The following is a 115,343-nucleotide window of genomic DNA, read 5'->3' as shown; positions in this document are numbered from 1 at the left end:
CGATACCCGAAGACCAGCTTGCTGTCGCTGTCGTTGTCGGGGATCGTCACGTAGCTGCGATCGGCGATATGCGAGGTCTGCTCCGTGGCGTCCTCGTAGGCGGCGAGCACCTGTTCCTTCGTGGATCCGAGCCCGAGGCGCTCCGCCGTGCGCGGTCCGACACCCATTGTGTCGCTGTTCCAGCCGACGCTGACCTCGGCGATGCCGCCCGTGTCGCCCTCGCGGTCCTCGATCACGAGGATGTCGTAAGCGTTGTCCTCCGCGAAGCCGTAGGCGACCCCCTCGCAATCGAACGACCCGACACCCGTCGCGCGGATCTCCTTCAGCGTGCTCTCGTAGTCGCCGCCCACCTCGACCGGCCCGATGGCGGTCTCGGTGACGAGCCACGAGTCTGGATCCGTCGGGTCGTTGGTCTGCTCCGGTGCAGGGGTCTCGCTCGGCGTGATCGTCTCGCTCGGCGTGATGGCGCTCGCGGGGGTGTCCGTCGGCTCGGCCAAGTGCGGTACCTGCGTGGCGCACGCCGAAAGCACGCTCACACCGACCACCACCGCCGCGAATGCTGCGGTGAGTCGATGGGCGCGTGCCAATGGCATGGGGTCTCCGGATCTTTCGGTGCCGCAAGCGGGGGTCATTACGGGGCCAGATTCGAGGGTACGCGTCTCAGGACACAGCACGGTTACGAATGTCGACGGTTTGACAACCGTTCGGTCACAATCCCTTTTCCATAGACTGAGAAGATGCCCTCCGCGCCCCTCTCCGACATCCTCGTGCCCTGGTACCGGCAGTTCGCCCGTGACCTCCCGTGGCGCCGCGACGGATTCGGGGCCTGGGGCACGCTCGTCAGCGAGTTCATGCTGCAGCAGACACCGGTGGCGCGCGTGATCCCGCTGCTCGAGGCATGGCTCGCGCGCTGGCCCACCCCGACCGACCTCGCGAACGCCGCGCCCGGAGAGGCCGTCGCCGCCTGGGCGAACCTCGGCTATCCGCGGCGCGCGCTGTGGCTGCACCGCGCGGCCGTCGAGATCCGCGACCGCCACAATGGTGTCGTGCCGCGCGAGGTCGACCAGTTGCTCGCCCTGACCGGCATCGGCGACTACACGGCGCGCGCCGTCGCGGTCTTCGCATACGGCGACCATCATCCAGTGGTCGACACGAACACGCGCCGCGTCATGGCGCGAGCCCTGTCCGGCCGCGCGCACCCCGGTGCCGCGCACAAGCGCGACCTCGAGCAGATGGCCGCGCTCCTCCCCGACGACCGCGCCGAATCGGCCCTCATGAACGCCGCGGTCATGGAGCTCGGCCAGGTCATCTGCACGGCCCGCAGCCCGAAGTGCGGCGATTGCCCCATCCGCGACGCCTGCGCCTGGGTCGCCGCTGGATCCCCCGCCACCGAGGACACCCGGCGCAAGCAGGCGAAGTACGAGGGCAGCGACCGGCAGGCGCGCGGCGCCGTGATGAAGGCGCTCCGCGCCGCGGCACCGGATCCGCTCCCCCGCGCCGCGCTCCTCGTCGACTGGCACGACCTCGAGCAGCGCGAGCGCGCGCTGATCTCGCTCGAGAACGACGGACTCATCGAGCCCGACGGCGAACTCGTCGGCCTCCCGACACGGTAGCGAGCCCGCGGCTTGCCGCCTGGTTTACGTCGCAGATTCTGCTGCTGGATGTCGAGCGAACAGCAGATACTGCGACCTGAGCGCCGGGAACCGCCGAGCTCCTGCGGGATCCGCCCGCCAGCGAAGCGGAGCGGGTGCGCCTGCGGCGCGCAGCGTCCGCGCACACGAAAACCCCGGTCTCCTCAGCGGAGACCGGGGTTTCGGCAGACTACTTCTCCTCGTCGGAGTCCGCCTCTTCGTCTTCGTCCTCGTCGTGCTTGTACGGGTCCTCGTCACCGGCGTAGTGGGCGCCGGCGGCGAGGCTCTGCACGGCGGCGTCGCGCTCGCGCGCCTCGCGGAGGAGCTCCGTGAGATGCGAGGCCTCCTCGGGGAGGGCGTCGGCGATGAACTCGAGCGTCGGGGTGAGGCGCGTGTTGAGCTTGCGTCCCACCTCGCTGCGGAGCATGCCGGTCGCGGCCTTGAGGGCTGCGGCGGTGCCGGCGCGCTCCTCGTCGGTTCCGTAGACCGTGTAGAAGACGCTCGCGTTCTGCAGGTCGCCGGTGACGCGCACGTCGGTGATCGTGACGAAACCGAGGCGCGGGTCGCGGAGGCCCTTCTGCAGGCGCTCGGACAGCACGACGCGGATGCGGTCGGCGACGCGGGAGCGGCGTTCGAAACCAGCCATGAGTGATCCCCTTCCGGGAAGAACAGTGCCGGGCGGCCCGTGAGGACCGCCCGGCACCAGCGTATGCGATTAGTCGCGCGGCTTCTCGACCATCTCGATGGTCTCGATCTCGTCGCCAATCTGGATGTCGTTGAACTTGCCGAGGCCGATACCGGCCTCGAAGTCCGTCTTCACCTCGGTGACGTCGTCCTTGAAGCGACGCAGCGACTCGATGGCCAGGCCATCGGCGACGACAACACCCTCGCGGATGATGCGCGCCTTGGCGTTGCGCGTGATGGTGCCGCTCTTGACGAGCACACCGGCGATGTTGCCGAACTTGGAGGAGCGGAACACCTCGCGGATCTCCGCGAGACCGGCCTGCGCCTCTTCGTACTCGGGCTTGAGCATGCCCTTGAGCGAAGCCTCCACGTCGTCAATCGCGTTGTAGATGACGTTGTAGAAGCGGATGTCGACGCCCTCGCGGGCGGCGGCCTCGCGGGCCTTCGTGTCCGGGCGGACGTTGAAGCCGAGCACGATCGCGTTGTCGATCGTCGCGAGGTTGATGTCGCTCTCGGTCACGGCACCCACACCGCGGTGGATGATGCGCAGCTGGACACTGTCGTCGACCTCGATCTTGAGCAGCGATTCCTCGAGCGCCTCGACGGCACCCGACACGTCACCCTTGATGATGAGGTTGAGCGACTCGACCTTGCCCTCTTCGAGAGCCTTGGTGAAGTCCTCAAGCGACATGCGCTTGCGGGCCTTCGCCAGGGCGGCGTTGCGCTCGACGGCCTCACGCTTCTCAGCGATCTGGCGGGCGGTGCGGTCGTCCTCCGGCACGAGGAACAGGTCACCGGCGCGAGGCACCGAGTTCAGACCCTGAACCTGCACGGGTCGCGACGGTGCCGCTTCCTCGACGCGCTCGCCGTGCTCGTCGATCATGGCGCGGACGCGGCCGTAGGCCGTGCCGGCGACGATCGGGTCGCCGACTCGCAGCGTTCCGCCCTGGACGAGGACGGTCGCGACGGATCCGCGGCCCTTGTCGAGCTTCGCCTCGATCGCGATACCGCGCGCTTCCTTGTTGGGGTTCGCGCGCAGGTCGAGACCGGCGTCGGCCGTGAGGAGCACGGCGTCCAGGAGGTCCTGGATACCGGTGCCCTGACGCGCTGACACGTCGACGAACATGACCTCTCCGCCGTACTCTTCGGCGACGAGACCGTACTCGGTGAGCTGCTGACGCACCTTGGCCGGGTTGGCCTCGGGCTTGTCGACCTTGTTGACCGCGACGACGATCGGCACGCCGGCCGCCTGTGCGTGGTTCAGCGCCTCGACCGTCTGCGGCATGATGCCGTCGTCGGCCGCGACGACCAGGATCGCGATGTCGGTGACGTCGGCACCGCGGGCACGCATGGCCGTGAAGGCCTCGTGACCGGGGGTGTCGATGAAGGTGATGGCGCGGTCGTGACCGTCGTGCTCGGTCCAGATCTGGTAGGCACCGATGTGCTGGGTGATGCCACCGGCCTCGCCCTCGATGACGGTCGTGTTACGGATCGCATCGAGCAGGCGGGTCTTACCGTGGTCGACGTGACCCATGACGGTGACGACCGGGGGACGGATCTCGAGGTCGTCGTCGTCTTCTTCGAGCTGCTCCTGCTCGAGGTTGAGGCCGAAGCTCTCGAGGAGCTCCTTGTCCTCGTCCTCGGGCGAGACAACCTCGACCTTGTAGCCGATTTCGGCGCCGAGCACCTCGAACGTCGACTCGTCGAGCGATTCGGTCGCGGTCGCCATCTCGCCCAGGTGGAACAGGACGGTGACGAGGTTTCCGGGAGGAACCGGAATCCCGTGCATCTGCTCGATCTTCTCGGCGAAGTCGGCGATCGATGCGCCGCGGCGCATGCGGATGACCGTGTTGCCGTCGCCGCGGGGAACCTTCACGCCGCCGACGATCGGCGCCTGCCGCATTTCGAATTCCTGGCGCTTCGCACGACGCGACTTACGCTGCTTGGACTTGCCGCCCCCCTTTCCGAACGCACCGGCGGTACCGCCACGGCGACCACCGGGGCCGGGACGACCGGCGAAACCGCCGCCGCCACCGGGACGGAATCCACCAGCGGCACCCGCACCGGGGCCACCGGCGCCCGGACGCTGCTGGAACGGAGCGCCGCCGCCCGGACGACCTGCGCCGCCGGGACGACCACGGCCACCCGCACCGCCGCCGGGACGACCGCCCGGACGCGGAGCACCCGGGCGCGGGGCCTGGGGCTTGGGGGGACGAGGAATGTTCGCGGGCGACGGGCGCTGGCCCATGCCCTGCGACGAGGCGAACGGGTTGTTACCCGGTCGCGGCGCGCCGGCGGGGCGCTGCCCCATGCCCTGCGAGGACGCGAAGGGGTTGTTGCCGGGACGTGCCTGGCCGGGCTTCGGAGCCGACGAGCCCGGCTTGGGCGCGGCGGATCCGGGCTTCGCCGACGACGCCGGCTTCGGGCTGCGAGGCGCGGGGGCGCCGGGCTTCGGGGCGCCGGATGCCTGCGGGGCCTCGGCGGGACCGGGCTTCGGGGCCGCGGCGCCGGGCTTGCGCGCCGGGCCGGGCTTGGGCGCGGCGGATCCGGGCGTCGCACCCGGACGGGGCGCGCCGGGGCGCGCGGCGCCGGGCTTCGGCGCCGACGACGCACCGCTCGAGGCGGGCTTGGCGTCCGGCTTGGCGGTGCCCTCGGACTCGAAAGCTGCGCGCAGCTTACGGACGACCGGCGGTTCGATCGTCGACGAGGGGCTCTTCACGAACTCGCCGAGCTCCTTGAGCTTGGCGAGAGCGGTCTTGCTGTCGACGCCGAGCTCGGCTGCGATTTCGTGTACGCGTGGTTTAGCCACAATTCTCCTGTCTGGGCAGATCTGCCCTGACAGGGCAGACCTCTAGAGGCGGACGGGTCTCATTTCGAGCCGTTCACTTGATTTCCATAGCTGATAGCCATTCTTCGAGTGTCTGCGTATCGAGGGATCCCGATACACGGAGTGCTCGCACGAATGCGCGTCGCTGGATGGCCAGCTCCACGCAGGTGCGGCTGGGGTGCACCCACGCGCCCCTCCCCCGTGCCGACGCGGCCTCGTCAATGACGAGCCGGGATTCGGCGACGACAACCCGCATGAGAGCGGATCGGGAGTCACGCGTGCGGCATCCAACGCACGTTCGGACGGGTTTCATCCTACACGTCCTTCCTTAGCGCGACTCGCCGAGTGGGCTGCGAAGGCCCTTCCTCGGCGTGGCTATCGCGCGGGCCGGCGCGGCCGGGTCAGTCCTCGTCGAGGATCGAGTCCGGCTGGATGTCGATCTTGGCGCCCGTGAGCTTCGCGGCGAGGCGGGCGTTCTGGCCCTCCTTGCCGATCGCGAGCGACAGCTGGTAGTCGGGCACGAGGGCGCGCACGGCCTTGGTCTTCGCGTCGAGGACGAAGCTCGACGACACCTTGGCCGGCGAGAGGGCGTGTGCGACGAAGGTCGCCAGGTCGGCGTCGAAGTCGACGATGTCGATCTTCTCGGCGCCCAGCTCGTCCTGAACGGCGCGCACGCGGCGGCCCATCTCGCCGATGCAGGCACCCTTGGCGTTGATCGACGGATCGTGCGCGATGACGGCCATCTTGGTGCGGTGGCCGGCTTCTCGTGCCAGGGACACGATCTCGACGAGGCCGTTCGCGATCTCCGGAACCTCGAGCGCGAAGAGCTTGCGCACGAGTCCCGGGTGCGTGCGGGAGACCGTCACCGACGGCCCCTTGTTCCCACGCGACACGCTCGTGACGTAGACGCGGATGCGGGTTCCGTGCGGGTACTCCTCGCCGGGAACCTGCTCCTCGGGCGGCAGGATGGCCTCGACGGTGCCGAGGTCGATGTGCACCATGCGCGGGTTCGGACCCTGCTGCACGATGCCCGACACGATGTCGCCTTCCTTCGCGCGGTACTCGCCGATGACTGCGTCGTCGGCGATGTCGCGCAGGCGCTGGCTGATGACCTGCTTGGCGGCGTAGGCGGCGATGCGACCAAAGTCCTCCGGGTGCTGCTCTTCCTCACCGATGATCGCACCGTCTTCGTCCTTCACGGGCGTGAGGACGGCGACGTATCCGGTCTTGCGGTCGAGCAGGGCGCGCGCGCCTTCGGGAAGCTCGCCCGTCTGCGAGGTGTGCTTGGCGAAGGCCGTGAGCACCGCCTGCTCGATGATCGTCACGAGTTCGTCGAACGGAATCTCTTTCTCGCGCTCAATCGAACGCAACAGAGCGAGATCGATCTCCATGGCAGCCTCCCTATTCAGCTCTCGTCGGCGAACGTTCGTGCCGACACAAGCATGAGGCTACCCGAGTCTCCTGATGACCGTCAGGGAAACAACGGGCACGCCGCCCCGTCGCGAGGAGCGACGAGGCGGCGTGCGGGTCAGATCAGCAGGATCCGAGCTTGGTCCATGCGCCGTGCGGCTTCTTCGGAACCTCGTTGCGGCTCCACCACTGCGCCTCGTAGACGTCGCCCTTGTACGCGACGAGCTCACCGCCGGTGTAGACCTGCGAAGCTGTCCACTCGGTCGCCTGCCCCGCCTCGCACGCGACGCTCGCGCCCTGCTCCATCCAGGATCCCCACGGCGAGGTGCCGGGCTTGTCGGTCGTCCACCACTGCGCGACGAAGGTCGCGCCGTGGTAGGTGACGACGTCGCCCTCGTCGTAGACCTCGCCCCGCTGCCACTCGACGGCGGGCTCGGGCTCGGGCTCGGTCGGGGTCTCGTCGCCGACGACGTCGAGGCCGACGACGATCGGGTTGTGGTCGCTGGCCCGGAAGACCGACTCGTCGTAGAGAAGGGTCGAGTTGTAGTTGTAGCGGCTGTACTCGAAGCCGACCTGCTCCTGTCCGTTGATCTGCCACACGTCCACACCCGTCACGAGCTCGAGCGCGTCGGCGTTCGCGAGGATGTGGTCGAGGGAGCCGTCGAGACCGTCGTAGTTGTAGGTCGGCTCGCCGCCGTTCAGTTCGACGTTGAGGTCGGCGTAGCCGGCGTCGGTCAGGACGCGGATCGGATCCTCCGCCGTGTATGCGTTGAAGTCGCCCGCGAGGAAGACGCTGTCGATCCCCGTCTCGGCCGATACCTCGTCGACGAAGCCGAGGAGGGCCTCCGACTGTGCGACGCGGTCGGGATTCGCGTTGCCCTGGCCGGTGCCGTCGTCGGTTCCGGACCCCTTCGACTTGAAGTGGTTCGTCGCGACGAGGAAGGTCTCGCCGCCTTCGCCATCGGCGGGCGCGAAGGCCTGCACGAGCGGCTCGCGCGCGTTGCCGAATGCGGGGTCGTCGACGAGGATCCGCGACTCGCCGACCAGCGTCACGTCGGCCGGGCGGTAGATGAAGGCGTTGCGGATCACGTCCTCGTCGGACGGCACGCTCTCGGGGCTCGCCACGTACGCCCAGGCTCCGTCGCCCTCGGCTTCGTTGAGGGCGTCGACGAGCGTCGCGACGGCGAAGTCGCGATCCTTCTCGAAGTGCACGGAGTTCTCGATCTCCTCGAGCGCGACGATCGAGGCGCCCGAGGTCGAGATCGCGTTCACGATCTTCACCTCCTGGCGTTCGAAGCTTTCGACGGTCGCCGCGCCGCGCGGACCGGTCGATCCGCAGTCGTTCGCCGAGACCGGCTCGCCGCTGCGGTCGACGTAGACCGAGCAGGATCCGAGCCCCGCGGCTTCGTACTCCTCCGCCGTCGTCGGGAAGTAGTTGAGCACGTTGAAGGTCGCGATCGAGATGTCGCCGCCGACTTCCCGGGGCGCGGCGTTCTCCGCGCGGACGTCGCCGAAGGTGACGTGCTCGGCGCCCGCGCCGGAGATGGGCTGGGTCGGCTCGAGCTGCCAGGCGTTGTACCGGTAGTCGAGCACGAAGGGCTTGTTGAACGTCACGCTCGCGCCGACCGAGACGGGGTTGTCCGGCGTGAGATACGAGAGCGGGACGTCCTTGTTGCTGTTGAAGTTCGTGCTGCGACCGTCGTCGAGCATGACGAAGGCCGCCGCATTGGCGTCCTTCACGGCCGCGATCGCCGCCGCGTCGTGCGGATCCGCAACCTCGGTCGGCTGTCGCAGCGTGCTCTCGCCGCGCGCGAGGCCGAAGGATCCGTAGAAGTTCGCGTCGTAGTTGTCGGTCACCGTGAACGGCTCGTCGAACTGTACGAGCTCGCTCTGGTGGGCGAGCTTGCCCTCGTGGGTCTCGAGCCCCGCCCACGAGGTGATCGGCGTGACCTCGCCGAGCGACTCGTCGAGCACCGTCACGAGGTCGGGCGTGATCTCGGTGATGCCCTGGTACTCGCTGACCGTGCCCGTGACCTCCACGCTCTGGCCGATCTCGGCGCGGGCGGAGTTGCCGTAGATGAAGATCGCGTCGCTTGCGCCGTCGTCGGGGTCGCCCGCCGGGGCCTGCATCGTGAAGCCGTTGAAACCGCCCTCGCGGTAGTCGGCGGTCACGACGCCGCGCACGGTGACGACTTTGCCGTTCAGCGGCGACACGGATCCGGTGCCCTGCACCGCCGAGATCGCTACCGGCTCACCCGGTTCGACGGGCTCGGTCGGCTCCTCCGGGGCGGATCCGCTCGTCTCGCCCTTCGAGTTCGTCGGCGTCGGCGCACCGGCGGCGAGGTCGGCCGAGTTGACGTCGGTGTCGGCGGCGTCGGTGCGGGCGGCGCTCGTCGAGTTGCTCAGCGCGGGCGCGGCGGATCCCTCGAAGCTCGCGGCGGTCCCGAAGCCGACCATGTCGACAAGTCCCTCGGCACCGGCGATGTCGCCCTCCGTCGCGGGGAACTGCCCCGAGCCCTCGAAGAGGTACACGCGCCCGTTGCTCGCCGACATGTTGGCGGTGCCGACCTGATCGGCCGCGGGCAGCGGAACGCCCGCGCCGTTGCCCGCGGCCATCTGCACGAGGAAGTAGCCGCTCGGGGCGACCGAGCCGCTCAGGGTGAGCGATCCGCCGGATCCGCCCGCCGCCGACTTGTACTCGAGCGACAGGCCCGCGAGGTCAATCGGGGCGTCGGTCGGATTGTAGAGCTCGACGAAGTCGTTCTGGAACGGGGCACCGGAGTTGCCCCCGCCGCCGTACACCTCGCTGATGACGAGGCCGGATCCGTCCGGCGCGGCCTGGGCGGCCGCGGGGACGAGGACGAATGCGCCGGCGCCGAGGGCGACGACCGACATCGTCGCGGCCGTGCGACGAAGGTGTGGTGTCCGATAGGACATCGAGAGCTCCTGGATGTGGGGAACGAAAGGACATCCCACCGTCCCAATCGCGCATTGCGGCGCGCTGTCGCGCAGGTAACGCGCGGGCAAACGCGAGGAAGCGCCCGCAATAACCGCGCACCGTGCAGAAAAGCGGGGCCCGGTGCCATCGGCATCGGACCCCGCTTTTCTGCACGGTGCGCGGTTATTGCTCTGCTGCGGTTACGCGGTCAGCCGCGCCAGCGCCTCCGCGAGCGGCAGGGTCTCGCGCTCACCGGAGCGACGGTCCCAGAGCTCGACCTCGCCGTCGGCGGCACCGCGGCCCGCGACGACCAGCTGCGGCACGCCCAGCAGCTCAGCGTCGCCGAACTTCACGCCCGGCGACACCTTCGGGCGGTCGTCGAAGAGCACGTCCTTGCCGGCCTTCTCCAGCCCCTCGATCAGCTCGGCGGCGAGATCGTAGGCCTCCTGGCCCTTGCCCGTCGCGACGACGTGCACGTCGAAGGGCGCGATCGCCTCCGGCCAGATGAGACCCTTTTCGTCGCTCGACAGCTCGGCGATCGCGGCCATGACGCGCGTGACGCCGATGCCGTACGAACCCATCGTCACGGTCTGCAGCTTGCCGTTCTCGTCGAGCACCTTGAGGCCGAGCGCCTCGGCGTACTTGCGACCGAGCTGGAAGATGTGGCCGATCTCCATGCCGCGCTCGAGCGTGACGGGGCCGGATCCGTCGGGCGCGGGGTCACCCTCGCGCACGTTGGCGACCTCGACGGTGCCGTCCGCGATGAAGTCGCGGCCGGCGACGAGCCCGCGAACGTGCCGGTCGGCGGCGTTCGCGCCCGAGATCCACGTCGTTCCGTCGACGATGCGCGGGTCGACGAGGTACCGGATCCCGGTCGCGGACTCCTCACCGAGGAACTGGCCCTCCGCCGTCCACGGCCCGATGAAACCGGGCACGAGCGCGGGGATCTTCGCGAGGTCTTCCGCGGAGGCCGGCGTCACCTCGGCGGGGGCGAAGGCCACCTCGAGTCGCTTCTCCTCGATGTCGCGGTCGCCCGGGATCGCCACGACGACGATCTCGCGCTCGCCGTCCGGGTGCGTCACGGCGAGGACGACGTTCTTCAGCATGTGCGCCGCGGTCCAGCCACCATCGGGCGCATCGTCCAGCGCCTCGTTCGCGTGGGCGACGAGCGTCTCGATCGTCTTCGTGCCCGGCGAGTCATAGACGACGGGAGCGGGTGCGCCCGTGGCGTCAATCGGTTCGGGCGCGAGGGTCGTGAACGCCTCGACGTTCGCGGCATAACCTCCGGCGCTTCGGACGAAGGTGTCCTCGCCGACGGGCGTCGGGTGCAGGAACTCCTCGCTGCGCGATCCCCCCATCGCTCCCGCGTCGGCCTTCACGATGGCGTATTCCATGCCCAGCCGCGTGAAGATGCGCTCGTAGGCGTCGCGCTGCGCCTCGTAGCTCTTGTCGAGCCCCTCTTCGTTGACGTCGAAGGAGTAGGCGTCCTTCATCGTGAACTCGCGGCCGCGCAGGAGGCCGGCGCGCGGGCGCGCCTCGTCGCGGTACTTGTCCTGGATCTGGTAGATCGTCAGCGGCAGGTCCTTGTACGAGCTGTACAGGTCTTTCACGAGCAGCGTGAACGCCTCCTCGTGCGTCGGGGCCAGGAGGTAGTCGGCGCCGTGGCGGTCGTGCAGGCGGAAGAGGTTGTCGCCGTACTCCTCCCACCGTCCGGTCTGCTCGTACGGGTCGCGCGGCATGAGCGCCGGGAAGTGCACCTCCTGGGCGTCCGCGCGGTCCATCTCCTCGCGGATGATCTGCTCGAGGCGCGCCTTCACGCGCAGGCCGAGCGGCAACCAGGCGAACACGCCGGGGGCCTGGCGGCGGATGTACCCCGCGCGCACGAGGAGCTTGTGACTACGCACCTCCGCGTCGGAGGGATCCTCGCGGAGGGTGCGGACGAAGAGCTTGGAGAGACGAGTGACCACGGGTCGAGTCTATTGCGTCATGCCGATAGCGTGATCAGCATGAAGTTCTCCCTCTGGCTGCCGCCCGCCCTGCCCTGGAACGACCTCTCGGCCGCCGCGCAGCACGCGGCCCGGGCCGGATGGCGCGGCCTGTGGCTCGAAGACCACTTCATGGACAACACGGCCGAGCCCAATGACGGCCCGCGTGGCGAGTGCCTCACGCAGCTGACGGCGCTCGCCGCGACGGTGCCGGGCGTACGGATCGGATCCATGGTGCTCGGCAACACCTACCGTCACCCCGCGATCGTCGCGAAGCAGGCCGCTGCGCTGAGCGACATCTCCGGCGGCCGATTCGTCCTCGGTGTGGGCGCCGGCTGGCAGGAGAACGAGCACCGCGCCTTCGGGATCGAGTTCGGCGACGTGCCGGACAGGATCCGGTGGTTCCGCGAGGCGCTGGAGGTCATCACCCGCCTCCGCGACGAGGAGTTCGTCGATCATGCGGGCGAGCGCTACACGCTCGAACGCGCCTCGCTGAACCCGAAGCCGCACGCGACGCTGCCGATTCTCGTCGGCGGATCCGGCGAGAAGGTCATGCCGAAGATCGTCTCGCGCTACGCCGACGAGTGGAACCACTGGTCGCTGCCCGAGCGCTTCGCGGCAAAGAAGGCGATCTTCGACGCCGCGCTCGAGCGCGCCGGCCGTTCGGAGAACTCGCTGTGGCGCTCGACGCAGGCGGTCGTGTTCTTCGACGACGCGGAGAAGGCCGCCGCCCTCGCGGCGAAGGGCCGCCCCGCGATCGGCGGATCCAGCCAGCAGATCGCCGATCACATGCACGCCTATGCCGCCGCCGGCGTCGACGAGTTCATTCTGCCGGTGACGACCCTCACGGATCCGGCAGCGATCGCCGACACCGGCGACCGCTTCCTCGCGGAGGTCGCCCCGCAGGTGGCGTGACCGCGCCGCTCAGTCGGCGGCGTCGACGGGCGGCTTGGGCTTCACGAGTTTCAGCCCGATGACGGCGCCGACGATGCCCGCGATGAAGAGGATCCGCAGGAAGGTCACGGGCTCCGCGCCCGTGACCATGGCGTACGCCACCGTCAGGGCGGCGCCCGTTCCCGTCCACACCGCGTAGGCCGTGCCGATCGGGATCTCGCGCATCGCGTAGCCGAGGCCGAGCATGCTGAGCGTCACCCCAACGAGGAAGACGACGACCGGAACGGGGCGCGTGAAGCCGTCGCTCTCGCCGAGGGCCGTCGCCCATACGGCCTCGAGCACGGCGCTGATCATCAGCACGATCCAGTGCATCACGACACCGCCTTCAGGCCGATGACGCTCGCGATCAACAGCGTGAGGAGCGCGCCGCGCGCGAGGCTCAGGCGCTCCTGCTTCCGGAACACGGCGAGCAGCACCGTCAGCACGGCGCCGATGCCCACCCACACGGCGTAGGCGGTGCCCGTCGGGATGACGCTCATCGCGTAGGCGAGGCCGATCATGCTGGCCGTCATCGAGACGAGAAACAGCACCGATGGCCAGAACTTCTTGAAGCCCTTCGACGCGCTCAGCGCCGTGGCCCACACCGCCTCGAGCATTCCCGAGGCGATCAATACGATCCACTCCATAGCGGATCCTCCCACCGGGGCCGTCCCCGAACATCAGGCTGTCGGCCGGGTCGTCCCGTCCGGCACGCAGGATCCACGTACACCCCCATCCTACCCGGGGCGTGTCCCAGTTAGTGCGGGAAAGGCGAGGCTATACCCGCGTCAAGTGGGACACGAGACGAGGCGTGTCCCAGTTGATGCGGGAAAGACGGCCCTATACCCGCGTCAAGTGGGACACGGGACGGGGCATGTCCCAGTTCGTGCGGGAAAGACGGCGCTATACCCGCGTCAAGTGGGACACGGGGCGGGGCGTGTCCCAGTTCGTGCGGGAAAGACGGCCTTATACCCGCATCAAGTGGGACACGGGGTTAGCTGAGGCGGGCGCGGATCAGGGCCTGGATCGCCTCGCGCGGGAGCGTCGCGTCGATCACGAGGAAGCGCTCGGGCTCCGCGGCGGCCAGGGACAGGAAGGCCTCGCGCACGCGGGCGTGGAACTCCGCCTTCTCGGACTCGAGTCGGTCGAAAGGCTTGTCGTCGGCGTCGAGGCGACGGCGCGCGACCGCCGGGTCGAGGTCGAGGAGCACCGTCACATCGGGCAGCGCTCCCCCGGTCGCCCACATCGACAGTTCCCGCACCTCGTCGGCCCCTAGCGCACGCGCGGCGCCCTGATAGGCGACCGACGAGTCGAGGTAACGATCCTGGATGACGACGTCGCCGCGCTCGAGGGCGGGGGCGACGAGGGTATCGATGTGATGCGCGCGATCGGCCGCGAAGAGCAGCGCCTCTGCGCGGGGCCCGAGCTCCCCGCGCGAGTGCAGCACGATCTCGCGGATCGTCCTGCCCACCTCGGTGCCGCCCGGCTCGCGGGTACGGACGACCCGGCGCCCCTGCTGCTCGAACCAGTCGCGCAGCAGTTCCGCCTGGGTCGTCTTACCCGATCCGTCGCCGCCCTCGAAGGTGATCCACATGCCGCGCGTCACGCGCCCTGGGCCTTCTTCTTCGCGGCGTTGGCGGCACGCGTCGCCGCGGCCTTCTTGGCGGCCGCCGAACGCGCCGCGGCCTTCTCCTCGTCGGTCTTCGGAGCGGCCTTCGTCGCGGTCGTCTTCTTGGCCGTCGTCTTCTTGGCCGTCGTCTTCTTGGCGGGCGCCTTCTTCGCGGTCGTGCGCTTCTTCGCCGGGCCCTTCGCGCGCTTGTCGGCGAGCAACTGCACGGCCGCGTCGAAGTCGACGTCCTCGACGTTGGTGCCGCGCGGGATCGTCGCGTTCGTCTCCCCGTCGGTGACGTAGGCGCCGAAACGGCCGTCGCGGATGCGCACGTTCTTGCCGCTCGTGGGGTCTTCCTTCTCGAAGTCCTTCAGGGCGCTTGCGGCACGGCGGGCGCCGTACTTCGGCTTCGAGTAGATCTCGAGGGCCTGCTCGAGCGTGATGTCGAAGATCTGCTGCTCGGATTCGAGCGAGCGCGAGTCGGCGCCCTTCTTCAGGTAGGGGCCGTATCGGCCGTTCTGCGCGGTGATGGGCTCCTGCGACTCCGGGTCGACGCCGACGGTGCGCGGCAGGTCAAGCAGCTGGAGGCCGGTGGCCAGGTCGATCGTGTCGGGCGACATCGACTTGAAGAGCGAGGCGCGGCGCGGCTTGGCGGCCGCCGCCTTCTTCTTCGGCTTCTCGACGATCTCGCCCGTTTCCGGGTCGGCCTCGGGCTCCTCCGGATCCGTCTCCTCGAGGTACGGCCCGAATCGGCCGTCCTTGACGACGACCAGCTTGCCGTTCTCCGGGTTCTCGCCCAGCACGCGGTTGCCCGCAACGGGAGCGTCGATGAGTTCCTGCACCTTCTGAGGTGTCAGCTCGTCGGGCGCGAGCTCCTCAGGCACGTTGATGCGACGCGGTTCGGCGTCGGGCTTCTCCGGGTCGACGACCTCAATATAGGGACCGAACTTCCCGAACCGCAGCGTCGCCGTCTCCGTCAGGGGCGTCGCGTTGAGTTCGCGGGCGTCGATCTCGCCGAGGTTCTCGACGATCGTGCGAAGGCCCGGGTACCCCTCGCCGCCGAAGTAGAAGTCGTGCAGCCACGCGGCGCGCTCCTTCTCGCCGCGCGCGATGCGGTCGAGGTCCTCTTCGAGCGTTGCCGTGAAGTCGTAATCGACGAGCGAACCGAAGTGGCGCTCGAGCAGCCGGATCACGCTGAACGCCAACCAGGTCGGGACGAGTGCCTGCCCGCGCTTGGTGACGTATCCGCGATCGAGGATCACGCCGATGATGCTCGCGAAGGTCGAGGGACGACCGATGCCGCGCTCCTCGAGCGCCTTGACGAGCGTCGCCTCGGTGTAGCGCGGCTTCGGCGAGGTCTCGTGGCTCTTGGCCTCGGAGTCGTGCAGGTCGAGCACGTCGCCCTGCGCCACCTGCGGGAGCTGCTGATCCGCCGTGTCGTCCTTATGACGCTTCTCGTCCGCGCCCTCCTCGTATGCCTCGAGGAAGCCCTTGAAGGTATAGACCGTTCCCGAGGCAGTGAACTCGAGCTTCTTCGCGTCGGCGACGGTCTCGAGGGTAATCGTGGTCGTCTCAAGCTTCGCGTCGCTCATCTGGCTCGCGACCGTGCGCTTCCAGATGAGGTCGTACATGCGGTGCTCGTCGCGGCCGAGGATGCCGGCGACGTCCTTCGGCGTGCGGAAGGTGTCGCCCGAGGGACGAATCGCCTCGTGCGCCTCCTGGGCGTTCTTCGACTTCGAGGCGTAGACGCGAGGCTTCGCCGGCACGGCCTTGTCGCCGTACAGCGCGACAGCCTGCGAGCGGGCCGCCTGAACCGCCTGCGCGCTGAGGTTCGTCGAGTCGGTACGCATATAGGTAATGAATCCGCGCTCATACAGGCTCTGCGCCACGCTCATGGCAACCTTCGCCGTCATGCCCAGCTTGCGCCCCGCTTCTTGCTGCAGGGTCGAGGTCGTGAACGGCGCGTACGGCCGACGGGTGCCGGGCTTGGCCTCGACCTTCTGCACGGTCGCGGAACCGACCGCGTCGACGGCCGCGGCGAGCGCCGAAGCGTCGGCCTCGTTCAGAACGACGACGGCTCGGGTGAGCTCGCCCTGGTCGTTGAAGTCGCGACCGGTCGCGAGGTTCGCGCCGTCGATGCGCGCGAGGCGGATCGAGAAAGCGGATCCGCTGCGCTCGGCGACGGAGACGATGGAGCAGTAGTTGGCCGAGACGAACGCCATGCGCTCGCGTTCGCGGTCGACGACCATACGGGTGGCGGCCGACTGCACGCGGCCGGCGCTGAGCGCCTGGCCGCTGGCGCCGGAGCCCACCTTGCGCCACAGCACGGGCGATACATCCCACCCGTAGAGGCGGTCGAGCACGCGACGGGTCTCCTGTGCGTCGACGAGCGAGAGGTCGAGCTCACGCGTGTCGTCGACGGCCTTCTGGATCGCGTCCTTCGTGATCTCGTGGAACACCATGCGCTTGACCGGCACCTTCGGCTTCAGCGTCTCGAGAAGGTGCCATGCGATGGCCTCGCCCTCGCGGTCGCCATCGGTCGCGAGCACGAGTTCGCTCGCTCCCTTCAGCGCCCGGCGCAGCTCCGTGACGGTCTTCGTCTTGCGGTCGCTGACGACGTAATAAGGAGTGAACCCGTGATCGACGTCGATCGAGTATTTGCCGAACGCGGCGCGGTCCTTCTCGGGGATGTCGCGCTTGTCGGCGAGGTCACGAATGTGACCGACCGAGCTGAGTACCTCGTAGCCGTCGCCCAGATAGCCCTGAATCGAGCGCATCTTCGTGGGCGACTCGACGATGACGAGCTTCTTTCCGTCTGCCAAAGCGGGTCCTTTCTTCGATGCACACCATACACACCGGATACTGTGCGTCGTATTCCGAGCTCGCTCGGAAGCCCGTGTTCGGAGAACTCTATAGCGGTGGCCCAGCCCGCGCGACGGCCGCAACCGGGATGCCCCCGAAGGACGTTCGGACCGCGACGGTCGCGACGAGCCCGTCGAGCACGCATTTCTCGACGGTCGCCGACTGCGCGGCGGCCACCTCGCCGGCGCGCTGGCACGGATCCCCCGCGGCGAAGCCGGCGAGGGTGTCCGCGGCGGCGAGCGCGGCGGCATCCGCGACCCCCGCGGCGCGTTGACTCTCCGCCGCGGCCGCGCCGACGCCGACGAGACCCGCCGCGGCGATGGCGGCGGCGCAGATCACGCCGGCCGTGGCAAGAGAAGCCCCCATCTCACAGCCCTCCCTCGAGCGCGCAGCTCTCGGCCCACACCGGCACGGTGAACACGGCGATGCGCACCTCGGTGCCGGCCGTCACGCAGACGAGGTCGCCGCGCGCACCGATCGCGGAATGCGCACCGGCGACGGCGGCGCCGACGACGCCGGCCGCGCGCGACTGCTCGCCTCGCGCGGCGAGGCGCGCCGCATCGGCCGCGGCGTCCTGCAGCCGCACCTGAACGGATCCGGCACCCAGCGCGCCCACGGCGAGCGCGATGAGAACGGCGACGGCGGGTACCGCGACCGCGAACTCCGCCGAGACGGAGCCGCGGTCGCGGGTGTCGGTGCCGATCACGGCGCTTGCAGGGCCGATTCGATGAGGTTCTGGAGCAGCGACTGCACGGCCCCGGATCGCATCACCGCGACAAGTACGCCGGCGATGGCGACCGCCGCGAGGGTCACGATGGCGTATTCCGCCGTCGAGGCGCCCGACTCGTCGTTCCAGAGATCTGTCATGGTCTCGTCCTTTCTTTCGTGGTGTATTCATGTGGTTCACCGGCCTATCCGGCGAACGTCGGTAGCGGCGTCGTGACGATGATGCTGATGAGCATCGGTGCGACGCCGAGGAGGAGGAAGGCCGGAAGCGTGCACACTCCCATGGGGAGCAGCAGGCGCGTGCCGAGGCGAGCCCCGCGCATGCGACCGTCCGCGCGGGCCAGCGATCGGGCGCGCATCGCTGCCGCCCGCAGCAGTTCGACGGCCGGCACACCCGCCGCGTGCGACAGTTCGAGCACCCGGTCGGCGTCGACGGATCCACGGGTCGCGCTCGGCGTGTACTCGTCGCACATCGCGAGCACCTCGCGGGCGCGGCGCACCGACACGCCGCCGGACAGGGCCGCGGCCAGCAGTTCCTCGTGCATGCCGGGCGTTCCGGGATCCGGCTGCGCCGCGCGGACGAGGCGTCGCGTCCAGGCGCGTGCGAGAAGGATGAGCACGACGCCCGTCACGAGGCAGGCGGCACCATACGGGGTGCGGAACAGCACCCCGAGCGTGTCGAGGCCGAGGCCCGCGCCCACGAGCAGCCCGAGGAGGGGTAGCCACATCATGAGGCGCGCGGAGGCCGTCGGCTCGGCGAGGGCGACGCGCACGTCAGCGCGCAGTTCGACATCGTCGCGCACCGAATCGGCCACGGTTCGGAGCGTGTCGGCGAGCGGCGCGCCGACCGTCTCGGCAACCGACCACGCGGCCGCGACATCGCCCCAGCTCTCATCTCCCGTGCGCGCGGCCTGCTCCGCGATCGCATCGGGCACCGCGTCGCCGCGATCGATCAGCCGCACGACATGGCGCGCGTGCTCGTCGCCGCTGTCGGCGAGGTGCCGCCACGAGGCGGTCGGCCCGGCGCCCGCCGCGAGGAGCACGGCGAGGGACAGCAGCGTACCCGAAGGATCCGCCCTGTCGGAGGCCGAACGCGGCGCGCGCCGCCGCGGGGTCCCGGGCCGTTCGGCAACCCGGCGGGGCACCGCTTCGCTCACCACGGCTGCACCTGTTCGATCTCGAGCCGTCCGCCCTCCTGACGGAACTCCCCCACCGCGACGAGTCGTCGATCGCCGGCCGCATCACGCGCGAGGTGCAGGACCACGTCGAAGGCGCTCGCGGCCTGGCGTGCGACGGCGTGATCATCCCAGCCGGCGAGCGCGCCCAGGGCCTCGAGGCGCGCGGGGACGTCGGCGAGCCCGTTGGCGTGGAGCGTTCCCGCCCCGCCATCGTGCCCGGTGTTGAGCGCGGTCAGGAGGTCGCGGATCTCCTCACCACGGCATTCCCCGACCACGATGCGATCCGGTCTCATGCGCAGACTTTCGCGCACGAGTCTCGCCAGGCCGATCGCGCCGGCGCCCTCACGGTTCGCCTGTCGCGCCTCGAGGCTGATGTGGTGCGGGTGGTTCAGGCGAAGCTCGGCGACGTCTTCGATCGTGATGATGCGCTCGTGCCGCGGTGCTGCGCCGAGCAGGGCCGAAAGCAGTGTCGTCTTGCCGCAACCGGCCCCGCCCGTGACGAGGACGTTCGCGCGCCGGGCGACGAGGGATCCAAGCCATTCGCGAGCGGCGGGCGGGAACGCCCCGCCCGCGCCGAGGCCGTCGAGGTCGACGTCGGCGAGCCTCGGAACGCGGATGGAGATCGCCGTGCCACCGGTGGCGATCGGCGAGAGGGCCACGTGCACGCGCGCGCCACCTGGCATGCGTACGTCGACGAGGGGCGCCGAATCGTCGACGTGCCGCCCGCCGAAGCCGACGAGGTCGGTCGCGAGGTCGTGCACCTCCCTCTCCGAGGCACGCCAGTCGGCGACGCGTTCCGCTCCGGACCCGCGATCGACGAAGAGTCCGGAAGCGCCGTTGACGAAGATGTCGGTGACGCTGTCGTCGGCGACGTAGGGCGCGAGCGGACCGAACGCCTCCGCGTCGCGCAATCGGCGCGCCGCAGGCGCGACGACGGATCCGGGTGCGGCGGGATCGCCCGGCGCACCCGGCCCGCCTCGGCGGCTGACGATGAACGGATCGGACATGGCGGCGACGCTACGCGGCCGGGCGTGCCGCGCCGCGGGGCCGAGGAGCCGCCCTCAGATAACTTCACTCAATTCGGGCCTGTGGACACGTTGCCCTGGGTACCGACACGCCCACCCGTCCGGGTCCGCTCGACGTTTGTCGCAGAAACGGCGTAACGTCGTCCCCGGCAGCGTCGCCGCGCGATCGCTGCACGCACCACGTACGCCGCAAAGGAGCGCCCTATGTCTCAGCCGATCGACCACCTCGCAGCCGAAGAAGCCCGCCACTTCGCCCCGACGCCCGAGTTCGCCGCGAACGCTGTTGCCGGCCCCGACCTCTACGACGCGGCCGCGGCAGACCGCGAAGGTTTCTGGGCCGATCAGTCGCGCGAGCTGCTCACCTGGGCCACGCCCTTCACGAACGTGCTCGACTGGTCAAACCCGCCGTTCGCGAAGTGGTTCGATGACGGCGAGCTCAACGTCGCCTACAACTGCCTCGACCGTCACGTCGAGGCGGGACACGGCGACCGCGTCGCCTTCCACTTCGAGGGCGAGCCGGGAGACACCCGCACGATTACATACGCCGACCTCACCGAGGAGGTCAAACGACTCGCGAACGTGCTCACCGAATGGGGTATCGTGCGCGGCGACCGCGTCGCCATCTACATGCCGATGATCCCCGAGGCCATCACCGCGATTCTCGCCGTCGCGCGCCTCGGCGCCGCGCACTCGGTCGTCTTCGGAGGCTTCAGCGCCGACAGCCTTCGCTCGCGCATCGACGACGCGGGCGCGAAGCTCGTCATCACCGCCGACGGCGGCTATCGCAAGGGCCGCGCGACCGCTCTCAAGCCGGCGGTCGACCAGGCTCTCGCCGATCGCGGATCCGGAGAGCAGGCGACGGTGGAGCGCGTGCTGGTCGTGCGCCGAACCGGCCAGGACGTCGAGTGGAACGACGAGCGCGATGTGTGGTGGGAGGACGTCGTCCCTCAGGCGAGCGCGGAGCACACGGCGGAGGCCTTCCCCGCCGAGAACCCGTTGTTCATCCTCTACACCTCGGGGACGACGGGTAACCCCAAGGGCATCCTGCACACTTCGGGCGGCTATCTCACGCAGGCCGCGTTCACCCACAAGAACATCTTCGACCTGCACCCCGAGACCGATGTGTACTGGTGCACCGCCGACATCGGCTGGATCACCGGCCACAGCTACGCCGTGTACGGCCCCCTCGCGAACGGCGCCACGCAGGTGCTGTACGAGGGCACGCCGGAGCACCCGGAGCCGGGACGCTGGTGGGACATCATCGAGAAGTACCGCGTCAGCATCTTCTACACCGCCCCGACCGCCGTGCGCAGCTTCATGAAGCAGGGACGCGAGATCCCGCAGAAGCGCGACCTGTCGTCGCTGCGCCTGCTCGGATCCGTCGGCGAGCCGATCAACCCCGAGGCCTGGATGTGGTTCCGCGAGGTCATCGGTGCGGGCCTGACCCCCATCGTCGACACGTGGTGGCAGACGGAGACCGGCGCGATCATGATCTCGGCGCTGCCCGGCATCACGACGCTGAAGCCCGGATCCGCCCAGGTGCCGCAGCCGGGCATCTCGATCGACGTCGTCGACGACAAGGGCGAGTCGGTCGGCAACGATGCGGGAGGTCTGCTCGTCGTCACGGAGCCGTGGCCGAGCATGCTGCGCGGGATCTGGGGCGACCCCGAGCGCTTCGTCGACACCTATTGGAAGATGTTCGCCGACAAGGGCTTCTACTTCGCGGGTGACGGCGCCCGCCGCGACGCGGACGGCGACATCTGGCTGCTCGGCCGCGTCGACGACGTCATGAACGTCTCGGGCCACAGGCTGTCCACCGCCGAGATCGAGTCGGCGCTCGTCGCCCACGAGGCGACCGCCGAGGCTGCCGTCGTCGGCGCCTCGGACGAGATGACGGGCGAGGCCGTCGTCGCCTTCGTGATCCTCAAGGAGAGCTTCCTCAAGGCGCACGGAGCCGAGGGCCTCGCCGAGCAGCTGCGCCTCTGGGTCGGCCAGCAGATCGGCCCCATCGCCCGACCCCGCGACGTGTTCATCGTCAGCGAGCTGCCGAAGACCCGCTCCGGCAAGATCATGCGGCGCCTGCTGCGGGATGTCGCCGAGGGCCGGGAGGTCGGCGACACCCAGACCCTCGCGGACACGATGGTCATGTCGACGATCGCGAAGCAGGTCAAGTAGGCGCCGCCCCCGTTCGACGGAAATGAGCCGGTTCTGCGGATCCCCGAGAGGGATTCATCCGCTGAACCGGCTCATTTCCGTCATTGCGGCCCGTGGCTCACGCGAAGGTGAAGGCGACCTCGACCTCGACGGCGCTGTCTAGAGGGAGGACCGGGACGCCGACGGCCGAGCGGCTGTGCGCGCCCGCCTCGCCGAAGAGCTCGCCGAGGAGGTTGCTCGCGCCGTTGATCACGCCGGGCTGGCCGGTGAACGACGGCTCGGAGGCGACGAAGCCGGTCACCTTGAAGACGCCCGTGAGGCGGTCGACGCCGCCCACGGCGGCGGCCGCCGCCGCGATCGCGTTGAGCGCGCAGATGCGGGCGAGATCCTGAGCGGCCTCGGCGTCGACGTCCGTACCCACTTTGCCGGACGCGGGCAGCTCGCCCGCGACGAACGGAAGCTGACCGGAGGTCCAGACCAGGTCTCCGTGGATCTTGGCGGGGATGTAGCTCGCGACGGGGGCCGCGACCTCGGGAAGCTCGAGCCCGAGTTCCGCGAGGCGCTGCGAGATGCTCACTGGGCGCCCTCGCCCTCGAACTGCTTCGCCGCCTGGGCCGCGTGCGCGAGGCCGGCGTTCTGTTCGCCGCCACCCGCCGGGCGCTTGAGGTATGCGACGAGTCCGCCGTCGGCGTTCGGCACGACCTGCACGAGCTCCCACCCCTGCTTGCCCCAGTTGTTCAGAATGGCCGCCGTGTTGTGGATCATCAGCGGAGTGGTGAGGTATTCCCAGGTGGTCACGAGTTCTCCCGTCGGTACTGCGAAAAATGCGTGGTGAATCGGCGGATATGCCGAGCGCGCGAGTGGCGCACACAGGGTTTTCCCCTAGCATCAAGCCTATGCCTCATGCGAAAAGGACGTTCGGCGGCGTGCTCGGCGGGTTGTTGGGACTCGTCGGTCTCAGTGCGATCGCCGGAATTCTCGTGACCGCGACCGTCACCCCGGCCATTGCCGTCTCGGGGTATGCCGCCTCCAGCGCCATTTCGCTGTTCGACAGCCTGCCGGGCAACCTGCAGATCGACCGGCCGATGGAGCCGACGACGATCTACGCCCAGAAGGGCGACGGCAGCGGCGAGTACTACGAGCTCGCATCGTTCTACGACCAGAACCGCGAGCCCGTCGAGTACAACCAGGTCTCCCCCTACGTCTACGACGCGTTGCTCTCGACGGAGGATCCGCGCTTCTTCGAGCACGGCGGCGTGGACCTGATCGGAACCGGCCGCGCGCTGCTCAGCAACGCCGTGTCCGAGAGTACGCAGGGTGGTTCGTCCATCAGCCAGCAGTACGTCAAGGGCGTGCAGCTGCAGGTATGCGAGCGCACGGCGGCGAACGAGGAAGAGCTGGCGGATTGCGCCTATGAGGCATCCACGGCGGAAGGAACCGCCGGCTACCAGCGCAAGCTGCAGGAGATGCGGTACGCCATCACGATCGAGCAGGAGTACTCGAAGGAGCAGATCCTCATCGGGTACCTGAACCTCGTGAACTTCGGCGGATCGACCTACGGCATCGAGGCCGCCGCGCAGTACTACTTCAACACGACCGCGAAGGACCTGACGCTCAGCCAGGCGGCAACCCTCGTCGGTATCGTCAACAACCCCAACACCCTGCGCCTCGACTACCCCGACAGCGAGACGAACGGCGAGGAGAACGGCTACGCGGCCGCGAAGAACCGCCGCGACCAGGTGCTCGGCCGTATGCTCGCCGAGGGCACCATCTCGCAGAAGCAGTACGACGAGACCATCGCGCAGGAGATCGTGCCGGACGTCACCGAGCGCGTGAAGGGCTGCAGCGCGGCCGGCGGCTCGGCATACTTCTGCCAGTACGTCACGAACACGATCCTCAACGACCCGCGCTACGACGAGGCGTTCGGCGCGATCGAGGGCGACAACAACACCGAGCGCCAGAACGTGCTGCGCCGCGGTGGCCTCGAGATCTACACGACGCTCGACAACGGCCTGCAGTACGAGGCACAGCAGGCCATGGCGGCCAACGCGCCCCAGTACCTGAACAACCTCCGCTTCGGCGCGACGACGGTGCAGATCGACAACAAGACCGGCAACATCCTCACGCTCGCGCAGAACACGCGATTCAGCGAAATCGGCGATAAGACCAAGGGCGAGACGTCCGTCATCTTCGCCGGCGACCAGGTGCACGGCTCCTCCAGCGGCTTCGAGGCGGGTTCGACGTACAAGATCTTCACGATCATCGATTGGTTGAAGAACGGCCGTAGCGTCAACGAGGTGCTCGACGGCCGTGTCGGCCGGACGATGCCCATGACGTGCAACGGAAGCCCGATCGGCTCGGCCACGCCCACACGCGGCGATAACTTCGCTGGCAACGGCGGACTCGTCGGTACCGTGCAGAAGTTCACCGAGCTGTCGCTGAACTCGGGGTTCTGGGCGATGGGCTCGCAGCTGGACGTGTGCGAGATTCACCAGGTCGCCGTCGATATGGGTCTCAAGCGAGGTGATGGTAAACCCATCCCGCAGAACGATGACGGCGCCTTCAGTCTTCTTGGTTCCAAGAACGTCGCGCCCATCGACATGGCCGCCATTTACGCGGCGGTCGCCAACGGCGGCGTACGCTGCGAACCGACGGCGATTGTCGGAGCGAAGGATGCCGACGGCAACGATCTGCCTATGCCGGAAAACGAGTGCAGGCGCGTTCTCGATGAGAACATCGCCAACACGACGGCATTCGACATGCGCTCCGTGCTGGAGGGCTCGCAGGGATCCGGTGCACCTGCGCGTGTGGGAGACGGCATCCAGACATTCGGCAAGACGGGTACCCACCAGAACCTCCAGAGCTGGATGATCCAGTCGTCGAGAAATGTGACCACCGCGGCCTGGGTCGGCAGCTATGACGCCGTCTACGAGGGCGAGGCCGACTACAACGGCAACCTCGTCTGGAAGTACCGACAGAACATCAATGACGCGGGCCGTAGTACCACGGAGTACCGGGGAGACCTCTTCGATTCCTATACCCCGAACGGCACCCAGCTCGCGCAGCTGCGCTACTCGCTCTCCAAGGCGAACCAGGCGGCCGCGAACGCCCGGTTCGGCGGCGACAACTTCCCGGATCCGGATCCGGGCCTGATCAAGACGACGAGGCACCCCGTGCCGAACGTCGCGGGCATGTCCGTCGAGCAGGCCACGCAGGCGCTGCGCGATAAGGGCTTCAACGTCTCGGTCGACCCGAACGAGATCCCGGGCGACCAGGACAAGGGCCTCGTCGAGCGCTCGAACCCGTCGGGCGAGGCTCCCGCCGGCAGCCTCATCACGCTCCAGGTGTCGAACGGCAAGGGCTCGATCAAGGTGCCGGATGTCAAGGGGATGTCGTATGCGAAGGCGTACGACCAGCTCTTCGAGGCGGGCCTGCGCATCTACCGCTCGTGCAGTGAGAAGGACGATGCTCCTGACGAGGGCCGCGTGACCCGCACGAACCCGTCGGCGGGTGAGTATCTCACCGACGGTGCCCGGATCGACATCTACTACGAGTCGAAGACGTGCGACGACGAGTAGGGCCCGGCGCCGCCCTCGGCGCGATCGCCGCGGTCGGCGCCGCGAGCGCCGTCTGGGGCATCGGCATCGAGCGACACCTGTACACGGTGCGCCACCACACGGTGCGCGTTCTGGAACCGGGTGCCGCGCCGGTGCGGATCCTGCACCTCAGCGACATGCACCTCGCGCCCTGGCAGGCGCGGCGGCGCGCGTGGATCAGCCACCTCGCGTCGCTGCGCCCGGACCTCGTCGTCGACACGGGAGACCACTTCGGTCACGCCGACTCGCTCCCCGCGATTCGCTCGGCCCTCGGATCCTTCGACGGGACAGCAGGCGTGTACGTGCACGGATCCAACGACCTCTGGTCGCCGAAGCCGCGCAATCCCCTGCGCTACTTCCGCGGCCCCTCGAAGGCACCCCACCAGGTGCCGCCGCTCGACACCGAGGGTCTCGATGCGTTCCTCGCGGGTGAGCTCGGCTGGTCGAATCTCGACAACGCGTCAGACACGATCGAGGTTCGCGGGACGCGGATCCGCTTCATCGGCACCGACGACCCGCACCTGAAGCTGGACGACTTCGACGCGCTCGATTCCTCAATCGAGGTCCAGCCGGTCGCCGACATCACGATCGGTGTGACCCACGCGCCGTACCGTCGCGTGCTCGACGGCTTCATCGACCGCGGAGCCGGCCTCATTCTCGCCGGGCACACCCACGGCGGGCAGGTACGCCTGCCGTTCTTCGGCGCACTCGTGTCGAATTGCGATCTGCCGGTGAAGCAGGCGCGCGGCCTGTCGAGCTGGGCGCAGGGCGGGCGCACGGTGCCACTGAACGTGAGTGCCGGTCTCGGCCACTCGATCTACGCCCCCGTGCGGTTCTGCTGCCGCCCGGAGGTCTCCCTCATCACGCTCGCGGCGCGCGCGGAGGGCTAGCGAGCGTCGAGCTCGCGGCGAATGTCGTCGAGGTTGACGTCGGCCTGCTCGAGCAGCGCCGCGGTCAGGGCGAAGCGGCGGTTGATGTCGGCGCTCGGCGCCTCGTGCTGGGGCTTGTACCGGAAGTCGTGCTCGACCTCCGCCCAGACGTGCTCGAGCATCGTACGGATCTGCACCTCGACGGGGATCCCCGCCTCGAAGTCGCCGCCCACGCCGTCGCCGCGAGTGTGGGCGACGAACTGGACGCTGCGATAACCGAAGCTCGCGTCGCTCAACAGGTCGCCCTTGTCGATGTAGGAGTCTTCCTTGACGTCGAAGAGACGCCGGGTCATCTTCTCGACCTGCGGGATGTCGCTGCGGAAGAAGGTCATGATGCGCAGGCCGACCATGTCGAGCACGGGTCGCGACGGATCCCGGCGCACCTTCTGCTCGAAGGATCCGCGCTTCTTCACGCGGGCCTCGACGCGGAAGTCGAGCACTCCCCACTGCCGAAGGTGCGAGGGGATCTCGGTCTCGCACGTGTCGCGCAGGCGGCGGTACTCGACGAGGTTGCGGTCGTAATCGCGCAGTGCGTCCTTCACCTGCGCCTCGATGTCCATGAATCCAGGGTAGAGCGTCCGGGTGGGATCGCGTCGGACATCCCCTCATGCCCGAGCGCGCCACGCGCGGGCGTCGGGGACGATTCGCGCTGGATCATCGGCGCATGTAGACTTATTGAGTTGTCGCGGGATATGGCGCAGCTTGGTAGCGCGCCTCGTTCGGGACGAGGAGGTCGCAGGTTCAAATCCTGTTATCCCGACAATACGAAGGCCGGAGCTTCACGCTCCGGCCTTTTTCGTGCCCCTGCTACGCAACACGTCTGCACGTCTCCGCGCCGTCCGATGCAAAGAGCTGATGACGGCGCGGAGACGTGCAGACGTGGGGCAGCCTAGTTCTGGACCGGAGCCAGGCGCGTCAGCTGGGTGACGTGGCGCGGCTCGAGCTCCTCGATCGACGAGACACCCAGCAGGGCCATCGTGCGGCGGATCTCGCTCGACAGGATCTGGATCATGCGGTCCACGCCCTCGCGACCACCGGCCATCAGGCCGTAAAGGTAGGCGCGGCCGACGAGGGTGAACTTTGCGCCGAGGGCCATCGAGGCGACGATGTCCTGGCCGTTCATGATGCCGGTGTCGACCATGACGGTCGCGTCCTTGCCGACCTCCTTCACGACCTGCGGAAGCAGGCGGAAGGGAATGGGCGCGCGGTCCATCTGGCGGCCGCCGTGGTTCGACAGGATGATGCCGTCGACGCCCTCGTCGATGAGCTTGACGGCGTCGGGCACGTTCTGCACGCCCTTGACGACGAGCTTGCCCGGCCACATCTCGCGGATGACCTTGAGGTCCTCGTAGCTGATGGTCGGATCCATCGCCGAGTTGAGCAGGTCGCCGACGGTTCCGCCGGTCGTCGACAGCGACGCGAACTCGAGCTTCGGGGTCGTCAGGAAGTCGATCCACCACCACGGGCGGGGCAGCGCGTTCGCGATCGTTCCGAGCGAGAGCTGCGGCGGGATCGAGAAGCCGTTGCGGCCGTCGCGCAGGCGGTTGCCGGCGATCGGGGTGTCGACCGTGAACTGCAGGGTGTCGAAGCCGGCCTTCGCTGCGCGCTCGACGAGGCCGTAGGAGATCTCGCGGTCACGCATGACGTAGAGCTGGAACCAGTTGCGGCCGTTCGGGTTTGCCTTCTTCACGTTCTCGATCGACGTCGTGCCGAGCGTCGAGAGGGTGAAGGGGATGCCCGCGGCGCCCGCGGCGCCGGCGCCGGCGGTCTCGCCCTCGGTCTGCATCAGGCGGGTGAAGCCCGTGGGGGCGATGCCGAAGGGCAGCGCCGAGGTGCCGCCGAGGATCTCCGTCGTGGTGTCGACGTTCGCTGCAGGCTTGAGGATGTCGGGGTGGAATTCGATGTCCTCGAACGCCTGGCGGGCGCGCTGCATCGACAGCTCCTGGTCGGCCGCACCGTCGGTGTAGTCGAACGCGGCGGCGGGCGTGCGGCGCTTGGCGATCGTGCGGAGGTCGTAGATCGTGTAGGCCTTCTTGAGGCGCGCGTCCTTGCCGAACTCGGGCAGCTTGATCTTGAGGAATTCCATCACCTCGGCGGGCTTCGGGAACTGGCGTTGAACCATCTGATTACCTTCCTTATGCGCGCGTCTGCGCGTAATAACCGTTGATGTGATCGTGTATCCGCGTGCGCGCCTCATCGACGAGCCCCGCGGAGATGGCGTCGAGCACGCCGCGGTGCTCGTGCTGGAGCCGTGCGCGCGCCGCCTCCCAGTCGTCGATCTCGTTCGCACGCGACTGCACGTACGTCTCGATCGCGGCGCGCAGGCCGGTCATGATGGCGCCGAACACGGCGTTGCCCGTCGCCTCGGCGAGCAGCCCGTGGAACCGTGCGTCGAGGGCGAGGAACTCGTCGGGTGTGAGCGTGACGTCGTCCATCGCGTCGAGCAGCTCGGATCCGGCGTCGGGCGTTCGCCGCTCCCCCGCCAGATCCGCGACGACGGCGGTCTCGAGCACGAGCCGGGTCTCCACAACGTCGTCGAAGTCGAACGCCTGCGCGGCGGCCTGCAGACCGAGCACCTGCGCGAGGCCCGAGGCCGCGGCCGTCGTGATGACGGCGCCGGCGCGCGGACCGGATCCGGTCGCCGTGTGCAGCACGCCCATCACTTCGAGCACCCGCAGCGCCTCGCGCACGCTCGACCTGCCGACCCCCAGCTGGGTGGCGAGGTCGCGCTCTCCGGGCAACCGGTCGCCCGGGGCGAGGGCTCCGGAGCGCAGCTCGCGTTCGACGTGCGAGAGCACGACGCGCCAGGCCTTGGCTTCCGCCATGCGCTCCTCGTTTCCGTCGGCGATTCGTGTGGTCTGACCACAGTACCGCGGGCCCTGCTCCTCCGGCAACTGCGCATGTGTCGTCGTATTGCGAACCGTTTTGGACGGGCGACCCCTGCTCATTCATCCTGGAGGGTATGTCCACTGCCGTTACGCCGCGATCCGCCGCGCCCGCAGGCGCCGTGCGCCTCGCCGAGGTCGGGCGCACCTTCCCCACGAAGGACGGCGCCCGCACGGTGCTCCGCGGCGTCGACGTCGCGCTCAGCCCGGGCGAGATCGTCGCGGTCGTCGGCCCGTCGGGCTGCGGCAAGTCGACCCTGCTGCGCCTCATCGGCGGCCTCGACCGCGCGACGGCCGGATCCATCACCGTGGACGAGGCGTCCGTGCAGGCTCACGACGAGTCGACGGCGATCGCCTTCCAGGAGCCGCGCCTGCTTCCCTGGCGCACGATCGCGCAGAACGTCGCCCTCGGTTTGCCGCGCGGCACGAAGAAGGCCGCCGCGCGGGCACGCGTCGCCGAGCTCCTCGAGCTCGTCGGCCTCACCCACGCCGCCGAGCAGCGCCCGCGCGAGGTCTCTGGCGGCATGGCGCAGCGCGCCTCGCTGGCCCGCGCGCTCGCGCGCAGCCCCCGCGTGCTGCTGCTCGACGAGCCCTTCGGCGCCCTCGACGCGCTGACGCGGCTCAAGATGCATGACCTGCTGCTCGAGATCCACCGGGCCCAGCCCACGACGATCGTGCTCGTGACGCATGACGTCGAGGAGGCGCTCTACCTCGCCGACCGCGTGCTGCTGCTGCGCAATCTGCACGCCACCCAGCCGGAGCGCCCGCGCGCGAAGGTCGTCGCTCTCGGATCCGGATCCGGAATCGGCGCGCTCGGATCGGCGGGTCCGCACGGATCCGGCCCCGAACACCCCGCGCACGCGCCGGACCGCACCGGATCCGTCGCGCGCGTCGTCACCGTTCCCGGCGCCCGCCCGCGCGACCGCGCCGCGCGCGCCATCACCGACCTGCGCACGAGCCTCCTCGATGGGCTCGGCGTACATCACCACACCACCCTCACAAGCACCCCGCTCACCACCAAGGAGACAGCATGAGCACCATTTCCCGCCGATTCATTCCCGCGACCGCCGTCGCCGGGGTGATGGCGCTCATGCTCGCCGGCTGCGTGCAAGGCGAGAACAGCGACGCGGGCGCCGACACCGCCCCCGAGACGAACGACAACGCGCCCGCCGAGGGCTCCGTCGAGGCGCCGGAGGGCGGCTGGTCGAGCGACACCCTGTCGATCGACTGGGCCACCTATAATCCGCTGAGCCTCGTCATCAAGGAACAGGGCCTCCTGGAGGAGAAGCTCGGCGACGACGTCACGGTCGAGTGGCTGCAGTCGGCCGGAAGTAACAAGGCCAACGAGCTGCTGCGCTCCGGCTCTGTTGACGTCGGCTCGACCGCCGGATCCGCCGCGCTCTTCGCGCGCGCAAACGGCTCGCCGATCAAGGTCATCGACATCTACTCGCAGCCCGAGTGGTCGGCGATCGTCGTCGGCCCCGACAGCGACATCGATTCGTTGGAAGATCTCAAGGGCAAGCAGATCGCGGCCACGAAGGCGACCGACCCGTACTTCTTCCTGCTGCAGGCGCTGGAGGCCGGCGGCCTCACGCTCGACGACGTCACCGTGCAGAACGTGCAGCACGCGGACGGCCGCGCGCTGCTCGACGGCGGCTCCGTCGACGCCTGGGCGGGCCTCGACCCGATCATGGCCGCGGCGGAGGTCGAGTCGGGCGACCAGCTCATCTACCGCAACGTCGACTTCAACACCTACGGCTTCCTCAACGCGACGGAAGACTTCATCGACAACCACGCCGACCTCGCCCAGGTCGTCGTCGACACCTATGAAGAGGCCCGCGAGTGGGCACTCGCGAACCCCGACGAGACGGCCCAGCTGCTCGCAGACGCCGCGACGATCGACCTCGAGGTCGCGAAGACCGTGATCAACGAGCGCTCGAACCTCGACGTCTCGGGCGTCCCCGGCCAGGCGCAGGTCGACGTGCTGAACACGATCTCGCCGATCATCGCCGAGTCGGGAGATGTCTCCGGCGGCCAGGAAGTCCTCGACAAGGCGATCAGCGAGATCGTCTTCGACGAGTTCGCGGTCAAGGCGACTTCGTGACGCAAGACCAGCTGCAGGTCACAGGGGCGGAGCGTCAGCTCACGCCCCTGTGGTCGCGTACGTGGGTGAGGATCGCCGGCGGTTTCGTCGTGCCGATCCTCATCATCGCGGCGTGGCAGATCGCCACGGTCGGGGGCTTCGTGCCGCCGTACCGCCTACCCGCGCCGTGGACCGTCGTCGAGGCCGCTCAGGAACAGATCCAGCGCGGCGAGCTGTGGTTGCACGTCGCCATCTCGACGCAGCGCGTGATCATCGGCTTTCTCGTCGGATCTGCCATCGCGCTCGCCTTCGCCGCGATCGTCGGCCTGTCGCGGGTCGGCGGGGTGCTGTTCGCGCCGACCCTCGTCGCGCTGCGCGCCGTGCCGTCGCTCGCCTGGGTTCCGCTGCTGATCCTCTGGCTGCAGGTCGGCGAGGAGTCGAAGATCACGCTCGTCGCGATCGGCGCGTTCTTTCCCGTCTACACGACGGTCGCGGATGCCCTGCGCCACGTGAACCCGCAGCTCGTCGAGGCGGGGCGCTCGTTCGGCCTGCGCGGGTGGAGCCTGTTCCGCACGGTTCAGCTACCCGCCGTCGTGCCCTCGGTCGTCTCGGGCCTGCGCCTCGCGCTCGCCCAGGCGTGGCTCTTCCTCGTCGCCGCCGAGCTGCTCGGCGCGTCGATGGGCCTCGGCTGGATGCTCAACGACTCGCAGCAGACCGGTCGAGTCGACCGGATCCTGCTCGCCATCGTGCTGCTCGCACTGCTCGGCACCATCTCGAACGCGATCCTGGTCGTGTTCGAGAAGGCCGTCCTGAAGAGGTGGTTGTGATGACTGAACTCCGTCTGAACGAGACGCGCACCTTCCCGGCGCCGGCGGCATTCGCCGCGCAGGCGAACGTCGACGCGTCGATCTACGAGACCGCGAACGCGGATCCGGTGGCTTTCTGGGAAGAGGCGGCGCGCCGCCTCGACTGGGCCGAGCCCTGGCACACGGCGCACACGTGGGACGCCTCGGTGCCGGCCGCGCAGTGGTTCGTCGGCGGCCGGCTCAACGTCGCCTACAACTGCGTCGACCGCCACGTCGTTGCCGGCCGCGGCGACAAGGTCGCGCTCTACTTCGAGGGCGAGCCCGGCGACCGCGAGGCGGTCACCTATGCAGAACTGCAGCGGCGAGTCGCACAGGCGGCCAACGGCCTGCTCTCGCTGGGCATCGGGCCCGGCGACCGGGTCGTCGTCTACCTGCCCGTACTCGTCGAGACCGTCGTCATCGCGCTCGCCTGCGCTCGCATCGGCGCCGTGCACTCGCTCGTCTTCGGCGGGTTCTCGGCGGACGCCGTGCGCTTCCGACTGGAGGACACGGGCGCGAAGCTGCTCGTGACGACCGACGGCCAAAACCGCCGGGGCAAACAGGTGGAGGTCAAGAGTGCCGCCGACGAGGCCGCGCGCGACCTTCCCGATCTCGAGCACGTCCTCGTCGTGCGGCGCACGGGCCAGGACGTGCCGTGGACGTCCGGACGAGATGTGTGGTGGCACGACGTCGTCGAGACGCAGCCCACCGTGCACGAGGCCGAGGCCTTCGACGCCGAGCACCCCCTCTTCATCATCTACACCTCGGGCACCACGGGTAAGCCCAAGGGGCTCGTGCACACGAGCGGCGGCTACCTGACGCACACGAGCTGGGCGCACTGGGCCCACTTCGACGCCAAGCCCGACGACGTGCACTGGTGCACGGCCGACCTCGCGTGGGTCACGGCCCACACCTACGAGATCTACGGCCCGCTCTCCAACGGCCTCACGCAGGTCATCTACGAGGGCGTGCCCGATGCCCCGCACCGCGCGCGCCATCTCGAGATCATCGAGCGATACGGCGTGACCGTGTACTACACGGCGCCGACGCTCATCCGCACCTTCATGACGTGGTTCGGCGACGACATCCCCACGGACTACGACCTGTCGTCGATCAGGTTGCTCGGCACCGTGGGCGAGGCGATCAACCCCGAGGCGTGGGTGTGGTTCCACCGCAACTACGGCCGCGGCGAATGCCCCATCATCGACACCTGGTGGCAGTCCGAGACCGGCGCCGCGATGATCGTGCCGCTGCCGGGCGTCACCACTCTGAAGCCCGGATCCGCGACGGTGTCGCTGCCCGGCATCGACATGGCGGTCGTCGACGAGGCCGGCGAGCCCGTCGCTCCGGGCCGCTCCGGCACCCTGGTGTCGCGTCACCCCTGGCCGGGCATGGCCCGCACCGTGTGGGGCAACCCGGAGCGATACCGCCAGTCGTATTGGTCGCAGTACGAAAGCCGTGGCTACTACGTCGCGGGCGACGGCGCGACGGTCGACGAGGACGGCTACATCTGGATCCTTGGCCGCCTCGACGACGTCGTCAACGTCTCCGGCCACCGGCTCTCGACGATCGAGATCGAGTCGTCGCTCGTGTCGCACGCCGGCGTCGGCGAAGCCGGCGTCGCGGGCGTCCACGATCCCCTCACGGGACAGGCCGTGGTCGCGTTCGTGACCGCCGGATCCGCGGGTGCCGCCGACCCCGACGAGCTGCGCCGGCAGGTGACGCACGACATCGGACCGATCGCGAAGCCGAAGCACATCGTGCTCGTCGATGAGATCCCCAAGACCCGCTCGGGCAAGATCTTGCGCCGACTGCTCGCGCAGGTCTGGCAGGGCGATACGCTCGGCGATACGACGAGTTTGCAGAACCCCTGGGCCGTTGACGGCGTCCGCGAGGCGGCGCGCCGTGCCCACGAGGCCCTTGAGAAGGAGACCAGATGAGCGAGCACCAGTTCGGCTTCCGCACGCGTGCACTGCACGCGGGCGGGACCCCCGACGCCACCACCGGCGCGCGAGCCGTGCCGATCTACCAGACGTCGTCGTTTGTCTTCGACGACGCGAAGGACGCCGCGAACCTCTTCGCGCTGCAGAAGTACGGCAACATCTACTCGCGCATCGGCAATCCGACCGTCGCGGCCTTCGAGGAGCGCATCGCGTCGCTCGAGGGCGGTATCGGCGCCGTCGCGACCGCGAGCGGCATGTCGGCCGAGTTCATCACGTTCTCGGCCTTGCTAGGTGCGGGCGACCACATCGTCGCCTCGTCGCAGCTCTACGGCGGCACCGTCACTCTGCTCGACGTGACGCTGCGGCGCCTCGGCATCGACACGACGTTCGTCGAGAGTGACGACCCCGAGGACTTCCGCAAGGAGATCCGCGAGAACACGAAGATGGTCTACGCCGAGGTCATCTCCAACCCCGGCGGCGAGGTTGCCGACCTCGAAGGTCTCGCTCGGGTCGCTCACGACAACGACATCCCGCTCGTCGTCGACTCGACGCTCGCGAGCCCCTACCTCCTCCGCCCGATCGAGCACGGTGCCGACATCGTGATCCACTCGGCCACGAAGTTCATCGGCGGCCACGGCACCACCCTCGGCGGCGTCGTCGTCGAGTCGGGCAAGTTCAACTGGGGCAACGGCAAGTTCCCGACGATGACCGAGCCGGTCAAGTCGTACGGCGGGATCCGCTGGTGGGATAACTTCGGCGAGTACGGCTTCCTCACGAAGCTCCGCAGCGAGCAGCTGCGCGACATCGGACCGTCGCTGAGCCCGCAGTCAGCGTTCATCCTGCTGCAGGGCGTCGAGACGCTCCCCCAGCGCATGGACGCGCACGTTGCCAACGCGCGCGCCGTGGCCGAATGGCTCGCGTCGGACCCGCGCATCTCGTTCGTGACCTGGTCGGGCCTCGATGAGCACCCCCACTTCGAGCGCGCGCAGAAGTACTTCCCACTCGGCCCCGGATCCGTCTTCGCCTTCGGCGTCAAGCCGTCGGGCACCTTCGACTCGGACGAGGCCCGCACGGAGGCCGCACGGCGGACCGGCGAGAAGCTCATCGAATCGGTGCAGCTCGCGAGCCACCTCGCGAACGTGGGCGACGCCCGCACCCTGATCCTCCACCCCGCGTCGACGACGCACCAGCAGCTCTCCCCCGAGCAGCTGGTCGCCGCCGGCGTGCCGGCCGACCTGATCCGCTTCTCGGTCGGGCTCGAGGATCCGGAAGACATCATCTGGGACCTCGACCAGGCCCTCACGATCGCGACGGGAGAGACGCGATGAGCGACGCATGCGAGTTCACCCCGCCGGCCGACGCCTGCGCCTTCACGCCGCCGGCTCCGGCCGCGAGCACTGATGTCGACCCGGCGCACGCGGGTCGGACCTGGCAGGGCCCCGGCGCGGGCGCCCGCCTCGGGATCCTCCACCGCGCGAAGACGATCGCGATCGTCGGCGCATCGAACAACCCGGCGCGTGCGAGCTACTTCGTGGGCACATACCTGCTGTCCAGCTCGCCGTACCAGGTGTACTTCGTGAACCCGCGCGAGACGACGATCCTCGGCGAGCCCGTCTACGCGTCGCTGAAGGACCTCCCGGTCGTCCCCGACATCGTCGACGTGTTCCGCAAGCACGATGACCTGCCGGGCGTCGCCCGCGAGGCCGTCGAGGTCGGTGCCAAGACGCTCTGGTTGCAGCTCGGATCCTGGAACGAAGAGGCCGCCGCCATCGCCGAGCAGGCGGGGCTGTCGGTCGTCATGGACCGCTGCGTCAAGATCGAGCACGCCCGCTTCCACGGCGGCCTGCACCTCGCTGGCTTCGACACGGGGGTGATCTCCTCGAAGCGCCAGGTCGTGTCGCGGTAATTCTTGTCATTCGTGGGGCCCGCTTCGGCGGGCCCCACTTTTGCGTTGGGGCGACCCGGTGTTGCGGAGATGGCCCCGAAGTACGGAGGATCCCTCGGATCTGCTCCGCCGATAGGGGTTAGCCCCGCAGTTGCGGCTCACGCCCGGCGCGACCACCCTGTACTTCGGAGATGACCCCGAAGTACGGAGGATTCTCGAAGTCGGATCCGCAGATAAGGGTCAGCTCCGCAGCTACAAGCCCGCGCCCGCCGCGATCACCCCATACTTCGGAGCCGACCCCGACCTGCGGAGGATCCCTCGGATCTGCTCCGCAGATAGGGGTTAACTCCGCGGTTGCGGCTCACGCCCGGCGCGACCACCCCCTACTGCGGAGATGGCCCCGAAGTGCGGAAGAAACTCGAAATCTGATCCGCAGGTCGGGGCCATCTCCGCAATCGCGGGGCGCGCCCCTCCCTACCCGAGCACGCGGTGATGGGCCAGGGTGTCCCCCGCGTAGGCGGGGGTCGCGGCGTGGAGGGTGCCCGCCGCGTGCAGCTGCAGCTTCGCGACGAGGTCGTCGAACATCAGGCGGTTGTCGATGAGCTCGAAGACGCGGACGAACGAGTTCGCGGCAGGATCCGTCGCGGCGCGCACGGCATAGGTGCCGTCGGGCGCGATGGTCGGCCGGTGGTAGTCGTGGAACGTCGACGACGACGGGGACGGCTGGAACGACGACTGCAGGGTGCTCAGCAGCACGAGCGGGCTGTCCCCCAGCACGTAGGTCTCACCGATGTCGATGCCGTGCGTCGCGCCCATCGCGGCGACGGAGGCGAGCGAATCCGCGAGGTACGCTCCGAGCTCGCCGTGCGGGCGGATCCGCGTGTTGATCTCGGCGAAGGACATCAGCGCACGGCGATAGGCGTCGCGCGGCACCTGCCAGATCGTGAGCTCGGGCTGGTCGAAGACCACCCCCGCGGCGGCTATGTCGATGGCGAGGTTGTACTCGACCGGATCCGCCTGCGGAGGGGGCGTGGCGTGCTCGTACTCGAGTCCGCCGATCCACACGAGCGTGATGCGACTCGCGATCGACGGCTCCAGCAGCAGCGCGCTCGCGAGATCGGTGAGCCCGGCGCCGGCACAGTAGTACAACGGGGTATCGGTGTCGTCCCGGAGGGCCTCCGCGATGATGGCCCGCGCCGCTTCCGTATCGTGCGGGGCGCCGTCGACGAGGGCGATCTCGGATCCGGCGATCACGTTCACATCCGTGCGACCGCACCTCCGGAGAAGATCCCGCGCGATCGCGGCGGCGTTCGCCGCCTGCGTCGGGCTCGGGTCGAAGCCGTCGTTCGGGGTAAGGTGCGAGCCGATCACGAAGCGGAGCTCGGCCGAGGGCGACAGGGCCTGGTGGGCGAGCTGTACGAGGTCGTCCGGATCCGCCGAGAAGTCGTTGTCGACGATCACGCGAGCGCGGGTCATGCCCTCACCTCCGACGGCGCGGCCTCGACCTCGGAGTCTTCGGCCGCCGGGATCCGGAAGATCCAGAAGATTCCGACGAGGCAGGACAGGAGCGTCACGCCGCCGAGCACCCAGTAGAAGCCATTGACGTTCCAGGCGACGAGCGCGGGCGTCACCAGCGCGACGAGCGCGGCGACGAGGCGCGCGGCGAACATCGTCATCCCCTGCGCGGTCGCACGGAACTGGGTCGGGAAGAGCTCCTGCGACCAGACCTTGTACATGGGCTCGCCCGCGATCGCGCCGCCGAGGGAGAAGAGCACGCCGAGCGCGACGAGCGTCCACACGTGTGCGCCGAAGGCCGCGACGACGACGAAGGAACCGACGTTGACGACCGTGGCGATGATGAAGGCCGCTTTGCGCCACTTCGTGTCGACGATACGCATCATGATGCCCGTTCCGACGAAGCTCACCGCGAGACCCACGAGCGAGAACATCGACGCGACCTGCACGGTGGATCCGGCCGCCTCGACCCACACGTAGCTCGAGAACTGGCCGTTGGTGTTCAGCGCGATCATCAGCAGCACGTAGAAGAGCGCGGTCGCGATCAGCGGCCAGCGGAAGCGGCTGCGGAACATGTCGCGCAGCGTCGCCTGCCGCGGCTTCTCCCCCGCGCTGAGCGCGATCGCCTGCGTGTCGGTCCAGCTCTTCGATTCGGGGAGACCCATGCGGAAGACGAGCACAAGAACGGCGATCACGAGCACGTGGATGTTGTAGATGCGCGCGCCGAGCGTCCCGAGTCCGCCGAAGACGGCTCCGATCACCAGCACCGCGACCATGCCGATCAGCCACAGGTACTGCGAGTACGTGATCATCTTGCCGACCTTGCCCTCGGGCGCCGTCTCGGCGATCATCGCGAGCGAGACCGGGAGGTCGGCGCCCGCACCGAGACCGAGCAGAATCACGCCCGCGTAGAGCATGGCGGGGTTGACCGCCACCGTCATGAGCAGGGCGCCAATGACGAGGAGCACCATCGTCGCGGAGAACACGCGGCGGCGGCCGTAGCGGTCGCCGAGGCGCCCGCCCGTGAGCGCGCCGATCGCGAAGAACACCGTGAGCAGGGCGTTCAGCTGGCCGATCTGGTTGCCGGTCAGCCCGAACTCGTCCGTGAACAGCACGAGGGCGGAGCCGGTGCCGATCGTGATGGCACCGTCGAGGTAGGACGCCATCCCGGCGACCGTGGCGGGCCACCAGCTGCTGCGCGTGGTTGGGGCGTGTGACATGACTCTCCTTCGAGCGCGACCGTTTGGTGTGACAGATGTGCATGCACCAGAAACCAAACGTTCCTCGGTATTGACGTCACCAGTGTAGAGGATTGGTCAACCGGTTCGCATCCCGCGAGTCTGAGAGCCGCCCGGGCCACGTCGGGATCGCCGTGAGCCCTACGCTCGTTCTATGGACCTGCACGGCGTCAGCGCCTTCCCCCTCACCCCCATGGCCGACGACCGGATCGACGAGGCCGCGTACGCCTCCCTGATCGCCCGGATCGGCGGCTCCGGAGTCTCGACCGTGACGGCGCTCGGATCCACGGGCTCCTACGCGTATCTCTCGCGAGCCGAGCGCGCGGCTACGATAGCGATCGCGGTGGAGAACGCGGGAGGGACGCCCGTGCTCGCGGGCATCGGAGCCACCCGCACCCGCCACGTGATCGAACACGCCGACGACGCGGCGTCCGCGGGAGCCACGGCGCTGCTGCTCGCGCCCGTGTCGTATCAGCCGCTCAGCGACGAGGAGGTCTTCGGACTCTTCCGAGACGTCTCCGCGAGCTCCGAGCTCCCCATCATCGTCTACGACAACCCGCGAACGACCGGGTATGCCTTCACGCCCGAGATGTACGCGCGCGTCGCGGAGCTGCCGCACGTCGCGTCGCTCAAGGTCCCGGGACGGCCCGCCGCCGACGCCAAGGATCTGCTCCGGCGGATCCGCTCGCTCGTACCCGGGCACGTGTCGGTCAACTTCTCCGCCGACCCCTTCGTGTCCGGCTGCCGGAAGGCAGGGTACGACGGCTGGTATTCGGTCCTCGCGGGCACCCTGCCGGAGCTCGCCCTCGCGGCGTGGCGGTCGGGAGACGATGCCGCGCTGAGGCCGCTCTGGGATCTCTACGCCGATGCCGGAGGTGGCCTGCGCGTCATGGCCGGCATCGCCGAGCTCAACGGCTGGGCGGCGCGCGATTGTCTGCCGCGCCCGCTCAGGGGCCTGACGGATCCGCAGCGCTCGCGGCTCGCGACGATTCTCGAGGGCCTCGGCGCCCGGTAAGGGGCGAGGCAGGACGCCGCACCCGCCGCGGGCCACCGCCGCTGATAGCCTCGCCCGATGACGATCGGCGCGGACAGGCAGCGGCAGGCGTGGGACGAGCTCCCCGAGGAGATGAGGACCGCGGCGGCGTCCATTCTCGGCTCGCCTATCGTCGGCGCGACGACGCAGAACGGTGGTTTCTCGCCCGGATCCGCCGACCGCGTCGTCACCGCGAGCGGTCGCCGCGCGTTCGTCAAGACGGCAATCGCGGATCACAACGAGGAGTCCGCCGAGCTGCACGAGCGCGAGGCCCGGATCGTGGCCGCGCTCGGGCCTGAACTCCCCGTGCCGGCGCTGCTCGGCGCGAGCGCGCGCGACGGCTGGGTCGTCGCGGTCTATGAGGAAATTGTGGGCCGGCATCCCGAGACGCCCTGGCGCGCCGACGAGCTCGCCGCGGTGTTCGACGCGTTCGAGCGGATCACGCGGCACCGCGCGCCGGACGATCTCGAACGGTCGCTGCCTTCCGCCGCGGATGCGCTCGGAACGGACGGCTTCGCCGTGGCCGGCTGGGCGCAGGTCTCCGCCGCGCTCATCGATTCTCTCGAGCACCGCGAGCTCGTCCGCGAGCTGCTCTCCGGCCCGATCGGCGAGCTCGGGATCCTCGTCGAGGAGCTTCGCGGCGATCGGCTCCTGCACCTGGACGCCCGCGCGGACAACATCCTGATCCGCGAGGACGGCGCGGCGGTGATCGTCGACTGGCCGTATGCGTGCATCGGTGCGGCGTGGGTGGATCCGCTGTCGCTACTCGTCGACGTCGCCTACCTGGATCCCGAGGCGGACGTGCGCGCGCTACTCGCTCACCCCATTCTCGCGGGGCTCGCACCCGACACGATCCGCCGCTTCTTCTTTCAGCTGGCGGGTCACTTCCTCGCGAAGTCGGAGCTTCCCGCGCCCCCGGGGATCCCCGGACTGCGCGCGTTCCAGCGCGAGGAGGGCGTCACCTGCCTGCGACTCGTCCGGGCCTTCTCCGACCACGAGGACTGATCGGCGCCCTCGTCCGCGGAGGCCCCGGAGTTCGTCGTCGCGAGGGCGCCCCCTCCCCGCGGGCGGTCACACCTGGCGCAGTCGCACCGTGTTTCCGGCGGGGTCACGGAAGGCGCAGTCGCGCACGCCGTACGGCTGGTCGGCGGGCTCCTGGATCACCTCCGCGAGCGGGTGCGCCTGGATCCGCGCGAAGTCGGCGTCGACGTCGTCCGACGCGAGCAGGATCCAGCCGAAGCTGCCCTTCGCCATGAGGTCCGAGATCGTCTCTCGCTCGGTGTCCGAGAGTCCGGGGTCTGCGAACGGGGGCTGCAGGAGGATGCACGTGTCGGGCTTGCCCTCGGGGCCGACGGTGATCCATCGCATGTCGCCCTGGCCGACCTCGCTTCGCACCTCGAAGCCGATGGCGTCGCGCCAGAACGTGAGCGACGCTTCCGCGTCGACGAGCGGAAGAGCAGTGGTGTGAATGGTCATCTGTGTCATGGGCACCACGTTATCGAGGCGCCAGCGGCGGCGCTTCTCGATTCCTGACCGGTCTCGCCGCCTGCTTGACCACGCAGGACGGCAGGTGCTGCGGATCCGTTCTCGCGCGCTCGCGGAACTCGCTCGGCGACATTCCGACGAGTTCTCGGAAACGGGTGCTGAAGGTCCCGAGAGACGAGGATCCGACCGCGAAGCACGCCTCCGTCACGCTCACGTCTCCGCGCCGCAGGAGGGCCATCGCCCGTTCGATGCGCCGCGTCATGAGGTACGAGTAGGGAGACTCCCCGTATGCCTTCTTGAACGCGCGACTGAGGTGCCCCGCCGACATGTGCACGAGGCGGGCGAGCTGCTCGACGTCGAGAGGCTGCGCATAGTCGCGGTCCATCGCGTCCCGCACCCGCCGCATCGCCACGAGCTCAGGATTCAGCTTCACCCGTCATCACCTCCCACCAAGCAAGATACCCGCGCGGAGCCAACAGACGAGCGGCCGAGACGAAGTTTTGCGAGAGGGAGCCTCGGGCTGGCACGAAAGGGGATCCGTGGTAAAAAACCACGGATCCCCTTTCGTGCCTGGGCGCCCGCTGAGCGACCGAAGCAAAATTTCTTCTCGGCCGCGGACGCTACCAAAACGACACTCAGCCCTCGTATCCGCCCGGGTTCTTCTGCTGCCAGTTCCAGACGTCGCGCGTCATGTCGTCGATGGTGCGGGTGGCCTTCCAACCGAGCTCGCGCTCGGCCTTCGCGGGGGTGCAGTAGGTCGCGGCGAGGTCGCCCTCGCGGCGCGGCTTGATCGACTTGGGCAGATCCTTGCCTGCGGCCTTTTCGAAGGAGGCGACGAGCTCGAGAACGCTGACGGGGTTGCCGGTGCCGAGGTTGTACGAGGCGAGGCCGGGCTGCGCCTTCTCGAGCGCCTTGACGTGGCCCTCGGCGAGGTCGACGACGTGGATGTAGTCGCGCTGGCCGGTGCCGTCGGGGGTGTCGTAGTCGTCGCCGAAGATGCCGATCTCGGGGAGCTTACCGACGGCGACGCGCGCGACGAACGGCATGAGGTTGTTCGGGATGCCCTTGGGGTCTTCGCCGACGAGGCCGGATTCGTGGGCGCCGACCGGGTTGAAGTAGCGCAGCAGCGTGACGTTGAGCTCGGGATTCGCCTTCTGCACGTCGGTCAGCGCGACCTCGTTCATGAGCTTCGACTTCGAGTACGGGTTCGACAGCTCGACGAGGTTGCGGGTCGCGTCCTCGGTGAAGGGCAGGTCCGCGGGGTCGGAGTACACGGTGCCGGTCGACGAGAACACGAACGACGTGATGCCGCGTGCGAGGCCGACGCGCAGCAGCGCGTAGGTCGTGTCGAGGTTGTTGGCGTAGTACTCGAGCGGCTTCTGCACCGACTCGCCGACGGCCTTGAGCGCCGCGAAGTGGATGATCGCCTCGAAGGGGCCGTGCTCGTCGAAGGCGCCCTCGACGACCTCGTCGTCGGCGGCGTCGCCCGTGACGAGCGGGATGCTCGTGCCCGTGATCTCGGCGATGCGCTCGGTCACGACGGCCGAGGTGTTCGACAGGTCGTCGAGCAGAACGGGCTCGTGCCCGGCCTCGATGAGGGCGATCGCAGTGTGGGTTCCGACGTATCCGGCTCCGCCGGCAAGAAGTACGCGCATGCCTCCACCCTACCGGGGTGTCAGCACTCCCCCAGATTCTTCGAGGTAGCACGCGCCGCACAGCGACTCATATGTCACGAAGTGTTCGTTCCGCACCGCGGCCGTGGCCGCGTCGATCGCCACCTGGTCGCCGTCGAAGACGAACTCGCCGCCGATCTTCCGGGCGTTGAACAGCGCCTTGCGCCCGCACCGGCAGATGGTCTTCAGCTCCTCGAGCGAGTGGGCGACCTCGAGCAGCCGCGCGGATCCGGGGAACGCCTCGGTCTGGAAGTCCGTGCGGATGCCGTAGGCCATCACCGGGATCCCGTCCTCGACGGCGATGCGGAACAGGTCGTCGATCTGCGCTCGCGTGAAGAACTGTGCCTCGTCGACGAGCAGGCAGGCCACGTCCGCGCGGTTCTCGCCGCCGAAGAGCGCGTCGGATCCCCGCATGCGGATCCGTTCGCGTTCGTGCGCGAAGAGCTCCCGGATGTTCGCGTCGGGGGCGACGAGGAAGTCGACCTCGCGCGTGACGCCGAGGCGCGACTCGATCTTCTCCGCACCCTTGGTGTCGATCGCGGGCTTGGCGAGCAGCACGGCCTGTCCGCGTTCTTCGTAGTTGTACGCGGCCTGCAGCAGGGCGGTCGACTTACCGGAGTTCATCGCGCCGTAGCGGAAGTAGAGTTTGGCCACCGATCCACCTTAATTCGTCGGGCGCGCGCACGCCGCGCCGGCCCGTTCTGCGGACATGGTCCCGCACTGCGGAGGATCCAGCTCCGCGGATCCGCGATTCGGGGCCCGCTCCGCGGTACCGGGGCAGAAAAAAGTCGCCGCCGGAGTGGATCCGGCGGCGACTCTTCGTGATCTCAGACCAGGAGGCCGAGCTTCTCGGCCGTCTTCGTCTCGGTCGCCACCGCGAGGTCGACCTTGTCGTTCAGCGTCTCGCCGTAGGTCGGGATGAGTTCCTTGAGCTTCGGCTCCCACGCCGCCGTGTGCTCGGGGAAGCATTTCGCGATCAGGTTCAGCATGATCGAGACCGTCGTGGAGGCACCCGGCGATGCGCCGAGGAGGCCCGCGATGGATCCGTCGGCCGAGGAGACGACCTCCGTGCCGAACTGCAGCTTGCCGCCCTTCATCACCTGGGCGCGCTGGCCCGCCTGGATGAGTTCCCAGTCCTTGCCGTCGGCGGTGGGCATGAACTCGCGGAGGCTGTCGATCTTCTTCTCGCGGCTCTTCATCAGCTCGCTCACGAGGTACTTCACGAGGTCGAGGTTCGTCGCGCCGACCTTGAGCATGGATCCGAGGTTCGACAGGCGCACCTGGCGCACGATGTCGAGCCAGCTTCCCGTCTTCAGGAACTTGGGGCTGAAGGTCGCGAAGGGACCGAACATGAGCGATCCCTCGCCGTCGACCTTGCGCGCGTCGAGGTGCGGGACGGACATCGGCGGGGCGCCGACCGCAGCCTGCGAGTAAACCTTGGCCTGGTGCTGGGCGACGAGCTTCGGATCGGAGGTCTTCAGGAACTGGCCGCCGATCGGGAACACGCCGTAGCCCTTGATCTCGGGGATCCCCGAGCTCTGCAGCAGCTTGATTGCCCAGCCACCGGCTCCGACGAACACGAACTTGGCGTTGATGCGACCCGGGCCGCTGCCGACGCGGTTGCGGAAGCGGATGTCCCACGTCCCGTCGGACTTCTTCTTCAGCTTCTTCACCTCGTGGTTCAGGCGAACCTCGGCGCCCTGGGAGCGCAGGTAGTCGAAGAGCTGGTGGGTGACGGATCCGAAGTCGACGTCGCTTCCGGCGGGAACGCGCGTCGCCGCGAAGACCTCGCCCTTGGTGCGCTTCTGCATCAGCAGGGGCGCCCACTGGTTGATGACGCGCGAGTCCTCGCTGTATTCGATGCCCTTGAACAGCGGCTGCTTCTTCAGCGTCTCGTAGCGTGCCTTGAGGTAGGCGACGTCCTTCTCCCCGCGCACGAAGGTCATGTGCGGCGTGGAGTTGATGAAGGTCGACGCCTCGTTGAGGATGCCCCGGTCGATGAAGCTCGACCACAGCTGGCGGCTGACCTGGAACTGCTCGTTGATGCCGATGGCCTTCGCCGGATCGGCGGGGTCGGGCATGTAGTTCAGTTCGCACAGTGCCGAGTGTCCGGTGCCCGCGTTGTTCCAGGGGTTCGAGCTCTCGAGCGCGACGTCGCCGAGACGCTCGAAGGCCACGATCTTCCAGTCGGGCTGCAGTTCTTTGAGGAGAGTGCCGAGGGTGGCGGACATCACGCCGCCGCCGATCAGCACGACATCTACGGATTCAGTCACGGTCTACCACCCTACTCCTGGCCGCCTGGGCGCGCGTTCCATGCCCAGGCGGCCAGCGATGTCGGTCTTATGCCTCAGCGATGACGAGTTCGGCGATCTGCACGGTGTTTAGGGCCGCGCCCTTGCGCAGGTTGTCGTTCGAGATGAACAGCGTCAGGCCCTTGCCCTCGGGAGCGGACTGATCGGGCCGGATGCGCCCGACGAAGCTCGCGTCCTTGCCCGCGGCGTTCAGCGGCGTGGGAACATCGGCGAGCTCGACGCCCGGCGCGGTCGACAGGATCTCGCGGGCGCGCTCTGCCGAGATGTCGTCGCGGAACTCGGCGTTGATGTTGAGGGAGTGCCCCGTGAACACCGGTACACGCACGCAGGTGCCGGAGACGCGCAGCTCCGGAAGCTCGAGGATCTTCCGGCTCTCGTTGCGCAGCTTCTTCTCTTCGTCGGTCTCGCCGAGTCCGTCGTCGACGAGGTTGCCCGCGAGCGCGATCACGTCGAACGCGATGGGGGCGACGTAGTTGTTCGGCGCCGGGAAGTCGATCGCGGATCCGTCGTGCGCGAGCTGACGGATCGCGCCCTGCGCGACCGCGTCCTCCACCTGGCCGGCCAGCTCCTCGACACCGGACAGGCCGGATCCGGACACCGCCTGGTACGTCGAGACGACGAGGCGCTCGAGCCCTGCCTCGGCGTCGAGCACCTTCAGGACGGGCATCGCGGCCATGGTGGTGCAGTTCGGGTTGGCGATGATGCCCTTGACGGCGTTCTTGATCGCGTGCGGGTTGACCTCGCTGACGACGAGCGGAACCTCGTCGTCGCCGCGCCACGCGCTCGAGTTGTCGACGACGGTGGCGCCAGCGGCCGCGAACCGAGGAGCGTGCTGCTTCGAGGGGCCACCGCCCGCCGAGAACAGGGCGACGTCGATGCCGGCGAGCTCCTCGCTGTTGATGTCTTCGACCGTCACCTCGACGCCGCGGTAGCTCAGCGTCTTGCCCGCGGAACGCGGCGAGGCGAACAGGCGCAGCTCGCGAATCGGGAAGTCGCGCTCGTCGAGAATCTCGAGCAGCTTGCCACCGACCTGACCGGTGGCGCCGACGACGGCGAGCGAAACTCCTGATTCAGCAATGCGTGCCATGGGGGATCCTCGTGATTCGGGGACGGAAATTTCCTCGATTCTACCGGCGTCGCGGCCCTCCCCGATCCGCCGCCGAAACATGGCGACCCCGCCCGTACACAACGCCCCGTACACAACGACGCAGATTTTGCGAGGAAGTGGCGCTTATCGCGGCGTGTCACGCAATTCCGCCAAATAGTTGCGTCGTTGTGTACGGCGGCGGCGGCTTCGGGTTGCTAGGGCTTCGGCGCGGCGATGTAGGTGTAGAACGGCACCCGGTCGGCGACGCGGTTGTAGAGGCGCTGCGCGTCGACGTTCGTCTCGGAGGTAATCCAGCGGACCTCGCTCAGGCCTTCCTCGCTCGCGATCCGCTGCAGGTTCGCGATCAGCGCGGATCCGATCCCGGATCCGCGTAGCTCCGGATCCGTGAAGAGGTCGTCGAGGAAGATGGCGGTCGCGCCCCGCGAGGGGCGGGCGAAGCGGCGCCAGTGCGCGATCGCGACCCGTCGACCGCCGCTCGCGGCGACGTGGCCGACGAGTTCGTGTGCGGGATCCATGAGCCAGCCCCACACGGTGTCGATCACGCGCTCGTCGTGCTCCATGCCGTAGAAGTCGCGGTAGGCGCGGAAGAGCCCGCCCCACGCTTCGCGATCGGCGGGGGCGACGGGACGGATCTCGATCTCGGCGGTCATGCGCCTCAGCCTACGGATCTCGCGCCTATACGCGTAACGCCGCCCCTGGGGGCGGCGTTACGCGGGGTGTCTCAGCGACCGGTGCCGGCGTAGACGGTCGCCTCGATGTCGCTGTCGAGGCCGTAGGCCGTGTGCACGGCGCGCGCGGCGTTGTCGAGGTCGGTGTCGCGGAGCACCACCGAGATGCGGATCTCGCTGGTCGAGATCATCTCGACGTTGATGCCGTTGCTCGAAAGCGCCTCGAAGAGGGTGAGCGAGACGCCCGAGTGCGAGCGCATGCCGGCGCCGACGACGGAGAGCTTGCCGATCTGATCGTCGAAGACGACCTGCTCGTAGCCGAGGTCCTCCTGCTCGGCCTGCAGCTGCTTTGCGACGGCGGCGCCCTGCTCCTTGGGGAGCGTGAAGGAGATGTCGGTGCGGCCGCGGCTCGCCGACTGCACGTTCTGAACGATCATGTCGATGTTCGCGCCCGCCTTCGCGACGCGGGTGAAGATCGCCGACGCGGATCCGGGAACGTCGGGCACGCCCACGAGGGTGATCTTCGCCTGGCTGCGGTCGATCGCGACTCCCGCGACGACGGGCTCTTCCTTGCCGATGACGTCGGACATTTCTTCTCCCTTGGACTGGTTCGGGGCGGTCATTCCCTTGCCGAGAACGTACGTGCCCTCGTTCGAGGTGAACGTGGAGCGGGCGTGAATGAGGACATTGTGCCGGCGCGCGTACTCGACGGCGCGGATGTAGAGCACCTTCGCGCCGTTGGCGGCGAGCTCGAGCATCTCGTCGGCGTCGATGGTGTCGAGCTTCTTCGCGAGCGGCACGACCCGCGGATCGCAGGTGAAGATGCCGTCGACGTCGCTGTAGATCTCGCAGACGTCCGCGCCGAGGGCCGCGGCGAGCGCGACGGCCGTCGTGTCGGATCCGCCGCGACCGAGGGTCGTGATGTCGCGGGTATCGCGGTTGAAGCCCTGGAAGCCGGCGACGATGACGATCGCCCCCTCGTCGAGTGCTTCGCGCAGGCGCACCGGAGTGACGTCGAGGATGCGGGCCTGGCCGTGCTCGGCGGTCGTGATCATGCCCGCCTGGCTTCCGGTGAACGAGCGGGCCTCGTAGCCCATGCCGTGAATCGCCATCGCGAGCAGAGCCATGGAGATGCGCTCGCCGCTCGAGAGGAGCATGTCGAGCTCGCGCGGCGCCGGCGTCGGGGCGACGGCCCCCGCGAGGTCGAGCAGGTCGTCGGTCGTGTCGCCCATCGCGCTGACGGCCACGACGACGTCGTTGCCGGCCCGGCGGGTGTCGACGATTCGCTTCGCGACGCGCTTAATGCTCTCTGCGTCCGCGACCGACGAACCACCGAACTTCTGCACGATCAATGCCACTATGACGCTCCTGGAGTGATCAGAATGCGCGCTGAACCGCGCGCTCCCGCTAGTTTATGCCGTGGCCCGGCTAACTCAGAATCGGCCTACGCCGAGCGGCGGCCCGCGAAGGCGCGCCCGAGGGTGACCTCGTCGGCGTATTCGAGGTCGCCGCCGACGGGCAGGCCGGAGGCGAGACGGGTGACCGCGATCTGCATGTCGCCCATCAGCCGGCTGAGGTAGGCGGCGGTCGCCTCTCCCTCGAGGTTCGGGTTCGTGGCGAGAATGATCTCCTGCACCGTCCCGTCGGCGAGGCGCGTCATCAGCTCGCGGATGCGCAGCTCGTTCGGCCCGACGCCCGCCATCGGATTGATGGCGCCGCCGAGCACGTGATAGAGCCCTCGGAATTCGCGCGTGCGCTCGATCGCCGAGACGTCCTTGGCGTCTTCGACGACGCAGATTAGCGTCTGGTCTCGGCGCGGGTCGCGGCAGATCGCGCACAGTTCCGACTCCGACACGTTGCCGCAGCGCTCGCAGAACTTCACGCGCTCTCGAACCTCGGCGAGGAGCTTCGCGAGCCGGGAGACGTCGAAACTCGGCGTCTGCAGAATGTGGAAGGCGATGCGCTGGGCCGACTTCGGGCCGACTCCCGGCAGGCGGCCGAGCTCGTCGATCAGCTCCTGAACGATTCCGTCGTACATGCGTGGTCTTTCTGGTTACTGGAACCGCGTCGGAGGGGTGTAATCCTCCTCGTGGAGGAAGATGGCGCCGAGCTTCTGACGCACGACGGCCTCGCCGTAGCGCTGCACGCCCTCATCGAGCTGCACCTGACGCGATTGGACGGTCGGCGCGGCGGGCCCGGGCTCTTCCGGCGGGTACTCGTCGTACGGATCCGGCGGGACCTCGTCGTCGGGGATCGCCTCGCCCGCTCCCGTGAACGGCGGAGGGGCGACGGCGGGGGCGCCGTAACCGGAAGCCGCCGGTGCCGGCGGAGTCTGGGCCTCGGGCGCGACCGGACCCTGTACGGCCGGGCGCTGTACGTCCGGATCCTGTGCGGGAGGCTCCGATGCGGGCGGCGTCGGCGCCGGCGGTGCCGGAGTCTCCGAGCCGCGCGCGGGTGCGGGTTCGGGGGCCGCGGCGGGTGGCGCCGCGGTGCTCGAGCCTCCCGGGATCGGGGCGACGACCCAGCCCGTCGCGGCCGTCGAGGGCGCCGCCGCCGAGGGAACGGCGGATGGCGCGGTCGTGGATGGCGCGGTCGCGGACGGTTCGGTTGCGGACGACGCCCTGGGAGCTGGCGGCGCGGCAGGGGCGCCGCCCGCCGGCGGGTCCTGGGGTCCCGCGGTGCCGCCGGGGCCGCCGTCGCCCGGGATGTGCTTGGCGACGAAGCGCACGCGCATGCCGCAGACCTGCTCGATCGCGTCGCGCAGATCCGCGCTCGGACCGGATCCGTCGGCCGCTCGCGTCTTGAACTGGGCCAGGTCGCCCGGGTTCGTGAACGCCAGGCGCACGATGTCGTCCTGCACGCCCGCCGGCGATGCCGCCTGCAGCACGAGCCACGTCGAACGGCTCGCGCGTTCGACCTGCGCAATCACCCGCGGCCACGCCTCGCGCAGCGAGTCGCTCGTGAGCGGGGCGGGCTCGGACGCATGCTCCTGCGCGGGAACGTCCGCGGTGTCTGCATCGGAAGCAGTGTCGGCCTCGGGCGCGATGTCGGCCTCGGGCCCGGTGTCTGCATCGGACGCGGCGCCCTCCTGCCCCGGAGCGGCGGTCGCCCATGCGGCGCCCGGCACCTCGTCCGCGACGGGCTGTGCGGCAGGAGCAACGGGCCCCCGCGCACTGCCGGCCGCGGTTTCCTCGGCCGCGGCCACCCGCGACGATTCGTCGCTGGTGACGGGCGGCGCCGATTCGTCGTCGTGCGCCTGCCGCGCCTCGTCGCCGTTCGCTTCCTGAGGAACGGGGCGGGCCTGGGGAGCGGCGTCGTCGTGCGCGACGGGCGGCGCGACCGCCTCGGGCGTCTCGGTCTCCGGGCGCGGGGCGGCGGACGGCGCAGCAGCCGGGCGCGGGGCGACGGGCGGCGCGGCCGTGGTCGGCGCGGCAACGGGTGGCGTAGCAGCTGTGGGCGCCTCAGCGGGCGGCGCCGTCGCCGTCGGAGGCGCAACGGGAGACGCAGCGGCCGTCGGCGCGGCAACAGGCGGCGCGGCAGCCGTCGGAGCCGCAACGGGAGACGCAGCCGCCATCGGCGCGGCAACAGGAGGAGCGGCAGCCGTCGGAGCCGCAACGGAAGGCGCGGACGACACGGGACCGCTCGAAGGCGCGTTCGGCGCGCCCGCCTGCGCCATAGCGCCGGAGGGCGCGGCGGCCGGCGCCATCGCCTTCTGCTCGTTCTCCGCCGCAGACGCGTGCGCGGCGGGAGCGGAAGCGACAGGTTCGGAGGCGGCTGCCGCGGGCGCACCGGACACACCCGGAGCGGATGGTGCCGGAGCGGACGCCGCGGGAACGGCGCCGTCGGCCGTCAGCACGCGCGCGATCATCAGCTCGAGTTGCAGTCGCGGCGAGGTCGCACCGACCATGCCGTCGAGTGCCGCGCTGACGATGTCGGCCGCCTTCGAGAGCCGCGCGACACCATAGGCCGCGGCCTGCGCCGACATGCGCTCCAACTCGTCGGCGGGCAGGCCGCGCAGCACCGTGGCGGCCTGATCCCCCGTCGCGGCGATCACGATGAGGTCGCGGAGCCGCTCGAGCAGATCGTCGACGAAGCGGCGCGGATCCTGCCCCGTCTGCACGACGCGATCGACAGCCGCGAAGGCGCCGGCAGGGGTGCCCGCGGCGAAGGCGTCGACGACCTCATCGAGCAGCTCGCCGTGCGTGTACCCGAGGAGAGAGACGGCGCGCTCGTACGAGACGGTGGCCCCCTCCGAGCCCGCGATCAGCTGATCGAGGATCGACAGCGTGTCGCGCGGCGACCCCGCACCCGCGCGGACGACGAGCGGAAGCACACCCGGATCCGGCACGATTCCTTCCTCGCCGCAGAGCTTCTCGACATAACCGATCATCGCGGCCGGCGGAACGAGCCGGAACGGGTAGTGATGCGTGCGCGAGCGGATCGTGCCGATGACCTTCTCGGGCTCGGTCGTCGCGAAGATGAACTTCACGTGCGGCGGGGGCTCTTCCACGAGCTTCAGCAGGGCGTTGAAGCCCTGCGGCGTGACCATGTGGGCCTCATCGAGGATGAAGATCTTGTAGCGATCGCGCGCGGGTGCGAAGACCGCGCGCTCGCGCAGGTCGCGCGCGTCGTCGACACCGTTGTGGCTCGCCGCGTCGATCTCGACGACGTCGAGCGAGCCGCCGCCCGAGCGCGACAGTTCGACGCAGCTCGGGCACACGCCGCACGGCGTGTCCGTCGGCCCCTCGACGCAGTTCAGGCAGCGCGCGAGGATGCGGGCCGAGGTGGTCTTTCCGCAGCCGCGCGGGCCCGAGAACAGATAGGCGTGCCCGATGCGGTCCGATCGCAGCGCCGTCATCAACGGATCGGTCACCTGCGACTGGCCGATCATCTCGGCAAAGGTCTCGGGCCGGTAGCGGCGATACAGGGCTGTGCTCACGGAACCAGCCTACGGGGGACGTCCGACAAAGGAGTCAGAGCTCGTCCACCGCCGGCGGCACGATCGCGTTCGGGCGGGATCCGTCGTCGCGCCGCGGCCTGCGCAGCGCGGGCTTGCCCGGCCGCACCGGCCCCTGGTCGGCGAGCGGCACGACGACCTTCTCGCCCGGCGCCACCTCGTACCGCATCCCCCGCACCGAGAACGGCACACCGGATCCGCCGCCCATGCGCGCCGCGACCGCGATCTCATCGTGGCGCACCGCGACGTCGATCGTCGTGCCGTGCCAGGTCAGCGGGAAGGACAGTTCGGGCCAGTCCTCCGGCAGGCGCGGGTCGAAGCTCAGCTCGCCGCCGGCATCGCGCATTCCTCCGAAGCCGCACACGAGGCTCATCCAGGCGCCACCCGCCGCGGCGATGTGCACGCCGTCGGACGAGTTGCCGTGCAGGTTCGCGAGGTCGACGTAGAGAGAGTGCTCGAAGTACTCGCGGGCGAGGTCCTGATAGCCGACCTCCGCCGCCATGACCGACTGCGCAACGCCCGACAGCGTCGAGTCGCCCGTGGTCAGCGGGTCGTAGTACTCGAAGTCGGCGAGCTTCTCGGACTCCGTGAACTCGGCGCTCAGGAGGAACTCGGCAAGCACGATGTCGGCCTGCTTGAGCACCTGGAAGCGATAGATGACGAGCGGGTGGAAGTGCAGGAGCAGGGGGCGCTTCGAGGCGGGCGTGTGCTCGATGTCCCAGATCTCGCGCTCGAGGAAGAGCGCGTCCTGCGGGTGGATCCCGGCCTCCTCGTGGAACGGGATGTGCATGGCGCGGCCCGCGGCCTCCCACCGCTCCGCCTCGCCGTCCTCGAGCGACAGCCGATCGGCCATGGCGCGGTAGCGATCCGGCGCACGGTGGGCGATCTGGCGCACCACGTATGCCGCCGCCCGCAGGTTGAAGCGCGCCATCGCGTTCGTGAACAAGTTGTCGTTCACGACCGTCGTGTACTCGTCGGGACCCGTCACGCCATGAATGTGGAAGGTCTCGTCGCGCCAGAAGCCGAGCGTCTCCCAGAGGCGCGCGGTCTCGACGAGCAGGTCGACCCCCTCATTAGCCATGAACTCCTCGTCGCCCGTGGCACGCACGTACTTCACGAGGGCGTAGGCGACGTCGGCGTTGATGTGGTACTGCGCGGTGCCGGCCGCGTAGTAGGCCGAGGCCTCCTCGCCGTTGATCGTTCGCCACGGGATCAGCGCACCGGCCTCGCTCACCTGCGCGGCACGGCGGCGCGCCGCCGGCAACATCGCGGAGCGGGCGCGCAGCGCGTTTCGGGCCCACCACGGCGAGGTGTAGTCGAGAAACGGCATCACATAGATCTCGGTGTCCCAGAAGTAGTGGCCGCTGTACCCGGAGCCGGTCATGCCCTTCGCGGGCACGCCCCAGCCATCCGCACGGGCCGACGCCATCGCCACCTGCAGCAGACACCATCGCGTGGCCTGCTGCAGGTCGTCGTGACCGGCGATCTTGACGTCCGAACGGCCCCAGAAGGCGTCGAGCCACGCGCGCTGCCGCTCGAGGATGCTGTCGAGCCCTGCCGCGAGCGCGCGGTCGATGGTGCGGCGACCGCGGTCGATGAGCTCGGCTGCCGGCACACCGCGAGAGGTGTGGTAGGCAACAAACTTCGTGACCGTGATCGGCACGCCCGCCTTCGCGTTGATGCGGAACACGTTCTTCGCCATGTCCGGCTCGATGAGGCCGCGCGACTCGTGTTCGTTCTCGGTGTCGACAATATGGTCGGCGACGACCGCGAGCGTCATGCCGCTCGATGCCGTGCGATACGACAACGTCGCGCGCGCGCCGTCCTGCCAGTGTTCGTGTGGGATGAGGACGCGATCCGGGATCTGCTCCGACTTGCGGGGATCCGCGACCTCGGCGGTACCGGCCGCGTGCGCCGCCGCCGGGCGGCCACCGTACACGTCCTCGCCATCTTGCCGGTTGATGATCTGACAGTTGACGACAACAGGCGCGTCGGCGTTCAGCACGGTCACGCGCATCTGCAGCACTGCGAGGTGGCGATCGTCGAACGAGACCAGGCGTCGCGATTCGAGCAGCACCTCCTTGCCGGAGGGGGTGACCCAGCGGATCCGCCGGTTCTGCGTCGCGTCGCGGAAGTCGAGGCTGCGCTCGTACTCGGTGATCTCGGCGATGTCGATCGACATCGGCTCGTCGTCGACGTAGACGCGCATGATCTTCGCGTCGGGCACGTTGACGATCGTCTGCCCGACCTCGGCGAAGCCGTAGGCGTTCTCGGCGTGGCGGATCGGCCACGTCTCGTGGAACCCGTTGATGAAGGTGCCGTGTTCGTGCGCGTGCCGCCCCTCGGGATAATCGGCGCGCATGCCGAGGTATCCGTTGCCGATGGCGAAGTTGGTCTCGGTGACGCCGAGATCCGATGCGTCGAAGCGGGTCTCGACGAGCCGCCAGGGGTCGACGGGGAAGCGTTCACGGTCGATCATTCGATTCCTTCCAGCAGGTCGGCGAGGTCGGTGATGATGAGGTGTGCGCCCGCGGCGCGCAGCGCATCCGCGCCCGCACCGCGATCCACGGCGACGACGAGACCGAAGCCGCCCGCGACGCCCGATTCGACGCCGGCGAGGGCGTCCTCGACGACAACGGTCCGCGCAGGCTCCGTGCCGAGTTCCCGCGCTCCCTCCAGGAATACATCGGGCGCCGGCTTCGAGGGCAGGTGGTGCGCCTCGGCGGTGAGGCCGTCGACGATCACGGGGAAACGGTCGATGATGCCGGCGGCCGCGAGCACGGGGCGCGCGTTCTTCGAGCTGGACACGATGGCCACGGGGGTGCCGACATCGGCGAGCGCGTCGAGGAGGGCGAGCGACCCGGGATACGCCGCGATCCCTTCCCTCTCGAGCACGGCGAGGAAGGCGCCGTTCTTCCGATTGCCGACGCCGCAGACGGTGTCGGCGGTCGGCGGATCCGACGGGTGCCCCCAAGGGAGTTCGACGTTGCGGCTGTGCAGCAGCGCGGCGACGCCGTCGTAGCGCTTCTTGCCGTCGACATAGGTGAAGTAGTCGTCGTCCGTGTACGGCGGGGCGATCTGCCACGCCGCGAACAGCTGGTCGAACATGGTCTGCCATGCGCGCATATGCACGTCGGCGGTCGGCGTGATGACGCCGTCGAGATCGAAGAGAACGGCGTCGAAGCCGCTCAGGCGGGTGGCGAGTTGTTCAGTCACGGGTCGTCTCCCGTCGCGGGTGTGGGCGTGCCTTGTTGCCCAGCATAGGGCTCAATCGCGAGCGGCCGCGAACGCCTGGCGGGCGATCTCGACCTCTTCGTCGGTCGGTACGACGAGGACCGCGACGCGGGACGAATCCGTCGAGATGCGGGTGATCTCGCCCCGCCGTGCGCCCTCGTTCCGCTCGGCGTCGAGCTCGACGCCGGCGAACTCCAGGCCGCGCAGCGCCGCCTCGCGAATGTGCGGGCTGTTCTCGCCCACCCCCGCCGTGAAGCTGATCACGTCGGCGCCGCCGAGCTGTGCGAGATACGCCCCGGCATAGGCGCGCAGGCGGTGCGTGTACACATCGATCGCAAGCCGCGCGGCGACGTCTCCGGCCTCCGCGCGTGCCGTCAGGTCGCGCATGTCGTTCGCGCCGGCGAGCCCGACGAGTCCGCTGCGCTTGTTCAGCAGGTCGTCAAGCTCGCGCGTCGTGAGCCCCGCCCGGCGCTGCAGGTGGATGAGGATCGCCGGGTCGATGTCGCCCGTGCGCGTACCCATCACGAGCCCCTCGAGCGGTGTGAAGCCCATCGAGGTGTCTACCGAGCGGCCGCCGTCGATCGCGGCCGCCGAGGCGCCGTTCCCGAGGTGGAAGACGATCTGCTTCAGCTCGGCGAGCGGGCGCCCGAGGTGCGCGGCGGCGGCCTCGCTCACGAACTTGTGACTCGTGCCGTGGAAACCGTAGCGGCGGATCCGGTGCTTCTCCGCCGTCGCCCTGTCGAGCGCGTAGGTATATGCCGCGGGCGGCATGGTCTGGTGGAAGGCCGTGTCGAAGACGGCCACGTGCGGGACGTCCGCGAAGGCGCGGCGCGCGGCCCGGATCCCCTGTAGCGCGCCGGGGTTGTGCAGGGGTGCCAGCACCGAGAGGTCGTCGATGTTGATCTCGACGAGGTCGTCGATCACCGTCGCCTCGAAGAATCGCGCGCCGCCGTGCACGACGCGGTGACCGACGGCGACGGGCGGGTTCTGCTCGAGCGACGGGCCGTGCGCGGCGAACGCATCGATCATGAGGCCGAAGCCCGCGGTGTGATCGGGGATGTCCTGCGAGACCGGGAAGGACTCCCCCGCCGTGCGGTGCTCGGCTCGCCCCTCCCCCTCGCCGATGCGCTCGACGAGCCCGGATGCGAGCACCCGCTCGCCGTCCATCTCGATCAGCTGGTATTTGAAGGACGATGAGCCGCTGTTGACGACGAGGACGACGGGCATGTTCAGCTCTCCTGTGCCTGGATGGCGGTGATGACGACCGTGTTGACGATGTCGTCGACGAGCGCCCCGCGCGACAGATCGTTGATGGGCTTGTTGAGTCCCTGCAGAACCGGCCCGATCGCGATGGCGCCCGCCGATCGCTGAACCGCCTTGTAGGTGTTGTTGCCGGTGTTCAGATCCGGGAAGACGAACACCGTCGCGCGCCCGGCGACGGCGGATCCCGGCATCTTCGCGCGCGCGACCGCGGCGTCCGCTGCGGCGTCGTATTGGATCGGCCCCTCGATCGGAAGCTCGGGGGCGCGCTCCCGCGCGAGCCGGGTCGCCTCGCGGACCTTCTCGACGTCGGCGCCGGATCCGGACTCCCCGGTCGAATAGGAGAGCATCGCGACCCGGGGGTCAATGCCGAACTGCGCCGCGGTCGCCGCCGAGGAGATAGCGATGTCGCTGAGCTGCTCGCTCGTCGGATCCGGGATCACGGCGCAGTCGCCGTAGACGAGCACGCGGTCGGCGAGCGCCATGAGGAAGACGCTCGAAACGACCGAGACCCCGGGCCGCGTCTTGATGATCTCGAACGACGGCCGGATGGTGTGCGCCGTCGTGTGCGCGGCGCCCGAGACCATGCCGTCGGCATCGCCCATGTGCACCATCATCGTGCCGAAGTACGACACGTCCGTGACCAGGTCGGCGGCCTTGTCGTAGGTCATGCCCTTGTGCGCACGCAGGCGGGTGTACTCCGTCGCGAAGCGGTCGACGTACGCCGGGTCGAAGGGGCTGAGCACCCTCGCCGCCGAGATGTCGAGGCCCAGCTCCGTGGCGCGGGAGCGCACATCGGCCGGCTCGCCGAGGATCGTGAGCTCGGCGACGCCGCGCTCCAGCAGGATCGCCGCGGCCTTGAGGATCCGGTCGTCTCCGCCCTCCGGCAGCACGATGTGGCGGCGGTCGCCCCTGGCGCGTTCCATGAGCTGATGCTGGAACATGATCGGGGTGACGACCGTCGCATTCGCGACGCCGAGCACGCGGACAAGCTCCGGAATGTCGACGTTCTGCTCGAAGAGGCGAAGCGCGCGGCTGTACCGCTGCGGGCTCGAGGCGGCGAGCCGCCCCCGTGCCGACATGATGCGCACCGCCGTCGGGTACGTGTCGCCCGAGGTTCGGATGATCGGAATCGACGCCGCGAGCCCGTCAACAAGTCGCTGTAGCGGCTCGGGGATCTCGAAGGGGCCGTTGAGCACGATGCCCGCGAGCGAGGGGAAGGTTCCCGAGCTGTTGGCGCTGAGGGCCGCCAGCAACGCGTCGCCGCGGTCGGCGGCGATGAGCACGACGTCGCCCTCGTCGAGGCGGGGCAGGATGTTAGCCATCGACATTCCCGCCACCGTCACGCCGAGCGCCTCACGGACGAGGAGCGCCTGGTCGCCCTTCACGAGCTCGCCGTCGACGGCGCGCATGACGTCCGCCATCGTCGGCGCGACGAGCAGCCTGTCCTCCGGCAGCGCCCATACCGGCGTGTCCGGCGTGTGCGGGGCGACGGCCGAGACGATCTCGGGCGCCCGCTCCGCATCGGCGCGGTTCACGATCGTCGCCGCGAGCTCCGCGTTGCCGCGGCGCAGCTCGCCCACCGCGAGCGCGGCGAGCTGACCAACCTCACGCGGCGAGCGCGCCTGGGTGGATCCGAGTCGCTCGCTGTGGCCCTGCAGCTGTCGTCCGCCGAGCACGAGCAGCACCGGCGTCGCGAGATTCGCCGCGATGCGCGCGTTGAACGCCAGCTCGGCGGGACTGCCGACGTCGGTGTAGTCGCTGCCGAGCACGACGACCGCGTCGCACTGCGACGAGACGCGAGTGAAGCGGTCGACGATCCGCACGAGGGCCGCTTCCGGATCCGCGCGTACGTCATCGTAGGTGGCGCCGATGCAGTCGTCGTAGTCGAGGTCGACGCCGTCGTGCTCGAGCAGCATCTCGAGAACGTAGTCGCGCTCGGCCGTCGACCGGGCGATCGCCCGGAACACCCCGACCCGGGGCGTGACCCGGCTCAGCGAATCGAGAACACCGAGGGCCACGGTCGATTTGCCGGAATGGCCCTCTGCAGACGTGATGTAGATGCTTCTCGCCACGAAAGCCACGCTACCCCGCCGTGCCGAGCCGCGGACGCGTTTCACAGGCACAAAAAAGACTCTCCGCGTACCCGACAGAGCCCGGTTACCCTTGCTACGTTTCCGTCCTGGGGGAGTTGGCCTGGATGCCGTCACGCGGAGAGCCGATACCAGAGTAACAGGGTCGGGAGTCGGATCCCGACACTAGGCTGGGAGCGATGTCTGAGACGAGGATGAGCCCCGAGCAGTTCCGCGCCGCGACCGAGCAGGTCGCCGCGAATATGCGGCGCGTGATCGATGGGAAGGATCACGCCATTCAGACGGCGCTTATCGCTCTCCTCGCGGAGGGGCACCTGCTCGTGGAGGACGTGCCCGGCGTCGGGAAGACGGTGCTCGCCCGCGCGCTCGCGGCCTCCATCCACGCCGAGGTGCGCCGGATCCAGTTCACCCCCGATCTGCTGCCCGGCGACGTGACGGGCGTGAGCGTGTTCAACCCCGTGAGCCGCACCTTCGATTTCACGCGCGGCGCGGTGTTCGCGAACGTCGTGATCGCGGACGAGATCAACCGGTCCTCGCCGAAGACCCAGTCGGCGCTCCTCGAGGCGATGGAGGAGCGCCAGGTCTCGGTGGATGGGCATTCTCACGCCCTGCCGAGCCCGTTCCTCGTGATGGCCACACAGAACCCACTCGAGATGGACGGCACCTATGCGCTCCCCGAGGCTCAGCTCGACCGGTTCATGATGCGGATGTCGATGGGCTATCCCGATGCCGATGCCGAGCAGCTCATGCTGCGCCAGCGGGACACGGCCAACCCCCTGGCCGAGTTGCGGCCCGTCATCGACCTCGACGGGGTCGCACGCCTGATCGCCTTCGTGCGTCACGTGCACATCTCCCCCGTCGTCGAGCGATACGCCGTCGCGCTCGCCCAGGCGACCCGCGCGCACGGCTCGCTGCGCCTCGGAGCGAGCCCCCGCGCAACGCTCCAGCTCGTCCGGGCGGCAAAGGCGCGCGCGGCGCTGCAGGGCCGCGCCTTCGTCATCCCGGACGACATCGCGAGCCTCGTCCGCCCCGTGTTCGCACACCGCCTGATCCCCGCGCACCGGCACGCGTCGGCGCACGGAACGGATCCGGTGCTCGACGCGCTCCACGAGATCGTGCAGCGCGTCGCCGTCCCCGCCTCGGCATGACGAGCACCGGAGCGCCCTTCCGCCCCACGTGGCGCGGCATCGGCATGCTCCTCGTGGCCGGGACGTTCACGGCTGGCGGCATCGCGTTTTCCCGCGTGGAGCTCGTCTACCTCGCCGCGGTGCTCGTGATCGCACTCGTGCTGTCGTGGGCGACCGTCGCGATCGTCCGGGTGCCGAAGCGCATCGAACGCGTGCTGGGTTCGCCGCTGGCGCCCGTCGGTGAGCCGTTGCGCGTCGTCACACGCTTCGACCCGAGTCGGAGCTTCGACGGCGCCGCCGAACTCGTCTCGTCGGGCCTCGTCGTCAGCGAGACGAGCGTCGGCGAGGAGGGGCTCGTCAGCGTCGTCGTGCCCTCACGCCGCGGCGTGCACCGGCTGGGGCCGCTGCGATTGGAACGGCTCGCGCCCTTCGGTGCGGCGCTTCGCCGCCGATCCGCCGGCGGATCCGTCGACATCGTCGCCGTGCCGCCGATCGTGCCGCTCGCGCCGCTTTCCTCGACGGGATCCACCGGAGACGACGCGACGAGGTCCGGCGCGCAGGGGCAGGGAACGGACAACCTCATCCCGCGCCCCTATGCGCCGGGCGACTCCATCCGGCGGGTCCATTGGCGCGCCTCCGCGCACCACGGCGACCTCATGGTCCGGGAGGAGGAACGGGAGCAGACGGCCTCGGCGACCGTCGTGATCGATACCGCACCGGGAAGCTGGGCCTCCGCGGATGACTTCGATCTCGCGCTCAGCGCACTCGTGTCCGTCGTCGCGCGCCTGCGCGCCGACGGCATCCTCGTCTTTGTGCGGACCTCCGCCGGTTCGTCCCTCGGCGACGTCGCCGCGGCATCCGACCTCGACCGTCTCCTGGAGGCCTGCGCCCGCCTCGAGCCGGTGTCCGCGCCGCCCGCGGCGATTCCCGAGCTCGGCATCGTCGTCGTGATCGGCCCCGGCGCCTGGCCGCCCGCGACTCCCGCCCCGCATCTGCTGCTCACACCCGCCCCCGTCGCAGCCCCGGGGTGGCAGCAGGCGACGCTCGGCGCCGACATCGCCGCGAGTTGGGCCGCCGCGATCGAGGGCGGTGCGCGATGACCCGCCCGCGGATCCTGCCGCACCTCGCCGTTCTCGCGTCGCTCGTCACGGCGATCCTCCCGCTGACGACCCTGCTCGACTCCGGCTGGTTCGGGGCCTCGGTGTCGCTCGTGGCGGTCATCGTGGCCGTGGGGTACGCCGGACGCTGGGTGCGCCCCGGCGTGGGCTTCGGCCTCCAGCTCGTCGCGCTGCTGATCGGGGTGTGGTGGGCGTATCCGGGCCGGCTCGGCGATCTCGTGGGCCTCGGGGGCTGGGGCGTGCCGCGCGTTCTCGAGGGGGCGGCGGCACAGATCATGACGAGCGTCGCGCCCGTCGACGCCGGCGCGCCGCTGCGCTTCGCGCTCGTGACCGCGATCGGGATCCTGGCGATCCTCATCGATGCGATCGCGAACTCGTGGCGTCTGCCGCTCGTCGCCGCGTTGCCCCTTGCGGCGGTCTTCATCGGGCCGCAGCTCGCCGTGCCCCAGGGCGATCACCTCGTCTACGCTGTGGCATTCGCGATCGCCCTTCTGCTGCTCATCGCCGCCCGCGGATCCCGCGAACCGCGGAGGCGGTCATCGCTCGCTGCGGTCGCAATCGTGATCGTCGCCGCCTTCGCCGCCGTCCTCGCCGTGCCGGCCATTCCGTTTGCCCCCACGAGCGGCGTCGCGCTCTACGCCCGCCCGACGAGCGTCAACGTCTCGATCGACCTCGGCGACGACCTGCGCAACCGGTCGAATGTCGAGGTCCTGCGGGTGCGAACGAACCTCGCCGCGGCCCCCTACCTGCGCCTCGCCACGCACACGATGTTCGACGACGACGGCTGGCACGTGGACACGGGCGCGAGCGCACCGCTCGTCGACGGCTTCGACGCGGTCGACATCGACGACGGCATCGAGACGAGCGCTCGCACCACCTGGGTGGATCGGGTGCGCCTCGACACCCAGTACCTCCCCCTGCCCGAGAATGCGGTGTCGGTCGACGGCGTCGGGCGAGAGTGGCAGGTCATGGCGGAGAACCGCACGGCACGCACGTCGACGGATTCGACCCAGGGGCTCGAGTACTCAGTGCGCTCCGTCGAGGTGGTGCCCACGCGCGCGCAATTCGAGAACCTCCGCACGGGAGACGCTCCGGATTTCGCGTTCGACGTGACCCCCGAGGTGGCCGATGGGCCGATCGGTCAGGCGGCGCGCTCCGTCACGGCGGAGGCGCGCACCCCGTACGACCGCGCCGTCGCACTGCAGTCCTGGCTCCGGTCGACGGAGTTCGAGTACTCGCTCGACACCCCCGTGACGGACGGCTTCGACGGCAGCGACGCCGAGGCGATCGAGGCCTTCCTGCAGGTGCGCGAAGGCTACTGCGTGCACTTCGCGAGCGCATTCACCCTCATGGCACGCACCGTGGGTCTTCCCACCCGCATCGCCATCGGGTACCTTCCCGGCACCTCGACGGGCGAACGCGTCGAGGGGCGTGCGGCCTACTCTGTGACGGCGGATCGGCTGCACGCATGGCCGGAGGTCTATTTCTCGGACATCGGCTGGACGCAGTTCGACCCCACCCCGTCCGTCGCGCAGGCGCAGAACGTGACGTCCGCCGATGCCGAGGACCAGCCGGAGCCGGTGGAGACGACCGCGCCGGAGCCCGAGGAGGCGCGCCCCTCCGTCTCCCCCAGCGCAACGGCGTCGGCCACGCCCACCCCGTCCGAGACGGCCGCGCCCGCCGCGCGCCCGTCGCATCTCGACGCGGATCCGTGGTGGATCGCGCTGCTCGCGGCCGGTGTCCTCGTCCTCGCGGCGGCACCCTGGGGCATGCGCCGCGCGATCCGAGCGAGGCGCATGGCGGCGGCGGCGCGCGGAGACGCGCTCGCGGCGTGGCGGGAGGTCGTCGCGATGGTCGACGATGCCCGGATCCCGCGGGGACGCGCCCTGTCCGAGCGCGCGCTCGCCCGCGCGATCCTCGAGGATCCGCGCCTCGGCGGTCCCGCAGCGTCGCGCGTCGATGCGGCCGCGCTCGGCGCGCTCGTCGACGCCGTCGAGCTCGCGCGCTACAGCGGATCCGCGCCGGGCCACGAGGACCTCGCACCCCACCTGCGCGCCCTGTCGCGCGGAATCCGCCCGGCGTGGTGGGGCCTTGTGCCCCGGTCGCTCTGGACGCGGTGACAAGACGAAAGCCCGACCGAATGGTCGGGCTTTCGAATGGCGGTGCCTAGGGGATTTGAACCCCTGATGCAAGTTACCCCGCATACACGGATTCCAGCCGTGCTCCTTAGGCCGCTCGGACAAGGCACCGTGGAATAGTCTACGACATCGTTGCCCGTGCCCTCGACCGCGCGCAGCCCGGGCGTGGCACCTACCCCGCCCGGAACAAGTGGACCGTTCCATCTTCCTCCACCGTCGCGACGGCGCCGTCGCGGGCGTCGACGAAGGATCCCGGGAGGGTTTCCGTCCGCGCCTGGCCCGTGCGGTCGACCGCCAGGACTCCCTCGCCCTGGATCCAGATGTACTCCCCGTCGATCGCCTCGGCGATCCCGGCGCCGTCGCCCGACTCGCCGGGAAGCGCCGCGTTCCCGTCGTAGCTGACGGTCTCCCCCGTGGCATCGACCCAGGCGACGAACTCGTCGCTCACGACCGGATCGACCGGGAAGCGCCCCATCGCGACGACCTCGCCCGTGGCGACGTCGACGATGTCGGCCTCCGGATCCATCGCGGCCGCGTAGCCGGCGCTCGCCTCCCGCGGAATCCAGGTGCCGGATCCGCCCCGCCACCTCTCGGCACCCGTCGCCGCGTCGAACGCGACGAGCGCGCCGTCCTGCTCCCCGAGAATCGCATCGCCCGCGATGCTGACCAGGTGCGCGTCGCGGGTCGCCCAGCGCACCTCGCCGCTCGCCGCGTCGGCAACGAGGGCGACGGTCGTGTCACCGCCCTCGTCCAGTTGCGCGTCGACCTCCACGATCACGCTGTCGGCATTCGCGTCCGCGACGACCGCGTGCAGGCTGATCCCGGAGACGTCGTCGCCGAGGTGATCGGTGAGGTCACTCGTCCACATCACGGCGCCGTCGGCCGGATTGAGCATCGCGATTCCGACGCGATACGGGTCGTCCATGCACCTCGTGCCGCCGCCGCAGAGGTTTCCGAAGATCGGCACGACATACCCCTGCGCCTCGCCCCGCTGCACGGCGCCACCGGCGAACTCCAGCAACCCGCGACCGAACCCGTGGTCGAGCACGAGCTGGTACGACTTGTAGGTCGTGATGTCCCACGCGAGCTCGCCGGATCCCGCGTCCCACGCGTCGACGCCGATGATGTTCTCGGGCCCCGGCCGGGTCGCGAGAAGCCGACCGCCGGCGAGGCCGACGACCTCGGACCGATCCGCCTCCGCATAGCTCGGGGCTCCGGCGAGCTCCACAGGAGACAGCGCGAGGTCCGGCGCAGGCTCTCCCGCGTACGTCGTCGGCGTCTCGGGCGCAGGCGTCGTGGCGTCCGGCCGCGGGGAGGTAAGAGCGTCGCATCCGGACGCGAGCATGACGGCCGCCGCGATCGCGGCGACGGCGTACATTCGCACAGGCTTCTGCTTCAGCACGCCCTCACCGTATCGAACCTTCGTAAGACGGATGCGTCGGTAGGCTGTATCGGACGGCACCAGAGAAGGAGCAGCTGTGGAGAAACGGATCCTCGGACGGACGGGACGCGAGGTCTCGGTCATCGGCCTCGGAACGTGGCAATTGGGTGCCGACTGGGGTCAGCTCAACGAGCTGCAGGCGCTCGATGTCCTCGATGCGGCGGCCGAGTCTGGCGTCACGTTCTTCGACACGGCGGATGTGTACGGCGACGGCCGCAGCGAACAGCGCATCGCGTCCTGGCGGCGCGTCAACCCCTCCTGGCGCGGCACCGTCGCGACGAAGATGATCCGCCGCGCGCCCGCACCCACGTTGCGATACGCCTCCTACGAGGCCTTCCGCGAGTGGACCGACCGCTCCCGCCGCAACCTCGACGTCGACACCCTCGACCTCGTGCAGCTGCACTGCCCCACCGATGACGTGTACGCCGCCGATTTCGTGTTCGATGCGCTCGATGCCCTGGTCGACGCGGGATCGATCGCGGCGTACGGCGTGAGCGTCGAGACGTGCGCACAGGCGCTCTCGGCGATCGCGCGGCCGAACGTCGCGAGTGTTCAGATCATCCTCAACGCGTTCCGGCAGAAGCCGCTCGACGAGGTCCTGCCGGCCGCGCGCGAGGCCGGGGTCGGCATCATCGCCCGCGTGCCGCTCGCGAGCGGCCTCCTGTCGGGCCGGTACACCAAACAGACCACCTTCGCGCCCGATGACCACCGCAGCTACAACCGCCACGGGGAGTCGTTCGACGTGGGCGAGACCTTCGCCGGCGTCGACTTCGAGACCGGCGTCGAGGCCGCCGACGAGTTCGCGCTGCTCGCGAGCCGCATCGGCGCGAATCCCGCGCAGGCGGCGCTGGCGTGGATCGCCGCCCAGCCGGGCGTGACGACCGTGATCCCTGGCGCCCGCACGCCCGAGCAGGCCCGCGAGAACGCGCCGGCCGCCGACCTGCGCACGCTCCCGTCGTCCTTCCTCGAGGGCGTGACGGCGCTGTACGACGAGCGGATCCGCCCACAGGTCCACGATCGCTGGTGATCCCCAGCCTCGTCCCGTCGCCTCTCCCGTTCATATGACACTTATTCCCGGTTGAGGGCGCGAGGACTCACGAAAAGTGTCATATGAACGGGTGTGGCCCCGAGGATGTTTCTTCCTCGGGGCCACACTTTCGTGCGCTACTCGGCAGCCGATTCAGGGGTCGGGCCGGGTTCGGGCGCCGGCGCCTGCGCGGGGGTCTGCTGCTGGCCCTGTGCGATGCCGTGGCCGATGGCCTGGCCCTGGAGCATCGCGGTGAGGTCGATGCCCGTCGCCTCGCGCACCGTGTCGAACATGGCGCGCATGCCCATGGCGGCCTCGCCGGCCATGTGGGTCGTCGCGCCGCCGCCCTCGCCGGACCCCGACAGGACGGTGACATTGCCGACGTTGGCGTAGCCCTTGGCGAACTCGGTCATCATCGGCACGAGAACGTCGAGCGAGCGCTGCGCGAGCACCGCGTCCTGGTTCTTCTTGAGGGCCTCGGCCTCTGCCTCGATCGCCGAGGCGCGGGCCTCGCCGGCGAGCCGGATCGCGTCGGCCTCGGCCTGCGCCTGGGCGCGCTTGGCGTCGGCTTCGGCCTGCGCCTGGACGCGAATGGCCTCGGCCTCGCGCTCGGCCTTCTGGGCATCGGCTTCGGCGGCCTTGATGCGCGCATAGGCATCCGCGTCGGCGCGCTGCTGCTGCTGGTAGAGGCTGATGTCGGCCTCGCGGCGCTGCACGTCGGCGGCCGCCTCCGCGTCCTTGATCGCCGAGTAGGCGCGGGCGTCGGCCTTCTTCTGCTCGTCGTATGCGGCGGCGTCCGCGACGCGCTTGACGTCGGCGTCGAGCTGGGCCTGCTTGTTCTCGGCCTGCTGCATCAGAACGCCCTGCTCCGCGCGGGCTCGCGCGAGCGCCTCGGCCTGTTCCGCCTCGGCGCGGGCCTCGCCGACGTCGGCCGCGGCCGCGGCCTGGTTCTTGTCGTAGGCGGTCTGCTCGATGAGCGTCTCTTCGCTCGTCGCGATCTCGCGCGCCTTGATCTGACGGTTCGCGTCGATGCGCGCGATCTCGGCCTGCCGCTTCACCTTCGAGACTTCCTCGGCGCCGAGTGCGTCGATGTAGCCGTTCTCATCGGTGATGCCCTGGATCTGGAAGCTGTCGAGCACGAGGCCCTGCTCCTCGAGATCGCTCTTGATCAGCGTCGCGATCTGGTCGCTGAGCTCCTGCCGGTCGCGCATCAGCTGTTCGACCGTCAGCGTCGCGACGACGCCGCGGAGGGCACCCTCGAGCTGCTCCGTCGTGAACACCTCGATGGCCTTGTCCTGCGAGACGAATCGCTCGGCGGCGCGCGCGATGGCCTCCGTCTCCGATCCGACCTTCACGAGCGCAACGCCCGTGACGTCGACCGTGACACCCTGGATCGACTGGGCCGTGGGCTGGACCATGATCTGGCGCGCGCGCAGCGACAGTGTCTCCGCGCGCTGAGTGATCGGGTTCACGATCGCGCCGCCGCCGCGGATCACGGTCAGCGCCGAGGCCGGCCCGGTGCCTCCCTTTTTCGCTTTGCGTCCGACGATCACGAGTGCCTCGTCCGCGCGAGCGACCTTGTACCACGCTCGCATGAGCAGCGTGATGATCAGGCCGACGATCGCGAGGATGACGAGCAGGATGATGACGGCGATGACGATTCCGCCCACCCCGATGGCTGTGAAAAAGCCCACGGTTCTCCCCTTCAATTTGGCCGACGCGGGCTCAGAACCAAGCGCGCGCCGATGGCTGTCGTCTCAGCCTATTAAAAGCTTGCGTTCGGCGCACTCGCAGAACCCGTGACCGGGAGGCCCTCAGCTGCGGATCCATAGACTGAGAGGCATGTCTTCTGCCACCGGATCCGCGGGCGTCGGACCGCGCGTGACCGTCCTCGACGTGCTGCGACTTCTGAGCGAGCTGCTCGCGTTCGGTTCGCTGTGCGCGTGGGGCTTCCTCGCCTGGCCGCTGCCGTGGAGCGTCGTGTGGGGCCTCGGCGCGCCGATCGTGGCCATCCTGGTCTGGGCGCTGTTCCTCTCACCGAAGGCCGTCTTCGCCCTCCCCCGCGCCGTGCGCACCCTGATCGAACTGCTCGTCTTCGTCAGCGCGACGCTCGCGCTCTGGGCGCTGGGCCTGCCGTGGGCCGGCCTCGCGGTCGGCGCGTTCTGCGTCGTCGTCGGGGTCTTCGTCCTGCGTCGCGAGCTGCGCTGACGCGCGACGCCCGGAGTCAGATCCCCTGCCACTCCGGCTTGTTGTCGTACGACTCGCGGTAGTAGTCGGCGAACTTCAGCCGTGATGCGGCGGCCTCGTCGACGACGACCGTCACGTGCGGGTGTAGCTGGATCGCCGATCCCGGAATCGACGCCGTGAGCGGCCCCTCCACGGCCTCGGCAACGGCCTCGGCCTTGCCCTCGCCGAAGGCGAGCAGCACGAGGTGTCCCGCTTCCAGGATGGTTCCGAGGCCCTGCGTCAGGCAGTGCCGCGGAACCTCATCGACCGAGTCGAAGAAGCGCGCGTTGTCGGCTCGCGTCTGCGCCGTGAGGGTCTTCACCCGCGTGCGGGACGCGAAGGACGAACCCGGCTCGTTGAACCCGATGTGCCCGTCGGTGCCGATGCCGAGGATCTGGACGTCGATCCCGCCGGCCGCGCGAATGGCGGCCTCGTAGCGATCCCCGGCACCCGCCAGGTCCTCGTCGTGCGCGGGCGGAGTCTGGATCAGGCTCGGGTCGAGCCCGAGCGGCTCGACGACCTCGCGCGTGATCACCGAGGCGTACGACTCGGGATGATCGGCGTCGATGCCGACGTACTCGTCGAGGGCGAATCCGCGCACGCGCGAGACATCGACGCCCGCGAGCCTGTCGCGCAGGGCCTCGTACACGGGCAGCGGCGTGGATCCGGTCGCGAGGCCGAGCACGGCGTCGGGCCGGGTGCGGATCAGCTCTGCGATCGCGTCGGCGACCAGCGCTCCGGCGGCGGCGCGATCGGGGACGATGACGACCTCGGCCATGGGATCCTCCTGATGTCGGGGAGATGAACGGATGACTCGATCCTTGCAGACCCACACCCTCAGGCGATCGTAAACACTTCGTGACCCTGACAACAGCTGTCGACCGGGAGACAGCCTTACCATGGTCACAAGGAGCGCGGATTGTGGCGCTCGCATGTTGGGGGAGATCTCGATGACCGACCTGGCGACGGAAAAGACGCAGGAGCACAGCGACACCACGGCGGCGCAGCCCACGGCGGCACAGCCCGAGGTGCGCTGGGTCGAGCCTGCGCCGAAGAAGCGCGGCAAGAAGAAGCTGTGGTTCGGCGTGGGGATCCCCGTGGCGCTCATCGCGTGCGGTGCGGTCGCGGTCGGGACGATCTTCACCGCCCCGGGCGTGACGGTGCTCGGCGCTGACGTCGGACTGACGACCGTAGACGGCGCGCAGGAGGCGATCGCCGCCGCCATCGCGGACGCGACCGTGACCATCAGCGTCGACGGAACGCAGGAGACCCTCACGGGAACACAGCTCGGCCTGTCGGTCGACGCCGCCAAGACGGCCCGCGACATCAAGAACGCCTATCCCCTGTGGAACATCGGCAACTGGAGTCCCGGCTCTGTCGATGCGGAGCTCGCGGTCGACACGCAGGTCGCGAGCGACGCCCTGTCGGAGGCCTTCGCCGACAAATACTCCGCGCCCGTCGACGCTCAGATCGAGTACGGCGACGGCGGGTATTCCGTCGTGCCGGCCGAGAACGGTCAGGGCATTGATATCGAGGCGCTTGTCGACGATCTGTCGGCCGAGCTCGCCGCCGCCCCCGCCGTTCAGGCGCTGGCCGCGGGTGTGACGCCCATCGCCGCCTCGTCGTCGCCCTCGATCTCGCTCGTCGCGAGCATCACCGAGACGGAGCCCGCGTTCACGACCGACGAGGCCACCGAGACCGTCGAATCGCTCAACAGCGCGATCGACAGCGTCGTCTTCAGCCTCGACGGTGACACGGTCGACGCCGTTCCGGCCGAGACCGTCGCGTCGTGGATCGATGTCGCGGTGACCGACGCCGGAGAGGTCCAGATCGCCACGAAGAACGATGAGATCGAGAAGTACGTCGCCGAGGTGCCGGGGCGCGTCGACCAGCCCGCCACCGAGGCGGATGTCGTCGTCGACGCCGCCGGGAATGTTCTGAAGACGATCACGGAGGGCCATGACGGCTACAAGGTCACCTCGACCGAGGGCGTCACGGACACGATCTCCGCGGCCCTCACCTCGATGCAGCCCGCCGAGGTCGCTCTCACGGGCGAGAAGGTGGCACACAAGACCACGGAGCGCTTCCGCCGTGCGGTCGTCTCGAAGAGCGAGGGCTACTCCTACTTCTACGAGACCGTCAACGACGGCAAAGAGAAGCTGATGAAGACCATGCCGATGGCGCTCGGCACGCCGGGCCACGACACGCAGGTCGGCGACTTCACCGTCTACGCGCAGCTCACCACCCAGAACATGGGCGACTGCGACGCGGACGGCAACCTCGTCCCCGGTGGCCGCTTCGGTTACTGCACGGCCAATGTGCCGTGGATCAGCTACTTCAACGGCGACCAGGGCTTCCACGGAACGTACTGGCACAACAACTTCGGCCCCGGCGCCTACATGAGCCACGGCTGCGTCAACCTGTCGCAGGCCGACGCCGAGTGGAGCTACCGCTTCCTGCAGGTCGGTTCGCCCGTCAAGGTCGTCGCCTAGCGCTAGCAGGCGGCTCGAAACGTGCTCTACTCTGATGACATGACCACCCTGCGCATAGAAGACCTGTCCGCCGGCACCATCGTTGCGGCCAACCGGCTCACGCTGAAGCCGGGCCAGGAAGAGTTCATCGCCCCGACGACGTATGCGGTGGAAATGGGCGTTGCCGACCCGCAGAAGACCTGGCAGCGCGTCGTGCTCGACGGCGACCGTGTCGTGGCCTTCGTGCGCGCATACTTCGATGCCGACGCTGCCAGCGACTACCTGCGGGCCGCGGTCTGGCGCATCAACGTCGACGCGGAGGCGCAGGGCAAGGGTGCCGGTCGTTTCGCCATCGAGGCCGTGCTCGAGGAGGCGCGCAAGCGAGGGTTCGACCGGGTGACGGTGGTCTACGAACCCGGCGAGGGCGGCCCGGAGGCCTTCTTCCGCCGCATCGGGTTCTCGCCCGTCGGCGAGTCCGACTATGGTGAGGTCGTCGCAGAGTACACGCTCTGAGCGCCTCCCCCACATGCCGCTGGCGGCGGGGATTCGATCCTTCTCCCCCGATCGAACCTCCGCCGCCAGCTTTTTTCTGCGTTAGACGAGCGACTCGCGCCACGCGCGGTGGAGCTGGGCGAACTTGCCGTCGCCCTTCTTCAGCGCCTCCGGCGCGTCGTCCTCGATGATGCGACCGTGCTCCATCACGAGCACGCGATCGGCGATCTCGACCGTCGAGAGCCGGTGCGCGATGATGATCGCCGTGCGGTCGGCGAGGAGCGTCTGCAGCGCCTTCTGGATCGCACGCTCCGACGGGATGTCGAGCGATGCGGTCGCCTCGTCCAGGATCAGTACCGACGGGTCCGCGAGGAAGGCGCGCGCGAAGGACACCAGCTGACGCTGCCCCGCAGAAACGCGCCCACCGCGCTTGTTCACGTCGGTGTCGTAGCCGTCGGGCAACTGCTCGATGAACTCGTGCGCACCCACCGCCTTCGCCGCGGCGACGATCTCGTCGTACGACGCGTCGGGGCGGCCCAGCGCGATGTTGTCGGCGACGGATCCGCTGAAGAGGTAGGCCTCCTGCGTCACCATCACGACCGCGCGCCGCAGGTCGGCCTGCGATAGGTCTCGAAGGTCGATGCCGTCGAGCGTGACGCGCCCCCTGGTCGGGTCGTAGAAGCGCGACACGAGCTTTGCGAGCGTCGACTTGCCGGCTCCCGTCGTTCCCACCAGCGCGACCGTCTGCCCCTCGGGGATGTCGAGGCGGAAGTCGGGGAGAATCGTCTTGCCCTCGCCGTACCCGAAGGTGACGTCGTCGAACTCGAGGTGTCCGCGCGCCTGCGGAAGCGCCACGGGCTTGGCGGGATCCGGAACCGACGGCTGCTCCTCGAGCACGCCCGACACCTTCTCCAGGGCCGCGGAGGCCGACTGGAACGAGTTGAGGAACATCGCCACCTCCTGCAGCGGCGTGAAGAAGTTGCGCACGTACAGCACCGCCGCGAGCAGCGAGCCGACCGCGAACTCTCCCCACGTGATGCGCACGCCACCCCACAGCACCACGACACCGATCGCGATCGCCGAGATCGCCATAAGCGCGGGTTCGAAGGTGCCGAAGAGGCGGATCACCTTCATGTTCGCCTCGCGGTAGTCCCACGAGAGCTTGCCGAAGGTCTTCTCATTGCCGGGCTCGGTGCGGAACGCCTTGCCCGCGCGGATGCCGGTCATCGTCTCGACGAACTTGACGATCACCTGCGCGCTGATGATGCGCGTCCCGCGGTAGGCACGCTGGCTGGCCCGATAGAACCACCGCATGAGGAATGCGAGCGGCACGAACGCGACGACGACCACCACGCCGGAGCGCCAGTCGAGCAGCATGAGCGCGATCAGGGTGAACGCGCCGTAGAGCACGCCGTTGACGAGCTGCGTGAGACCGCCGTTGAGTAGCTCACGAATCGTGTCGAGGTCGCTCGTCTGACGAGAGATGATGCGCCCCGAGGTGTACGTCTCGTGGAACTCGAGGCTCAGGCGCTGCGTGTGGCGGAACACGCGCGTGCGCAGATCGAGCAGGACCGTCTGGGTCACCTTCGCCGCGAGGATGTCGTACCAGGCCAGCAGCGCGGCTCCGGCGATGGCGGTCGCGGCATAGGCGCCCGCGACGAACCAGGTCGGGCCCCAGTCGTCGTTCTCGAGCACCGCGGGCAGCGCCTCGTTCAGCCCCAGCCCCAGGAGGGCCGGTCCGAGCACGCGCACGCCCGTCTGAGCGACCACGACGATCGCCGTGAGCACGACGCGCCACTTCATCGGCGCGAGCATGGAGCCCAGCAGGCGCAGCGAACGCCGCCGGATCGCCTTCGATTCGGCCTTCGTATAGTTCAGGCGATCCTCGCCCGACACTCCTTGCACCGACGAGCTCATCGGTCTGCCTCCTGAATGATGTCGATCGCCGATGTGGGATCCGTGCGCTGCGCGCTCTCTTCGCGTTCCTCGTCCTCGAAGCTCGACAGCACCGAGCGGTAGTCGGCCGAGCGCGCCATCAGCTCGCTGTGCGTGCCCACCTCGACGATGCGCCCGTTCTGCAGCAGCGCGACACGGTCGGCGAGCGCCACTGTCGACGGCCGGTGCGCGACGACGAGCGCGGTCGTGCCCGCGAGCACGCGCTTGAGTTCGGCCTGGACGCGCTCTTCCGTGTTGACGTCGAGCGCCGAGAGCGGATCGTCCATCACGATCACCTTCGGGCGAGCCGCGACGGCGCGCGCCAGGGCGAGGCGCTGGCGCTGACCGCCGGAGAGGCTCATGCCCTCCTCTCCGATCATGGTGTCGACGCCGTCCGGCAGCTCGTACACGAACGACGCCTGGGCGACCGCGAGCGCCTCGTTCATCACGCGCTCCGCCTCGTCCGAGGCGATGTCGAGGTCGTCGCGCCCGAGCAGCACGTTCTCGCGCACCGAGGCCGAGAAGAGCGTTGCGTCCTCGAAGGCCGTCGCGATGTGGGTGCGCAGCTCGACGAGCCGCAGCTGGCGCACATCGACGCCATCGAGGGTGACGCGGCCCGCCGTGACGTCATAGAGGCGGGTCGGCAGCGTCGTGAGCGTCGTCTTGCCGGATCCGGTGAGCCCCACGAGCGCCATCGTCTCGCCCGGTTCGAGTGCCAGATCGATGCCGTCCAGGAGGTCGGGTTCGTGATCCCGGGCATCCTGGTAGCGGAAGTGCGCGCCCTCGAAGGCCAGCGCGCCGCGCGGCTCCGGGATCGACACGGGCTGTTCCGGATCCGTGATCGTGTCGACGGAGTCGAACACCTCCCAGACGCGGTCGGTCGCGGTGCGGGCATCAAGCAGGAACGAGAACAGGAAGCCGATCGACTCGATGGGCCAGCGCAGAATCGTCGCCATCGCGAAGAAGGCGAGCAGCTGCGCGATGTCGAGCTCGCCCTGCGCCGCGAGCCAGATCCCGGTGGCGAGGCTCGCCGCGAAGGCGAGCTCGGGCATCAGCACGAGGATGAAGTCGACGCGCGCGATGGCACCCGCCTTCCGCATCTCCGTGCCGCGGAGCGTCTCCGCCTGCTCCCGGAAGTTCTTGAGCGCGTGACCGCCGCGACCGAACGCCTTGAGCACGCGGATGCCGTGCACGCTCTGCTCCACGCTCGTCGCGAGGTCGCCCTGCTGATCCTGGCTCATGCGCGCGAGGCGCCCATAGGTGCGCTCGAAGCGCAGCGCCGAGATCCACAGGGGGATGCCCGAGACGACGAAGATCGTGCCGAGAGCCCAGTGCCACTGGAACAGCATCACGGAGCCGATCACGACGGTCAGGAGGTTCACGACGAGCATGATGAGTCCGAACGCGAGCCAGCGGCGGATCACGTTCAGGTCCTGCATCATGCGGCTAAGCAGCTGGCCGCCCTGCCAGCGGTCGTGGAACTCGATCGGGAGCTTCTGCAGCCGGTTGTAGAACTTCTGCCGCAGGTTGTACTCGATCGCCGTCGCGGGGGCGAGGATCAGCCAGCGACGAAGCCACACCAGGCCGGCCTCGAGCAGGCCGAGGCCGAGCACGGCGAGCGCGCCCCACACGACGGCGCGGGTCGCACCCGAAGCGATCGGGCCATCCACGATCCATTCGAGGGCCGTGGGGATCAGCAGCGCGACGATGGATGCGCCCAGCGCCGAGAGGGCCCCGAGCAGGATCCGGGGAAAGTCTTTTTGTGCGTAAGGGATTAGACGCGCGAGCGCCTTAAACAGGGGTAGGCGCGCGGGCGCGCCGAGTTCAGTATCAGCAGACATCTCAGCCTCGAGAGGGATTTCCTGCCGCGGAAACGCGACAGCCTTTCAGCTTAGTGTGAGCTGAAAGGCCGTCGCAAGGTTGATCTGAGGATCAGTGGAAGAAGTGGCGCTCCCCCGTGAAGTACATCGACACGCCGCGTGCCTTCGCCAGCGCGATGGTCTCCTCGTCGCGCACCGAACCGCCCGGCTGGATGATGACCTTCACGCCCGCGTCCATGAGAACCTCGGGGCCGTCGGAGAAGGGGAAGAATGCGTCGGACGCCGCGATGGATCCCTCGACGCGGTCACCGGCCCGCTCGACCGCGAGGCGGCACGAGTCGACGCGGTTGACCTGGCCCATGCCGATGCCGACCGTCGCCATGTTCTTCGCGAGAACGATCGCGTTCGACTTCACGGCACGGCAGCTCTTCCACGCGAACACCAGGTCGGCGAGCGGCACCTCGGGCTCCGGGCCCGCCACGAGCTCCCAGTTCTTCGCGACCGACTCGAAGTCGTCGTCGGGGAACAGGTCGGCGTCCTGCAGCAGCAGACCGCCCGACACCAGGCGCACGTCCATGCGCTCCTGCTGCCAGTTCGCCGGCAGCTTCAGCAGGCGCAGGTTCTTCTTCGCCTTGAACACCTCGAGCGCCTCCGGCTCGAAGTCCGGCGCGACGATGACCTCGGTGAAGATGTCGCGCAGATTCTCCGCCATCTTCAGCGTGACGGGGCGGTTGGCGGCGATCACGCCGCCGAACGCCGAGAGCGGGTCGCATTCGTGGGCGCGAAGGTGCGCGCTCGCGATCGGGTCGAGCGCCTTCGGGTCGGCGATCGCGAGGCCGCATGGGTTCGCGTGCTTCATGATCGCGACCGCCGGGAGCACCATGTCGTAGGCGGTGCGGAGCGCGGCGTCGGCGTCCGTGTAGTTGTTGAACGACATCGGCTTGCCCTGGAGGAGCTCCGCCTGGGCGATGCCGTGACCGCCGACGCGCGAGTAGATAGCGGCGCGCTGGTGCGAGTTCTCGCCGTAGCGCAGGTCCTCGATCTTCTCGGCCTGGATCGTGAGGTGCTCCGGGAGGGTCTCGGTGCCCTGCATCGTCTCTTCGGCGAACCACTGGGCGACGGCCGTGTCGTACGACGCCGTGTGGGCGAAGGCTCGCGCCGCGAGCTCCTTGCGCGTCTGCAGGCTCGTGCCGCCGGTCTTGACCGCCTCGATGATCGCCGGGTACGACGACGGGTCGACGACGATCGCCACGTTCGCGTGGTTCTTCGCCGAGGCACGCACCATCGCGGGACCGCCGATGTCGATCTGCTCGACGACCTCGTTGGCGGCCGCGCCCGAGGCGACGGTCTCGACGAAGGGGTACAGGTTGACGACCACGAGCTCGAAGGGGGCGATGCCGAACTCACCCAGCTGGGTCTCGTGGTGCTCGAGACGCAGGTCCGCGAGCAGGCCGCCGTGCACGTTGGGGTGAAGGGTCTTCACGCGGCCGTCGAGCATCTCCGGGAAGCCGGTGATGTCGGCGACGTCGGTGACCTGGTGGCCCCCCTCGCGGATCCGTGCCGCCGTCGAACCGGTCGACACGATCTCCACGCCCGCGTCGGCGAGGGCCTGCGCCAACGGCAGCAGGTCGGTCTTGTCGCTGACCGAGATGAGCGCACGCCTGATCGGGACGATGTCGCGGTCGCGGTAGAGCGAGGGGTCGTGGCTCGGGCCGGCCATGATGTCTCCTTGAGTCTGAGAGAGGTGGGTCAGGTGATGGGGTCAGCCGAGCTCGAGCTCGCCCGTCGCGATCCGGCGAACGACGTCGATGAGCAGTCGTCGTTCGACCGGCTTGATCCGGTTGTGCAGCGTCTCCTCCGAGTCACCGGGCTCGACGGCGACGCGCTCCTGCGCGAGGATGGGGCCGGTGTCCACTCCGCCGTCGACGACGATGACGCTCGCGCCGGTCTGCGTGGCGCCGGCCTTGAGCGCATCGCGCACACCGTGGGCTCCGGGAAACTCCGGCAGGTACGCGGGATGGGTGTTGATGATGCGCGGGGCGAACTCGTTCACGACCGCTTCCGGGAGCAGGCGCATCAGACCGCTCAGCACGATGAGGTCGGGGTTCCAGGCGCGCAGCTGCGCGGCCAGTTCCTCACCCCAGGCCTCGCGCGAGTCGAACGCGTGGAACGGAACCGAGAAGGAGGGGATCCCGAAGTCGGAGGCGTGCTGAAGCCCCTCCGCGTCGCGGTCGGCGCCGACGACGACGACATGTGCCGGGTAATCGGCGTCAGCCGCGGCTTCGAGGAAGGCACGCAGGTTGGAACCCGCGCCGGAGATGAGGACGGCGACGTTCAGCACTCGTTCATTCTAGCGGTCGCTCGTCGTCGTCCGTGAGCGAGGCCCAGTCGTCCTCCGTCACGGGCTTCGGCAGGGGCGCGAGCATGAGGATCGCCGCGCCGACGAGCGCCTCCAGCCCCACGGTGATGCCCACCGCGAGCGGGCTCGCACCGACGTCCACGAGGCGTCCCGGGCCGAGGGATCCGTTCGCGATCTCGGCGAGAATCGCCCACGCCGCGCCCGCGCAGGCCGCGACCCCGACGGCGATGACGACGCGCGGGCCGACGGGCTCGGCGCCGGCGCCCTCGATCGCCCAGTCCTTCGCATAGCTGCGGCGGACGATCCAGCCGCCGAACGCACCCAGCGCGATCGGTACGAGCGCGAACAGGAGCATCCACGTGCTGGATCCCTCGGGAAGCATCCCGAAGATCGGGATGCCGGGCACGACCCCCAGGCTCGTGCCGGAAGGCGAGATCGCCGTCCCCGTGCCGATGGCGAAGCCGGGGCCCGCGATCCAGCTGCCCATCCACACGAGCAGCGTGGGCACGAAGGCGAGCTGAGCCAGCGTGATCACGCTCGCGCCGATCGCATCCGCCTGGGCAGCCTCGTACAACGCGATGATGTCGTCACCGCTCGCCGCGACGAGCACCGCGAAGAGCACACCCGCGGCGCCGACGAGGCCGACGACCACCACGGCGGATCCGCGGAGCACGAGCGCGGGGATCTCGCGCCAGGCCGGTCCCCAGCCGTCGACGTAGTCGTGCACATCATCGATCGGGCCGTTATCGCCCTCGTTCCACGCATCGTGGATGATGCCGCCAAGCATTCCGACAAGGTAGATCAGCGGGGGAAACGCAATGCCCTGCCACGTGTGCACGGTCGCGACGGGGTTGGCGCTCGAGAGCTGCGCGGCCACCGAGACGCCCACCATGACGAGTATCGCCGCGAGAAGTCCGATCCAGGGATTCGCAGCGCGGACCGCGCGCCTGCCGGAGCGCACCGCGAACAGCAGCGTGAACATCCCGAAGAGAAGGGGTGCGACGCTCAGCCAGAAGGTGGCGCCGGTGTCGGCGATACCCAGGTCTCGCGCGAAGGAGGCGAGGTCGATGTGCACCGGGACGAGATGCCCCAATTGCCACACGCGCACGGAAGTGGGCCAGAGCGCGTCCCACACCGCGACGTCGCCGAAGAGTGCCAGCCACACCAGCGTCAACGGCGCGAGGATCCCGACGAGCCCGACGACGGCCGCAACCATCGCGTCGAGGGCGGCCAGGGCGGCGACGGTGATGGGTTTCATAGGTTTTCGACCCTACCCCGTGGAACGCAACAGGCACCCCGCGAAACGGGGTGCCTGTTGACGAGAGCTTGCTTAGAGCGACTTCAGGATCTCGCGCATGAGCTGGGCGGTTTCGCTCGGCGTCTTGCCGACCTTCACGCCCGCGGCCTCGAGGGCCTCCTTCTTCGCCGCCGCGGTACCGGCCGAGCCCGACACGATCGCGCCCGCGTGACCCATGGTCTTGCCCTCGGGCGCCGTGAAGCCTGCGACGTAACCGACGACCGGCTTGGTGACGTGCGCCTTGATGTACTCGGCCGCACGCTCCTCGGCGTCGCCGCCGATCTCGCCGATCATGACGATGGCCTTGGTCTCCGGGTCGTTCTCGAACGCCTCGAGCGCGTCGATGTGCGTCGTGCCGATGACCGGGTCGCCGCCGATGCCGATGGCGGTCGAGAAGCCGAAGTCGTTCAGCTCGAACATCATCTGGTACGTGAGCGTGCCCGACTTCGAGACGAGACCGATGGGACCCTTGCCCGTGATGTTCGCCGGCGTGATGCCCGCGAGCGCCTCGCCGGGCGTGATGATGCCGGGGCAGTTCGGGCCGATGATGCGGGTCTTGTTGCCCTTGGACTTCGCGTATGCCCAGGCCTCGGCGGCGTCGCCGACCGGCACGCCCTCCGTGATCACGACGAGCAGCGGGATCTCGGCGTCGATGGCCTCGATCATCGCGTCCTTCGTGAACTTCGGCGGAACGAAGGCGACCGACACGTTGGCGCCTTCCTTCTCCATCGCCTCGGCGACCGAAGCGAAGACGGGAAGCTCGACCTCGCCCGCGCCGGGCTTGTCGTGCGTGACCGTGGTCCCGGCCTTGCGCGCGTTCACGCCGCCGACCACGTTGGTTCCCGCCTTGAGCATCAGAGCGGTGTGCTTGGTGCCCTCGCCGCCGGTGATGCCCTGGACGATGACCTTCGAGTCCTTGTTGAGGTAGATCGACATTTCTCTGCTGTCCTTATCTCAGGCGTTGGCCAGTTCGGCGGCCTTGTCGGCGCCCTCGTCCATGCCGGCGGCCAGGGTGACGAGCGGGTGGTTCGCGGCCGCGAGGATCGCGCGCCCCTCCTCGACCTGGTTGCCGTCGAGGCGCACGACGAGCGGCTTCGTCGCGGTGTCGCCGAGAATTTCGAGCGCCTTCACGATGCCCTCCGCCACGGCGACGCAGCTGGTGATTCCGCCGAAGACGTTGACGAACACGCTCTTGACCTGCGGGTCGCCGAGGATGACGTCGAGGCCGTTGGCCATGACCTGTGCGTTCGCGCCGCCGCCGATGTCGAGGAAGTTGGCGGGCTTGACGCCGCCGTGGTTCTCGCCCGCGTACGCGGTGACGTCGAGCGTCGACATCACGAGACCGGCGCCGTTACCGATGATGCCGACTTCGCCGTCGAGCTTGACGTAGTTGAGGCCGTTGGCCTTCGCCTTCGCCTCGAGCGGGTCTGCCGCGCCCTTGTCCTCGAGCTCTTCGTGCTCGGGGTGGCGGACCTCGGATCCGTTGTCGTCGAGCGACACCTTGCCGTCGAGCGCGATGACGTCGCCCTCGCCCGTGAGGACGAGCGGGTTGACCTCGACGAGCGTCGCGTCCTCGCCCTTGTAGACGTCGTAGAGCTTGACGAACACGTCGGAGACCTTCTCGACGAGCTCCTCGGGGAAGTTCGCGGCCTGAGCGATCTCGACGGCCTTCGCCTTGTCGATGCCCGTCAGCGGGTCGACCTCGACGCGCGCGAGGGCCTCGGGCTTCTCGACGGCGAGCTGCTCGATCTCCATGCCGCCCTCGACGCTGCACAGCGACAGGTAGGAGCGGTTGGCGCGGTCGAGCAGGACCGAGAAGTAGAACTCGCGGTCGATGTTGGCGCCCTGGGCGACCATCACGCGCTTGACGACGTGACCCTTGATGTCGAGCCCGAGGATGGCCTTGGCCGCCTCGTACGCCTCGTCGGGAGTCTTCGCGACCTTCACGCCGCCGGCCTTGCCGCGACCACCGGTCTTCACCTGAGCCTTCACGACGACGACGCCGCCGATCTTCTCAGCCGCTGCCTTCACCTCCTCGGGGGTGTCGGCGACGATGCCGGCAAGCACCGGCACCTCGTACTTCTCAAAAAGGTCTCGAGCCTGGTACTCGTAGAGATCCACGTTGCTTTTCCTTAAGTGGGCGAACGGGTGCAGAGGCGTGGAAATACGTCTCGATGTCGAGAGAACTCGACCAGTGTCAAGCGTACTACCGTCGCCCGCGCCCGGAGAACGCGAAGGCGGCCCCGACAGATGCCGGGGCCGCCTTCGTTCGAGACGAGCTCAGTGAATCTTTTCCTTGCCCCACTGCGAGCGGAACATCGGGATCGCCATCGACACGCACACGGCGAGGATGCCGGCCGTGAAGACGAGGCCATGGAACGAGGTCACCATGAACGCGACACCGAACAGGAAAAGACCGCCGACGAACAAGATCAGCGAAATGATGAACATCATGTGGATGGGCCCTCCGAGAAAGTCTGCGTCCCAGTCTAGCGTGTGGCGGCGTTCTACAAAGTCATGGACCGCGACCGCCCTCCGACCTAGCGTGGCGGCATGAGCACTTCCCTGCCCGGAGACCGCACGGAACCCTACGACATCCTTGATCCGCTCGACACCGACTACTACGGCGTCTTCGACGATGTGGGCGGCCCCGATCTCGACGCGTGGCGTCGCGCGCGCGCCGTCGTCGGCGAGGTCTCAGGCGAACTCTTCGACGCCTGGGAGTCGGCGAGCTACCCGCACGAGAAGGTCCTGGCGTCGCTCGGTCGGCATGACGTCATGGCCGACGGCATCGACCACCCCGAACTCACCCGCCTCTCCCCTCTCGCGGCGGGCCTCGTGAACATGGAGCTGTCGCGCGGCGACGGCTCACTCGGCACGATTCTCGCGGTGCAGGGCGGGCTCGCGCTACGCACGCTGGCCTACTTCGGATCCGATGAGCAGCAGGACGCGTGGTTGTCGAAGCTCGATTCGGGCGAAGTGCCCGGTTCCTTCGCCCTCACGGAGCCGGTGCACGGCAGCGACTCGACGAGCCTCGAGACGACGGCGACACGCGACGGTGACTCGTGGATCCTCCGCGGCGGCAAGAAGTGGATCGGCAACGGCGCCTCGGGAGGCATCACCTTCGTGTGGGCCCGCGTCGACGACCTCGGCGATGCCGACCACGGGCGCGTCGGCTGCTTCCTCGTCCCGCAGGACACGCCGGGCTACGACGCCGAGGTCATTATCGGCAAGGTGTCGCTCCGTGCGATCCACCAGGCGCACATCCAGCTGCGCGATGTGCGGATCCCGTTCGAGAACCGGCTGCCCGGCGCGCATTCCTTCGCGGACACCTCGCGCGTGCTCTACGCGACGCGTTCGGGCGTCGCGTGGTCGGCGCTCGGGCACGCGACCGCCTGCTACGAGGCGGCTCTCCAGTACGCGAACGAACGGATCCAGTTCGGGAAGCCGCTCGCCGGTTTCCAGCTCGTGCAGGAGAAGCTCGCGCGCATGCTGTCGCAGCTGACCGGCATGCAGCTCTATTGCCGCCGGCTCGCCGATCTGGAGGCCGCGGGCAAACTCCGCCCCACGCAGGCCTCGCTCGCGAAGTACACCAACACCCGCGCCGCGCGCGACATCGCCCGCGAAGCGCGCGACATGCTCGGCGGAAACGGGATCCTGCTCGAGAACCGGGTGATCACCCACCTCGTCGACATCGAGGCGATCCACACCTACGAGGGCACCGAGTCGGTCCAGGCCCTCCTCATCGGCCGCGACCTCACAGGCGTGGGGGCCTTCGCGTAACCCCCGCCGTTCGAATGACACTTTTGGGGAGTCCTCGCGTGCGAGGACTCTCCAAAAGTGTCATTCGAACGGGTGGGGTGGACGGAGCGGGTCCGGGCGCGGGGGATTTTTCTTGATTGCGACTAGTAAACGTTTTCTATTTTGTGTATCGTCATCTCCGGGCCTCCCGCCCGCACCTCATCAAAGGAGATCACATGCGCATCGCAATGACGCGTCCCGGAGCTCGCCGCGCCCTCGCGGTCGTCGCGACCGCCGGTATCGCAGCTCTCACTCTCGCCGGCTGCTCGGGAACGGCAGACGCCGACGGTTCCACCGGCGACAAGACCACCATCCGCTTCCTCTACGCCACGGGCGACGAGACGTGGAACTCGGCCGTCGACGCCATCGTCACCGCCTTCAACGAACAGAGCGAGACCACCGAGGTCAGCCTCGATCCGCTCCCCGCGGGCAGCGACTACGCGACCGCGATGAAGACGATGGACGCGACCGGAAACTGGCCCGCGATCGTCGACATGCGCGACACCGTGACCTACATCAATGCCGGCAAGCTCGCCCCCATCCCCACAGAGGTCACCGAGCTGCTGAGCGACGACGCTTATGGCGCGGCAGAGGACGGCAACGTCTACACCGTGCCGTACTCGGCGCTCAACGGTGAGCTCGGCATGAACATCGTCTACAACAAGGACTACTTCGAAGAGAACGGTCTCGAGGTCCCGGAAACCTATGACGAATTCATCGCCCTGCTGGAGGCCATCAAGGCGAACGGCGACGAGCCCCTCGCGACCGCCGCCGGCGAGGTATGGCCGAGCGACCAGCTGTGGAAGCCGCTCGCCGCTCCCTACTTCGCGGAGTACAGCGACGAGGGCGGATTCTGGAACGCCGTTGTCGAGGGCACGGCGTCGATCGAGGATCTGCGCGAGCCGCTGCAGGAACTGCTCGACATCACCAACGAATACGTCCTCACCGGTTGGCAGTCGACGGCCGACGCCCAGACGACGACCCTGCTGGTGAACGGTCAGGCCGTCATGGCGACGTCGTCCGCCGGCCTCGGCCGCCTCAACGACATCAACAAGGTCAACCCCGACTTCAACGCGGGCATGTTCATCATCCCGGCAGAGGACGGCACGATCAACGTGCTGAAGAACTCCGTGACGGGCGACACGGCCGGTGGCCTCGCCATCTCCGCCCAGGCGCAGGAAGACGGCGCGGAGTACGACTCCGCCGTCGAGTTCCTCGATTACTTCTACTCGGTCGACGGCGCGAACATCCTCGAGGCACAGGGCTGGCTGGCCCCGAACATCAAGAATGCCGATCAGGTGACGCACAACACCTCGATCCCGGGCTCGGAGGACTTCTTCGGCCTGCTCGAGAACCCAAAGCTGAAGTGGTACCAGAACGATTCGTCCTCGGCCGCGTTCAGCGCGTTCAACACCTTCTTCCGCCAGACGCGCATCGAGATGCAGGACGGCCAGATCAGCCTCGATGAGGCGATCGAGAAGGCGCAGACCGAGTTCGACAAGACGGTCGACTCCGCGTCCTGACCCTGCCGGTGCCGGGCGCTCGCGTCCGGCACCGGCCCCACCCCGTTTCGCACTTCCCGAGGAGTTCCCATGAGCGCAACCCTCAGCGCACCGGCCCGGACCCGCCGGCGCTCGCGCCAGATTCGCATCCGCTGGACGATGTTCGGTTTCGTCGTTCCCGCGCTCATCGTGTACCTGGCGATGGTGATCCTGCCGTCGCTGCAATCCATCCAGCTCAGCTTCACGAACTGGGACGGCATCGCCGACGACTACGACTACGTCGGCTTCGCCAACTACACCGAAATGCTCACGAGCGGCCGCTTCTGGAACGCCGTGAAGAACACCCTTCTGCTCGGTATCGGCTCCGCGGTCATCATCAACGTGATCTCGCTCGGCATGGCGCTCTTGCTCGACCGGCTCGTGCACCTGCAGGGACTGTTCCGAACCGCCGTGTACCTGCCGGCGCTTGTCTCCGCGTTCATCGTCGCCACGATCTGGAAGTACCTCCTCAACTACAACTTCGGCTTCGTCAACACCTTCCTGCGCGACATCGGTGTCCCCGATGCCGCGCGAGACTGGCTTGGCGACAGCGACATCGTCGTGTGGGTGATACTTTTCATCGTTTGCTTCACCCTCGGCGGCAACACGACCCTGATCTATCTGGCCAATCTGCAGTCGGTACCGCAGGAGCTCCTCGAGGCAGCCCGTATCGACGGTGCAGGCAAGATCCAGGTCTTCCTCAACGTGACCTGGCCCATGATCGCCGGCGGTGTCACGATCAACGTCACGCTTGCGCTCATCGCCGGCTGGACGATCTTCGACCAGGTCATGGTGCTCACCTCCGGCGGGCCCGGGTTCGTCAGCGAGACCATGGCCTTCTTCATCTACAAGGTCGGCTTCGGCGAGTACCGCGCGGGCTTCGGATCCGCGGCGGCCGTCGTGCTGTTCCTCGTCGTACTCATCTCGTCGGCCGCGACCAACGGCTACATGCGCAAGAGGGAGATCCAGGCATGACGACAAGCAGCGAGACGAAGGCTCTCGTGGCCGGCCTGACCACGAAGCCCTTCAAGGAAAAGAAGCGCTGGACCGTCGGCGAGATCGTCACGATGGCCGTCATCACGGTGCTCGTGCTCATCGTCGCAACCCCCGTGCTATACGCGCTCGTCAACTCGTTCCGCAGCTATGCCGAGATCACGGCCGACCCCATGGGCCTGCCGACGACGTTCAACTTCGACAACTATGTGCAGCTGTTCCAGCAGACCGATTTCGGCGAGGCCGTGCTGAACACGCTCATCATCACCGTCGTCACGGTCGTCCTTCTCGTGATCCTCGTGCCGATGGCCGCATACGGCATCGAACGCGTCGGCGGCAAGGCGGGCCGCTTCCTCTACCTGCTGTTCATCGCGGGTCTCATGATCCCGTTCCAGGTGCGCATGATCCCCCTCGTCGAGGCCTTCAACGAGGTCGGCCTCTACTCGACGCTCACCAGCGTCATCCTGGTGCATCTCGGCGGCGCCGCGTCGTTCGGCGTGCTCCTCTACTCGAGCTTCATCCGCGGTATCCCGATGGATGTCGAGGAGGCCGCCGACGTCGACGGCGCCGGCCGGCTGCGCACGTTCTGGCAGATCGTCTTCCCGATGCTGCTGCCCGCGACCAGCGCGTTCGTCATCACCCAGGCGCTCGGCCTGTGGAACGACTTCTTCATCCCGCTCGTGTTCCTCGACTCGTCGTCGGCGGGAACGATCAACGTCGCCATCAACCGCATGGTCGGCCTGCTGACCTCGCAGTGGCAACTGATCTACACGGGCGCGATCCTCGCGATCATCCCGTCGGTGGCGATCTTCGCGGGATTCCAGCGCTTCTTCGTGAAGGGCCTGGCCGTGGGCGCGGTGAAGGGATGAGCTCGCTCACGACGCGCGCCCGCGCCCTTGTCGCCTATGACGGCGCCCTCGCGCACCTGCTGATCGGCGTCCTGCAGGTCTTCCTCGTATCGGTGTCGTTCCTTGCGGCGACATCACCGGTCTGGCTCTTCGCGCTGATCGTCGGCTGGCAGCCCACGCACCTCGCGATCGCGCTCTTCGCCGCCTCGACGTGGACGGTGGCGCCCGCGGTGACCGGCGCGCTGGCGGCCGCATCGCGAATCCTCGACGAGCGCGCGGAGGCGCACGCGGGCCGCGCATTCTGGCGATCCTTCGCCGGATCCTGCCGCTCGCGCTGGCGGATCGCGTCGGGCACCGCAGCGATCGCCTGGATCCTGAGCTACGACGTCGCGCTGTTCTCCGACACCGACGGCGTCCTGCTCCTCACCCTCGCGGGCGGCGGGCTGCTCCTCGTCGCGGTCGTCGCCACGGGATCGGCGCCCGATTCGCCGTTGCCCGGCGCGCTCCGTGCCGCGGCCCAACGACCGCATCTCGCGCTCGCGTGGCTCCTGCTCGCGGTGATCGCCATCGCGCTGTGCGTCATTCCCGTCGTCGGCGCGAGCCTCATGCTCTTCTCGCCCGGCCTCGCCGCCCTCTCCATCCAGATCTGCAACCGCGCGCTCGGCTTCCGCCCCGCGCGCTAGGAGTCATCGTCGTGACCGACATTCTTGCCCCTCCCCGCCGCTCGATCGCGCTCGGTTCCTTCCGGCTGAGCTGGTCCGACGAACGCCCTCTCTCGCTCGCGGGCGGCCCGCTTCGCGATGGCGTGGCCGTCGTCGAGGTCTTCACCGCGACCGCACAACGCGCCCGCACGAGCCAGGCGTACGTGCGCTCCGCCGTCGGCGAGCGCCTGCGCGTGATCGGATCCGAGCGAGTCGACGGCGACACCTGCGACGTCGTGACCATCGTTCAGCGAGACGAGCTCTCGGGTCTTGAGACCCGGACGCGCCTCTCCGCCCCGCACGCTGCTCGCGTTCTGCGGGTCGAGACCAGGATCCGCAACGTCTCCGATCGCGACGTGGTGCTCACGACGGCGTCTTCCGCGGTCGTCGGCTTCGGCGAAGGCGAGTCGTCGATCCAGCGCGCCCGCCTTCTCGACGCCCGCAGCGAGTGGCTGGCCGAGAACCGCTGGCGCACGCGTGATCTCAAGGATCTTCTTCCCTATATCGACCACACGATCCACGCGCAGGACGCACGCTCGCGCGTCGCGCTCACGAGCCACGGATCCTGGTCGACGGGCGAGCGACTTCCCGTCGGCGCGCTCGCCGACGGATCCGCCGCGTTCGCGTGGCAGATCGAGTCGAGCGCCGGATGGCATGTCGACCTCTCGCAGGTGGCTGATGGCGCCATCGTGGGACTGTTCGGTCCAACGGATCTCGAGCACCAGTTCGCGCATCGCCTCGCGCCGAGCGACGAGTTCGCACTCGTCCCGGCTGCGCTCGCGATCTCCGACGAGGGGGCCGACGGTGCCTTCGCCGAGCTGACCCGCTATCGTCGCACCCTGCGGCCCGGTGCGCGAGACGCCGGCCTGCCCATCGTCTACAACGACTTCATGAACACCACGATGGGCAACCCGACGACCGACGTGCTGCTGCCGCTGATTCGCGGTGCCGCCGAGGCGGGAGCCGAGGTCTTCTGCCTCGATGCCGGCTGGTTCGCCTCACCGAACCACGGTGATTGGTGGTCGAGCGTCGGCGAGTGGCGCGAGGCCCTGGACCGTTTTCCCGACGGAGGGCTGGCGCGCATCGTCGAGGCGATCCGTTCGCAGGGCATGCGTGTCGGCATCTGGTTCGAGCCCGAGGTCATCGGCGTCGACAGCCCGCTCGCGGGGTCGCTGCCGGACGAGGCATTCTTCACCCGCTTCGGCGAGCGCGTGCGCGAGCACGACCGGTATCACCTCGACTTCCGCCACCCGGCCGCTCGCGCGCACCTCGACGAGGCGATCGACGGCGTCATCGCCGTCCATGGCGTGAGCTACCTGAAGCTCGATTACAACATCAACCCGGGCGCGGGAACCGAACGGGACGCGACGGCTGCGGGAGACGGTCTGCTCGGTCATGCCCGGGCCTACCGCAGCTGGCTCGAGACTGTGCAGAGCCGCCACCCCGACCTTCTCATCGAGAACTGCGCCTCGGGTGCGATGCGCGCCGACTACGGCCTTCTCTCGTCCGTACACATCCAGTCGACGTCCGATCAACAGGATCCGCTGCTGTACCCGCCGATCGCCGCGAGCGCACCCGCGTCGATCCTGCCCGAGCAGTGCGGCAACTGGGCCTACCCCGCCGCGGAGATGAGCGCGGAGGAGACCGCCTTCACGCTCGTGACGGGCCTGTCGGGGCGTCTGTACCTCTCGGGCTTCCTCAACCGGCTGAGTGCCGCACAACGCGAGCAGGTGTCCGCCGCCGTGGAGCTGCACAAGGACCTGCGCGACGAGCTCTTCTCGGCGGTACCGTTCTGGCCGCTCGGTCTGCCCGCGTGGGACGCGGAGCAGGTGTGCCTGGGGCTCGCAGGAGCGAACCGCACGATCGTGTTCGTCTGGGACCGAGCGGAGGCCGCGTCGGAGATCCGGCTGCCGGGCGCGCTCGCGCAGGTCTTCCCTTCCGAAGGGTGGGGCGTACGCCACGACGCGGGGGACACCGTCGTCACGACGCTCGCCGGCCCCACGGCGCGCGTGCTCGCTTCGGAGGTGACCGCATGATCCGTCCGGGATCCGAGATCCTCGACGACCGAGGCCGTATCGCTCAGCTCCACGGAGTCGGCGTGCAGCGCGTCGGCGAGCGCTGGTTCGCGTGGGGCGAGGACAAGACCTCCGGGCCGACGTTCACGGCCGTGGCCTGCTATTCCACCGGCGACTTCGACGAGTGGCGCTTCGAGGGGAACGCACTCGAGGAGGGCGACGGCGATCTCGCCGGCGACCGCATCATCGAGCGCCCGAAGGTGTTGCGACGCCCCGACGGGATCTGGATCATGTTCCTGCACGTCGAATCGGCCGACTATTCGGCTGCCCGCGTGGGCTATGCGATCGCCGAACGCCCGGAGGGCCCCTACCGCTACATCGGTTCGGAGCGACCGCTCGGCAACCTCAGCCGCGACATCGGTGTCTTCCAGGAGGACGGCGTCGGCTACCTGCTGTCGGAGGACCGCGAGAACGGCCTGCACATCTATCGTCTGCGCGACGACTACCTCGCGGTCGAGTCGATCGTCGTGACGCTACGACAGCAGAGGAACCCGGAGATCGGTTACGAATCTCCGACGCTCGTGAAGGCGAACGGCAGATACCACCTCTTCGGCTCCGACCTCACGGGCTGGAGCCTGAACGACAACATGCACGCGTCGGCGACGGCACTCGAGGGACCGTGGACCGATTGGAGCCCTTTCGCGCCCGTCGGGTCGCGGACCTTCGACACGCAGGTGAGCGTCGTCCTGCCCGCGGGGGACGGTTTCGTCTTCATCGGCGATCGCTGGCTACCGGACGACCTCTTCCGCTCGAAGACGGTGGTGCTCCCCCTCGTCATCGAGGGCGAGACCGCCACGCTCGCGTGGCGTGACGAATGGACGATCGGAGAACTCGCATGATGCGCGCCGGATTCCTCATGGATCCGCTACGAATGCGATTCGCCTTCGGCGCCGACGAGCGCGCCGCGCTCTCCGGACTCTTCGCCCTCGACGGGGCGGCGGTCACCCGCGCCTCCGACTTCGACGACCCGGCCGGCATCGATGCGATCCTCATGGGCTGGGGGGCGTCCGATCTCACCGCCGCCGATCTCGATCGAATGCCGAAGCTGAAGGCGATCGTGCACTTCGGGGGCGGGTTCGGCGGAGAACCGCTAGCCATCGAACGCGGCATCTACACCGCGAACGCGAAGGCGGTCAACGCGGTGCCCGTCGCGGATTTCACTCTCGCCATGATCACGCTCGCCGCGAAAGACGTGTTCTGGGCGGAGCGTCAATACCGCGCCGAGCAGCGGTTCCTTGACCGCGAGATCGAGTATCCGCGTGCGGGCCTGGGCGGCGCAACCGTCGGTATCGTCGGGGCGTCGACGATTGGCCGGCTCGTGATCGAGGGTCTCGTCGCACGCGGGCACGAGGTCGCCGTCTACGATCCGTTCCTCACCGCGGAGCACGCGGACGAGCTCGGCGTGCGCGTCGAAACCGAGCTCACCCGCCTCGCCGCGCAGAGCCGGATCCTCTCGCTTCACGCTCCCGATATCGCCACCACGCGCGGCATGATCTCGGCCGAGGTGCTCGCGGCGCTGCCGGATTCTTCGACCTTCATCAACACGGCCCGTGGCGCACTGGTCGATCAGGACGCGCTCGTCACCGAGCTCGGTACCGGCAGGATCCGCGCGGTGCTCGATGTGACCGAACCGGATCCGCTTCCCGCCGGTCACCCGCTCTTCGACATGCCCAACGTGTACCTCACCCCACACGTGGCGGGTGCCATGGGAACGGAGATCCGCGACCTCGGCCGCGCCTCGGTCACCGCGCTCCTGCGCTTCGCCGGCGCGCTCGTCTAGGGATCTCCCATGGCCGGCACCGACAACCCGATCCGCCGCGGATCCACCCCGGGTCCGTCCATCGCGCGCGTCGGGAAGGGGTATGTCATCGCGACGCGCACCCACGCGGCCGCGGGGAGGGAGAGGCACCCCGACGGATCCGTGCCGCGCGTCACCGAGATGTTCCTGGGGCTGCGCGCCGAGGATCTCGACCGCCGCGACCGGTACGCCGATGTCTCCGCCGTCGAGGTCGTCGGCCGCTCATAAGATTGTTGATCTGGACCGTTTCGCACGAAGGAGCCCCGTGGCATCTACCATTCACGATGTCGCCGCCGAGGCCGGTGTCTCGATTGCGACGGTGTCGCGAGTCATCGCGGGAAACTATCCGGTCGCGAAGAAGACGCGCGAACGCGTCGAGGCCGCCGTGGCGCGACTGAACTATTCGGCGAACCCGAATGCCCAGCGGCTGCGCGGGGTCGATATTGCGCCCGTCGCCGTGCTGCTCGGGAGCATTACGGGCCCGTCCTTCGCCGCCCTCGCACAGGGCGTCGAATCGGAGGCCCGAGACCGGGGTCGCATCTGCCTGATCGGCACGACCGGCGGCGCCGCCGATCGCGAGCTCGAACTCGTCGAACTCATGCGGCGGCAGGGGGTCGAGGCGGTGATTCTTCCGGGCGGATCCTGGGAGAGTCGCGAGCATCACGATCGCATGGCGGAGCACGCGAAAACCCTCGCGAAGGAGGGAAAGCACCTCGTCTTCTGCGGCCCGCGCACCCTCGATGACCACGGTGACGACGCGATCGACATCCGCTACGACAACGAGGGCGGCGCGCGCCAGATCGCGGCGCATGTCGTCGACAAGGGCCACCGCAACGTGCTGCTGATGCCCGGTACGCCGAATGGAGGCACGGCCTCCGAGCGCCTCCGCGGTTTCCGCACCGCACTCGCCGCGGGCGCCGCGCAGGAGTATGGCGTGATCGAAACGTCCTTCGATCGCGAGCCCGCGCGCGAGGCGCTTCTCGCGCACCTGCGCGAGATCGTTCCTGTCGGATCCCGCCCGCCGTTCAGCGCTGTGCTGTGCGGCACCGACCAGGTCGCGATGGGTGTGCTCGACGCCCTGCACGAGCACGGCCTGCGATGCCCGGAGGACGTCTCGATCACGGGATACGACGACGTTCCGTCCGCGCGCGACCTCAGCCCGGCGCTCACCACCATACGCGTGCCCTACGAAGAACTCGGGGCGCTTGCGGTGCGCCAGGCGCTCGACGATCCGCACGCCGACGCGGGCGTGCTCCCGGTTGAACTCATCGTCCGCGACTCCGTCGCGGCGCCGCGGTAGGGCCCGCTCGTGAATCAACGCGGGCCTCTGTCGAAATAGTAAACGTTATCTACGGTAATAACGCGAGAAACCATCAAGGAAGAAGGTTGATAAGGATGCGACTCATTCAACGGCCCCGCGCGGCGCTGCGCCGGGCCCTCGCCATCGGAGCCTCCGGCGCGGTCGTCGCCGCGGGGCTCGTGACCATGACCGCGCTGCCCGCGATCGGGGCCGAGACCTGCACCGTATCGTTCGACACGACCGTCTCGGAGGCCGGCTTCACGCATCCCGGCGTGGGCCTCACCGCCGAGAACCTCGAGACCGCGCGCGAACAGATCGCGTCGGGCACGGAGCCATGGGCCTCGTACTTCCAAGATATGAAGAAGTCTCCCGCGGCGGCGATCGACGCTGCCTCGGCCAACGAGTCGAAGACCCAGCCGGGCACCCCCGACTCGACCGCCTTCGCCTCTCAGGGCTTCAACTCGCGCTTCATCGGCGATGGGCTGAAGGCCTACACGCAGTCGATTCTCTACGCCATCACGGGCGAGCAGGAGTACCGCACCAACGCGATGGAGATCATCCGCATCTGGGAGCAGATGGATCCGGAGGCGTACGCGGTCTTCCCCGACTCGCATATCCACACGGGCGTGCCGCTTCATCGGATGACGACCGCCGCCGAGATCCTCCGCTACGGCAGCTGCGCCACGGACGAGACGCCGTGGACGGAGGCCGACACCGAAGCGTTCACGACGAATCTGATCGTGCCCGTCACCGAGACGTTCCTGCACGACCAGAACCACTTCATGAACCAGCACACCTATCCCCTGCTGGGAGCCATGGCGGGGTACATCTTCACGGAGAACCGCGAGCGGTACGACGAGGCCGTTGAGTGGTTCACCGTGAACTCCACGGCGGAGAATCAGGGCTTCAACGGATCCATCTCCCGACTGTTCCGCCTGGTCGACACCGACGACAAGACCGGCGAGACGCTCGACGAACCCCGCGTACAGCACGTCGAGATGGGGCGCGACCAGGCACACGGCGGAGGCGACATCACGAACGCGTCGATCCTCTCGCGCATGATGATGGCTCAGGGCACAAAGGTCGATCCCGTCGCGGGCACCGTCTCCACGGCACCCGACGCCGTCGGCCCCTTCGAGTTCGGCGACGACCGGATCCTCGCCGCCGCCGACTACTTCTGGTCGTTCATGCTGGGGCATGACCCCGAATGGACGCCGGTCGGCTACTCGATGGATCCCGACGGCACCGTGCGCGACACCTACGACCACATCTCGAACGCGTACCGCGGTCGATACAACACCGCGAGCGTGTGGGACCTCTATTACTACTACGCGTACACGCGCGGCGAGGACATGACCGAGCTCGCGCCGAATCTCGAGGCGGCGTTCGAGCAGCGGCTCCCCCTCGAGTACTACTACGGAGGAGCCGTCACACGCGCCTGGGACAGCCCGGACGCGGGTGGTGACTTCTGGCTCTACCTGCCCGAGAGCGCGGCGGGATCGTCGGTGCCTGAGCACATCGCAAGTCCCACGGTGCTCGAGATCGAGGACCGCTGGACCCCGATCTCGGGTTCCACGACGTCGACCGATGATTTCGTCACGCTCGAGGCGACCGGGGACGGCTCGAAGATCGCGTTCCGCAACGCCTCGACGAAGAACAAGGCCTTCGCGCTGCGCGTGCGCACCGACGCACCCGCCCGCCTCGAGCTGACGTTCGGCATGAATAAGAGCATCGAGCTTCCCGATACGAACGGTGAGTGGCGGCAGGTGACCGTCACGCTCGACGCGTCCGAGAGCCTGCAGGATCTCGTCTACATCGCCGCGACCGGCGACGGCGCGAGCGTCGATGTCGACTCACTCGACATCGCACCCGCGACGACTGGTCCCGAGCTCGGCGCCGCTCCCACCCGCATCATCGGTGTGGTCGGATCCGAGATCTCCGCCAGCCTCCCCGCGACCCCCGGGTCCGCGCTGCGCGTGGAGCCGATGCCCGACGGCACGACTCTCGACAATACGACGCTCTCGTGGGCACCCAGCGCATCCGGGACGCATGACGCGCTCGTGACCGCGGACGACGGATCCGGCATCGCGTCGAAGGCGATCGCGTTCATTGCGGCCGACGATCGCGATGCCGCCATCGTGGAAGCGGCGGCGCCGCACGTCGACACGTCGACCTACACGCGCGCGACACAGGAGGCATTCGACACGGCTCTCCGTGCAGCCGAGGATGCGGGTGCCGATGACTTCCCCCAGGCGCTTGCAGACCTCACTGCGGCAGCCGACGCCCTGCGGCTGGTGTCGCCGACCGTCGCCGACGGCAGCCTTGACTACCCCGGGCTGTTGGCCTCGTCGACGGCGGGAAGCAACACGGCACTCCTCGTCGACGACGACAATCAGACCGGCACGGTGTACAACCAGGCGGTCGATCGCGCTCACGTGTTCGACTTCGGGCCGTTCGCGACCGTGTCGGCGTCGTCGTTCATGCTGCAGTCGAACATCTTCGAGGATCGGCTGGCGAACTCGGCCGTCTTCGGCTCCAACGATGGCACGACGTGGGAGCGGCTGACACCCGGCGTCACGGAGATGACGCAGGACGAGCAGACGCTCGAGGTCGCGCCCGAGTTGCGCGACAAGCGCTACCACCAGCTGAAGGTGCAGCTGCTCGAGCCGCTCCCCGATGTGCTCTACGGCACGAAGCAAGGCCTCGTCGAGTTCACCGAGTTCCATATCTTCGGCGAGCGCCACGAGGCGACGGGCGACATCGACGCGGTCTCGATCTCGGCTCCCGGATCCCTGAAGGGCCGCGTCGTCGCGGGTGACGAGGTGCGCCTCGAGCTGCACGCGAACGCGGCGATCTCGGACCTCGCAGTAACGATCGCGGGTTCGCGGGCCGAGGTCGTCGACGACGGTGACGGCGACTGGGCAGCGACCGCCCTCCTTCCGTCGGACCTCGCGCCCGGCGCGCCGCTCACCTTCACCGTCAATCACGTGACCCACGACGGCGCGGTCGCCGACGAGGTGAGCTCGACGACCGATGGATCCGCGCTCTACGTCTCGACGAATAACGGCCTCGTCGACGATGTGATCGGCTCCCTTCCTGTGACCGGCGAGGGCGGCGTGACCGCGGCCTCCATCACCCGCGATGCCGCGAACCTCTTCGACGGCGACGCTGCCACCCACTCGGACACCCGGCTCGTCGGTGCTCAGGCGTCGCTGGTCTGGGATCTCGGTGTGGACTCCTCGCTCCGGGTCTCGGGGGCGGACATACTCGTGCGCCAGGATCAGTACGGAACCAGCCGGCTGAATGGTCTGCGCTTCGAGGGATCCAACGACCTGACATCGTGGACTCCGCTGACAAGCAACGTCATTGCGACGCCGCGCTGGCAGCGTCTCGAGGGCCTCGACGAGGCGTCGTACCGCTACCTTCGACTCACGAACCGGAACATCATCAACGTCGCCGAGGTGCGCCTCTTCGGTGAGGTCACCGTATCGCCCGCCGACCCGGCCTGGGCGGCGGGGACCACATACGATGACGGCGACCGGGTCAGCTACGACGGCCGCACGTACGTCGCGCAGTGGTGGACGAAGAACGAGATCCCGGGATCCACGGCGACCGGTTCGTGGATGGAAGAGGGCGCGCTCGTGGCAGGCACCGACGCGCGTGAGTGGACCGCCTCGTGGGTATACGACGACGGCGACACCGTCTCCTACGAGGGGCACCTGTTCCGCGCGAAGTGGTGGACGCGGAACCAGGCGCCGGGCGACCCGAACGGCCCGTGGGAGGGCTGAGCCCCTCCCCTTCATATGACACTTGTGGGTAGTCCCCGTGACGGGGACTACCCACAAGTGTCATTTCAACGGCTTAGCTACTCGGCGTCGGGGGTTTCCGGGGCCTGGTCGGCCAGCGCCATGATCGGCTCGAGCTCTTCGCGCGTGAGTGTCATGAGCGGGCCCGCGGGGTCGATCAGGATCCCGCCGACGTCCTCGTGGTCGCGTAGCACCTTCGCGATCTTGTCGGCGCCGAAGGGCATGGCCCGTTCCGTGCGCCCCTGTGCGACGATCTCGAGCGGGTGCGAGTACACCTGCAGCAGCCTGGTTCCGTCGACGAGGCGCGCCTCGGCAATCCCCATCTTCTGCTCCCCCTCGCCGTCGCCGGGCGAGGAACCGACCGCGACCCAGAGGGGCGGCTGCTCGGCGAGGATCTTCGCGATCCGCTTCGGCGTCTCCGCGTCGCGCGGCTGCGCGAGCGCCGACTTCACGCGCATGCGCGGATCCGCCTGCTTGTGCGCGCGCTCGATCACCTCGCGCGGGAGCACGATACGCGACTTCCCGGACGCGCCATCGATGATGAGGCCGTCGAAGCCGCGCTCGATCATGTGGGCGAGGATCAGCGGAACGGGCTGCGCCACCGCCGACGTCTTCTCGTTGCCGTCGGCCTTCACGGCCTCGCTCAGTGCCTTGCCCGAGCTGTAGACCAGCATGTAGTTCTTCTCGCCCGCCGTCGCGACACCATACTGCAGGGTCGCCTTGCCGTTCTCGTCGACCTGCTCGCGCACATCGCCCGCCACGCGCAGGAAGAGGTGCCCCTGCATGAGCTGACGCGCGACGCCCAGCAACTGCGCGGGCGTGGGCTTCTCGGGCATCGCCGCGAGCGCGTCGCGGAGCACCGCGTTGTCGCGCAGGCCCTTGATCGTCTCCAGGCGTGCCGGGGGCGCGGCCGGCGCCAGCGGCAGCTCGCGCACGGCGGCCGGCTTCGGCGTCGGTGCCGCCTGCGGACTCGGCGCCGGCTGCTGCTTCGGTCGGGTGAACGCATCCGGACCGGCCTTCGCGAGATCCTCCGCGCGCTTCTTCCTCTGGGCCAGTTCCTGCTCGGGTGAGAGCACCTCGGGGCCAGAGTTCGCCCCGACGCCCTGGAACGCCGAGAACGAGATGTTCACGCCCGTCGCCTGATCCTCGGGCGCAGCCGCAGACTCCGGGGCCGCTTCCTCGGCGGCCGCGGACTCTTCGGCAACACCGGTGTTGTCGACGAGCTCGTCTTCCGAGCTCTCGGACTTCTTCTTACGCGAGAACAGACCCATATGCCCCAGCGTACGGCGGCGCGGCGCAGCCGGCACAATCGAGGCTCACTTCATCACAATTTCTCGATCGGGGCCACCTTGATCAGGAGCTTCTTCGGCCCGACCTCGTCGAAGCGCACGTGCGCGATGCGCTTCGCCCCGACGCCCGTGACCTGGTCGACGGTGCCCTCGCCGAAGTCGTCGTGACGGACCCGGTCGCCGGCGGCCAGCTCGAGGTCGCCGTTGTCGCGCACCTTGCCGGTGACGCGGTTCGTGAACTCGCTGAGCGCCGCCGAGGGGGCCTTCTTCTCGAGCGGTTTCACGCCCCAACGATTCTCCCCCCGGGGACGGTTCGCGTTGAGGGCCCGCGACTGCGTGCCTCCTCGCCCGTTGACATCGCCCGGCGATTGGCGCCATTCGATCAGACCGGCCGGGATCTCCTGCAGGAAGCGGCTCGGCATCGCCGCGGAGACCTCGCCGAACTGAGCCCGCGTCATCGCCAGGGAGAGATAGAGGCGCTTGCGGGCACGGGTGATGCCGACATAGAACAGTCGACGTTCCTCCTGCGGGCCGCCGGGCTCTCCGGCGGAGATGCGGTGGGGAATGAGATCCTCCTCGACGCCCGTGAGGAACACCGTGTCGAACTCGAGCCCCTTCGCCGTGTGCAGCGTCATGAGCGACACCGTCCCGGTCGAATCGTCGAGGTCGTCGCTATCGGCGACGAGCGCGACCTCGGTAAGGAAGTCGACCACGGTCCCCTCGGGGTTGTTGCGCGCGAACTCGCGGGTCACGGCGACGAGCTCGTCGAGGTTCTCCACGCGCGCCTCGTCCTGAGGGTCGCGCGAGCGGCGCAGCGTGTCGAGATAGCCCGACTTGTTGAGGAGGATCTGCAGACCCTCGGTCACCGACGTCGGCTTGGCGTCCTCGCCCTCAGGGAGCAGAATCGCCTGCGCCTCGCGCAGCACGCCGTCGAGCTGGTCGAGCGCGCCGCGGATCTTCGGCCCGAGGCCGATCTCCGCCGCGTGGCCGATCGCGTCTCGGAAGCTGATGTCGTTGTCGGCCGCGAAACGCGCGATGTTCGTTTCCGTCACCGCGCCGATGCCCCGCTTCGGGCGGTTCAGGATCCGCCGCACCGCGAGCTCGTCCGCCGGGTTCACGACGGCCATGAGATAGGCGAGCGCGTCCTTGATCTCGGCGCGGTCGTAGAACTTGGTGCCGCCCATGATCCGATACGGGATCGCCGAGCGGATGAAGATCTCCTCGAGCGCGCGGGACTGCGAGTTGGTGCGGTAGAAGACCGCGATGTCGCTGTAGTCGACGCCCTGGCGCCGCACCGCTTCGATCTCGTCCGCGATGAATTGCGCCTCGTCGTGCTGCGAGTAGCCGGTGAAGCCGACGACGGGCGCGCCCTCGCCCTCGGAGGTCCACAGCTTCTTGTCCTTGCGGTCGAAGTTGTTGCGGATCACCGCGTTCGCCGCATCGAGGATGTTCTGGCTCGAGCGATAGTTCTGCTCGAGCAGCACGACCTTCGCACCGGGGAAATCGCGCTCGAACTCGGTGATGTTGCGGATGTCGGCGCCGCGGAAGGCGTAGATGGACTGATCCGAGTCGCCGACGACGGTGAGCGACGCGCCCTGGGGTTCGTCCTCCGGCATGATCGCGAGCATTCCCCCGCCGAGATCCATCGTCTCGCCCTGCACGGGCTTGGTGAGTTCGCGGATCAGCTGGTACTGAGCGTGGTTCGTGTCCTGATACTCGTCGACCAGAATGTGCGTGAACCGGCGACGATACTTATCTGCGACCTGAGGGAACGCGCGGAAGAGGAAGACCGTCTGCGCGAGCAGGTCGTCGAAGTCGAAGGCGTTCGCCTTGCGCAACTGACGCTGGTAATCCTGGAAGATCGCGGCAAACACCCTCTCCGCGGGATCGCTCGTGTTCGCCTGGCGCGAGAACGAGTCGGCGTCCTGCAATTCGTTCTTGAGCTTCGAGATGCGGCTCTGCACCCCCGCGGGCGTCAGGCCGAAGGCCTCGGCCTCATGCTCTTTCACGAGGCGCTTCATCAGCGCCCGCACATCGCCCGAATCGTAGATCGTGAACGACTTCGTGAACCCGAAGTGATCGGCCTCTCGCCGCAGGATCCGCACGCAGGCCGAGTGGAACGTCGAGATCCACATCCCCTTCGCCCGTTCCCCCACGAGCTGCTCGACGCGCTCGCGCATCTCGCCGGCGGCCTTGTTGGTGAAGGTGATCGCCAGGATCTGGCTCGGCCACGCCTCGCGCGACTCGAGCAGCGACGCGATGCGATGCGTGAGCACCCGGGTCTTCCCCGATCCCGCTCCCGCGACGATCAACAGCGCCGGGCCGCGATACGTGACGGCGTCGCGCTGAGGAGGGTTCAGCCCCTCGAGAAGCGGGTCACGATCGGTGAACATTGAGACATTGGATGAATCAGCCATGGCGGATCCGAGTCTATGAGAGACCGCTGACAATCGATCGGATCGCGCGGACCTCGGCACGCGCATAATCAACGACAAGTATCATCTCGATAACAACTATCCCATTGGGGGATCCTGTGGAACGAAGCGGATACAACATGGACCTTCAGCCCAAGCGACTCGCCGACGTCGTCTACGACAAACTGTGTGAGGCCGTGGTCGACGGCACCCTGGCCCCCGGCCAGCGCGTGCGCGATGGCGACCTCGCCGAACAGCTCGGCGTCTCGAGGATGCCCGTGCGAGAGGCTCTCCAGAGGCTCGAGCGCCAGGGCCTCATCGAGATGGTCGCGAGCAGGTTCACTCGCGTCACCGGCGTCACGCCCGAGATGCCCGCTCAGTCGCTCGAGTTCCTGGGCTACCAGCTGGGCATCAGCCTGCGTCTCGCCCTGCCGCGGATGAACGAGGAAGAACGCGCGGAGGCCGCCGAGCTGGCGCGCGAGGTGGCGCGCGCCGTCACGAGCGACGCGCAGAAGGCCTACGAGACGAACTTCCAGCTCGGCACGTACCTCGCCGGCCACAGCGGGAACGCGCTCTTCGCGACGGTCATGGCCGACGCCTGGCTGCAGGTGACCCGCAACCTCCGAGGCACCTTCCCCCTCATCAAGGACGCCGACGAGATGGCGGACGACTTCACCCACCTCGCCGACTACATCGTCGAGGGCGACGGGATCGGCGCCGAGGCGCAGATGCGCGACGTGTTCCAGCTGGGAGCCGGCCAGCGCGGCCCCGCCCACGCCGTTGAGGGCCTCTGGGACGACGTGCTCGGCTAGAACACCTGCCGGGCGAGATCGGGGTGGTCCGCGAACACGCCCGTCACGCCCGCCTCGCGAATGGCGCGCCACTCGGCGCGCCATTCGCCGTATTCGGCGGCGCTCCCCCGGCCGCGAAAGCGTTCCTCCAGGAAGGCGTTCTCGGGCCGAGCGGTCCAGGTGAACAGTTCGAGGCCGCGCTCGCGCGCCTCGGCGGCGAAGGCCGGCGCGGCGGGATCCAGGAGCAGCGACTTTGCGACGCTGATCCCGTCGACCCTCCCGGCGAGCGCCGCGATGTCGCCGAGCTGGTCGAGATAGCTCGGCGCATCGGATCCGAGAGTCAGGCGGAGGTCGAGCGCGACGCCCTCGTCCTCGAGCAGGTAGACGAGCTCGGCCTCGATTCCGGCAGACCGCACCGCGTGCAGGGCCGACTCCTCGAAGGATTCGACGACGAGCCGGCCGCTCCCCGGATCCTGCCAGCCGCCCGCCCGCAGCTCGCGCGCGACGAGCGGCGCAAGGTCGAGGCCGATGGCCGAGAAGTACGGGGCGTGCTTGATCTCCACGACGACACCGACCCCGCCCTCGCGAGCGATGTCGAGCACCTCGCGGAGCGACAGGATCCGCTCCTCGCCGTCGAACGCGGCGCTATCGGGGCGGAGATGGGGGATCCGCTCCGTGCAGCGCAAGAGCTGGAGCTCCTCCCAGGTGAAGTCCTCCGTGAACCAGCCGCTGAACTCGTGCCCCGCGAACGACTTCGTCGTCCTCAGGTGCGCGAACTCGGGCCGCGCCGCCACGTCGGTCGTCCCAGAGATCTCGTTCTCGTGTCGCACGACCAGAACGCCGTCCTTCGTCGCGACGACATCGGGCTCGATCAGGTCGACGCCCTGGGCGATCGCGAGCTCGTAGGAGGAACGCGTGTGCTCCGGCCGGTATCCGCTCGCACCGCGGTGACCGATGAGGGAAATCATCGCGCCAGACTACGCCGTGGGAGAAAAGGCCAGGTGAACACAGCCCATGCATAACAATCCGCGCATATCCTGTGAGTACTCGCGACCCTCGCGACACCACCGATTCAGGAGTGTGACCACAGCAATGGCCAGCGCCGGATTCACCAACCCGTACTTTACCAACGAGCGACCGCAGGGACAGGGCGGCTACGCGACGCCGCTCGCGCCGCAGCAGGCGCCCCAGTTCACCCCCACCGTCGGCGAGCAGGCCCAGCTCGAGGGCATGTACGCCGCCCCCGCAGCCGGCACGCCGCAGACGGGTCGCATGACCTACGAGGACACGATCGTCAAGACCGTGATCCTGTTCGCCGTGATGCTCGCCACGGCGGCGCTCAGCTGGGTGATCACGCTCGGCGGATCGCTCTCGGCGAGCACCGCGACCAACTTCAACCTCATCCCGATGATCGTCGGCGCGCTCGGCACGCTCGTCATCAGCCTGGTGATCGCGTTCCGCAAGCAGGCGCCCGTCGCCCTGACCTTCGCCTACGCGGTCGCGGAGGGTCTGTTCGTCGGTGGAATCTCGGCGTTCTTCGAGACCTTCGCTCCGGGCATCGTCGTGCAGGCCGCGCTCGCCACCATCGCCGTGATCGGCACGACCCTCGCGCTGTTCGCGAGCGGCAAGATCCGCGCCTCGGCGAAGATGACCAAGATCGTCATGATCGCGATGATCGGCTATGCCGTCTTCTCGCTGCTCAACGTCGGTCTGATGATGTTCGGCGTTCTGCCCGAGGGCATGGCCTTCGGCCTGCGCTCCATGACGATCGCCGGCATCCCGCTCGGCCTCATCATCGGCATCGCCGTCGTGCTCATGGGCGCGTACATGCTCGTCTTGGACTTCGACGCCGTGCAGCGCGGCGTGCGCAACGGCGCCCCCGCGAAGCTCGCCTGGACGGCCGCCTACGGCATCCTCGCGACCGTCGTGTTCATCTACATCGAGATCCTGCGGATGCTCGCGATCCTTCGCGGCGACGACTGATCCCGCCTCACGACGATGGCCCGCTCCCCAAAGGGAGCGGGCCATCGTCGTTCGCGCTGGGTTTTGGCGACTCAGCGGGCGAGTGGGCCGCCCTCCTGCTCCACCCTCGTGATCAGGGTCCGCACGATCTCCGGCTCCTGACGCAGGCCGTCGTGCTCGAACTCGTTCGTGATCCAGAGGTGCATGTTGGGCACGGCGTCGCGCGTCGCCTCGGCAAACTCGATCGGCACGAACATGTCGTCGTAGTACATCGCCGCCGCGACGGGCACCTCGTTGCGCGCGAGCCGGGCGGCGTCATACAGCTCCGGATGATCCGTGCGCTCGTGCAGGGCGAGGGCCGCGTCGCGGAAGGGACGCAGGGAGGCGATCTCGTCGAACTGCCACGGGAAGAACATCTCGCCCGTGAAGGGCACCGGCCCGTCGGCGTCGGCCTCGAAGCCGCCGAGCTCGGCCCGCACTCTGTGCGCGGCCCAGCCGGCGGATCCGGGACCCGAAGCGTAAATCTCCTCCTGCAGGATCGCGTAGAGCGGATTGCCCCAGTACTGCGTGCGCGCATCGACCCCCGCGAGGAAGGCGTCGCTCAGCCGCCCCGATGGCAGAAGCGCCTCATCGAGTAGCCAGAGCAATCCCTCGAAGCCCGTCGACATCCCGAAATCGATGCCGAGGGTCTGCAGGCGCCGGGCCGAGAGCCGGTCGCCCGACGGCAAGCGCACCTCGTCGTTCTCGACGAGGTCGACGATCGTCTTCATGGTGTCGATGTGCTGCGGGTAGCGGCGATAGAACTCCGCCGTCTTCCGCGCCGTGCGCGGCAGCGTGTTGCGGTAGATCTCCTCGGCGTCGGGGGCGATCGAGGTGATCCCGCCCGTCACATAGCAGGCCGTCAGTGCCTCGGGCGCGAACGACAGGTAGCTGAGCGTGAGGAAGCCTCCGTAGCTCTGGCCGAGCGTCTGCCACGGTGCACCGCCGTAGACCTCGCGGCGGAGGTGTTCGGCGTCGGCGATGATCTGCTCGGCGCGGAAGCAGCGGATGTATTCGGCCGCCGCCTCCCCGGGGAGTCCCGCGATCGACGCGCGGTCGACGGGCGTCGATCGGCCCGTGCCGCGCTGATCCATGAGCAGCACGCGGTGGGTCTTCAGCGCCTCGCCGATCCAGCCGCCCTCCGGCGCGGGGCGCGGCCCCTTGCCGCCGGGCCCGCCCTGCAGAAACAGAAGGACCGGGGCGTCCTGCATTCCCGGTTTCGATACCTCGCGGGCGAAGAGATCGATGCGGCGAGCGCCGGCCGGATCCGTCCAGTCGAGCGGGACCTCGAGAGTGATGTCGCGCACGCGAAGCCCGCGCAGGGAGAACTCGTGGATCGTCATGGATCCATCCTTTCAGGCCGGCGCGCCCGCATGCTGCACGGCTGGATAGGCTTCATGGCCACCGCCGCCGCACGCTGGCGCCACCACCCCGCCGACGCCGAGACGCCCCCAGCCACCGTTCAAATGACACTTCTGGCTAGTTGCGGGGCCGTCAAGTGCCGAAAGGTGTCATTTGAACGGGTCCCGGTGACGGGGCGCACCACGGGCACCCTAAGAGGGCGCGGTGGGCGAGTGCGGTGGGCGGGTGCAGTGAGCGCGAGGCGGCGGGAGGGCGCGGTGGGCGGGTGCGGGGGCGCGGGGCGCCGCCGCGGCGGAGTCAGAGGTTGGCGCCGCCGCGGTAGCGGGTGCCCTGGTGGGTTTCCGGCAGGCGGTCGCCGCGGCCGAAGAGTCGGTTCCGCAGCGTGGTCGGCTCGCCGTCCTCGCGGATCCGGCCGCGCCGGCGCAGCTCGGGGATCACGAGCTCCGCGAAATCGCGGGCCGTGTCGAAGGAATGGTACTGACGCAGGTTGATCCCGTCGACGCCGTCCTCGTCGAGCCACTTCTCGATCTCGTCCGCGACGACCTTCGGGGCTCCCGCGACGAAGAACCGTCCCTCACGGCCGCTGCGGATCCGAGCGAGCGCCTCGCCCGCCGTGAGGCCCGCGAAGCCCTTCAGGCGCGCGAGGATCGCAGGGTCGCTCTGCTGCGCGGCGATGTCGTCGATCGCCGTCTCGGCCGGGTATGCCGTGAGGTCGATCGGCATGCTCGAGTGGGCGAGGATTCCGTCGAGGCTCTTGAACTCCTGGTAGGTGCGCAGCTTGTCGGCCGCTTCCTCCTCGGTGCGCCCGACGATCACGCCCGCCTGCACGATGAACTTGATGTCGTCGGCGCCGCGTCCCTGCGAGACAGCGGCGTCGCGCATCTCCTGCGCGTTGTGCTGGAAGTCTTCCTTCGTCTGCCCGCCCGTGAACACGAGCTCGGCGTGGCGGCCGGCGAAGGCGATGCCCTCGGGCGACCCCGTGGCCTGGAACAGCACGGGGGTGCGCTGCGGCGACGGCGACGAGAGGTGCGGGCCCTTCACCTTGAAGTGGTCTCCGACGTGGTTGATGTAGCGCACCTTGGACGGATCCGTGTAGACGCCGCTCGCCGCGTCGCGCACGATCGCGTCGTCGTCCCAGGATCCCTCCCACAGCTTGTAGAGCACGTGCAGGTACTCGTCCGCCTTCTGGTAGCGCTCGGCCTTGGGGATCTCGCCGTCGAGGCCGAAGTTCTGCGCCGCGTTGGGCAGGTAGGAGGTGACGATGTTCCAGCCGACCCGGCCCTTGGTCAGGTGATCGAGCGTCGACATGCGCCGCGCGAAGGCGAACGGCGGCTCGTACGTCGTCGAGAACGTGGCCCCGAAGCCGAGGTGCTTCGTCACCGCCGCCATCGCGGGGATCACGAGGAGCGGGTCGTTGCTGGGGATCTGCAGGCCCTCGCGGATCGCGGTCTCGGGGCCGCCGCGGAACGTGTCGTACGCGCCGACGACGTCGGCGAGGAACACGCCGTCGAAGCTGCCGTCCTCGAGGATCTGCGCGAGTTCGGTCCAGTACTCGATGTCGTTGAACTCGTGCCGGCGGTTGCCGGGAAGCCGCCACAGACCGTGCGTGATGTGACTCACCGTGTTCATCTCGAACAGATTGACGATGAGCTTCTTCTTCTCGGTCATGCGGTTACTGCTTCTTTCTCGGCGGCGGGCGCGCCGGGCGCCCGGAACTCCGGGCGAGTTCCATTCAGTTCAAAGTCTCCCACGACGCGGCGCCGCTGCGCGGCGGGGTTGTGCGAGTGAACCGTGCGCGCGTTGCGCCAGTGCCGGTCGAGCGCGGCCTTCGTCGACACGGCGGATGCGCCGCCCACCTCGAAGATCTCCGTCGCCGCGTCGAGCACGAGCGGGGCAACGATCTGCTGCAGGCGGTAGACGTCGAGGATCAGATCGGCGTACGCGTCCTGATCGCCCGCGGCGTACCGCTCGGAGGCGCGGTCGACGTCGCGCGCCCCGGACACGACGAGACGCACCGCGGCGTCGGCGCGCGCGCTCACGGATCCGATGGTCTCCTGCACGAGAGTGTCCTCCCGCGGGGGCGTCTCACCGGGGAAGCCGAAGATGCGCCTGCGGGGACGGACGAACTCGACCGCGTCCCGCAGCGCGGCGCGCCCGATTCCCGCTGCCGCCGCGAGGAGGATGAGCTGGAACACCGAGGCGATGTGGTTGCCGCGCGCGGGGTTCTCCCCCGACACGATGATGTCCGCGGGGTCGACGGCCACCCGGTCGAAGGTCGTCGTTCCCGTGCCGGTCAGGGGCTGGCCGAAGCCATCCCAGTCGTCGATCGACTGCACGCCCGGATCCCGCGTGCTCACGGTCACGCCGACGCGGGTCTCGCCGTCGAGCGCCGCCAGGCGGATCCAGTCCGCGTAGATGCTGCCGGTCGTGTAGTACTTGCGGCCCGTGAGGAGGATGCTGTCGCCCTCCCGCTCGATGCGGGTCGTGATGTCGCCCGTCTCCTGCTTCTCCGACTGCGCGTTGCCGACGAACTCGCCGCGCGCGATCCGATGAATCCACGCCCCGCGATTGGCCTCATCGTCGTCGTAGCCGGCGACGATCTCCTCCACGACGGCGATGTGGCCGCGGTAGAGGTGCGCGAGGTTCGAGTCGGCGGAGGCAACGAGGATGAGCCGCTCGATGAGCTGCTCGAAACTCAGACCCAGTCCGCCCCACTCGACGGGGAGTCGGACCGATCCGAATCCTATCGCCTGCAACGCCCGTACTTCCTCGTACAGCAGCGTGTGGCTCTGCTCGCGCTCGACGGCGCGGGACGCGATACCGATCAGCAGCTCATCGAGGGCGCGATCGAACTCCTCGAGGGTCTCGGGACGGGAGATCGTTGCAGTCATAACGCCCGACTGTAGGGAGAAAGCGCCGGTCCGCGCGACTGTGTGACGCCATGCGGCGTTATGTGACGACACACGACGACGCATGACGACACACACGTGCGCTGCGGCCTCACCACCTGCTTGCATATCCCCAATTCCATCCGTCCTCCCCCTGTCTAAGGACCCCCATGAACACCGCGCTTCGCCGTACCACCCTCGTCATCGCCGCGACCCTCGCCGCCGGGATGTCGATGACGGCGTGCGCGGCGCAGACGCCCGCCGCCTCCGGATCCAGCACCGACAAGGAGGGCGGCACCCTCGTCTACCTCGACGCCGAGCTCTCCAGCAACACGCAGCTGCAGTCGAGCGGCACGTGGCAGGACAGCGCGTACGTCACGAACATCACCGACCGCCTACTAGACCGCGACCCGGAGACCGGGGAGATCGGCCCCTACATCGCCGACACCTGGAAGGTCTCGGACGACGGCCTCGTGTACGAGTTCCATATCACCGGCGGCGTCACCTACAGCGACGGCACCCCGCTCGACGCCGCGAACGTGGCGCGCAACCTCGAATGGCAGGCGAACGGCGACCCCGACGGCGGCATCCCCGCCAACAACTGGTTCCCCGCCGTCTCCGAGATCACCCACGACGACGACGCGCAGACCGTCACGGTGACGCTCGAAGAGCCCTACGCGCCGTTCCTCAACGTCCTCTCGTTCTGGCGCACCTCGCTTGTCGCCGACGCCACCATCGAGGCGAGCCTCGAGGCCCAGTCTCAGCTGACCGGCATCATCGGCTCGGGTCCCTTCGTCGTCGAATCCGAGAAGTACGGCGAGGAGATCGTGCTCGCCGCCCGCGACGACTACGACTGGGCCCCCGGCAGCGCCGATCACGAGGGCCGCGCATACCTCGACGAGATCGTCATCATCCCCGTCACGGAGGACAGCGTGCGCCTCGGCTCGCTGCGCTCCGGGGAAGCCGACGTCATCCGCTACATCCAGCCGAGCGAAGAGGCCGGGCTTGAGGCCGCCGGCATCACCGTCCTCGGCGTGCAGGGCGCGGGCAACGTGAACGCCTGGCAGCTGCACCAGTCGGCGCCGTTCCTCGACGATGTCCGCGTCCGCCAGGCGCTGCAGCACGGCATCGACCGCCAGCAGATCCTCGACGACCTCTACACCGACAACTGGCAGATCGCGACGAGCATCGTCACGCCCACCACCTTCGGCTACGTCGACCTCTCCGACGAATTCGCGTACGACCCTGACGAGTCGGCGGCACTCCTTGACGAGGCGGGCTGGACCGAGCGCGACGCCGACGGCTTCCGGACGAAGGATGGGGAGCGCCTCAGCATCCTCACCTACGTGGACGTGTTCGACAGCACCGCGAAGCCCCTGTTCCAGCTGATCCAGTGGCAGCTCGAGCAGATCGGCGTCGAGCTCGTCATCAAGGAGACCGACTACGCCAACTACTCCGCGACCCTCGAGGATCCGGCGATCGGTGCACGGCGCAACGGCTGGCCCGAGGCGGACGCCTGGGTGCGCCAGAACGTTAACTACCACTCGCAGAACACCAACGGCTTCCGCCTGGCGGAGCCCGACACCGAACTCGACGCACTCTATGAAGCGCAGGCCGACGCGACCAGCGACGAAGAGCGCGCCCAGGTCGTCGGCGAGATCCAGCGGCACGTCATCGAGCAGGCCTACGCGCTGCCGATCCTCGACGATACGCAGGTGTTCGGCCTGCAGCCCTACGTCCACGACTTCTCCACGACCTACGAGGCTCGCCCCACGTTCTACGACACGTGGACCGAGAACAAGTGACGATGACTCCGCTCGCCTTCATCAAGCGCATCGGGCAGTCGCTGCTCGTCGTCGCACTCACGTACGTCTTCGTCTACGCCGTGCTGTTCCTCCTGCCCGGTGACCCGATCGAGAGCCGCATCAACAACCCGCAGAACCCGATCCCGGAGGATCAGGCGCAGGCGATCCTGAACTACTACCGCCTCGACCGGCCGCCACTCGAACAGTTCTGGACCTCGGTGACGCGCATCCTGCAGGGCGATCTCGGGTACTCGCTCACCAACGGCCGGAGCGTGTCCGAGCTCATGGCGCAGGGCATCGGCGAGACGGTCACGCTTGCAGCCCTCGCGCTCGTGTTCGCGGTCGCCTTCGCGCTCCTCGTCGCACTCGTCGGTGTGTTCGCCCCGTGGAAGCCCGTGCGCAAGCTCGTCAGCACGCTGCCGACGCTCGCCCACGCGACGCCCGGCTTCCTCATCGCCCTGATCCTGCTGCAGGTGTTCGCCTACCAGCTCGGGTGGTTCTCCTCGATCCGGGACGAGGGCTTCAAGTCTCTCCTCCTGCCGGCGATCACCCTCGGCATCGGTGGCAGCGCCGCGATCGCCCAGGTGCTGATCCAGTCGCTCACGCGCGCCGCGAACGAGCCCTTCGTGACCGTGCTGCGAGCGTCCGGCACCGCGCCAACATCGATCATCGGCCGCCACGTGCTCCTCAACGGATCCATCCCCGCCGTCACCCTCCTGGGGTTGACGATCGGCGAGCTGCTCGCCGGATCCGTCATCGCCGAGACGATCTTCTCGCGCACGGGCCTCGGCTTCCTCACCGAGCAGTCGGTGCGCTCGCAGGACGGCCCCGTCGTGCTCGCCGTCGTGATGTTCGTGTCGATCGTCTTCACGACCGTCAACCTCATCACCGACCTCGTGTATCCGCTGATCGACCCGCGCCTGGCCGGGCCGAAGCGCCGCCGGAATGCCGTCCCCGCGGCCGAAGGAGTGATCGCATGACCGTCACGGACGTGATCGCCGAGGCGAAGGCCCGCACGCGGCGCACGCGCGTCGTGGGCGGCTGGGACATCGCCGCCATCGCGGTGCTCGCGCTGCTCGTCGTCGCAATCGCGATCCCGGGCGTGCTCACGCCCTACGACCCCCTGGCTGCGGCGCCCGGACAGACGCTGCAGGCGCCGAGCCTCGCCCATCCTTTCGGCACCGACTACCTCGGCCGCGACCTCTTCTCGCGTGTCATGCACGGCACGAGCCGCACCCTCCTGGCCTCCGCCATCGCCGTCGCGATCGGGCTCGGGGCGGGAACGCTGCTCGGCCTCATCGCCGCCTACTTCGGTCGGGGCGTCGATGCCGTCATCAGCCGCATCGTCGACGTGCTGCTGTCGATTCCCGGCCTCCTGCTGTCGATGATGATCGTCGTGGCCCTCGGCTTCGGATCCATCAACGCGGCCATCGCGGTCGGAATCGCATCGGTGGCCACCTTCGCCCGGCTCATGCGCTCCGAGGTGCTGCGCGTGAAGGCGCTGACCTTCGTCGAATCCTCGCGCCACCTCGGCGTCGATGCCGTGCGACTGCTCCTTCGCCACGTCCTCCCCAACTCGTGGGGGCCCGTGCTGTCGATGACGACGCTGCAGTTCGGATCCTCGATCCTCGCGATCGCGGCGCTGAGCTTCCTCGGCTACGGAGCACCGCCGCCCCAGCCCGAGTGGGGCATGCTCGTCTCGGAGGGGCGCGAATACCTCGCGTCGTCGCCGTGGCTCACGCTCCTGCCTGGACTCGTCATCATCCTCACCGTTCTGTCGGTCAGCCGCCTCAGCACACTGATCACCGCCGCGCGCACGGGAGCACGCCCATGACCATCGCACCCAGCACCGCCGTCGACGCGCCCACCACCACGGCGCTCGAAGTCCGCGAGCTTCGCGTCTCGTATCGCCCCGCCCACCGGCTCATCGAGGTCGTGCACGGCGTCACCCTCTCGGTATCCCGAGGACGCACCCTCGCCCTCGTTGGCCAGTCCGGATCCGGAAAGTCGACGATCGCGCTCGCTGCCGCGGGCCTGCTCCCGCGGCGCGGCGAGGTCACCGGCGGATCCATCACCCTCGCGAGCCGCGACGTGACCCGCTTCCGCGATCGCGATTGGCGCCCGCTGCGCGGGAGCGAGATCGGCTTCGTCCCGCAGGATCCGCTGAGCTCGCTCGACCCCCTGCAGACCATCGGATCGCGCCTGAACGCAGAGCTGAAGCGCCACGGGGTCCCGCGCCGCGAGCGCGCGGTGCGCGCCGCGGAGCTGCTGGCCCGCGTGGGCATCGCCGACGCGGCCCACAAGCTCGACCTCCGTCCGCACGAGCTCTCGGGCGGCCAGCTGCAGCGCGTGCTCATCGCGATCGCGATCTCGGGCTCGCCGCAACTGCTGATCGCCGACGAGCCCACGAGCGCGCTCGATGTCACCGTGCAGCGCACGATCCTCGACCTCATCGGCGAGCTCCGGGAGGAGCTCGGACTCGCGGTGCTGCTCATCACGCACGATCTCGCGCTCGCGCGCGAGCGCGCCGACGACATCGCCGTGCTGCACGACGGCGTCGTCGTCGATCAGGGCCCCGCCGACCGGGTGGTGTCCCACCCCGAGGACGACTACACCCGCGAGCTGTTCGCCAACGCCCCCGCCCTGAGCCCCGACCGCTACGCCCACCTGCTCCGCCCCGTCGACCCCGCGGTCGATGCGGCGATCGAGGTCGCGGGCATCGTGAAGACCTTCCCGGGCTCGCCGCGGCCGGCACTGAACGGTGTCGACCTGCGCGTGCACCGGGGCAGCGTCCACGCGCTCGTCGGCGAATCCGGATCCGGGAAATCGACCCTCGCGCGCATCGTCGCGGGGCTGGAATCCTTCGACGAGGGCGCCGTGACGGTATCCGGCCGCGCGCTCCCTCAGCACCCGCCGGTCGCCAACCGCTTCGCGCGGCGACTGCAGATGGTGTACCAGAACCCGCTGTCCGCGTTGGATCCGCGCTTCACGGTTCGGCAACTGCTCGACGAACCCATCTCGCTCTCGGCGAAGCTCACACCCGCCGAACGCGCGGCGCGCGTCGCCACGGCGCTCGACCACGTGGCCCTCCCGAGCACGGTGCTCGACAGCCGCCCGCACGACCTGTCCGGCGGACAGCGCCAGCGCGTCGCCGTCGCGCGCGCCCTCGCCCTCAGCCCCGAGGTGCTCGTTCTCGACGAACCCACGAGCGCGCTCGACGTGACGGTGCAGACGCAGATCATCGACCTCCTCATGGAACTGCGCGACCGCGACGAGCTGACGTACCTGTTCATCTCCCACGACCTCAGCCTCGTACGGCAGATCGCCGAGCAGGTCACCGTGCTCGAGCACGGCCGACTCGTCGAGAGCGCGCCCACGGCGGAGCTGTTCGCGCGGCCCCGCGACGCCTACACGAGACGATTGATCGACGCGATCCCGAAGGCCACATAAGGAGGATTCCCTCGCTGGTGCGGGTATATTTCACTCAACCCGCCCTTCGATCCGGAGTCCGCCGTGCCCTCTTCGCTCATCGCGCGCCGCAACGCGCTCTTCGCGCTCTTTCTTCTCCCCGGACTCGGCATCTCCTCGTGGGTCACACGCACCCCCGATGTGCGGAACCTGCTCGACGCGTCGACGGCGCAGATGGGATTCATCCTCTTCGGGCTGTCCATCGGATCCATGATCGGCATCCTCGGATCCGGCCCGCTCGTCGCACGATTCGGCACGCGACCGGTGATCATGACCGGAGGATTCGTCGTGGCGTCCGGCGTGACGGTGGTGGGTGTCGGCGCGGCGATCGCGCAGCCGTGGCTCGTCGCCTTCGGTCTCGGACTCATCGGCCTCGGCATGGGCGGTGGCGAGGTCGCGATGAACGTCGACGGCGCGGAGGTCGAGCGGCTCCTGCATCGCTCGGTCATGCCGACCCTGCACGGCTTCTTCAGCTTCGGAACCGTCATCGGCGCCCTCATCGGCATGGGCTTGACCGCCGTGCAGTTCCCCGTCGTCTGGCACCTCGTCATCACGGCCGCCGTCATGGCAGGTGCCATCGTCGTTGCGATCCGTTCCGTGCCCGCCGGCTTCGGGAAGCACGAGGCGGCCCATCGCGCGGAGCGTGCGGACCACCCGCCCGTCTGGCGCGACGTGCACCTCCTGATGATCGGCGGCATCGTGCTCGCGCTCGCGATGAGCGAGGGAGCCGCGGGCGACTGGCTACCTCTGCTCATGGTCGACGGGCACGGATTCTCCGACGCAATCGGATCCGCCACCTACGCGATCTTCGCGATCTGCATGACGGCCGGCCGCTTTGGGGGCGGCTGGTTCGTCGATCGCTTCGGCCGCGCCATCGTGCTCGCCATCAGCGCCATCGTCGCGGGCATCGGGCTGGCGATCGTGGTGTTCGTCGACAACCAGGTCGCCGCCGCGGTCGCCGTCGTGTTCTGGGGCATCGGCACGTCGCTCGGCTTCCCCGTCGCGATGAGCGCCGCCGGCGACTCGGGCGAGAACTCGGCCGCCCGCGTGTCGTTCACGGCAACGATCGGATACATCGCATTCCTCGTCGGCCCGCCCCTGCTGGGCATGCTCGGCGAGCACTTCGGCCTGCGCCTGGCCATGCTCGTCGTGCTCGCGCTCATCGCGATCGCCGTCCTGCTGACCCCGGGCATCCGTCGCCGCCCCACCGCGCCCGCCCCGGCCTCCCGCGCCTGAGCGTGTCCCACTTCGTGCGGATATGGCGGGGGTATGGCCGCGTTAAGTGGGACGCGCGTCTGGCCGTGTCCCACTTGGTGCGGGAAAAGCCCGCGCATAACGACCAGAAGTGGGACACGCGCGTGGCCGTGTCCCACTTGATGCGGGAAAAGCCCGCGTACGACCGCCACAAGTGGGACACGCCCCCGACCATGTCCCACTTCATGCGGGAAAAGCCCGCGTATGACCGCCACAAGTGGGACACGCGCGTGGCCGTGTCCCACTTCGTGCGCGAATAGCCCGCGCATAACGACCACAAGTGGGACACACCCCCGACCATGTCCCACTTGATGCGGGAATAGCCCGCGCATACCAACGCAAAGTGGGACACGGGGGTGACCCGTGTCCCACTTTGCGTCGTTATGGGGTTACTCCCACTCGATGGTCGCCGGGGGCTTGCTCGTGACGTCGAGGGTGACGCGGTTGATCTCCGCCACCTCGTTCGTGATCCGGTTCGAGATCTTGGCGAGGGTCTCGTAGGGCACGCGCGTCCAGTCGGCCGTCATCGCGTCCTCACTCGACACGGGGCGCAGCACGACGGGGTGGCCGTAGGTGCGGCCGTCGCCCTGCACACCGACGCTGCGCACGTCGGCGAGAAGCACGACGGGGCACTGCCAGATCTCCTGGTCGAGGCCCGCTGCCGTGAGCTCCTCGCGCACGATCGCGTCGGCCTCGCGCAGGATCTCGAGGCGGTCCTTCGTGACCTCGCCGATGATGCGGATCCCGAGGCCGGGGCCGGGGAACGGCTGACGGCCGACGATCGCCTCGGGGATCCCGAGTTCGCGGCCGATCTGACGCACCTCGTCCTTGAACAGCGTGCGCAGCGGCTCGATGAGGCCAAAGTCGAGGTCGTCGGGAAGGCCGCCGACGTTGTGGTGGCTCTTGATGTTCGCCGTGCCGGAACCGCCGCCGGACTCGACGACATCGGGGTACAGCGTGCCCTGCACGAGGAACTTGATCGGCGCGCCCTCGGCCTTCGCCTCGTCGACGAGCTCGCGCTGCACCTTCTCGAACGCCCGGATGAACTCGCGGCCGATGATCTTGCGCTTCGTCTCGGGGTCGGTGACACCGGCGAGGTGGCCGAGGAAGGTGTCCTCCGCGTCCACCGTGATCAGGCGCACGCCGGTCGAGGCGACGTAGTCTTGCTCGACCTGCTCGCGCTCGCCCTTGCGGAGGAGACCGTGGTCGACGAACACGGCGGTCAGCTGGTCGCCGATCGCGCGGTGCACGAGTGCCGTGGAAACGGCCGAGTCGACGCCGCCCGAGAGGGCGGAGATGACGCGGGCGGATCCGACCTGCTCGCGGATCTTCGCGATCTGCTCCTCGATGACGTTGCCGCTCGTCCAGTCCGCGGGCAGGCCCGCGGCCTTGTGAAGGAAGTTCTCGATGATCGTCTGCCCGTGGTCGGAGTGCTTGACCTCGGGGTGCCACTGCACACCGTAGAAGCAGGCCTCGGCGTTGCCGAACGCCGCAACGGGCGTCGCCGCCGTTCGTGCGAGGACCTCGAAGCCCTCGGGCGCCTCGGCAACCGAGTCGCCGTGGCTCATCCACACGTTCTGCTCGGCGGGGGTGCTCTCGAGCAGCACGCCGCCGTCGCCCGTGACCACGGCATCGGTCGCGCCGTACTCGCGGTAACCGGTCTTCGCGACGGTTCCGCCCAGCGCCTTCGCCATGACCTGGAAGCCATAGCAGATGCCGAGCGTGGGGATCTTCAGGCCGAAGATCGAGGTGTCGAAGCCGGGGGCGCCCTCGGCGTACACCGAGCTCGGGCCGCCCGAGAGGATGATCGCGACCGGATTCTTCGCCGCAACCTCCTCCGCAGTGATGCTGTGCGGCACGAGTTCGCTGAACACACCGGCTTCGCGCACGCGGCGCGCGATCAGCTGGGCGTACTGCGCGCCGAAGTCGACGACGAGAACCGGGCGCTGTGCCGTATCGGTGCTCACGGGGCGGCCTCCTGGAGGGGATCAGTGGTGGTGGGGCTTTCGGAAGCGGCGCGCTTAGCGGCGGCGCGCTCCTCGCGGGTCGCGAGGTAGGCGCGCACGTCGCGCACGACGAAGAATTCCATGAAGAACGAGAGGAACGGCACGACGCCGCCGCCCGCGAGGAGCAGCAGTCGGCCGAACGGCCAGCGCATGAGGCTCCACACGCGGAAGCACGCGAGCAGGTACACGACGTAGAACCAACCGTGGATCATGAGGATCAGGAGCGAGATGTTTACGCCCTGACCGGTGGATTCGATCTCGCAGCCCTCGATCCAGGGCGTCAGCATCGAGGTCGGCGTGCATCCGGGTCCGGGAATGACCTTGTCGAAGTGCAGGAATCCGCGCGGACCGCCCGCCCACAGCTCGACCGCGAGCGGGGTGTACTTGAGCACCATCTCGGCGACCAGCGCAAGGAGGCCGACACCCGTGATCACACTGGCGATCTGGTAGAAGCGCAGGGAGCGGCGGATCTGCGGGAACGTCTTGAGGCGTGGCTGAGCCATGCTCTCGATCCTAGTCGGCGCGTCCTGAGCAAGCGCCGGGGCCTCTGCCGGGCGCGAGATTCTGACAATCGCGCGAGATCCGGTGGCAACTCGCGACATCGTCAGAATCTCGGCGCATCGTCAGAATCTCGGGACCGGGGCTAGCATCGCAGGGTGAGCACTACGAAACGGGTGGAGGATGCCGCGCGCGAACGCGGGCTGGAGATCGAAGTGCGCGAGTCGCCGAAGGCATCGTCGCTCGAAGAGGCGGCCGCGCTCCGGGGCATCACGCCGGCGGACATCGTGAAGACCCTCGTCGTCAAGGGCAAGGGCGATCAGTACTACTTCGCCCTCGTACCGGGCGACCGGGCGATCAGCTGGGGCAAGCTGCGCGCCGCCGTCGGCGTCAACAAGCTCCGCTTGCCCGAGCCCGAGCTGGCGCTGGAGGCGACCGGCTACGAGCGCGGCACGATCGTGCCGCTCGGATCCCGCACCGACTGGCCGATCTACGCCGACGAGCGCATGGTCGGCAAGCGCGTGTCGATGGGCGCGGGCGCGCACGGTT

General features: G+C 68.8%; 95 protein-coding genes, 2 tRNA genes and 1 other RNA gene (2 of these 98 only partly in view). 40 read left to right on the top strand and 58 right to left on the bottom strand.

Translation table 11 applies throughout. From position 1 onward, the window contains the following. Window positions 1–593 carry the 5' portion of a hypothetical protein gene (locus IEX05_RS09670; RefSeq protein WP_188701298.1) on the bottom strand. Its footprint begins 73 nt before the window's first position, so only the first 593 of its 666 coding nucleotides appear in the window; it begins with the start codon at window positions 591–593; the stop codon falls past the left edge of the window. Between the two features lie 144 nt (window positions 594–737). Between IEX05_RS09670 and IEX05_RS09665 the strand changes: the two genes are divergently transcribed. After that, window positions 738–1,613 (top strand): iron-sulfur binding domain-containing protein, encoded by an 876-nt coding sequence (locus tag IEX05_RS09665; RefSeq protein WP_188701296.1) that lies wholly within the window; start codon window positions 738–740, stop codon window positions 1,611–1,613. A gap of 208 nt (window positions 1,614–1,821) precedes the next feature. On the opposite strand, the gene rbfA is transcribed toward IEX05_RS09665, so the two are convergent. The 6 genes from rbfA to IEX05_RS09635 all read right to left on the bottom strand — a co-directional run bounded on the left by rbfA (window position 1,822) and on the right by IEX05_RS09635 (window position 11,457). After that, window positions 1,822–2,277 carry a 30S ribosome-binding factor RbfA gene (gene rbfA, locus IEX05_RS09660; protein WP_188701294.1) on the bottom strand — a complete coding sequence of 152 codons (456 nt, stop codon included), beginning with the start codon at window positions 2,275–2,277 and terminating at the stop codon, window positions 1,822–1,824. 69 nt (window positions 2,278–2,346) lie between these two features. Further along, entirely contained in the window at window positions 2,347–5,124 is a 2,778-nt protein-coding gene (gene infB, locus IEX05_RS09655) for a translation initiation factor IF-2 (RefSeq protein ID WP_188701292.1), read from the bottom strand. Window positions 5,125–5,197: 73 nt separating this feature from the next. Next, on the bottom strand, window positions 5,198–5,455 hold the full coding sequence (locus IEX05_RS09650; protein ID WP_188701290.1) for a YlxR family protein: 258 nt from the start codon (window positions 5,453–5,455) through the stop codon (window positions 5,198–5,200). An 88-nt stretch (window positions 5,456–5,543) separates the two neighbouring features. Continuing rightward, window positions 5,544–6,533, bottom strand: coding sequence for a transcription termination factor NusA (gene nusA, locus IEX05_RS09645; protein ID WP_188701288.1), 990 nt, complete (start codon window positions 6,531–6,533; stop codon window positions 5,544–5,546). Between the two features lie 142 nt (window positions 6,534–6,675). Beyond that, a complete protein-coding gene (locus IEX05_RS09640) occupies window positions 6,676–9,489 on the bottom strand; it encodes an ExeM/NucH family extracellular endonuclease (RefSeq protein ID WP_188701286.1) in 2,814 nt (937 codons plus the stop codon). A 201-nt stretch (window positions 9,490–9,690) separates the two neighbouring features. Continuing rightward, the gene (locus IEX05_RS09635) at window positions 9,691–11,457 is read right to left on the bottom strand and encodes a proline--tRNA ligase (protein ID WP_188701284.1); all 1,767 of its coding nucleotides are present in this window, start codon (window positions 11,455–11,457) and stop codon (window positions 9,691–9,693) included. 39 nt (window positions 11,458–11,496) lie between these two features. Between IEX05_RS09635 and IEX05_RS09630 the strand changes: the two genes are divergently transcribed. Beyond that, window positions 11,497–12,390 (top strand): LLM class flavin-dependent oxidoreductase, encoded by an 894-nt coding sequence (locus tag IEX05_RS09630; protein WP_188701282.1) that lies wholly within the window; start codon window positions 11,497–11,499, stop codon window positions 12,388–12,390. Between the two features lie 9 nt (window positions 12,391–12,399). Here the strand turns inward: IEX05_RS09630 and IEX05_RS09625 are convergent, their stop codons facing one another. From IEX05_RS09625 to IEX05_RS09585, 9 genes are all read right to left on the bottom strand, one after another. Then, a complete protein-coding gene (locus tag IEX05_RS09625; protein WP_188701500.1) occupies window positions 12,400–12,741 on the bottom strand; it encodes a DMT family transporter in 342 nt (113 codons plus the stop codon). After that, entirely contained in the window at window positions 12,741–13,055 is a 315-nt protein-coding gene (locus IEX05_RS09620; RefSeq protein WP_188701280.1) for a DMT family transporter, read from the bottom strand. The genes IEX05_RS09625 and IEX05_RS09620 overlap by 1 nt, the downstream gene beginning before the upstream one ends. Before the next feature lie 347 nt (window positions 13,056–13,402). After that, window positions 13,403–14,014: a dTMP kinase gene (gene tmk / locus IEX05_RS09615; RefSeq protein ID WP_229661243.1), complete on the bottom strand. Its 612-nt coding sequence runs from the start codon at window positions 14,012–14,014 to the stop codon at window positions 13,403–13,405. Next, entirely contained in the window at window positions 14,011–16,839 is a 2,829-nt protein-coding gene (gene topA, locus IEX05_RS09610; RefSeq protein ID WP_188701278.1) for a type I DNA topoisomerase, read from the bottom strand. Before topA ends, tmk begins: the two co-directional genes overlap by 4 nt. A gap of 88 nt (window positions 16,840–16,927) precedes the next feature. After that, a complete protein-coding gene (locus IEX05_RS09605; protein WP_188701276.1) occupies window positions 16,928–17,245 on the bottom strand; it encodes a helicase in 318 nt (105 codons plus the stop codon). Between the two features lies 1 nt (window position 17,246). Next, window positions 17,247–17,585, bottom strand: a complete 339-nt coding sequence (locus IEX05_RS09600) for a TadE family type IV pilus minor pilin (protein WP_188701275.1) — start codon at window positions 17,583–17,585, stop codon at window positions 17,247–17,249. Next, complete coding sequence (locus IEX05_RS09595) at window positions 17,582–17,746, bottom strand: DUF4244 domain-containing protein (protein ID WP_188701273.1); 165 nt, start codon at window positions 17,744–17,746, stop codon at window positions 17,582–17,584. The genes IEX05_RS09600 and IEX05_RS09595 overlap by 4 nt, the downstream gene beginning before the upstream one ends. Window positions 17,747–17,790: 44 nt before the next feature. Then, the gene (locus tag IEX05_RS09590; RefSeq protein ID WP_229661242.1) at window positions 17,791–18,762 is read right to left on the bottom strand and encodes a type II secretion system F family protein; all 972 of its coding nucleotides are present in this window, start codon (window positions 18,760–18,762) and stop codon (window positions 17,791–17,793) included. Beyond that, window positions 18,759–19,790, bottom strand: a complete 1,032-nt coding sequence (locus IEX05_RS09585; protein WP_188701271.1) for a TadA family conjugal transfer-associated ATPase — start codon at window positions 19,788–19,790, stop codon at window positions 18,759–18,761. The genes IEX05_RS09590 and IEX05_RS09585 overlap by 4 nt, the downstream gene beginning before the upstream one ends. A 222-nt stretch (window positions 19,791–20,012) precedes the next feature. Here IEX05_RS09585 and acs (IEX05_RS09580) point away from each other — a divergent pair, with 222 nt between their 5' ends. Then, complete coding sequence (acs, locus tag IEX05_RS09580; protein WP_188701269.1) at window positions 20,013–21,983, top strand: acetate--CoA ligase; 1,971 nt, start codon at window positions 20,013–20,015, stop codon at window positions 21,981–21,983. 97 nt (window positions 21,984–22,080) lie between these two features. Here the strand turns inward: acs (IEX05_RS09580) and IEX05_RS09575 are convergent, their stop codons facing one another. Then, complete coding sequence (locus IEX05_RS09575) at window positions 22,081–22,539, bottom strand: RidA family protein (protein WP_188701267.1); 459 nt, start codon at window positions 22,537–22,539, stop codon at window positions 22,081–22,083. Next, window positions 22,536–22,760 (bottom strand): Sp36 family protein, encoded by a 225-nt coding sequence (sp36, locus tag IEX05_RS09570; protein WP_188701265.1) that lies wholly within the window; start codon window positions 22,758–22,760, stop codon window positions 22,536–22,538. The genes IEX05_RS09575 and sp36 overlap by 4 nt, the downstream gene beginning before the upstream one ends. A gap of 98 nt (window positions 22,761–22,858) precedes the next feature. Here sp36 and IEX05_RS09565 point away from each other — a divergent pair, with 98 nt between their 5' ends. Both IEX05_RS09565 and IEX05_RS09560 read left to right on the top strand, forming a co-directional pair. Continuing rightward, complete coding sequence (locus tag IEX05_RS09565; RefSeq protein WP_188701263.1) at window positions 22,859–25,540, top strand: transglycosylase domain-containing protein; 2,682 nt, start codon at window positions 22,859–22,861, stop codon at window positions 25,538–25,540. Next, window positions 25,525–26,448, top strand: coding sequence for a metallophosphoesterase (locus tag IEX05_RS09560; RefSeq protein ID WP_188701254.1), 924 nt, complete (start codon window positions 25,525–25,527; stop codon window positions 26,446–26,448). The genes IEX05_RS09565 and IEX05_RS09560 overlap by 16 nt, the downstream gene beginning before the upstream one ends. Here IEX05_RS09560 and IEX05_RS09555 read toward each other — a convergent pair. Next, the gene (locus IEX05_RS09555; RefSeq protein ID WP_188701252.1) at window positions 26,445–27,047 is read right to left on the bottom strand and encodes a GTP pyrophosphokinase; all 603 of its coding nucleotides are present in this window, start codon (window positions 27,045–27,047) and stop codon (window positions 26,445–26,447) included. The two genes, IEX05_RS09560 and IEX05_RS09555, sit on opposite strands and share 4 nt — an antisense overlap. Window positions 27,048–27,173: 126 nt before the next feature. Between IEX05_RS09555 and IEX05_RS09550 the strand changes: the two genes are divergently transcribed. Continuing rightward, window positions 27,174–27,247, top strand: a tRNA-Pro gene (locus tag IEX05_RS09550). Window positions 27,248–27,376: 129 nt separating this feature from the next. On the opposite strand, the gene IEX05_RS09545 is transcribed toward IEX05_RS09550, so the two are convergent. Continuing rightward, on the bottom strand, window positions 27,377–28,609 hold the full coding sequence (locus IEX05_RS09545; protein ID WP_188701251.1) for an alpha-hydroxy acid oxidase: 1,233 nt from the start codon (window positions 28,607–28,609) through the stop codon (window positions 27,377–27,379). Window positions 28,610–28,622: 13 nt separating this feature from the next. Further along, complete coding sequence (locus IEX05_RS09540) at window positions 28,623–29,312, bottom strand: FadR/GntR family transcriptional regulator (protein ID WP_188701249.1); 690 nt, start codon at window positions 29,310–29,312, stop codon at window positions 28,623–28,625. 137 nt (window positions 29,313–29,449) lie between these two features. On the opposite strand from IEX05_RS09540, the gene IEX05_RS09535 reads away from it, so the two are divergent. From IEX05_RS09535 to IEX05_RS09510, 6 genes are read left to right on the top strand one after another with little or no spacing between them, the layout of a single operon-like run. Next, window positions 29,450–30,406 (top strand): ABC transporter ATP-binding protein, encoded by a 957-nt coding sequence (locus IEX05_RS09535; protein WP_188701247.1) that lies wholly within the window; start codon window positions 29,450–29,452, stop codon window positions 30,404–30,406. Then, on the top strand, window positions 30,403–31,476 hold the full coding sequence (locus IEX05_RS09530; protein WP_188701245.1) for an aliphatic sulfonate ABC transporter substrate-binding protein: 1,074 nt from the start codon (window positions 30,403–30,405) through the stop codon (window positions 31,474–31,476). Before IEX05_RS09535 ends, IEX05_RS09530 begins: the two co-directional genes overlap by 4 nt. Further along, the gene (locus IEX05_RS09525) at window positions 31,473–32,282 is read left to right on the top strand and encodes an ABC transporter permease (RefSeq protein ID WP_188701243.1); all 810 of its coding nucleotides are present in this window, start codon (window positions 31,473–31,475) and stop codon (window positions 32,280–32,282) included. Before IEX05_RS09530 ends, IEX05_RS09525 begins: the two co-directional genes overlap by 4 nt. After that, window positions 32,282–34,240 (top strand): acetate--CoA ligase, encoded by a 1,959-nt coding sequence (acs, locus tag IEX05_RS09520; RefSeq protein ID WP_188701240.1) that lies wholly within the window; start codon window positions 32,282–32,284, stop codon window positions 34,238–34,240. Before IEX05_RS09525 ends, acs (IEX05_RS09520) begins: the two co-directional genes overlap by 1 nt. Then, window positions 34,237–35,571, top strand: a complete 1,335-nt coding sequence (locus IEX05_RS09515) for an O-acetylhomoserine aminocarboxypropyltransferase/cysteine synthase family protein (protein WP_188701238.1) — start codon at window positions 34,237–34,239, stop codon at window positions 35,569–35,571. The genes acs (IEX05_RS09520) and IEX05_RS09515 overlap by 4 nt, the downstream gene beginning before the upstream one ends. Next, window positions 35,568–36,149: a CoA-binding protein gene (locus IEX05_RS09510; RefSeq protein WP_188701236.1), complete on the top strand. Its 582-nt coding sequence runs from the start codon at window positions 35,568–35,570 to the stop codon at window positions 36,147–36,149. Before IEX05_RS09515 ends, IEX05_RS09510 begins: the two co-directional genes overlap by 4 nt. 453 nt (window positions 36,150–36,602) lie before the next feature. On the opposite strand, the gene IEX05_RS09505 is transcribed toward IEX05_RS09510, so the two are convergent. Both IEX05_RS09505 and IEX05_RS09500 read right to left on the bottom strand, forming a co-directional pair. Further along, complete coding sequence (locus IEX05_RS09505) at window positions 36,603–37,604, bottom strand: nucleoside hydrolase (protein ID WP_188701234.1); 1,002 nt, start codon at window positions 37,602–37,604, stop codon at window positions 36,603–36,605. Continuing rightward, window positions 37,601–38,863 carry an MFS transporter gene (locus IEX05_RS09500; RefSeq protein ID WP_188701233.1) on the bottom strand — a complete coding sequence of 421 codons (1,263 nt, stop codon included), beginning with the start codon at window positions 38,861–38,863 and terminating at the stop codon, window positions 37,601–37,603. Before IEX05_RS09500 ends, IEX05_RS09505 begins: the two co-directional genes overlap by 4 nt. A gap of 172 nt (window positions 38,864–39,035) precedes the next feature. Between IEX05_RS09500 and IEX05_RS09495 the strand changes: the two genes are divergently transcribed. Beyond that, window positions 39,036–39,896, top strand: a complete 861-nt coding sequence (locus tag IEX05_RS09495) for a dihydrodipicolinate synthase family protein (protein WP_188701231.1) — start codon at window positions 39,036–39,038, stop codon at window positions 39,894–39,896. Window positions 39,897–39,953: 57 nt separating this feature from the next. Continuing rightward, a complete protein-coding gene (locus IEX05_RS09490) occupies window positions 39,954–40,919 on the top strand; it encodes an aminoglycoside phosphotransferase/kinase family protein (RefSeq protein WP_188701229.1) in 966 nt (321 codons plus the stop codon). Between the two features lie 66 nt (window positions 40,920–40,985). Here IEX05_RS09490 and IEX05_RS09485 read toward each other — a convergent pair whose 3' ends face one another. The 15 genes from IEX05_RS09485 to ffs all read right to left on the bottom strand — a co-directional run bounded on the left by IEX05_RS09485 (window position 40,986) and on the right by ffs (window position 58,834). Then, a complete protein-coding gene (locus IEX05_RS09485) occupies window positions 40,986–41,399 on the bottom strand; it encodes a VOC family protein (protein ID WP_188701227.1) in 414 nt (137 codons plus the stop codon). Between the two features lie 10 nt (window positions 41,400–41,409). Then, window positions 41,410–41,805: a helix-turn-helix transcriptional regulator gene (locus tag IEX05_RS09480; RefSeq protein WP_188701494.1), complete on the bottom strand. Its 396-nt coding sequence runs from the start codon at window positions 41,803–41,805 to the stop codon at window positions 41,410–41,412. Window positions 41,806–42,034: 229 nt separating this feature from the next. Beyond that, window positions 42,035–43,054: a UDP-glucose 4-epimerase GalE gene (gene galE, locus IEX05_RS09475; RefSeq protein WP_188701226.1), complete on the bottom strand. Its 1,020-nt coding sequence runs from the start codon at window positions 43,052–43,054 to the stop codon at window positions 42,035–42,037. A gap of 9 nt (window positions 43,055–43,063) precedes the next feature. Next, window positions 43,064–43,726: a thymidine kinase gene (locus tag IEX05_RS09470; protein WP_188701223.1), complete on the bottom strand. Its 663-nt coding sequence runs from the start codon at window positions 43,724–43,726 to the stop codon at window positions 43,064–43,066. Window positions 43,727–43,899: 173 nt separating this feature from the next. Beyond that, entirely contained in the window at window positions 43,900–45,345 is a 1,446-nt protein-coding gene (mqo, locus tag IEX05_RS09465) for a malate dehydrogenase (quinone) (RefSeq protein WP_188701221.1), read from the bottom strand. Between the two features lie 67 nt (window positions 45,346–45,412). Next, a complete protein-coding gene (locus IEX05_RS09460) occupies window positions 45,413–46,471 on the bottom strand; it encodes an aspartate-semialdehyde dehydrogenase (protein WP_188701219.1) in 1,059 nt (352 codons plus the stop codon). Between the two features lie 215 nt (window positions 46,472–46,686). Next, window positions 46,687–47,142 carry a GNAT family N-acetyltransferase gene (locus IEX05_RS09455; RefSeq protein ID WP_188701217.1) on the bottom strand — a complete coding sequence of 152 codons (456 nt, stop codon included), beginning with the start codon at window positions 47,140–47,142 and terminating at the stop codon, window positions 46,687–46,689. A gap of 71 nt (window positions 47,143–47,213) precedes the next feature. After that, complete coding sequence (locus IEX05_RS09450) at window positions 47,214–48,518, bottom strand: aspartate kinase (RefSeq protein ID WP_188701215.1); 1,305 nt, start codon at window positions 48,516–48,518, stop codon at window positions 47,214–47,216. 86 nt (window positions 48,519–48,604) lie between these two features. Next, window positions 48,605–49,198, bottom strand: coding sequence for a recombination mediator RecR (gene recR / locus IEX05_RS09445; protein ID WP_188701213.1), 594 nt, complete (start codon window positions 49,196–49,198; stop codon window positions 48,605–48,607). Between the two features lie 15 nt (window positions 49,199–49,213). Next, window positions 49,214–52,099 carry a DNA polymerase III subunit gamma and tau gene (locus IEX05_RS09440; RefSeq protein WP_188701211.1) on the bottom strand — a complete coding sequence of 962 codons (2,886 nt, stop codon included), beginning with the start codon at window positions 52,097–52,099 and terminating at the stop codon, window positions 49,214–49,216. A gap of 34 nt (window positions 52,100–52,133) precedes the next feature. Further along, on the bottom strand, window positions 52,134–54,596 hold the full coding sequence (locus IEX05_RS09435) for a glycoside hydrolase family 65 protein (RefSeq protein ID WP_188701209.1): 2,463 nt from the start codon (window positions 54,594–54,596) through the stop codon (window positions 52,134–52,136). After that, on the bottom strand, window positions 54,593–55,333 hold the full coding sequence (locus IEX05_RS09430) for an HAD family hydrolase (protein WP_188701208.1): 741 nt from the start codon (window positions 55,331–55,333) through the stop codon (window positions 54,593–54,595). The genes IEX05_RS09435 and IEX05_RS09430 overlap by 4 nt, the downstream gene beginning before the upstream one ends. Before the next feature lie 51 nt (window positions 55,334–55,384). Continuing rightward, window positions 55,385–56,578, bottom strand: a complete 1,194-nt coding sequence (locus tag IEX05_RS09425) for an acetate/propionate family kinase (RefSeq protein WP_188701206.1) — start codon at window positions 56,576–56,578, stop codon at window positions 55,385–55,387. A gap of 2 nt (window positions 56,579–56,580) precedes the next feature. Next, on the bottom strand, window positions 56,581–58,686 hold the full coding sequence (gene pta / locus IEX05_RS09420; RefSeq protein WP_188701204.1) for a phosphate acetyltransferase: 2,106 nt from the start codon (window positions 58,684–58,686) through the stop codon (window positions 56,581–56,583). A gap of 51 nt (window positions 58,687–58,737) precedes the next feature. Beyond that, an RNA gene (gene ffs, locus IEX05_RS09415) (signal recognition particle sRNA small type) lies at window positions 58,738–58,834 on the bottom strand. A 49-nt stretch (window positions 58,835–58,883) separates the two neighbouring features. Between ffs and IEX05_RS09410 the strand changes: the two genes are divergently transcribed. The 3 genes from IEX05_RS09410 to IEX05_RS09400 are packed head-to-tail and all read left to right on the top strand — an operon-like array spanning window position 58,884 to window position 63,069. Next, window positions 58,884–59,852 (top strand): AAA family ATPase, encoded by a 969-nt coding sequence (locus IEX05_RS09410; protein ID WP_188701202.1) that lies wholly within the window; start codon window positions 58,884–58,886, stop codon window positions 59,850–59,852. Then, window positions 59,849–60,931: a DUF58 domain-containing protein gene (locus IEX05_RS09405; protein ID WP_188701200.1), complete on the top strand. Its 1,083-nt coding sequence runs from the start codon at window positions 59,849–59,851 to the stop codon at window positions 60,929–60,931. The genes IEX05_RS09410 and IEX05_RS09405 overlap by 4 nt, the downstream gene beginning before the upstream one ends. Next, entirely contained in the window at window positions 60,928–63,069 is a 2,142-nt protein-coding gene (locus IEX05_RS09400; RefSeq protein ID WP_188701198.1) for a transglutaminase TgpA family protein, read from the top strand. Before IEX05_RS09405 ends, IEX05_RS09400 begins: the two co-directional genes overlap by 4 nt. A gap of 37 nt (window positions 63,070–63,106) precedes the next feature. On the opposite strand, the gene IEX05_RS09395 is transcribed toward IEX05_RS09400, so the two are convergent. Beyond that, window positions 63,107–63,198 (bottom strand) — tRNA-Ser (locus IEX05_RS09395). 61 nt (window positions 63,199–63,259) lie between these two features. Next, the gene (locus IEX05_RS09390; protein WP_188701196.1) at window positions 63,260–64,489 is read right to left on the bottom strand and encodes a PQQ-binding-like beta-propeller repeat protein; all 1,230 of its coding nucleotides are present in this window, start codon (window positions 64,487–64,489) and stop codon (window positions 63,260–63,262) included. A 76-nt stretch (window positions 64,490–64,565) separates the two neighbouring features. On the opposite strand from IEX05_RS09390, the gene IEX05_RS09385 reads away from it, so the two are divergent. Continuing rightward, a complete protein-coding gene (locus IEX05_RS09385; protein WP_188701195.1) occupies window positions 64,566–65,555 on the top strand; it encodes an aldo/keto reductase in 990 nt (329 codons plus the stop codon). A gap of 137 nt (window positions 65,556–65,692) precedes the next feature. On the opposite strand, the gene IEX05_RS09380 is transcribed toward IEX05_RS09385, so the two are convergent. Beyond that, on the bottom strand, window positions 65,693–67,249 hold the full coding sequence (locus IEX05_RS09380; protein ID WP_229661241.1) for a flotillin family protein: 1,557 nt from the start codon (window positions 67,247–67,249) through the stop codon (window positions 65,693–65,695). A 148-nt stretch (window positions 67,250–67,397) separates the two neighbouring features. Here IEX05_RS09380 and IEX05_RS09375 point away from each other — a divergent pair, with 148 nt between their 5' ends. Beyond that, entirely contained in the window at window positions 67,398–67,763 is a 366-nt protein-coding gene (locus IEX05_RS09375; protein WP_188701193.1) for a YrdB family protein, read from the top strand. 16 nt (window positions 67,764–67,779) lie between these two features. Here the strand turns inward: IEX05_RS09375 and nagB are convergent, their stop codons facing one another. Further along, window positions 67,780–68,559 (bottom strand): glucosamine-6-phosphate deaminase, encoded by a 780-nt coding sequence (nagB, locus tag IEX05_RS09370; RefSeq protein WP_188701191.1) that lies wholly within the window; start codon window positions 68,557–68,559, stop codon window positions 67,780–67,782. Window positions 68,560–68,731: 172 nt separating this feature from the next. On the opposite strand from nagB, the gene IEX05_RS09365 reads away from it, so the two are divergent. Together IEX05_RS09365 and IEX05_RS09360 are read left to right on the top strand one after the other, a co-directional pair. Further along, window positions 68,732–70,273 (top strand): L,D-transpeptidase family protein, encoded by a 1,542-nt coding sequence (locus IEX05_RS09365; protein ID WP_188701189.1) that lies wholly within the window; start codon window positions 68,732–68,734, stop codon window positions 70,271–70,273. Window positions 70,274–70,312: 39 nt separating this feature from the next. Then, window positions 70,313–70,765, top strand: a complete 453-nt coding sequence (locus IEX05_RS09360) for a GNAT family N-acetyltransferase (RefSeq protein WP_188701187.1) — start codon at window positions 70,313–70,315, stop codon at window positions 70,763–70,765. Between the two features lie 81 nt (window positions 70,766–70,846). On the opposite strand, the gene IEX05_RS09355 is transcribed toward IEX05_RS09360, so the two are convergent. The 8 genes from IEX05_RS09355 to IEX05_RS09320 all read right to left on the bottom strand — a co-directional run bounded on the left by IEX05_RS09355 (window position 70,847) and on the right by IEX05_RS09320 (window position 80,609). Next, entirely contained in the window at window positions 70,847–72,661 is a 1,815-nt protein-coding gene (locus IEX05_RS09355; RefSeq protein ID WP_188701185.1) for an ABC transporter ATP-binding protein, read from the bottom strand. After that, window positions 72,658–74,520: an ABC transporter ATP-binding protein gene (locus tag IEX05_RS09350; protein WP_188701183.1), complete on the bottom strand. Its 1,863-nt coding sequence runs from the start codon at window positions 74,518–74,520 to the stop codon at window positions 72,658–72,660. Before IEX05_RS09350 ends, IEX05_RS09355 begins: the two co-directional genes overlap by 4 nt. Before the next feature lie 91 nt (window positions 74,521–74,611). Continuing rightward, window positions 74,612–76,219 carry a bifunctional phosphoribosylaminoimidazolecarboxamide formyltransferase/IMP cyclohydrolase gene (gene purH / locus IEX05_RS09345; protein ID WP_188701181.1) on the bottom strand — a complete coding sequence of 536 codons (1,608 nt, stop codon included), beginning with the start codon at window positions 76,217–76,219 and terminating at the stop codon, window positions 74,612–74,614. 42 nt (window positions 76,220–76,261) lie between these two features. Continuing rightward, window positions 76,262–76,840 (bottom strand): phosphoribosylglycinamide formyltransferase, encoded by a 579-nt coding sequence (gene purN, locus IEX05_RS09340; RefSeq protein ID WP_188701180.1) that lies wholly within the window; start codon window positions 76,838–76,840, stop codon window positions 76,262–76,264. A gap of 4 nt (window positions 76,841–76,844) precedes the next feature. After that, the gene (locus IEX05_RS09335) at window positions 76,845–78,116 is read right to left on the bottom strand and encodes a cell division protein PerM (RefSeq protein ID WP_188701178.1); all 1,272 of its coding nucleotides are present in this window, start codon (window positions 78,114–78,116) and stop codon (window positions 76,845–76,847) included. 72 nt (window positions 78,117–78,188) lie between these two features. Further along, entirely contained in the window at window positions 78,189–79,091 is a 903-nt protein-coding gene (gene sucD / locus IEX05_RS09330) for a succinate--CoA ligase subunit alpha (RefSeq protein WP_188701176.1), read from the bottom strand. Between the two features lie 18 nt (window positions 79,092–79,109). Next, window positions 79,110–80,276, bottom strand: coding sequence for an ADP-forming succinate--CoA ligase subunit beta (gene sucC / locus IEX05_RS09325; RefSeq protein ID WP_188701174.1), 1,167 nt, complete (start codon window positions 80,274–80,276; stop codon window positions 79,110–79,112). Between the two features lie 159 nt (window positions 80,277–80,435). Continuing rightward, window positions 80,436–80,609: a hypothetical protein gene (locus IEX05_RS09320; protein WP_188701172.1), complete on the bottom strand. Its 174-nt coding sequence runs from the start codon at window positions 80,607–80,609 to the stop codon at window positions 80,436–80,438. A gap of 99 nt (window positions 80,610–80,708) precedes the next feature. Here IEX05_RS09320 and IEX05_RS09315 point away from each other — a divergent pair, with 99 nt between their 5' ends. The 11 genes from IEX05_RS09315 (at window position 80,709) to IEX05_RS09265 (ending at window position 95,000) form a co-directional block, all read left to right on the top strand. Then, the gene (locus IEX05_RS09315; protein ID WP_188701170.1) at window positions 80,709–81,938 is read left to right on the top strand and encodes an acyl-CoA dehydrogenase family protein; all 1,230 of its coding nucleotides are present in this window, start codon (window positions 80,709–80,711) and stop codon (window positions 81,936–81,938) included. Between the two features lie 194 nt (window positions 81,939–82,132). Beyond that, the gene (locus tag IEX05_RS09310; RefSeq protein ID WP_229661240.1) at window positions 82,133–83,479 is read left to right on the top strand and encodes an ABC transporter substrate-binding protein; all 1,347 of its coding nucleotides are present in this window, start codon (window positions 82,133–82,135) and stop codon (window positions 83,477–83,479) included. A gap of 69 nt (window positions 83,480–83,548) precedes the next feature. Continuing rightward, window positions 83,549–84,472, top strand: coding sequence for a carbohydrate ABC transporter permease (locus IEX05_RS09305; protein ID WP_188701167.1), 924 nt, complete (start codon window positions 83,549–83,551; stop codon window positions 84,470–84,472). Beyond that, window positions 84,469–85,359, top strand: coding sequence for a carbohydrate ABC transporter permease (locus IEX05_RS09300; protein ID WP_229661239.1), 891 nt, complete (start codon window positions 84,469–84,471; stop codon window positions 85,357–85,359). Before IEX05_RS09305 ends, IEX05_RS09300 begins: the two co-directional genes overlap by 4 nt. Then, a complete protein-coding gene (locus IEX05_RS09295; protein WP_188701165.1) occupies window positions 85,356–86,021 on the top strand; it encodes a hypothetical protein in 666 nt (221 codons plus the stop codon). The genes IEX05_RS09300 and IEX05_RS09295 overlap by 4 nt, the downstream gene beginning before the upstream one ends. Window positions 86,022–86,032: 11 nt before the next feature. Next, complete coding sequence (locus IEX05_RS09290) at window positions 86,033–88,075, top strand: glycoside hydrolase family 36 protein (RefSeq protein WP_229661238.1); 2,043 nt, start codon at window positions 86,033–86,035, stop codon at window positions 88,073–88,075. Then, a complete protein-coding gene (locus IEX05_RS09285) occupies window positions 88,072–88,953 on the top strand; it encodes a family 43 glycosylhydrolase (RefSeq protein WP_188701163.1) in 882 nt (293 codons plus the stop codon). Before IEX05_RS09290 ends, IEX05_RS09285 begins: the two co-directional genes overlap by 4 nt. Then, window positions 88,950–89,894 carry a hydroxyacid dehydrogenase gene (locus IEX05_RS09280; RefSeq protein ID WP_229661237.1) on the top strand — a complete coding sequence of 315 codons (945 nt, stop codon included), beginning with the start codon at window positions 88,950–88,952 and terminating at the stop codon, window positions 89,892–89,894. The genes IEX05_RS09285 and IEX05_RS09280 overlap by 4 nt, the downstream gene beginning before the upstream one ends. A gap of 9 nt (window positions 89,895–89,903) precedes the next feature. Continuing rightward, window positions 89,904–90,140, top strand: a complete 237-nt coding sequence (locus tag IEX05_RS09275; protein WP_188701161.1) for a hypothetical protein — start codon at window positions 89,904–89,906, stop codon at window positions 90,138–90,140. A gap of 37 nt (window positions 90,141–90,177) precedes the next feature. Continuing rightward, window positions 90,178–91,212 (top strand): LacI family DNA-binding transcriptional regulator, encoded by a 1,035-nt coding sequence (locus IEX05_RS09270; protein ID WP_188701159.1) that lies wholly within the window; start codon window positions 90,178–90,180, stop codon window positions 91,210–91,212. A gap of 95 nt (window positions 91,213–91,307) precedes the next feature. Next, window positions 91,308–95,000, top strand: a complete 3,693-nt coding sequence (locus IEX05_RS09265; RefSeq protein WP_188701157.1) for a carbohydrate-binding protein — start codon at window positions 91,308–91,310, stop codon at window positions 94,998–95,000. A gap of 77 nt (window positions 95,001–95,077) precedes the next feature. On the opposite strand, the gene IEX05_RS09260 is transcribed toward IEX05_RS09265, so the two are convergent. Together IEX05_RS09260 and IEX05_RS09255 are read right to left on the bottom strand one after the other, a co-directional pair. After that, window positions 95,078–96,289, bottom strand: coding sequence for an SseB family protein (locus IEX05_RS09260; protein ID WP_188701155.1), 1,212 nt, complete (start codon window positions 96,287–96,289; stop codon window positions 95,078–95,080). A 53-nt stretch (window positions 96,290–96,342) separates the two neighbouring features. After that, a complete protein-coding gene (locus tag IEX05_RS09255; RefSeq protein ID WP_188701153.1) occupies window positions 96,343–98,700 on the bottom strand; it encodes an ATP-dependent helicase in 2,358 nt (785 codons plus the stop codon). 161 nt (window positions 98,701–98,861) lie between these two features. On the opposite strand from IEX05_RS09255, the gene IEX05_RS09250 reads away from it, so the two are divergent. Then, window positions 98,862–99,533 carry a GntR family transcriptional regulator gene (locus tag IEX05_RS09250; protein WP_188701152.1) on the top strand — a complete coding sequence of 224 codons (672 nt, stop codon included), beginning with the start codon at window positions 98,862–98,864 and terminating at the stop codon, window positions 99,531–99,533. Here the strand turns inward: IEX05_RS09250 and IEX05_RS09245 are convergent. Beyond that, window positions 99,530–100,480: a glycerophosphodiester phosphodiesterase family protein gene (locus tag IEX05_RS09245; RefSeq protein WP_188701150.1), complete on the bottom strand. Its 951-nt coding sequence runs from the start codon at window positions 100,478–100,480 to the stop codon at window positions 99,530–99,532. The two genes, IEX05_RS09250 and IEX05_RS09245, sit on opposite strands and share 4 nt — an antisense overlap. Before the next feature lie 124 nt (window positions 100,481–100,604). Here IEX05_RS09245 and IEX05_RS09240 point away from each other — a divergent pair, with 124 nt between their 5' ends. Then, complete coding sequence (locus IEX05_RS09240) at window positions 100,605–101,495, top strand: Bax inhibitor-1/YccA family protein (RefSeq protein ID WP_188701482.1); 891 nt, start codon at window positions 100,605–100,607, stop codon at window positions 101,493–101,495. A gap of 71 nt (window positions 101,496–101,566) precedes the next feature. Here IEX05_RS09240 and IEX05_RS09235 read toward each other — a convergent pair whose 3' ends face one another. The 3 genes from IEX05_RS09235 to IEX05_RS09225 all read right to left on the bottom strand — a co-directional run bounded on the left by IEX05_RS09235 (window position 101,567) and on the right by IEX05_RS09225 (window position 105,766). After that, the gene (locus tag IEX05_RS09235) at window positions 101,567–102,856 is read right to left on the bottom strand and encodes an alpha/beta fold hydrolase (RefSeq protein ID WP_188701148.1); all 1,290 of its coding nucleotides are present in this window, start codon (window positions 102,854–102,856) and stop codon (window positions 101,567–101,569) included. Between the two features lie 316 nt (window positions 102,857–103,172). Continuing rightward, complete coding sequence (locus IEX05_RS09230; protein WP_188701147.1) at window positions 103,173–104,543, bottom strand: LLM class flavin-dependent oxidoreductase; 1,371 nt, start codon at window positions 104,541–104,543, stop codon at window positions 103,173–103,175. Next, window positions 104,540–105,766, bottom strand: coding sequence for an acyl-CoA dehydrogenase family protein (locus IEX05_RS09225; RefSeq protein WP_188701146.1), 1,227 nt, complete (start codon window positions 105,764–105,766; stop codon window positions 104,540–104,542). Before IEX05_RS09225 ends, IEX05_RS09230 begins: the two co-directional genes overlap by 4 nt. Window positions 105,767–105,933: 167 nt before the next feature. On the opposite strand from IEX05_RS09225, the gene IEX05_RS09220 reads away from it, so the two are divergent. From IEX05_RS09220 to IEX05_RS09200, 5 genes are all read left to right on the top strand, one after another. Beyond that, window positions 105,934–107,568, top strand: coding sequence for an ABC transporter substrate-binding protein (locus IEX05_RS09220; RefSeq protein WP_188701145.1), 1,635 nt, complete (start codon window positions 105,934–105,936; stop codon window positions 107,566–107,568). Window positions 107,569–107,570: 2 nt separating this feature from the next. Continuing rightward, on the top strand, window positions 107,571–108,548 hold the full coding sequence (locus IEX05_RS09215) for an ABC transporter permease (protein ID WP_188701144.1): 978 nt from the start codon (window positions 107,571–107,573) through the stop codon (window positions 108,546–108,548). After that, complete coding sequence (locus IEX05_RS09210; protein WP_188701143.1) at window positions 108,545–109,402, top strand: ABC transporter permease; 858 nt, start codon at window positions 108,545–108,547, stop codon at window positions 109,400–109,402. Before IEX05_RS09215 ends, IEX05_RS09210 begins: the two co-directional genes overlap by 4 nt. Beyond that, complete coding sequence (locus IEX05_RS09205; RefSeq protein ID WP_188701141.1) at window positions 109,399–111,018, top strand: dipeptide ABC transporter ATP-binding protein; 1,620 nt, start codon at window positions 109,399–109,401, stop codon at window positions 111,016–111,018. The genes IEX05_RS09210 and IEX05_RS09205 overlap by 4 nt, the downstream gene beginning before the upstream one ends. 63 nt (window positions 111,019–111,081) lie before the next feature. Continuing rightward, window positions 111,082–112,272, top strand: a complete 1,191-nt coding sequence (locus IEX05_RS09200; protein WP_188701139.1) for an MFS transporter — start codon at window positions 111,082–111,084, stop codon at window positions 112,270–112,272. A 407-nt stretch (window positions 112,273–112,679) separates the two neighbouring features. On the opposite strand, the gene guaA is transcribed toward IEX05_RS09200, so the two are convergent. Next, on the bottom strand, window positions 112,680–114,257 hold the full coding sequence (gene guaA / locus IEX05_RS09195; protein WP_188701138.1) for a glutamine-hydrolyzing GMP synthase: 1,578 nt from the start codon (window positions 114,255–114,257) through the stop codon (window positions 112,680–112,682). Continuing rightward, window positions 114,254–114,799: a DUF3817 domain-containing protein gene (locus tag IEX05_RS09190; RefSeq protein ID WP_188701136.1), complete on the bottom strand. Its 546-nt coding sequence runs from the start codon at window positions 114,797–114,799 to the stop codon at window positions 114,254–114,256. The genes guaA and IEX05_RS09190 overlap by 4 nt, the downstream gene beginning before the upstream one ends. A gap of 153 nt (window positions 114,800–114,952) precedes the next feature. On the opposite strand from IEX05_RS09190, the gene IEX05_RS09185 reads away from it, so the two are divergent. Next, window positions 114,953–115,343 carry the 5' portion of an aminoacyl-tRNA deacylase gene (locus IEX05_RS09185; RefSeq protein WP_229661236.1) on the top strand. Its footprint extends 107 nt past the window's final position, so only the first 391 of its 498 coding nucleotides appear in the window; the start codon lies at window positions 114,953–114,955; its stop codon lies off the right edge, out of view.

This window comes from Microbacterium nanhaiense, assembly GCF_014646015.1.
GTDB lineage: Bacteria > Actinomycetota > Actinomycetes > Actinomycetales > Microbacteriaceae > Microbacterium > Microbacterium nanhaiense.
This window is presented reverse-complemented; position numbering and strand designations above follow the sequence as displayed.

Coding starts and splice junctions, on each gene's coding strand:
- IEX05_RS09665 (WP_188701296.1), top strand. CDS start 738: ATGCCCTCCGCGCCCCTCTCCGACATCCTCGTGCCCTGGTACCGGCAG.
- rbfA (WP_188701294.1), bottom strand. CDS start 2,277: ATGGCTGGTTTCGAACGCCGCTCCCGCGTCGCCGACCGCATCCGCGTC.
- IEX05_RS09650 (WP_188701290.1), bottom strand. CDS start 5,455: ATGAAACCCGTCCGAACGTGCGTTGGATGCCGCACGCGTGACTCCCGA.
- nusA (WP_188701288.1), bottom strand. CDS start 6,533: ATGGAGATCGATCTCGCTCTGTTGCGTTCGATTGAGCGCGAGAAAGAG.
- IEX05_RS09640 (WP_188701286.1), bottom strand. CDS start 9,489: ATGTCCTATCGGACACCACACCTTCGTCGCACGGCCGCGACGATGTCG.
- IEX05_RS09630 (WP_188701282.1), top strand. CDS start 11,497: ATGAAGTTCTCCCTCTGGCTGCCGCCCGCCCTGCCCTGGAACGACCTC.
- IEX05_RS09625 (WP_188701500.1), bottom strand. CDS start 12,741: ATGCACTGGATCGTGCTGATGATCAGCGCCGTGCTCGAGGCCGTATGG.
- IEX05_RS09620 (WP_188701280.1), bottom strand. CDS start 13,055: ATGGAGTGGATCGTATTGATCGCCTCGGGAATGCTCGAGGCGGTGTGG.
- IEX05_RS09605 (WP_188701276.1), bottom strand. CDS start 17,245: ATGGGGGCTTCTCTTGCCACGGCCGGCGTGATCTGCGCCGCCGCCATC.
- IEX05_RS09595 (WP_188701273.1), bottom strand. CDS start 17,746: ATGACAGATCTCTGGAACGACGAGTCGGGCGCCTCGACGGCGGAATAC.
- IEX05_RS09585 (WP_188701271.1), bottom strand. CDS start 19,790: ATGTCCGATCCGTTCATCGTCAGCCGCCGAGGCGGGCCGGGTGCGCCG.
- acs (WP_188701269.1), top strand. CDS start 20,013: ATGTCTCAGCCGATCGACCACCTCGCAGCCGAAGAAGCCCGCCACTTC.
- IEX05_RS09565 (WP_188701263.1), top strand. CDS start 22,859: ATGCCTCATGCGAAAAGGACGTTCGGCGGCGTGCTCGGCGGGTTGTTG.
- IEX05_RS09555 (WP_188701252.1), bottom strand. CDS start 27,047: ATGGACATCGAGGCGCAGGTGAAGGACGCACTGCGCGATTACGACCGC.
- IEX05_RS09545 (WP_188701251.1), bottom strand. CDS start 28,609: ATGGTTCAACGCCAGTTCCCGAAGCCCGCCGAGGTGATGGAATTCCTC.
- IEX05_RS09540 (WP_188701249.1), bottom strand. CDS start 29,312: ATGGCGGAAGCCAAGGCCTGGCGCGTCGTGCTCTCGCACGTCGAACGC.
- IEX05_RS09535 (WP_188701247.1), top strand. CDS start 29,450: ATGTCCACTGCCGTTACGCCGCGATCCGCCGCGCCCGCAGGCGCCGTG.
- IEX05_RS09530 (WP_188701245.1), top strand. CDS start 30,403: ATGAGCACCATTTCCCGCCGATTCATTCCCGCGACCGCCGTCGCCGGG.
- acs (WP_188701240.1), top strand. CDS start 32,282: ATGACTGAACTCCGTCTGAACGAGACGCGCACCTTCCCGGCGCCGGCG.
- IEX05_RS09515 (WP_188701238.1), top strand. CDS start 34,237: ATGAGCGAGCACCAGTTCGGCTTCCGCACGCGTGCACTGCACGCGGGC.
- IEX05_RS09510 (WP_188701236.1), top strand. CDS start 35,568: ATGAGCGACGCATGCGAGTTCACCCCGCCGGCCGACGCCTGCGCCTTC.
- IEX05_RS09505 (WP_188701234.1), bottom strand. CDS start 37,604: ATGACCCGCGCTCGCGTGATCGTCGACAACGACTTCTCGGCGGATCCG.
- IEX05_RS09500 (WP_188701233.1), bottom strand. CDS start 38,863: ATGTCACACGCCCCAACCACGCGCAGCAGCTGGTGGCCCGCCACGGTC.
- IEX05_RS09495 (WP_188701231.1), top strand. CDS start 39,036: ATGGACCTGCACGGCGTCAGCGCCTTCCCCCTCACCCCCATGGCCGAC.
- IEX05_RS09490 (WP_188701229.1), top strand. CDS start 39,954: ATGACGATCGGCGCGGACAGGCAGCGGCAGGCGTGGGACGAGCTCCCC.
- IEX05_RS09485 (WP_188701227.1), bottom strand. CDS start 41,399: ATGACACAGATGACCATTCACACCACTGCTCTTCCGCTCGTCGACGCG.
- IEX05_RS09480 (WP_188701494.1), bottom strand. CDS start 41,805: ATGCGGCGGGTGCGGGACGCGATGGACCGCGACTATGCGCAGCCTCTC.
- galE (WP_188701226.1), bottom strand. CDS start 43,054: ATGCGCGTACTTCTTGCCGGCGGAGCCGGATACGTCGGAACCCACACT.
- IEX05_RS09460 (WP_188701219.1), bottom strand. CDS start 46,471: ATGGCACGCATTGCTGAATCAGGAGTTTCGCTCGCCGTCGTCGGCGCC.
- IEX05_RS09455 (WP_188701217.1), bottom strand. CDS start 47,142: ATGACCGCCGAGATCGAGATCCGTCCCGTCGCCCCCGCCGATCGCGAA.
- recR (WP_188701213.1), bottom strand. CDS start 49,198: ATGTACGACGGAATCGTTCAGGAGCTGATCGACGAGCTCGGCCGCCTG.
- IEX05_RS09435 (WP_188701209.1), bottom strand. CDS start 54,596: ATGATCGACCGTGAACGCTTCCCCGTCGACCCCTGGCGGCTCGTCGAG.
- IEX05_RS09425 (WP_188701206.1), bottom strand. CDS start 56,578: ATGCCCGTCGTCCTCGTCGTCAACAGCGGCTCATCGTCCTTCAAATAC.
- IEX05_RS09410 (WP_188701202.1), top strand. CDS start 58,884: ATGTCTGAGACGAGGATGAGCCCCGAGCAGTTCCGCGCCGCGACCGAG.
- IEX05_RS09405 (WP_188701200.1), top strand. CDS start 59,849: ATGACGAGCACCGGAGCGCCCTTCCGCCCCACGTGGCGCGGCATCGGC.
- IEX05_RS09400 (WP_188701198.1), top strand. CDS start 60,928: ATGACCCGCCCGCGGATCCTGCCGCACCTCGCCGTTCTCGCGTCGCTC.
- IEX05_RS09375 (WP_188701193.1), top strand. CDS start 67,398: ATGTCTTCTGCCACCGGATCCGCGGGCGTCGGACCGCGCGTGACCGTC.
- nagB (WP_188701191.1), bottom strand. CDS start 68,559: ATGGCCGAGGTCGTCATCGTCCCCGATCGCGCCGCCGCCGGAGCGCTG.
- IEX05_RS09365 (WP_188701189.1), top strand. CDS start 68,732: ATGACCGACCTGGCGACGGAAAAGACGCAGGAGCACAGCGACACCACG.
- IEX05_RS09360 (WP_188701187.1), top strand. CDS start 70,313: ATGACCACCCTGCGCATAGAAGACCTGTCCGCCGGCACCATCGTTGCG.
- IEX05_RS09355 (WP_188701185.1), bottom strand. CDS start 72,661: ATGAGCTCGTCGGTGCAAGGAGTGTCGGGCGAGGATCGCCTGAACTAT.
- IEX05_RS09350 (WP_188701183.1), bottom strand. CDS start 74,520: ATGTCTGCTGATACTGAACTCGGCGCGCCCGCGCGCCTACCCCTGTTT.
- purH (WP_188701181.1), bottom strand. CDS start 76,219: ATGGCCGGCCCGAGCCACGACCCCTCGCTCTACCGCGACCGCGACATC.
- IEX05_RS09335 (WP_188701178.1), bottom strand. CDS start 78,116: ATGAAACCCATCACCGTCGCCGCCCTGGCCGCCCTCGACGCGATGGTT.
- sucD (WP_188701176.1), bottom strand. CDS start 79,091: ATGTCGATCTACCTCAACAAGGACTCGAAGGTCATCGTCCAGGGCATC.
- IEX05_RS09320 (WP_188701172.1), bottom strand. CDS start 80,609: ATGATGTTCATCATTTCGCTGATCTTGTTCGTCGGCGGTCTTTTCCTG.
- IEX05_RS09315 (WP_188701170.1), top strand. CDS start 80,709: ATGAGCACTTCCCTGCCCGGAGACCGCACGGAACCCTACGACATCCTT.
- IEX05_RS09310 (WP_229661240.1), top strand. CDS start 82,133: ATGCGCATCGCAATGACGCGTCCCGGAGCTCGCCGCGCCCTCGCGGTC.
- IEX05_RS09305 (WP_188701167.1), top strand. CDS start 83,549: ATGAGCGCAACCCTCAGCGCACCGGCCCGGACCCGCCGGCGCTCGCGC.
- IEX05_RS09300 (WP_229661239.1), top strand. CDS start 84,469: ATGACGACAAGCAGCGAGACGAAGGCTCTCGTGGCCGGCCTGACCACG.
- IEX05_RS09295 (WP_188701165.1), top strand. CDS start 85,356: ATGAGCTCGCTCACGACGCGCGCCCGCGCCCTTGTCGCCTATGACGGC.
- IEX05_RS09285 (WP_188701163.1), top strand. CDS start 88,072: ATGATCCGTCCGGGATCCGAGATCCTCGACGACCGAGGCCGTATCGCT.
- IEX05_RS09280 (WP_229661237.1), top strand. CDS start 88,950: ATGATGCGCGCCGGATTCCTCATGGATCCGCTACGAATGCGATTCGCC.
- IEX05_RS09275 (WP_188701161.1), top strand. CDS start 89,904: ATGGCCGGCACCGACAACCCGATCCGCCGCGGATCCACCCCGGGTCCG.
- IEX05_RS09265 (WP_188701157.1), top strand. CDS start 91,308: ATGCGACTCATTCAACGGCCCCGCGCGGCGCTGCGCCGGGCCCTCGCC.
- IEX05_RS09260 (WP_188701155.1), bottom strand. CDS start 96,289: ATGGGTCTGTTCTCGCGTAAGAAGAAGTCCGAGAGCTCGGAAGACGAG.
- IEX05_RS09255 (WP_188701153.1), bottom strand. CDS start 98,700: ATGTTCACCGATCGTGACCCGCTTCTCGAGGGGCTGAACCCTCCTCAG.
- IEX05_RS09250 (WP_188701152.1), top strand. CDS start 98,862: ATGGACCTTCAGCCCAAGCGACTCGCCGACGTCGTCTACGACAAACTG.
- IEX05_RS09245 (WP_188701150.1), bottom strand. CDS start 100,480: ATGATTTCCCTCATCGGTCACCGCGGTGCGAGCGGATACCGGCCGGAG.
- IEX05_RS09240 (WP_188701482.1), top strand. CDS start 100,605: ATGGCCAGCGCCGGATTCACCAACCCGTACTTTACCAACGAGCGACCG.
- IEX05_RS09235 (WP_188701148.1), bottom strand. CDS start 102,856: ATGACGATCCACGAGTTCTCCCTGCGCGGGCTTCGCGTGCGCGACATC.
- IEX05_RS09230 (WP_188701147.1), bottom strand. CDS start 104,543: ATGACCGAGAAGAAGAAGCTCATCGTCAATCTGTTCGAGATGAACACG.
- IEX05_RS09225 (WP_188701146.1), bottom strand. CDS start 105,766: ATGACTGCAACGATCTCCCGTCCCGAGACCCTCGAGGAGTTCGATCGC.
- IEX05_RS09220 (WP_188701145.1), top strand. CDS start 105,934: ATGAACACCGCGCTTCGCCGTACCACCCTCGTCATCGCCGCGACCCTC.
- IEX05_RS09215 (WP_188701144.1), top strand. CDS start 107,571: ATGACTCCGCTCGCCTTCATCAAGCGCATCGGGCAGTCGCTGCTCGTC.
- IEX05_RS09210 (WP_188701143.1), top strand. CDS start 108,545: ATGACCGTCACGGACGTGATCGCCGAGGCGAAGGCCCGCACGCGGCGC.
- IEX05_RS09205 (WP_188701141.1), top strand. CDS start 109,399: ATGACCATCGCACCCAGCACCGCCGTCGACGCGCCCACCACCACGGCG.
- IEX05_RS09190 (WP_188701136.1), bottom strand. CDS start 114,799: ATGGCTCAGCCACGCCTCAAGACGTTCCCGCAGATCCGCCGCTCCCTG.